The sequence below is a fragment of the Bifidobacterium mongoliense DSM 21395 genome (genome assembly GCF_000741285.1).
Taxonomy (GTDB): Bacteria; Actinomycetota; Actinomycetes; order Actinomycetales; family Bifidobacteriaceae; genus Bifidobacterium; species Bifidobacterium mongoliense.
This window is the reverse complement of sequence record NZ_JGZE01000001.1, coordinates 173,014-288,356: the sequence shown is the minus strand read 5'-3', so window position 1 is coordinate 288,356 and position 115,343 is coordinate 173,014. Positions and strand designations below refer to the sequence as shown.

Sequence of the window (115,343 nt, the reverse complement as noted above, 5' to 3'; positions counted from 1 at the left end):
CGACGACAAGCCCGAGACGATTCGGGCGTGGCAGCATATGCTCGGCGCGGTGAAAACCGAGTTCCCCGAGTCGGCATTCGTCTCCGAATGGGGCGTCCCCGCCCAGTCGTTCGAAGCCGGATTCGATATAGATTTCTATTTGGATTGGCGATGGGACGGCAAGGGCAACGGCTACAACCTGCTGTTGCGCGATGTCGACGATGCGCTCGACTCCCGGCACGACCACAGCTATTTCAATGCACGAGGGGGCGGCAGCATCCACGGTTTCCTCGACCAATATCTCCCCCAGTACGAGGAGAGCAAGTCCAAAGGATACTTCAGTCTGATCACGGGCAACCACGACACCCCGCGCCTGGCCCCGCGCCTCGATCAGCGTGAACGTGCCATCGCCTACGGCATGATCATGACCATGCCCGGCGTGCCGTTCCTGTATTACGGCGATGAGATCGGGATGCGATATCGCACCCTGCCCACCAAGGAAGGTGGATACGCCCGCACGGGTAGCCGCACCCCCATGCAATGGGACGGGGGAAGGAACCTCGGATTCTCATCCGCCCCGGGGAACCGGCTCTACCTGCCCGTCGAGCGCACCCCCGACGCGCCGAACGTCACGGAGCAACTGGCCGATGAGCACTCCTTGTTGCGATGGATGGGCCTGCTGGTGAGCACGCGCCACGATCATGAGGCGCTCCGGGCCGGCTCGGCGTTCCATACCCTCGCCGCTCCGGAGCACGGCCGTGCGTTCGTCTACCTGCGCGGTTCCGATTCCGGGGAACGCCTCGTCGTGGCAATGAATCCGGGACTGCATGAGGAGAAGATCGACCTGAGCGTTTCGTTCGACGATGCGACCGGTTACCATGCCAACGAGGACGGGCGGGCGCCGTTGCTGCTTCTGGGATGTCAGAGCTGGCACCGCGGGGAGCTGACCATGGGCCCGCAGAGCTTCGCGGTGTTTGCCGTGGACCGGTGAGGTGCGCAAGAGTCGCGTACCCGGAGCCGAAGGGTTCACGCGACTCAGATGGTTTGGCTGGCCTTCGTGGTGCTCGAACGCACGATGAGGCGGGCGGGAATCGTTTCGAACGGCGTGTCGGTCGTCCCTCGATCGATGAGGTCCATGGTCTTCTCGGCCGCCTTATGCGCAAGGAGCAGCGGATCCTGCCTGACGGTCGTCAACCCCACATCGTGGGCGTAGAAACTGTCATCGTAGCCCACGACGGAGATGTCGGCGGGAATGTCGACCCCATTGCGCTCGAGTTGGAATAGCAGGGGTATCGCGATGCCGTCCTCCTGGCACGCCACAGCCGTGGGCATATGGGGCATACTCAGCAGCTCGGTGAGCACGGTGCCGATGCGGTCCTCGTCCTCGGGGGCCACGATCGTCACCGGATCGGCGCCGAGACTCCGGCACGAGGCCACGAACGACTCGTAGCGGCGCTGCACGCTGAAATGCAGCGACACCTCGCGATCGGTACGGATGTACGCGATGGTGCGGTGCCCGAGGTTCGTCAGATGCCGCGCCATGAGATGCGATCCCTGCTCGTCGTCGATGTTGACGGCGGCGTTGAACCCGGTGGAGTGCGCGTCGACGCAGTTGATGCCGATGATCGGGACGTCGGTTCTGGACAGCCTCGCTATCTCGTCGGGAGCCACATCAAAGGAGGCGACGATGACCGCGTCGGCGTTGCGCCGAACGGGGAGCATGTCGAAGAACCGTCGGCGCTCCTCGGTGCTCGAGATCTGGAAGATGGACAGGTCGTAGCCTCGATCATGGAACACCTCATTGAGCCCCTCGATGATCGACGCGCTGAACCACAGCCTCAGATGATCGCTGATCAGCAGCGCGATGCGCAACGTTCGTCCCGACTTGAGCGCCGACGCCGATCGGGAGATCGAGAAATCGAGCTCATCGGCGATGGCGAGGACCCTCATGCGGGTGTTCTCCGATACCATCTCCGGTCGGGTGAACGTCCGGGACACCGTCGAAACCGATACCTTCGCCCGTGCGGCGACATCCTTGATGGTGGCGACCATTGCTGACTCCCCTGTCCTCGTCATTGCCGACGGCACGCGCGTAACGACGAACCTGCAACCGTTTTCAATGTAGCGGCACAACGTACTGCGGTTGCTTGCACGCAGTCACCATGGTAGTGCATGACACCGTTTTCTTCGACCCGCCGGATATGGGCCGTCGGGTAGCGGCATGCGGCCGATGCCCGCGTACAGGCCCTTGGACCCGGATTCCCCGCACATCGGCGGCGAATCCGGGTCCAAGCGAATCCCCTGGCATCAATCAGCCGAGGCGTGCCTTCTGATGGTCCAGTGAGGCCTTCACCAGTCCGGCGAACAGAGGATGCGGCTTGGTCGGACGGGACTTGAACTCGGGATGCGCCTGCGTGCCGACGTAGAAGGGATGGACGTCCTGCGGGAGTTCGATGAACTCCGTCAACTCCCCGTCGGGGCTTTGTCCGCTGATGCGCAGACCCGCGGAACGCAGCTGGTCCTTGTACGCCACGTTCACCTCATAGCGATGACGATGGCGCTCGGTGACGTGCGTGGTGCCGTAGAGCTTGGCGACCAGCGAATCCTTCTCCAGCTCGGCCGGGTAGGAGCCCAGGCGCATGGTGTGGCCCATGTCGCCCTTGCCGGCCACGATGGCCTTCTGCTCCTCCATGGTCGCGATCACCGGGTTCTGGCAATCCGGCTCGAATTCGGACGAGTTCGCGTCCTCCAACCCCATGACGTGACGGGAGTACTCGATGACCATCGACTGCAATCCCAGGCACAGGCCGAGGGCGGGCAGCTGGTGTTCGCGGGCGAACTTCAGCGCGCCGATCTTGCCTTCGATGCCACGGATGCCGAAGCCGCCGGGAATCACGATGCCGTCGACGTCCTTGAGCTGTTCCTTCGCGCCCTCGGTCGTTTCACACAGATCGGCGGCGATCCACTCCACGTTCACCTTCGCGTAGTTCGCGAATCCGCCGGCCTTGATCGCCTCGGTGACGGATAGGTAGGCATCAGGCAGATCGATGTACTTGCCCACGATCGCGACGTTCACCTCGTGCTTGGGGTGGTGCACGCGGTCGAGGAGGTTCTCCCATTCCTTCCAGTCGACGTCGTGGAACGGCAGCTCGAGCTCACGCACCACATAGGCGTCGAGACCCTCGTTGAACAGGATCTTCGGCACGTCGTAGATGCTCGGCGCATCGATGCAGTTGACCACGCCCTCGGCGTCGACGTCGCACATGAGCGAGATCTTGGCCTTGATGGCGTCGTTGAGCGGTCGATCGGAGCGCAGCACGAGTGCATCGGGCACGATGCCGAGCTGGCGCAGCGCCATGACCGAATGCTGGGTGGGCTTCGTCTTGAGCTCATGCGCCGCGGCGATGTACGGCACGAGGGAGACATGCACGAACATGCAGTTCTCCGGACCCAGATCGCGACGGACCTCACGGGCCGCCTCGAGGAAGGGCTGGGATTCGATGTCGCCCACCGTGCCGCCGATCTCGGTGATGATGACGTCGACGTCATCGGACGCCTGGGCGCGCATACGGCTCTTGATCTCATTGGTGATATGCGGAATGACCTGGACGCACTGGCCGAGATACTCCCCTGCGCGTTCCTTGTTGAGCACCGATTGGTAGATCTGCCCGGTCGTCACGTTGGCCTTCTGCGACAGGAATACATCGAGGAAACGCTCGTAGTGGCCGATGTCGAGATCGGTCTCGGCGCCATCCTCGGTGACGTAGACCTCGCCGTGCTGGAACGGGTTCATCGTACCGGGGTCGACGTTGATGTATGGATCGAGTTTCTGCTGGAGCACCCTGATGCCCCTACTGCGCAGGAGCCTACCGAGCGATGAGGCGGTCAGTCCTTTGCCGAGTGAGGATACAACGCCGCCGGTGACGAAAATATGCTTGGTGACATGCTTGAGGGAATTACCATGTTGTCTTCTAGCCATGGAACTTCAATGTATCATCCTCGTATGACGCTGCGTGTCTTTCGGCGCTTCGCGGGATATCCGGCCATGAGCCGGGCGGTTTGGACCCGTACCGGCGCTCAATCAGCGAGCAGATGCGCGACCGCTTCCAAGGCGAGTCGGTACCCGAAGAACCCCATGCCGGTGATCGTGCCGGTCGCCACAGGAGAGATGACACTGTGCTTGCGGAAGGCGTCACGCGCCGACGGATTCGAGATGTGCACCTCCATGAGGGGCAGCCCCGCGTCGGTGACCATGTGAGCGGCGTCGGCCAAACCATAACTGTAGTGGGTGAAGGCCGCCGGGTTCATGACCACGGGCGTGGCCTCGTCCACCGCACGGTGCATCCAGCCGATGACCTCCGCCTCGTCGTCGCTTTGCCTCACTTCGACGTCGAGACCGAGATCGCCACCCCAGGCGACGCAGAGACGTCTGAGTTCCGCCAGATCCTGGTGCCCATAGACATCGGGCTGCCTGACTCCCAACCGACCCAGATTCGGTCCGTTCACGACGACGACATGCGTGGTCATACCTTGCTCCTCATGCGTGGTTATGCGTGGCGAATGCGGTCGAATGCCCGTTGCACGGCCTCGATCGGCGGATCGTCGAGATGGATGGGATGCTGCATGCCATCGAGCACGACGAAACGCAGCGTATTGCCACGGGCCTTCTTGTCTCGGTGCATGAGGGCGAGCACGTCGTCCCAAGTGCCGCCGTCCCACGATATCGGCAGGCCAAGCGAGGACAAAAGGCGACGGTGGTAATCCACAGCCTCCCGGTCCAGGTAGCCCAGTTCACAGGCCAGTTCGGCGGCGAACACGCAGCCGACGGCCACGGCGTTGCCATGCCTCCAGGAGAAATGTTCCAAGGCTTCGATCGCGTGGGCCAACGTATGGCCGTAGTTGAGGAATTCACGCAGGCCGGATTCCTTCAGGTCGTTCGAAACGTGATAGGCCTTCACCCGTACGGTGCGCTCGATCAGTTCCTCGACCACGTCCTCGAGTCCGGACCCCAGGAAGGTGCCGCCATCGAAGGCCCTGAGCTCATCCGCGTGGCGCTCAAGGATGTCGAGTATGGCGGGGTCGCGGATGAAGCCGGACTTCGCCACCTCCCCCATGCCTTCGATGAAGATGTCGTTGGGCAGGGTCGCCAATGTCGTCACGTCGGCCAACACGCCCTTGGGTGTGTAGAAACTGCCGACGAAGTTCTTGCCCTGCGGGGTGTTGACGCCGGTCTTGCCGCCCGTGGAGGCGTCGACCATGGCGAGCAACGATGTGGGGCAGTTCACGTAGCGGATGCCGCGCATCCAGGTGGCCGCTACGAACCCGGCCAGATCGGTCGCCGCTCCCCCTCCCACGCCGACGACCGCGTCGGAACGGGTGAAGCCCTCGTCGCCCAAACGCCGCCATACGCTGTCGGCCACGCCGACGGTCTTGCCCGCCTCGGCGTCAGGTATGACGACGTCGATCACCGTTGCCCCGGCTTGGCGCAACAGCGCCCTGGCACGGTCGGAGTGCCGCTGGACGGACTCGGTATGGACCAACGCCACCCTGGCCACCCCCGTCCCCATGGTCTGGGCCAATGCGTTGAGCATATGCTCGCCGATGCGGACGTCATAGGGATCGATGCCCGAGCCGCCGATGTGGATGATGCGCTGCGACACGGCGTCCACCAGCTTTCTCGCCGCCATATGCGGCGTGGAACCGTGGGTCCGCACATGGATGTTGGCCAGTGCGTCGAACACGGGATTGCGTGTTTCATACAGTTGCCGCCACCGGACGTCCGCATCGCCCGACAGCATGGGACGTCCGCCCCCTCGGCGTGCCCGTTCCATGGCCTCGGCGGGATCGGCCTGCAGATAGACCAGGTGCCCGCCACCCCGGGCGTACTCCACCAAGGCGGTGTGGGTGGCCTCGGTCATCGGCGCGCCGCCCCCCAAGGCGAGCAGGCCGTCGAAGCGATGGAGCAGCTCCACGATGGTGTCGGATTCCACCTCACGGAACTTCGGCTCGCCGTACCGGCGGAAGTAGGCGGCGACGGCCATGCCCACATCGTGTTCGATGCGCTGGTCGGTGTCGATGAAGTCGACATTGAGACGATCCGCCGCTTCTCGTCCGACCCGGGTCTTACCTGCACCGGGCATGCCGATGATCACGGCGAGGGGACGTACGCTCGAAGCCCCCGCAGTGCCGTCGTGCGGGATCGACCGGGGCATGTCCCGCCGTGCGATGGTATCTTCCATGGTTGCTTCCCGGACCCTCACCGCATGTGCTCGGGCCACGACGCCAGATAGGCGCGGGCGTTGCGAGCGGTTTCATCGATGCTGTCGCCGCCGAATTTCTCCAGCACGAACCGCGCCATCGTCAGACGGACCATCGCCTCGACGACAACCGATGCGGCGGGTACCGCGGTGCTGTCGGACCGTTGGTTGATGGCCTGCGCGGGAGTGCCGGTGGCGACGTCCACGGTGCGCAGGGCGCGCGGTATGGAGGGTATCGGCTTCATGGCGGCGCGCACCCGGATGATCTCTCCGTTGGACATACCGCCTTCGATGCCGCCGGCCCGATTGGTGGTTCGAGCGATACGCCCATGCTCGTCGGGGACCATCTCGTCATGCGCCTGGGAACCGAACCGCTGGGCCTCGCGGAACCCGTCCCCGATCTCGACGCCCTTCATCGCCTGCACCCCCATCACCGCCCCTGCGAGGGCCGCGTCGAGGCGTCGATCTGATTCGACATAGGTACCCAGGCCTGCCGGTGCGCCGTAGACCAACACCTCGATGACTCCGCCGATCGTGTCCGCACGGGCCTTGCCTTCGTCGATCCGGGCGATCATCCGGGCCTCCGCCCGGGCGTCAAGGGTGCGTACCGGCGAGGCGTCCAATGCCGGCACGTCATCCGGGTTCGGCAACGTGTAGTCGTCGTCCTCCACACCGGCGCCACCTATCGAGATGACATGGGCGACGGTGCGAATGCCGACGGATTGTTCGAGGAACCGGCTGGCCACGGCCCCGAGGGCGACGCGCGACGCGGTCTCTCGCGCGCTGGATCGTTCCAGCACGGGCCGCGCGTCATCGAAGTGGTATTTACGCATTCCCGTCAGATCCGCATGCCCGGGACGTGGTCGGCTCAACGGCGCGTTGCGACCCGTCCGCGGCAGATCGTGGTCGAGCGGATCGGCACTCATCACCTCGACCCATTTGGGCCATTCGGTATTGGCTATCTCGATCGCGATCGGGGAGCCCAAGGTCCGTCCGTGCCGAAGTCCGGTAAGCATACGCACCTTGTCCTGCTCGAACTTCATCCGGGCTCCCCTGCCGTATCCCAGACGGCGTCTGGCCAAAGCATCGACCACATCCTGTGTGGTCAACGCGATGCCGGAGGGAAGTCCCTCGATCATCGCCACCAAAGCCTCGCCATGCGACTCCCCCGCCGTCTGCCAACGCAACATGCTCGCTCCTTCGTTCATCGTGCATCTTCGACTATCTTAACGGGTATGACCTACCTGGCGGTCCTGCCCAGTCTGCTGTGCGGACTCGTGCTCTGCGGCACGGATCTGCGACGGCGCCGCGTGCCCCGAGCCGTCGTGGCGGTCGGTGTGATGTTCCAGGTCGTCGTGTTCGCGCTGCCTGTGATCTCCGGGGGTTACGCATGGCCAGCGGTCGTCAACGCGGCTTATGGCGTGCTGGCCGGATCAATCCAGTTCACTCTGGCCTTGGCGCGCCCGGGCTCCTTGGGATTCGGTGATGTCACCGCCAGCATCCTGATCGGTCAGGCGGTGGGTTCGTTCGGGATCAACATCTTCGTGCTGTGGTGGCTCGTGATGGGAGGCGGCGGGCTGGTGTGGTTGCGGCTCTGGTCCCGTTGGCCATGGCTACGGTCGATGTGCACGGCGCGCGACCCCACCATGGATTCGGGCGGTGTACCGCCGGACACGCCGCCGGAGCCGCCCGGCTCCGCCCCGTTCGTACCCGTCATCGTGACGGCAGGCATCATCGCCGTGGCCCTGGGGCCGTGGATCAGCGGCGGGTCGATCACATGACCGCGCAAACAACCGGACCTTGTGGTTTGATCAGTTGGCGTTGTCGTTCGAATTCTTGTATTCCTGGCGGACCTTCCAGAACTGATCCTCGGTGGTCGCGAACTTGGTCTCTCCGGTCTTCATGTTCGTGGTGACGAAATACAGCCAATCGCCGGATTCCGGATGCACGGCGGCGCTGATGGCGTTATCCCCCGGATTGCTGATCGGTGAGGGCGGCAGTCCCTTGTGGATTCTGGTGTTGTACTGGTTCGACGCGTCGTTGAGCATGGCGTCCGTCAACGCGTCCGCTTTGATGCCCAGACCGTAGGCCACGGTCGTGTCCATGCCCAGAGGCATGTTTTTCGCGATCCGATTAAGGATGACCCTGGTCACTTTGCCGTAATATTCGGTGGAATTCACCTCGGACTCGGCAATGGAGGCCAGGGTAAGCACCCGCTCCCGCTCCGCTCCCGTGGGAACACCGAGCGTGTCGAGCTGGGCCACGCGTCGGTCCACCATGGCCTTGATGATCGCGTCGACGGACTTGAGCGAGGTGACGTTGTAGCTGCCCGGGGCGAACCAGCCTTCATACTTCCCCTGTGCCTCCGCGGGCAGGATGCCGGCGCCGCCCGCATTGATCACGTCCCGGAACTTGCCGATCGCGATGCCGGATTGCTTCGCGGCCGCCTCAATGACGTCCGACACGCGTTCTCCCGAACGGACCTCGAGGATGCCGGCGGCCTTGCTTTGATCCGACAGGATCTTCACCACGTCGGTCGACGACATGCGATATCGCAGCGTGAAGGTTCCCGGATACAGGGTGCTGCTGTTGGCGGCGACGGCACTGGCGAACAACGCGGCCGATTTGACGACCCCCGCCTTGACCAGACGGGCGCCGACCTGGGAGACGCCCTCCCCGGAGCTTACCGTGAAGGCCAGCGATCCCGATCCCGGGCCCGGATAGTCGACGACCTGGGTGTTGTCGGCGTTGCGGCTGTCCGACCAACGCTTGAGCCTCACATACCCGAAGGTCATCAGCGCCGCGACGAGGGACACGATGACGACGGATACGATGACGGCCGTCGCCGTATGCCTGCGGTGGCTTCGCCTACGCCTGCGCATCTCCCGACGCGATTTCGGTGGCGTGGGTGGCTCGGACGGCGCGACCGACGATTCGGATGTCTGGTCGGTCGTATCGTCGAACCAGTCGTTGAGATCTTCGACCATGCATCACTTCCTGTTGCGATCGAGGGCCATCTGCAGGATCAGCACGGCCGACTGTTGGTCGACGAAAGGGCGATGGCTGCGGCCAGTGAGGTCCGCGTCGAACAACTGCCGGTGGGCGGCGACGGTGGTGAGCCGCTCGTCGAGCATATCCACGCGAGGAGCGACCTCGAGCTCTGGTGTGCCGGAGTCACGGGATGCCAGTCGCTTTTTGAGGTTGGCGGCCCACCGACGTGCCTTCTTGGCACTTTTGCCTTCGGCACCGTTCAATTGCAACGGCAGGCCGATGACCACGACATCGACGCGTTCCCGGGCTATCGTGTCGATGACGTCATCGAGGCCGCGGAAGGAATCACCGTGGACCTCGATGTCACCGATCGGATGGGCGAAGGACAGCTCGGGATCGGAGAGCGCGAGTCCGACCCTCGCGTCGCCGAGATCTATGCCGAGCCATGTCATACGGTGCCTTTCAGCCGCGCCGAACCGAAACGGCGAGGTTCTCAAGGGCCGAGTCGATCTTGGTGGCATCGGTACCGCCGCCCTGGGCGAAATCGGGACGGCCGCCGCCGCCACCACCGAGACGTTTGGAGACTTCGCGGACGAGATCGCCGGCCTTGATGCCCTGATCACGGGCGGCCTGATTCGTCGCCACGGCGACCATCGGCTTCTCGTCGGCACTGATGCCGGCCAGGGCCACGATTGCCGGAGCGGCATCGCCGAGCCGACCGCGGATGTCAAGAACGGTCTTGCGCAGGGCTTCGAAGGAGCCGAAATGGCCCACGTTGCGCATCGCGACGCGTACGTCCGACTGCTTGTGCCTCGCTTCGTCGACGATGTCGGGGATCGATGCGGCCAGCTGGTCCTCGTACATGGAGGCCAGGCGCTTATCGGACTCCTTGAGCTTGGCCAGCAACGTGCTCACCCGGTCGGCCAACTCGTCGGGCCGGGCGTTGAGCGTCCCGGAGAGCTGCGAGACCAAGGTGCGTTCGCGGGCGTTGTACTCGTACGCCCCTTCGCCGACGACGGCATCGATGCGCCTGACACCGGAACCGATGGACGTCTCGGAGAGGATGTCCACGGCGCCGATCTTGCCGACACGATCGATGTGCGTACCGCCGCAGAGTTCACGGCTCCAACCGTCCTCGCCGATGGTCACGACCCGGACGAGATCGCCGTACTTCTCACCGAACAGATGCAGTGCGCCCAAAGCTATGGCGTCGTCGTACTTCATCTCGGTCATGGTGACGATGAGATCGTCGCGTACACGATCGTTGACCCGTGCTTCGATGTTGCTGACCGCGTCCTTGCTGGGCGCCTGCGACCACTGGAAGTCGAACCGCAGACGGTTCGGGGCATCGACGGAACCGCGCTGGGTGGCTCGGGGGCCGAGCTCCTCGCGCAGCGCTTTGTGGACCATATGCGTGGCCGTATGGGAACGGGCGATGGCACCTCGGCGCTCGGCGTCGATGGTCGCATTGACCTGGGATCCGACCACGAGCGTGCCTTCGGTCAGACGGCAGGTATGGACGATGAGATCCTTGATGGGTCGCTGCACATCATCCACTTCGAGCACGGCGCCCTCATCGGAGATGATCTCACCCTCGTCGGCGAGCTGGCCGCCGGCCTCCGCATAGAAGGGTGTGCGGTCCAGGATGACCTCGACGTTCGCCGGCCCCGTGATGGCCGGGACCGACCCCTTCCCATCGACCATGATGCCCAATACGCGCGAACGGCTGGAGAAGTCCGTGTAACCGAGGAACGCGATGGGTGCCTGCAGCGTCTTGCGGAAGTCGTCGTAGACGCTCAGATCGACGTTGTGCCGCTTCTTGAGCGCGTCGGCACGAGCACGGGACTTCTGCTCGCCCATCAGCTCGCGGAACTTGTGTTCATCGACTTTGACGCCCTGCTCGGCCGCCATCTCGAGGGTCAGCTCGATCGGGAATCCGTAAGTGTCGTGCAGCGTGAAGGCGTCCTGGCCGGAGACCACGGGCGACGTGCCGTGCTTGGCCTTGTCGACGGCCACGTCGAGGATCGTCGTGCCCTTCTCCAACGTGCGTCGGAAGGCGTCCTCCTCACCGTACGCGGCCTGGGAAACGTCTTCGAACAGATGGTTGAGCTCCGGATAGCTGGGGGCCATGGCGTCTTTGGAGACGGGCAAAAGCGACGGCATCACGGGATCGGTGACGCCCAACATGCGCATGGAGCGCACGGTGCGGCGCAGCAGACGCCGCAACACGTATCCTCGGCCGACGTTGCTCGGGCGCACACCGTCGCTCATGATCATGAGCGCGGAACGCACGTGGTCCGCGACGACGCGGAAGCGCACATCGGATTCCTCGTCATGTCCATAGGCGATACCGCTGAGGCGTTCGGCCGCTTCGATGACCGGGTAGACCTCATCGGTCTCGTAGATGTTCTGCTTGCCCTGCATGAGGTAGGCAAGGCGCTCGAGGCCGGCACCGGTATCGATGTTCTTGTGCTCGAGTTCGCCTACAATGTGCAGATCGGTCTTCGACTTGACGTTGTCGACCTGATAATTCTCGAAGACGAGGTCCCAGATCTCGATGAACCGGTTCTCATCGGCGGCGGGACCGCCGTCCTTGCCGTACTCGGGTCCACGGTCCACGTAGATCTCGGAGCAAGGGCCGCCGGGGCCGGGGCCGCCGGTGGTCCAGAAGTTGTCCTCCATGCCGAAGATCTGCATGTGCTCGGGGTCGAAGCCCTCGTTGCGCCACAGTGCACGGGCCTCTTCGTCGTCGGTGTATGTCGTGACCCACAGCTTCTCGGGGTCGAAGCCGTACCCGCCCTGATCCTGCGGCGTCGTGAGCAGCTCCCACGCGTAATGGATGGCCTCGGCCTTGAAGTAGTCTCCGAAGGAGAAATTGCCCAGCATCTGGAAGAAGGTACCGTGACGGGTCGTCTTGCCGACCTCCTCGATGTCGAGCGTGCGCACGCACTTCTGGTTCGACGTCACCCTCCTGCTCGGGGGGGTCTGCTCGCCAAGCAGGTAGGGAATGAACGGCACCATGCCGGCTATCGTGAAAAGCGTGGTCGGATTCGGCGAGATCAGCGAAGCCGAAGGAACGACGAGGTGTCCCTGCCGTTCGAAATAGTTCAGAAAGCGCTGTGCGATTTCGGAAGTGCGCATGTGGGCGTTTGCTCCTTGGTGTTGACACGCTGCCGCGTGCAAAACAATGTCTCAAAACAATACATCACAACAATACATACATGGTGGCGGAAGTCATCGTGCCACGGGCTCGTGCGGGGCGATGCCCGTGAGTCGGACCATCCCTCGACATCCTAGCCCCTACTGACCCGTTCACGCTCCGAGCGTGAACGAACGCAAGGACCGTGAACGAGCCATGGCCGAAACCAGGTACCATGCACCTGGGCCACGGCCAAGGCCCACCGAATACGTCCGGTCAGCTCCTATTGGCAGCATACCGCTCGCCGAGCTCGTGCTCTCGACGAAGACGGGCCGTGTTGAAGTCGCGGACCAATCCCTGCAAGGTGCGGATATGGACGTTCTCCTGATCGGAACCGAGGAGGAACTGACGCGCGCCATCCGGGGTCCTCTCGCGAACGTAGGCCTGTGCCTTGGCCGCGATGAGGACACCGAGCATGGTACCCAGCCCTATCCAGAACAGACGTTTGACCATGTGCTACTCCCCCTGTGCATCCGTCGGCTGGTCGCGGTGCTTGGCGCGGCCGGCGAAGAAGGATCCGGCGGTCTCCTTGGCGGCGTACCAGACGGCCGCCGCCTTGATGATGGGGCGGCCCAGGAACGAACCATACAGGTCGCTGAGCGCGCCGACATTGTTCGCGGTGGTCGAGGCCGCTGCGGAGATCCTGTTGACGTCCTCCAACGAACGATTGACCTGTTTGATCGTCGTTACGCTCTCGTCGAGCGTGGGCAGGGCATGGTCGCCGGTCTGCCGGATGGTCAATGCCACCTGGTCGAGCAACTTGCCCAGCCGAATCAGCGGATAGATCAGGAATCCGGCAAGTACCGCGAACGCGATCGCGGCGATCAGGCCGGCGATATCCCCTATGCCCATCACGAACCTCTTTTCCGGTGGCACGAACACCTCGCCCACTCATCTCATACGGAGTTCCACACTAACTAAAGGCCCAGACTCACCGGGTCCCGATTCCCCCAAGGAGTCCCCACGGGGTGCGCCACCCGGGGCCGGCCACCATGACCGTCACATTCCCTTCGGCGAATTCACACACATTCAACGATTGTATGAGCGTACGGTAACGGCCCGTCCGATGGGCAGCGCGGTGTCGAAATCGAGACAGGTCACGCTGCCGTTCGCCGGACGTTGGCTCAGGTCGTAGCCCTCGGGCGCGTAACGGTGCATGAGACTGAGCAGCGTGTTGCCATGGGAGATCTGCAACACGTCATCGCCATCGTGCAGCCTCGCATCGCCCGCGATCACGGCGAAGCCCCCCTCGACCCGTTGCCAGTACTCTTCGTCGGACTCGGCGTCATGAAAGGGATCGGCCTCCTTGAGGAAGTCCCTCGTCGCCTCGAGACCGTATCGTTCGACGATGGAACCGTAGCTCGGCGTGCCATGCGGAGCCCCGGCTGCCCACCACGCCATGGCCATGTCCTGGCCTTCGAAATATCCGTAGAACTGTTCACGGAAGTGCATGTCATCAATCAACTCGGGGCGTCGATGTCCGGCCGCCTCATTGCGGTCCAGGATCCGGGCCGCGGTGACCATGGCGCGGGTCGTGTCCGAGCAGTACGCGGCCTTGAAATCCACCATGGAGAGCTGCTCCGCGGCACGGTCGGCATCCGCGAGCCCCGCCTCGGTCAGTGGCGAATTGGACCACCCCTGAAGACGGTTGTACCGGTTGAAGTAGGTCTGTCCGTGGCGGACCAGGTGCAGATGAAGAAGCATATCTCGATTATGACCGCACGCGTGACATAATCGTGGGTATGACACGTTTCCTCATACACTGGCTCATCATGACCATCGCCTGCGCCGTCACCGTGGTGCTGCTTCCCGGCATGGTGCCGGTCGGCACTCCCCCGCTGCTGGGTATCGCAGCGTTCGCGCTGTTCATGGCCCTCATCAACTCATCGATCAAACCCGTGGCCCATACGTTGGCCCTGCCGTTCTCGATCCTCACCTTGGGACTGGTCGCGCTGATCATCAACTGGCTGTGCATGCGACTCGCCTCATGGCTCGCCCTCTCGCTGTTCGGCGTGGGCGTCATCGTGCAGGGGTTCTGGTGGTCGGTGTTCGCCTCGCTCATCATCACCGTCGTCTCCTCCATCGCCGCGGCCATCGTCGGAGAGTGACAGGCCGGGCCCGCGCGGTCGTCGGCCGGACCTCCATACGGAAGCCCGGCAGCACCGCGATTGGAGCTCGGCGTGTCCGGACAATGGAAGGAACCGTCTCATACCGATCAGGCAAGTCGGGTGATATGAAAAAGCAACCGCAGAATATGGCCCCTCAATTGTTGTATCACGCGACTTGCCTATACGAATCGTCGACTTGCGTCAGTGAACCGGCGACCTTGGTGCGTGAATCGTCGATCCTTGCCGGGTAATCGCCCATCCTTGTCATCCAATCGTCGACTTGCGTCACTCAACCGTCGACCTTGGTGCGTGAATCCTCGATCCTTGTCGGGCAATCACCCATCCTTGTCGCTCAATCGTCGACTTGCATCAGTGGATCGACGACTTTGGTGCGTGAATCGTCGACGTGTGTGACCGAATCGCCGATCCATGTCACCAGATCGATGACCTTGATAGGTGAATCCTCGACTCTCGTCACCCAATCGCCTATCCCTGCCACTCAACCTTAGACTTGTGTCACCCAATCGTCGACTTGTGCGTGACGCCCTCGCATTCATGCCCATCGGCTGCACGCCGGACATGACACGCTGGACCTAGGACGGCGGACCGGAGACGCCGTTGGGACCATCAATCCCGGCCCGCAATCACACCCCGCGCATAATCGAAGGCCCCCACGAATAACCGTGGGGGCCTTCGACTGTATGTCCCTGTAATGGGTGATGAATCAGCGCGCGTAGAATTCGACGACGTACTGGATGTTGACCTGCACCGGAATCTCTTCGGTGAGCGGCTTGCGCGTCAGCGTGGCCTTCAGGGAAGCGAGATTCACATCGAGGTAACCCGGGACGGCGGTCAGCACGTCGCGGTGGACGCCCTCGGCCGCGATCTGGAACGGCACCATGGTCTGGCTCTTCGCCTTGACCTGGATGGTCTGTCCCGGACGGACGCGGTAGGACGGGCGGTCGACGATGTTGCCGTCGACCAGGATGTGACGGTGCACGACGAACTGGCGGGCCTGAGCGGTGGTCCGGGCGAAGCCGGAACGCAGCACCAGGGCGTCGAGACGGGACTCGAGGTCCACGAGCATCGCGTCACCGGTCTGGCCGGCGGTGTGGGTGCCCTTCTCGTAGACGGCGCGCAGCTGGCGCTCCGAAATGCCGTACTGGGCGCGCAGACGCTGCTTCTCGCGCAGACGAACCGCGTAATCGGATTCGGTGCGACGACGCGTGCGGCCGTGCTCGCCGGGAGCGTAGGGACGCTTCTCGAAGATGCGCTGGGCCTTGGGGGTCAGTGCGATGCCGAGGGCGCGCGAAAGACGCACCTGACGGCGTGAACGCTGAATATTGGTCATGATGAAACCATACCTTCATTCATTCTGTCGTTATCTGAAACGGAGCACGGCCGCAGCCGTACTGAGTCAGCCTCTCCAGTGCTTCATCGTGCCATGCACGAACGGCGCCACGCGCCGCCGACCCACTGATGGGCTAAGACTCCAGATAGCATCCGTCTGCTGACGGACACGATCTACCAGTATACACCCATCCCGTCGACCGACTTCGGCCGCCGGGGCCGCCGATGCCGCCGGGACCACGGTGGCGCTCAGAGCTTCTCGATCGGGGCGACTCGAAGCATGAGCCGCTTGACCCCGTCCGCGCCGAAGTCGACGGTGATGACCGAGTTGCGTCCCTTATCCTGGGTATCGAGGATGGTCCCCAGGCCGTATTGGTCGTGGGAAATCTTGTCGCCGATCTGGAAATCCGCGATCTGCAGATGGTTGTCCTTGCGCACCGCGGAAGCCGGCACAGCCTTGGCCGAAGACGACGGGGCGATCCGCCGCGTCGTCACCTTGCCGCTCGATCCGTGCGACGAGGACGAGGCCCGGGAGCCATAACCACCGTACGAACCACCATGGGAACCACCGTACGAGGACGTCCGCGACGAAGCACCGTGCGAACCACCATACGAAGACGAGGAACCACGCGACCCCGAGCGACCCGAGGAGCCGTATCCCCCGCCGTAGCCGGCACCCGACCATGATGATGAACGCGAGGAACGGGAGGAACGCGCGGCACCGCCGTGCGAGGAGCTGGAGACGCCGAAACCGCCGCCACTGAACTCGTCGTCATCCCAACCGCCGAATTCGTCACCGTCATCATCGAAGTCCCGGTTACCCCAACCGCCGCGCATCCGTTCGGCGCCCGACTCCTTGCGTTTCCACTCGATGAGATCGGCGGGTATCTCGTCGAGGAACTGGCTGGGCAGCATCTCGTTGGCCTGCCCCCACTGCGCCCTCACCGAAGCACGGGTCAGGTAGAGCCGCTTGCGGGCACGCGTGATGCCCACGTAGGCCAGCCGGCGCTCCTCGCTCAGCTCGTCCTCATCCTCCAGGGAGCGTGCATGCGGGAACGTGCCCTGCTCCATGCCGGTGAGGAACACGATCGGGTATTCGAGGCCCTTCGCGGTGTGCAGCGTCATGAGCGTGACCTTGCCGTTGTCCTCGCCTTCGCCGGGGAGCTGGTCCGAGTCCGCGACGAGCGCGGTGGTCTCGAGGAAGCCGGCCAACGTCGAGTCCGGCGTGTTCTGCTCGAATTCGGCTGCGACGGACTGGAGCTGGGAGAGGTTCTCCACCCGCGAGGCGTCCTGGGGATCCTCCGAATGCTGCAGCGTGTCCAGCAGACCGGAATCCTGAAGCACCTGGGCGACGATCTGGGAGGGTCTCGCATCGTGCTCGTGCGCGAACGAAGCCAACGCCTGCATGAGATCGCGGAACGCACCCAGCTGCTTGGCCGTGCGCGTGGGCATGCCCTCGATACTGTCGAGGTGCTCCACCCCCGACCAGAACGTCGAATCATGGGCTTGCGCGTATCCCGAGACGAGCGCCTCGGCCCGGGCTCCCAGACCTCGTTTGGGCACGTTCATGATGCGTCGCATGTTGACGTCGTCGGCAGGATTGACCAGGGCCTGCAGATAGGCGATGGCGTCCTTGACCTCACGGCGTTCGTAGAACTTCGTGCCACCGATGAGCTGGTAGGGTATGCCGGCGTTGATGAGCGCCTCCTCAAGGGAACGCGACTGCGCGTTCGCCCGGTACATGATGGCCATGTCCGCATACGTGTACGTCCCGTCGCTCACGGTGCCGGCGATCTGTGAGGCGATCCAGGAGGCCTCCTGCTGCGCGTTGTCGGCGGCGTACCCGACGATCGGGTCGCCCTTGCCGGCGGCGGTCCATAGCTTCTTGGGCTTGCGCCCCTTGTTGTTGGCGATCACGGCATTCGCCGCATCAAGGATGGTCTGCGTGGATCGGTAGTTCTGCTCGAGCATGATCGTCGCCGCATTCGGGAAATCCTTCTCGAAATCCTGGATGTTGCTGATGTCGGCGCCCCGGAAGGCATAGATCGACTGGTCGGAATCGCCCACGACCGTCACCCAGGCCGGGCCTTCCCGCCCCGCAGCCACGGGCGCGCCCGACGTCGTGGCCTCGCCGTTCACGCCGCCGAGCTCGCGGATCAGCTCGTACTGGGCGTGGTTGGTGTCCTGGTACTCATCGACGAGGATGTAGCGGAACTTGTGGTGGTAGTACTGCGCGACCATGGGCCTGGTTCTGAGCAGTTCCACGGTACGCATGATGAGGTCATCGAAATCCACCGCATTCGCGGCCTCGAGACGATGCTGATACTCGGCGTAGACGACCGCGTACAACTCTTCGACGTTGCCCAACCGGCCCAGCTGATAGCCGCGCTGCCCAGGACGGTAGTCGGCGGCATAGGTCTGCAGCTGAGTGCGCCAGTCCTGCAGATTATTCTTGTAATCGGAGATGCGCGCCAGGATGCTGCGCGGAGTGTATCGCTTGACGTCGAAGTTGAGGTCCGCGGCGATGAGCTTGACCAGCCGTTCGCAATCGGCCGTGTCATAGATGGAGAATCCGGAGGCGAGTCCGATTTCCTTGCCGTCGCGCCGCAGGATGCGCACGCAGGCCGAGTGGAAGGTCGAAACCCACATGCGCTGCGCCACCGGTCCGATGAGTGTGGTGAGGCGTTCGCGCATTTCAGCGGCGGCCTTGTTGGTGAACGTGATCGCGAGGACCTGACTGGGCCAGGCCCCGAACTGCGAGAGTATCCATGCGATACGCCGCGTGAGTACCCTCGTCTTGCCCGACCCGGCGCCGGCCCCTATCAGCAGGGCGGGGCCCTGGTGCTGCACGGCCTGAGCCTGCTGCGCGTTGAGATCGGAGATCAACTCCTGGGGCCTTCGTGCAATGAAATCGGGATCTGCCGACACGTTCGCGTACCTTTCCTGAGGATGATGAAGGGCCTTCGGCATGACACATGCCAGGCGCCGCGCATCCATGTCTAGCACAGCATACCGTCAGCGCGGCAGGGTGTGATCGGTCACCATGCGCCTGTATGCTCCCCTGTATCGGCGCGCGCCCTACCGGCACGCTTGGCATCTTGCGAGGGTGGTTATGAAGGAATTACAGGACAGGATTCGTCGGGACGGCATGGTCAAGCCGGGCAACGTACTCAAAGTGGACTCGTTCCTCAACCACCAGTGCGACGTCGCGTTGTTCGACCACATGGGAGCCGAATGGGCCCGCATCTTCTCCGGTCGCCACATCGACAAGATCCTCACCATCGAGGCGTCGGGCATCGGCATCGCGTGTTGCGCGGCCCGGCACTTCGGCGACGTCCCCGTGGTCTTCGCCAAGAAGACGCAATCAATCAACCTCGAAGGTGACCAGTACGTCACCAAGGTCTACTCCTACACCAAGCAACGAGAATTCCCCGTGATCGTGGCGAAGCGTTTCCTCAAGGCCGGGGAGCGGGTGCTCCTGCTCGACGACTTCCTCGCGAACGGCAAGGCCATGCAAGGCCTGATCGACATCTGCGGCGAGGCCGGCGCGCAGGTCGTGGGCATCGGTATCGCGATTGAGAAGGGTTTCCAATCCGGCGGAGAGATCCTGCGCCGCGCGGGATACGATGTCGAATCCCTCGCGATAGTCACCTCGATGGACGCCGAGACCGGCACCGTCGAATTCGCCTGACGCGCCGCGCGCCCACGATCGATACGTTACGAGAAAGCGTGCGAGCATGAGTTTTGACCGACCCGACAAATCAGAGACCACCACCGACTCCCACAACACCCATGCCTCCACCCTGTCATCTCTGGACGGCGACATCTCGTTCTGGAAGGGCATACCATTCGGACTGCAGCACGTCCTGGCGATGTTCGTCGCGAACCTCGCCCCGATATTCCTGGTGACCGCCGCAGCACGGATGACGGCGGAGCAATCCGCGCAGGTCATTCAGAGCGGCCTGCTCGTCGCGGGCCTGGGCACGTGCCTGCAGCTGTACCCGCTATGGCGCGTGGGCAGCCGCCTGCCCATGGTGACTGGTATATCCTTCACCTACGTGGCCGCCGCGGTCGCCATCGTCTCGACGCAGGGATACGGCGCCGTCATCGGCGCGGTGATGGTCGGCGGCCTGCTCGAACTGCTGCTGGGTCTGACGGCGCATCTGTGGAGCCGTCTCGTGCCCCCCATCGTCTCCGCGGTCGTCGTGACCTCGATCGGGTTCTCCCTCCTGTCCGTCGGCGCGACGTCATTCGCGGGTGGTGCGGGGTCGAAGGATTTCGGTGGCTGGACCAACCTCGGTCTCGGGCTCATCTCGCTGGTCGCCTGCTTGGCCTTCCAGCTGCTCATGCGCGGCACCCTCAAACAACTCTCGGTGCTGTTCGGACTCATCGTGGGCTACGTCTGCGCGGTGGCCGCCGGAAAGGTCGATTTCTCCGGTTTCTCCGGGATCGCTGTGGTGAGCCTGCCTCGCGTCCTGCCGGTCATGCCGCGTCTTGACGCCGGAGCCATCATCACCTTCGCCCTGCTGTACGTCGTCTCCTCCGTCGAGGTGCTCGGCGACACCGCGGCGCTCACCAAGGTCGGCCTGAACCGCGCACCCACTCCTCGCGAAACCTCGGGCGCCATCGCCGGCGACGGCCTCATCTCCGTGGTCTCGGGCGCCTTCGGCTGCCTGCCACTCACCTCGTTCGCACAGAACATCGGCCTGGTGGCGATGACCAAAGTCGTCAACCGCAAGGTGATCTTCTCCGGAGGATTGCTCCTGGTGTTGGCGAGTCTGGTGCCGGGCATCGCCCAGGCGTTCAACTCCTTGCCGCAGTCGGTGCTGGGTGGTTGCACGATCATGATGTTCGGTAACATCATCCTCTCGGGATTCCAGATGATCTCGGAGGCGGGCTACACGCAGCGCAACATCACGATAGCCGCGCTGTCGTTGACCATCGGCATCGGATTCACCCAGGTGAGCGGCATCTTCGCGCGTTTTCCCCAGCTCTTCCAGTCGATTTTCGCGACGAACTGCATCGTGCTGTCCTTCGTCGTCGCGGTGATACTCAACGCGGTGCTCCCCGGCGAGCACCGGTTCCTGTCAGCGCCTGCGGAGCGTGGATAGCCCCGTCACACCGGGCCCGTCCCACACCGAAATCGCCTCACTCAACACTATGGGCGGTACGGAGCGATTGTGAGTCCCTCGGGTTCAGCGGCAGCAGGCACTCACGGGTGTCCGGATACCCATAGCCAGGGCACTCAGCACCTGGATGCCCGGGTCCCAGTGGTGTCGGACGCTCACTCCCACTCGATCGTGGCCGGCGGCTTCGAGGTGCAGTCGAGCATCACGCGGTTGATCTGACGGCATTCGTTGGTGATGCGCGTCGAGATGGTGGCCAGCACGTCGTAGGGCACACGCGACCAATCGGCGGTCATCGCATCCTCCGAGCTGACGGGCCGCAGCACGATCGGCGAACCATACGTGCGCTCATCCCCCTGCACGCCCACGGAATGCACGTTGGCCAGCAGCACGACCGGGCACTGCCAGATGTCGCGGTCCAGGCCTTCCTTCGACAGCTCCTCCCGCGCGATGGCGTCCGCCTCACGCAACAGGTCCAGGCGTTCCTTCGTGATGTCTCCGATGATGCGGATGCCCAAGCCGGGCCCCGGGAACGGCTGGCGCCATACGATGCTGTCGGGCAGCCCAAGCTCCGTGCCGATGGCCCGCACCTCATCCTTGAACAGGGTGCGCAGCGGTTCGATGAGCTTGAACTTGATGTCCTTGGGCAGGCCCCCGACGTTGTGGTGGGATTTGATGTTCGCTGCACCGTCGCCGCCGCCCGATTCCACGACGTCCGGATACAGTGTGCCCTGCACGAGAAATTTGACCTCCTTGCCTTTGGCACCCGCCTCCTCGATGACCTGGCGCTGCGCCTTCTCGAAGGTGCGAATGAATTTCTCGCCGATGATCTTGCGCTTGCGTTCGGGTTCGCTCACGCCCTTGAGCGCGGTGAGGAAGTCGTCAGCGGCGTCCACGGCGATGAGCCGGATGCCGGTGGCCTTGACGAAATCGTGTTTGACCTGTTCGACCTCGCCTTTGCGCAGTAGACCGTGGTCCACGAACACGCATGTGAGCTGGTCGCCGATCGCGCGGTGCACGAGCGTCGCGGCGACCGCGGAATCCACACCTCCGGACAATCCGCAGATGACTTCGGCATCGCCCACCTCGGCCTTGATCTTGGCGATCTGATCCTCGATGATGCCCGAGGCGCTCCAGTTGTCGCGCAGGCCGGCGGAACGGTGCAGGAAGGTGTCGAGCAGATCCTGACCGAGCGGCGTGTGCCTGACCTCGGGGTGCCACTGGACGCCATACAGTCCTCGTGACGGATCCTGCATCGCGGCGACGGGAGCGCCATCGGTATGGGCGAGCACCTCGAAGCCCTTGGGCGCATGTTCGACCGCGACGCCATGGCTCATCCACGTGGACTGCTCCGCCGGAGAACCCTCGAGCAGCCCCTCGGCATGGTCGATGTCCGCGTGGGTCTTGCCGTATTCTCCCAGAGCGGCCCGGTCGACGGTACCGCCGAGCTCATGCGCCATGACCTGGAAGCCGTAGCAGATGCCCAGAATCGGTACGCCTGCATCGAAGATCCGCTTGTCGATGCCGGGCGCCCCGGGCTCGAAGACCGATGCGGGGCCGCCCGACAGGATGATCGCCTGCGGATCCTTGGCCAGCATCTCATCGACGGGCATGGAATGAGGGACCAGCTCCGAGTAGAGGTGGGATTCGCGCACACGTCGCGCGATGAGCTGGGCGTATTGCGCCCCGAAGTCCACCACGAGTACCGGACCTTGTGCCATAGCTGTTCTCCCTTGAGTTGTAGAGGTATGCGAGACACGACCATTGTGTCCAGATAAGCCGACAAACGTCCACGGCATCGGTCCGGGGCTCCGCTGTCCGGCACCGGAGCCGTCGGCCTCACGAAACCGAACATGAGGGCGAACAACACGCCGCGCGATTTTGCGTCAAAACGAACGTGGCGGATTGGCGTGATAGCGGGCATATCGTTGCCATCCGGGTATTTCCGGCATGCCGGTGACGGTCCGAAGTGTGCACAGGAGGACCCAGTAAAAGTAACAAAATGCAAGATAATGAACACAATTACTCACACAGATGCAAAAAAAACTTCCAAAGGTCAGGCACCTCGGTTAGGATTGAGCACGATTGGGCATGAAACCCACGGATTCGTAAGGGTCCCACGGTTCTATGCCTAAAGTAAATAATCAATCGCACACTAGTGCAGGAGTACAGGAGTACATATGACGAGTCCTGTTATTGGCACCCCTTGGACGAAGCTCGATGAGCCGGTATCCGAGGAGACTCTTGAAGGTATCGATAAGTATTGGCGCGCAGCCAATTACCTCTCGATCGGCCAGATTTATCTTCGCAGCAACCCTCTGATGAAGGAGCCGTTCACCCGCGACAACGTGAAGCACCGGTTGGTCGGGCACTGGGGCACCACTCCGGGCCTGAACTTCCTGCTGGGGCACATCAACCACCTCATCGCCGCTCACAAGCAGAACACCGTGATCATCATGGGACCGGGCCACGGCGGCCCCGCCGGCACCGCGCAGTCCTACCTGGACGGCACGTACACCGAGTACTACCCGAAGATCACCAAGGACGAGGCCGGACTGCAGAAGTTCTTCCGTCAGTTCTCGTACCCGGGCGGCATCCCCTCCCACTTCGCTCCCGAAACCCCGGGATCGATCCACGAGGGCGGCGAGCTCGGTTACGCGCTCTCCCACGCCTATGGCGCCGTGATGAACAACCCGAGCCTCTTCGTCCCGGCCATCGTCGGTGACGGCGAAGCCGAGACCGGCCCGCTGGCCACCGGCTGGCAGTCCAACAAGCTCGTGAACCCACGCACCGACGGCATCGTGCTGCCGATCCTGCACCTCAACGGCTACAAGATCGCCAACCCGTCGATCCTGTCGCGCATCTCCGACGAAGAGCTGCACGACTTCTTCCACGGCATGGGCTACGAGCCCTACGAATTCGTCGCCGGATTCGACAACGAGGATCACCTGTCGATCCACCGTCGTTTCGCCGACTTGTTCGAGAGCATCTTCGACGAGATCTGCGACATCAAGGCGCAGGCTCAGACCGACGACATGACCCGTCCGTTCTACCCGATGATCATCTTCCGCACCCCCAAGGGCTGGACCTGCCCGAAGTACATCGACGGCAAGAAGACCGAGGGCTCCTGGCGCGCCCATCAGGTGCCGCTGGCCTCCGCCCGCGACACCGAGGCCCACTTCGAGGTGCTCAAGCACTGGCTTGAGAGCTACAAGCCCGAAGAGCTCTTCGCCGCCGACGGTTCCATCAAGCCCGAGGTCACCAGCTTCATGCCCGAGGGCGAGCTGCGCATCGGCGAGAACCCGAACGCCAACGGCGGTCGCATCCGCGAGGACCTCAAGCTCCCGAAGCTCGAGGATTACGAGGTCAACGAGGTCAAGGAGTACGGCCACGGCTGGGGTCAGCTCGAGGCGACGCGTCGCATGGGTGTCTACACCCGCGACGTCATCAAGCTCAACCCTGATTCGTTCCGCATCTTCGGACCTGACGAGACCGCATCCAACCGTCTCGCCGCCGCGTACGAAGTGACGAACAAGCAGTGGGACGCCGGCTATCTGTCGGCTCAGGTCGACGAGCACATGGCCGTCACCGGCCAGGTCACCGAGCAGCTTTCCGAGCATCAGATGGAAGGCTTCCTCGAGGGCTACCTGCTCACCGGTCGTCACGGCGTGTGGAGCTCCTACGAGTCCTTCGTGCACGTCATCGACTCCATGCTCAACCAGCATGCGAAGTGGCTTGAGGCCACCGTGCGCGAGATTCCGTGGCGCAAGCCGATCTCCTCGGTGAACCTGCTGGTCTCCTCGCACGTCTGGCGCCAGGACCACAACGGCTTCTCCCACCAGGACCCGGGCGTCACCTCGGTGCTGCTCAACAAGACCTTCAACAACGATCACGTCGTGAACATCTACTTCCCCGTGGATGCGAACATGCTGCTGGCCGTCACGGAGCGTTGCTACAAGTCCACGAACGAGATCAACGCGATCATCGCGGGCAAGCAGCCCGCTGCGACGTGGCTGACGCTCGACGAGGCTCGCGCGGAACTCGATAAGGGTGCCGCCGAGTGGACCTGGGCCTCCAACACGGACAACAACGACGACGTACAGGTCGTCCTGGCCTGCGCCGGCGATGTCCCCACCCAGGAGATCATGGCCGCCGCCGACAAGCTGAGCGCCTTCGGCATCAAGTTCAAGGTCGTCAACGTGGTGGATCTGCTCAAGCTGCAGTCCGCCAAGGAGAATGACGAGGCCCTGTCCGACGCCGAGTTCAGCGATCTGTTCACCGCCGACAAGCCCGTCCTCTTCGCCTATCACTCCTACGCGCATGACGTGCGTGGCCTGATCTACGATCGCCCGAACCACGATAACTTCAACGTTCACGGCTACAAGGAGCAGGGCTCCACGACCACGCCGTACGACATGGTCCGCGTCAACGACATGGATCGCTACGCGCTGACCGCCGAGGCACTGCGCATGGTCGACAAGGACAAGTACGCCGCCGACATCGACAAGCTGGAGGCCTTCCGCAAGGAAGCGTTCCAGTTCGCCGTCGACAAGGGCTACGATCACCCCGACTACACCGATTGGCTGTGGCACGGCGTGAAGTCCGACAAGGCCGGAGCGGTCACCGCGACCGCTGCGACCGCAGGCGACAACGAGTAATCCACGTTGTAACCGATAGTGGTGCATCGTGACGAATCCCCTCGGGGAATCTCATGGTGAAGCAAGCGGGGCATCTGCAGTGCAGGTGCCCCGCTTCGTCATATGCGCTCGGTTGCGCCAAAGCGCCGAGATTCCGCCCACACGCGACACACTGCTTCACGGAAGACGTCTACAATGGTCGAGGTTTCAGACAACACCTGGACTCACATCGTCGTGTCAGTGCACAAAGGAGTAACCATCATGACCCAATCCGTATTCATCGCCAGTCCCGAGGGCGGCAACGGCCGCAATGTCGTGGCCTATGGCGTGCTGCGGACCCTGTCGAAACAGGGTCCGACCGGTGTCTTCCGCCCCATCGCCTGCCGCAGGGAGACCTTCACCGGACTCCTGCTCGACACGGCCGGAGCCGGTCAGGACCCTTCCACGACACGCGGAGTATGCCCCAAGAGGGCCAGGCGCGACGGCCAATGCGCACGAGCCGACATCGTCGCGGCCTATGACGTGGCGAGGGAGTCGGCCGGCACCGATCGGATGGTCATCGTCGGGTCCGACCACTCCAATGTCTATGACCCCCAGGGGTTCACGCTCAACGCCCAGATAGCCGCCGACCTTCAGTCCCCCGTCTTCCTCGCCGTATGCACCATCCCGCGCGACGGCGACGAGGTCAAGGCCACCGTCGATTCCTGCACCACCGTCATCGAGCAGGCCGGATCGCAGGTCGTGGGCGTGTTCGTGACCGGCTGCACGGGTACCAAGGCCGCTGACGCCAAACGGGCCCTCGCCGATTCCCCTGTGCCGGTCTGGACCGTCGATAAGGTCGCCTTCCCTGATGAGGATGACCCTAAGGCCGGCGAACGGGCCATGCGGGCCTTCGACGACGCCGCCCCGGAAGCGCAGGTGCTTGCGGCCCTCAAGGTAAGGCCGACGTCACACGTCACGCCCTATGACTTCCAGCACAGCCTCCTGCGCAAGGCCAAGGCCGACCGCAAGACCATCGTGTTGCCCGAAGGCTCCGAGGACCGCATCCTGCGCGCCGCCGACTATCTGCTTGCCCGTGACATCGTCGATCTCATCATCGTGGGCGACCGCGAGACGTTGCTCCCCCATGCGCAATCCCTGGGTCTCAACACCCTCGACCGCGCGCAATTCCAATCCATGGAGGACCGGAGCGTACTCGAACCCATGGCGCGGAAGCTATGCGAGCTGCGGGCCAAGAAGGGCATGACCTACGAGCAGGCGCTTGCCCAGCTCAAGGACCCGAGCTACTTCGGCACCATGCTGGTGGTCATGGGCAAAGCCGATGGCCTGGTCTCCGGTTCGGTCAACTCCACGGCCAACACGGTGCGCCCGGCCCTGCAGGTGATAAAAACGAAACCCGACGCCACCCTGGTCTCGGGCGCCTTCCTCATGTGCTTCCCCGACCACGTGGCATTGTTCGCCGACTGCGCGATCAACCTCAATCCCGATGCCCGTCAGCTCGCCGAGATCGCCCTGCAATCCGCGCACACCGCACGCGCCTTCGGACTCGAGCCCCGTGTGGGCATGCTCTCCTATTCCACCCTGGGCTCGGGCAAGGGACCGGACGTTGATCTCATGGAGGAGGCCACCCGCCTCGTACACGAACGCGAGCCCGAACTGCCGGTCGTGGGACCGATCCAGTTCGACGCGGCATGGTCCCCGACGGTCGCAGCGGCCAAGGCCCGGGGCAACGATGTGGCCGGACACGTCAATGTCTTCGTGTTTCCCGACCTGAGCGCCGGCAACATCGGATACAAGGCGGTGCAACGATCCTCCGGAGCCCTGGCCATCGGGCCGGTGCTGCAGGGCCTCAACCGACCGGTGAACGACCTGTCGCGAGGGGCGCTGGTCGAAGACATCATCAATACGGTGGCGCTCACCGCCGTTTCGGCCCAGGCCTGACCCACCACCAACCCCGCTGCGCTCGAGTCCCGAGCCCAGCGGGGTTTTGTATCCGCTGACGAGTAATCTGGGGGGCGAAGCCGCGCGGATCTGCGCGGAACAACAACACATGGAGGATGCCGATAATGGCGAAAACCGTCCTTGTCATTAATTCCGGATCAAGTTCGATCAAGTACCAGCTCGTGGATCTCGAATCCGGTGAAGGCCTGGCCTCTGGCCTCGTCGAGAAGATCGGGGAACCGACCGACGGACACTACAAGCACGAGTACCAGGGTGCCAAGCACGAGCTCAACGAGCCGATCCACGACCACGAAGAGGGCTTGAAGCGCGTGCTCGGCCTCTTCGAGGAGTACGGCCCGAATCTCAACACCGCCGGCATCGTGGCCGTCGGCCACCGCGTCGTGCAGGGCGGGGCGGTATTCCCCAAGCCCGCGCTCGTCAACGACAAGACCATCGGCAAGGTCAAGGACCTCGCCGTGCTCGCGCCGCTGCACAACGGCCCCGAAGCCACGGGCGCCGAGGTCATGCGCGCCCTGCTGCCCGACGTGCCGCAGGTCTTCGTCTTCGACTCCTCATTCTTCTTCCAGCTGCCCAAGGAAGCCAGCACCTATGCGCTGAACAAGGACATCGCGGAGAAGTACCACATCCGCCGCTACGGCGCGCACGGCACCTCGCATGAGTTCATCGGCTCCGTTGTCCCCGGCGTGGTCGGCAAGCCCGCCGAAGGCCTCAAGCAGATCGTCCTGCACATCGGCAACGGCGCCTCCGCCTCCGCCCAGATCTCCGGCGTTCCCGTCGACACCTCCATGGGCCTGACCCCGCTTGAGGGCCTTGTCATGGGCGGCCGCACCGGCGACATCGATCCCGCCGTGGTCTTCCACCTCATCCGTAACGCGCATTTGACCGTCGATGAGCTCGACACGCTGTTCAACAAGCGTTCCGGACTCACCGGCATGACCGGGTTCGGCGACATGCGCGAGATCCACCGTCTCATCGCGGAAGGCAACGAGGACGCGAAACTCGCCCTTGCCGTCTACGTGCACCGCATCGTGGGCTACATCGGCAACTACACCGCCCAAATGGGCGGCCTCGACGTGCTGACCTTCACGGCCGGCGTCGGCGAGAACGACGAGATCGTCCGCCGTATGGTCTGCCACAAGCTGGCGCCGTTCGGCGTCAAGCTCGACGAGCAGAAGAACGACACCCGCTCCAAGGAGCCCCGCATCATCTCCGCCCCCGACAGCAAAGTCACCGTCGCCGTCATCCCCACCAACGAGGAGCTGGCGATCGCCCGCAAGTCCGCGGCCATCGCCGCCGAAGGCAAGGACACCTACGGCAACGTCTTCAGCCGCTGATCACAGCCGCATGATCGGCTGATCGACCGCATGCCACCGACGTCTCCATGGGGCGGTGTGATGTCGTGAATCGTATGATTCACGGGACCGCACCGCCCCATTGCCGTCCCCGGTGTTCATCTCCGGCGCAGGCCATACGATATTGCTACACTGGGGCGCATATCGTATCACTCGCCCGCATCATGCACGTATCAGGAAGGCGATGCCATGAACCGAGGCCCTGTGCCCTCAGTCATACCATCCTCACCGGAGACGAGACGTACACTGCACGCCAGTTACATGGGCTATGCCGCCCAGGCGATCGCCAATAATTTCGCGCCGTTGCTCTTCATCACCTTCGAGTCCACGCTCGGCATCGATCTCAACGAACTCGCGACCCTCATCTCGGTGCTGTTCGGCACCCAGCTCATCATGGATCTCATCGCCTCTCGCTACGCCGAGCGCATCGGGTACCGCATCTGCATCCTGTTCGCCACCGCCATGTGCGCCGTGGGACTCGGCGGACTCGGCTTGGTGCCCGTGTTCTTCGCCGCCAATGCCATGCCGGCGTTGACCGTGGCCACGGTCGTATACGCCGTCGGCGGCGGTCTCATCGAAGTCCTGGTCTCACCGATCGTTCAGGGGACGCCGACACCCCACCCTGACCGTGCGATGAGTGCCCTGCACACGTCGTACTCCTTCGCCCAAGTGGCCGTGGTCGTTGTCACGACCGCGTTCTTCGCGCTCTTCGGCCACACCGCATGGCCTCTGTTGGCGGGCCTGTGGGCGCTGGTCCCGCTCGCATCCGCCGTCATGTTCCTGCGTGCCCCGCTGCCGGTGCACGTCGCCGAGGACATGCCCCAGGACGGCGGCACGGCGGTCGTTCTCTTCCACCGCAGGAAAGCGTTCTACGTCTTCGTCATCGTGATCATGGGCGGAGGCGCCTGCGAGATGGCCCTGGGTCAGTGGGCGTCGTCGTTCGCCGAGACCAGCCTGGGTCTGGGCAAGAGTCTGGGCGATCTGGTCGGGCCGGCGTCTTTCGCGCTGATGATGGGCGTGTCCCGGCTGTTCTATACGCGCTACGGCCACCGCATCGACCTGCGGCGCTTCCTGTTGGTCAGCACGGCGTTGTGCTGCGTGAGCTTCCTGCTCATCGGCCTGCTCTCGACACCCATCGCCGTCCTGCTCGCCTTTTCGATCGGCGGATGGTCGGTCGGGATCATCTCCCCCGGCGTCTTCGCCTTGGCGGCAGACGATATGCCTCACGGCGGGATGCAGATGTTCGGTCTGTTCTCGGCGTTCAATGACATGGGCAATGCCATGGGGCCGGCCGTGGTCGGTTTCGCGGCCCAGGCCCTGGGCGACAGCCTCCACCACGGATTCCTCGTGGCCACCGCTTTCCCCGCGATGATCTTCGTCGCCTTCCTGGCGCAATCCGTGGTACGCAGACGACCCAGAACGGCAGGTTCCCCGACCCGCAAGGCCTGGTACCGCCAAATATATCCGGACTGATCACGACCGATCGAAGTCCGGACGGGCCCTCCTCCGGGAGGGCGCATGTGCGGCAGCGACGCTCCAACGGGATGACGCTCGTGCGGGAAACAACGGCTCAGCCAAGCATCGCCGCCCACATCCCGGGAAAATCGGGCAGCGTCTTACGCGTTGTGGCGATGTTCTCCACCGTGGTGCCGGCAAGCCGCAAGCCGATCATCGCGGCGAACGTGGCCATACGATGATCCGCATAGGTCCTCATCGTCGCGGGCCGCATCAACGCATGATCCACGGGGGTGATCGACAGGCCGTCCTCGAGTTCCTCGGCCGATCCTCCGATCCGTCTTATCTCATCGACCAGGGCGGCCAGCCGATTGGTTTCGTGACCACGAAGATGGCCGATGCCGACGAGTGTCGTGGGAGTGTCGCCGAACACCGCCAGGGCTGCGATCGTCGGCGCGACCTCTCCCGCCGCCGACAGATCGTACGTACCTAGCCCATGAATCGAACCGGTTCCGGACACCCGCAGCACTCCCGAAGCCTGCGGCGTCGGTGCGCTCACCGTGGCCGTCGACGAATCGTCCCCGGTGCATTCGTGGTCGTCAAGCCATACGCGGGCACCCATCGACCCCAGGATATCGGGCACCATGCCTCCCGGCTGCGTGGTGCGATACGGCCAATGAGGCACGGACACGCCACCCCCCGCGAGGAGTGCGGAGCCAAGGAACGGTGCGGCGTTTGACAGATCAGGCTCGACCGTGATGCCCTGGGGCAATTGCAATGCCCCGTGTCCCACGATCCACTCCCCCTCCTGCGGCATCCGAACCGATCCCCCGCATAGCGCGATGTCGTGCATGGTCATGCGGATATGGGGCATGCTGGGCAACGTTCCACCGGTATGCCGCAGCGAGAGGCCGTGGGGAAGCCTCGATGCGATGAGCAGCAGCCCCGAGACGAACTGCGACGAACCCGAGGAATCGATGGCGACGGTGTCACCGGTGATCGAGGAGGGCGGAGTGATGGTGAACGGCAGGAAACCCTGCTCGCCAAGGTAATCGACGCGGGCGCCGAGCTGTTCGAGACCGTCGAGTACGGGGCGCATGGGGCGTCGATACGCCTGCGCATCCCCGTCAAAGGAGACGGGACCATCGGCGAACAGCGCCAGACCGGGGAGGAAGCGCATCACGGTGCCGGCGAGGCCGCAATCGATGTGCACACGACCGGTGAAGACCCCCTGGTCCGGCGGCGTCACCCGCACGGTGGTGGGATCACCATCGCAGGGCGCGCACGCGGCACCGAGGGTCCTCAGCGCCTCCATCATGAGATCGGTGTCACGGGAGCGTAACACGCCGCGTACCGTCACCGCACGCGAACCCAACGCCGCCAGCACGAGGTAACGATTGGACAGTGATTTGCTGCCGGGAACCTCGACCGTCGCATGCAAGGGCCCCGTGGCGACCGGCGCCTGCCATGGGCCCGCATCACCATCCTGCCCTCGGGGAGGTTCGCCAACATAGGGATCGGAGGGGTTGCCGTCTGAAATCATGCTCATAGGCCCCATCCTATCGGCCATGAGGGAATTTGCCGGGGCACGCCGTGTGACGTCGATCCGGGACGGTCAGTGTGCCTGACGACCATGGATTTGACGCGGGAGAACACCCCTCGGTGGGCGTCTGCGGACCGGGCTTGCAACGTCCGCTGCGGTAGAAGCGGGCATCCGGCGCAGACCAGGGATTCGGGATCGGGGTTGCAGGTCGCCTCGGAGGAACAGTTCTCGGTACGCAGTTCGAACGTCTCGAACCGCCCGCGGCTGCGCTCGCGATCGATGATCATGAGAACCAGCTCGAGCGGCAACCCATACTGCCTGGCGAGCAGACGCGGGGTGCGTCCACTGGTGAGACCCGAGATGATGCCATCGACCAAAGCCGTCGAATCCCGAGTACCCGTCTCGCGCGGTTGGGTGTCGGCCTTCGACGTCGTCGCCGTGCGTCGGAAGCCGTTCATACGAGCAACCTGCCGATCTGGAAGATCACCACCGCCAGCACATAAGCGACCGCGAGGCCCATGAGCACCGACTTCGTCGCGGTGCGCGTGCCGTACTGCCGTTTCATTTCGGCCACCGTCGCAAGACACGGCGTATAGGCGAGAATGAAGATCATGAACGCCGCGGCCGCAGCCTGCGGGTGACCGTGGCTGGAACGCTCGAAACTGCGGTGGACCGCCTGCCCCAAGGTTCCCGTCCCCTCCTGGGCCTCGGTCTGATTGGCGTCCTGGATGGCGTAGCTCTGCGACATGGATCCGACGACGACCTCCTTGGCCACGAATCCCGTGATGAGCGCTGCGGAGGCGTGCCAGTCGTTGAATCCGGCAGGTTCGAACACCGGCGCCACCCCGGCCGCCACCGCGCCATAGAGTGAATGCTCGACTTCGTCGACATGACCGAAGCTGTTGGTGCCGGCGGCACCCGCCGTCAGCGGTATGGCGGACAGGAACCACATGATGACGATCATGGTGATGATGATCGAGCTCGCGCCCCGGATGAAGGCCCAAAGACGCAGTAGGACGGACCGCAGCAGCTGCAGGACCTTCGGCATCTGATAGGGCGGCAGGCCCATGGCGAACGGCTGCGTGCGCAGATCGGAGAACTGCGTGCGACGCAGGACCAGACCGACCGCCAGGATGATCGCCATCGAGGCGACGTACATGAGGAAGATGGCCAGCCCGGCGTACCGGTCGAAGAAGGCGTAGGCGAGCACGATATACACGCTCAGCCGCGCGGAACATGAGGTGAACGGGATGAGCAGGCCGGTCATGAGCCGCTGCCGGGAGTCCGGCAGGGTGCGGGTGGAGGCCAGAGCGGGCAGATTGCAACCGAAACCGACCACCAGGGGCAGGAAAGCGCGACCGTCGAGACCGATGAGGCGCATGGCCCGGTCCATGACGAAGGCGGCCCGGGCCAGATACCCCGAATCCTCAAGCAAGGAGAGGATGATGAACATGATGCCCATGGGGGGAATGAACGTCAGCACGGTGATCGAACCGTCCAACAGACCATCGACCAGCAACGAATGGAACCAGCCATCGAGGGATCCGGAGCCGGCCACGGCCGAGAACACGGCGTCGATCCCCGAAGCCAGCCATCCACGCAGGGTCACATCGAACCAGTCGATCAACGGCCCGGCCAGCGTCGTCGTCGCCTCGAATACAGCGTACATGACCGCAAGGAACACCGCGATCCCCGCCACCGGATGAAGCAGCACACGGTCAAGACGATCGGAGAGGGTCATGCGCTCCTGCGCGACATCGTCGGATTCGCCCAGTCTGGCGATGATGGCGGCGACCCAGAGGAATCGCTCGTCGGCGGAGTTGCGCACCCACCGGGAGACCGCCTCCTGGTCATCGGTGGGCCCGGGGACGGTGATCGAGGAGACGTAGGGGCGGCTGGGTGCCACCTGGGCGGGACTGTCGGCCTCATGGCTTCGATCGAGCGTGGCGGCCACCGCTTCCTTCAGCGCATCGGCGCCCTCACCCGTGCGGCCATCGACCCTGACGAAGGACAGATGCGGCAGCACCTCGGCGAGCCGATCCAGATCCACCGCCGCATGGTCGCGTTCGGCCAGATCGAGCATGGTCACCGCGACGACGACCGGCCTGCCCAAATCGAGCAATTGACTGAGCAGATACAGCGACTTCGATGGCGAGGTCGCATCGAACACATCCACGATCACGTCGGGAAGAGGATTGCCGGCGCGCCCCATGGCCGCCTCGCCGGCGACCTGCTCGTCGGGGCTCAGCGCATCCAGCGATGCGGTGCCGGGAGTGTCCACCACATCCCACATCCGGCCGTCATGATGCAGATGACCGGCCTCGATGAGCACCGTGGTGCCCGGCGCGTTCATGACCGTGGCGTTGGCTCCGAGAAGAGCGTTGAACAAGGTGGACTTACCCACGTTCGGGTTGCCCACGAACACGATGCGGGGATACCCGCTGTCCTCATGGTGATGATGGTGCGCGGCCGGGAGCAGCACCATGAGGCCACGGCGGTGGTGATGACCCCCGGCATGCGGCTCGTCGTCGTCACACCCCTGGTGTTCCGCGTGGGCGTCCGTGGTCATTGCATGCTCATTCATCACGATGTCTCATCACTTCGCTCGCTACGATGCGAAGCGCACTGCGTCCCGGTACGGACCGAGGACTCTAGCGCACCTCAACAAGGATATGGCTGGCCGTATCGCCATCGATGGCTATGCGATCCGTGCCATGGGCAACGACGCGACCACCGAAATTGGCCTTCTGGATGACCCTCATGCGCTCATGCTCACGAAATCCGAGCTCATTGAGCCGGAATCGGTACCGTGCCATGAGGTCGATCCTGCAGATCTCGATCTCGACCCCCAGCGGGCACGTGCATAAGGAATTGGTCATAGTGCGAGAATAGCCCCAAGTCCAAGGGCTTGTAAAGAGTTTGCCCAGACGTATTTCCCCCGAGTGCAAGGGCGCGGGCACATCGCCAGGCTATTCATGCAGATCGTTCATCTCCCCCGCCACCGACACGCCCATCCAACGAGTGGTCCGTTCGGGTCCCAGACCTTGGGAGAGCAGGAACACGAGCTTGGCGTACACGGCTTCGAACGTCATGTCGAACGCGGAGCAGGCGCCGGACGCCGCCAGTCCCGCGCCCGCTTGGTAGCGTCCGAGCATGACCTCGGCCTGCTGGCACTGCGAGCAGACCACGACCGGTATGCCCTCCCCCGCCACCCTCTGGATGACGTCCGTGAGCCCGGGCTCGCTGTCGGGTATGTTGCCCACACCATAGGCCCGGATGAGCACGGCTTCGGGGCGCGGAGTGACCATCGCCTCGAGACGCCGGGCGTCGATGCCGGGGACCATGTTGAGTACGGCGACGTCATGACGCCCGTAGGGACGAGGATCCAGCCAGCCTTTGCCGGAGCGATCGAAATGGTTCCAATGCCACGGGGTGCCGGACTGTGCGACGGGACCCGTGACGGGCGACTCGAACCCCTCGAACGCCCATGACGAGGTCTTGGTGATCCGGTTGCCGGCGAAGAGATGGTGACCGAAGAAGAGCTCGACGCCCTCCGCCTGACCGCTGAGCGCGGCGTTGAACGCCCCGGTGACGTTCGCCGTCGCATCGGACTCGATCCGTCCCAGGGGATGCTGGGAGCCGGTGAAGACGACGGGTTTGCCGAATCCGGTCAGCGCGTAGGTCAGGGCCGATGTGGTGTAGGCCATGGTGTCGGTGCCGTGCAGCACGACGAAGGCGTCGGCGCTGTCGTGGAATCGCCACAGGTCGTCGATGATCGCCTGCCAGCTGGTCGGATCGGCATTGGCCGAGTCGATCAGCGGGTCGAGCGTGCTCATGCTCACCTTGGAGGGGTCCAGATCGGACCCCTGTTCGAGCAGCCGGAACAGCCAACCATGCAGATCGGCTCCGGGGACCAGTCCGTCGGGCGACTCCACCATGCCGATGGTGCCGCCGGTGTAGGTCACATGAATGCGGATCATGATCGCTCGCCCCCTGTCACCTCGGCAGCTTCAGGGGACCCGGCGACTTCGACGGGGAAACCATCGTCGGCCGCCGCGGGCGTCTGATCCCCGTCCTTGAGATCGATCGACTCGAACATGTCGCCGCTGATGCGACCGCGTACCGCGTACCATCCCGCGACCATCGCGACGACGACGGCGGCGAACAGGGACAGGGTCCAGCGGCCCGACGTGCTGGTGAGATTCGAGACCACAACGAGCGTGAAGAACGTGAGGCTGAGGTAGTTCGTCCACGGCGCCCCGGGCATGCGGTAGTCCGGCCGGACCTCCTTGCCCTGACGGACCTGCTTGAGGAACGCCAGATGGGTGAGCAGAATAGCGGACCATGTGCCCGCGATGCCGATGCCGGCCAGGTTCATGATGATCTCGAACGCCTCCGAGGGAAGCACGATGTTGAGCACGACGCCGAGCAGACCGAGACCGGCGGTGATGGCGATGCCGCCTGCCGGCACATGGTGCCGGTTCATGATCCGGGCGACCTTGGGGGCCGAGCCCGCAATGGCCATGGACCGCAGCGTACGGCCGGTGGCATACAGGCCGGCGTTCAGCGAGGACAGCGCGGCGGTGAGCACGACGACCTGAATCACATCGCCGGCGTAGGGCACGCCGATGCCGGAGAAGAAGGCGACGAACGGGGACTCGTTCGGCGAATACTCCGTATACGGCAGCACTAAGGACATGAGGACGACGGAGCCGACGTAGAACACGAAGATGCGGATGATCATGGAGTTGATGGCCTTGGGCAACACCTTGCGGGCCTCCTTGGCCTCACCGGCCGCCACGCCGACCATCTCGGTGCCGCCGAAGGCGAACACCACGCCGAGGGTCAGCGCGAAGACGATGGGCAGCCCTTGCGGGAAGAACCCGCCATGTTGCGTGATGTTGGCCAGTCCCGCATGGCTGCCGCCCACGGCGGCGCCCGTCACGATCGCCCAGATGGCCACGACCATGAAGATCACGATGGTGGCGACCTTGATGGCGGCGAACCAGAACTCGGCCTCACCGAACAGTTTGACGCTCATGAGGTTCATGACGAAGACCAAGGCCAGCGCGCACAGGGCGATCAGCCATTGGGGTATGAACTCCAACGCCTTCCAGTAGTGGAAGTAGACGGCCACGGCGGTGATGTCCGCCATGACGGTGGTCGACCAATCCAGGAAGAACAACCATCCGGCGACGTATGCGCCCTTCTCCCCCAGGAACTCACGGGCGTAGGACACGAACGCGCCCGAGGACGGACGCCTGATGGCGAGCTCGCCCAAGGCCCTGACCATGAGGAAGGCGAAGACGCCGCAGATCGCATAGGCTATGGTCAACCCGGCGCCGCCCTGCGACAGCCGGCCACCGGCCCCGAGGAACAGCCCGGTGCCGATGGACCCTCCGATCGCGATCATCTGGATGTGACGCGGTTTGAGGTCCTTGGCGTACCCGGAATCCGCGGAATCCTTGATGTCCGAATGCCCGGCGGGCGCTTTCGGTGTTGTGTCCTTGGCTGACATGTCGCTCCTTGGGTTAGATGTGATATCCATCTACAACCTCATCAATGTATTACCGGCGTGTTTCGTGTGGATATCAGGGTCTGAACATAAGCCGCGCTTCGGGACGCACTCTCCGGCTTCATGCAGGTGGGACTCGGTCCCCTGTGCGATGATATGGGCATGCCCTCCGCCCTCTGCGTCCCCGATGTCCTGCATTCGCTGTCCGAAGCCATGAGTCGCATCTGGACGGCTTCGACCGGTCTCTCCCCGTCATTGGCACCACGCACCGCGCTGCTCTGCGCCGCCCTGGCCCTGCTCGCCGTGATGGTCAACCGCGTGTGGTCGGTGTCACGCAACCTCATCACCATCCTCCACGAAGGCGGCCATGCCTGCGTGGCCCTGCTGCTCGGCAGGAGGCTGGAGGGGATCCGTCTGCACGTCGACACCTCGGGCGTGACCACGAGCGTGGGGCGCGCCCGTGGGCCGGGGCTCACGGCGACGCGGTTCGCCGGATACGCCGCACCGCCGCTCTGCGGCCTGGGTTGCGCCGCCCTGGTGGCTCACGGTCTTTCGACGGGTGTGCTGTGGTTACTGGTGCTCGTGCTGCTCTGGCTCGTGACGCGAACGAGAAACGCCTATGGCTGGCTCGCCATTCTTGCCACCGCGGGTCCGATCGTGGCCATCGCCTGGTACGGCGATCCTGTGCAACGTGCGATGGTGGCACACGGCGTGGTGTGGTTCATGGCGTTCGGTTCGCTGCGCACCTTGTGCGAGCTCATCGCTCAGCGGGCTCGCGGTCAGGGTATAGGCTCGGACGCCGATCAGCTCGCCCTCACCGGTATGCCCGCGTGGGTGTGGATCACGCTGTGGCTGCTCCTGTGCGCCCTCAATCTGTGGTGTACCGCCCGCTGGCTGGTAGCCCTGCCCTGATATTCACGCAGCGACCAACGCCTTCCCGCTGGCCGAGATGATCGCCGTCGCCACCTCGTCGAGCGAGGGGGACGACAGGCGCCACTGCTGCCAATACAACGGCACCAGCACCTGTTCCGGACTGATCCGCACGAGTCGACCCTCCGGATACCCCCGTGCGTACGAATCGGGCATGAGTCCCCACCCGAACCCGAGTGCGATCGCGTCGTTGTAGCCGATGGACGTCGGCACGTAATGGGTCGGCGGATGAATCTTGGCCTTGGTGATGCGTCGGACGAAACGGTACTGCAATCGGTCATCGCGATCGAACTGCACCAGGGGCGCCGATTCCAGCGCTTCCCTGGTCAGTCCCCGGGCAAACCATCGTCGTCTGAATTCAGGCGTGCATACCGCGTGGTAGGCCATGGCCCCAAGCCTGGTGATGGAGCAACCCCGTACCGGCCGCTCATCCGCGGTGATGGCGGCCATGACCTCGCCGGTGCGCAGCAGACGGGTCGAAACGTGCTCGTCCTGCCGCCGGATGTCCAGCGCGATGTGGCCTTGCGCCACCGGTGCCAACGCCGGCAGCACCCAACTTTCGAGACTGTCAGCGTTCACGACGATGCGGATGTTGACGACTCCCTGCTGCCCCTGGGCCGCGATGAGATGAATGGCCTCCTCCTGCGCCAAGGTGATCTGCTTGGCCAGACGCAGAAGCAATTGCCCTGTTTCGGTGGCCTGCACGGGCTTGGTCCGCCGTACCACGATGTTGCCCACCTGGTTTTCGAGCGCCTTGATGCGCTGGCTCACCGCCGATTGCGAGACACGCAGCTCGTCGGCGGCACCATCGAAGCTGCCGGTCTCGACGATCTGCTGCAGGGCCACCAGCTGTTCCAGCGGCACCGCACGAATCGCCCTCGCCAGGGAGGCCATGGAGACCGATGACCCCCGTCCACTCGTTCGTTCATCCATCGAGACGTTCCTCATCGTATGCATAGCCTTCCTTCCTCCTGGTGCCGCCTCGGACTGGCCTGGCCTTCAGCGCTTGTCGACGTATCGCGACGTCCGACGTAACTCTCCGTTCGACGTATCGCAACGTCCTTCGCTATCGCACCTTTTCCTAGCTCCGTCTTCCAACACCGTGCTCCACCAAGACGTCGGCCTACCTATCGCACCCTCCTTCAGAACCGGCTAGCGTCTGCGATCGGCAAGTAACCTCGCTCATGGACCGTCAACGGTGCGCCACAGCGATGCCGGTACTTCCATACCGCCCGCTTGTAATATAAGAGTTACTGATGACTTATTAGAAATGTTAGTTGTACTTGTTTTCAACGAGACACTATCGTCGCCGGTATGAACCTGTTGTCACTGCCCATCCTCATGTCGGGATTCACCACCCAAGCCGGCATCATCGTCGCGGTGGGGGCCCAGAACGCCTTCATCATCCGCCAGGGTATAGCGCGTTCACATATGCTGCCGATCATTGTCATCTGCATCGCTGCAGACCTCACACTCATCAGCGTGGGCACCCAGGGCATGGGACGCATCGTGACGAGTCACGCCGCGGTACTTACCGCATTGACCTGGTTGGGGGCCGCGGTGTTAGCGGCGTATGGGGCCATGGCCTTCCATCGCGTGCTACGCCGGCTACATGACATGCGGCATGCCAGGGTCGCACGGCGGGTCGTCGTCCCGCAATCGGATGGCACCGTCGCCATCGCCCAGACATCCGCCGACGTCAGGCCGAAGGTCAGGGTGACGGCCGTCATGCCCGAGGACCAGACTGACGAAACGTCATCGTTGAAGAGCGCCATCATGCAATGCCTCGGTTTCACATTCCTCAATCCGGGCGTCTATCTCGACACCGTCGTCCTGCTCGGCGGCATTGCGGCCACCTACGGCGCCGACTTCAAATGGGACTTCGCTTCGGGCGCGATGCTGTGCAGCGTGACGTGGTTCACGTTGCTCGGCCTCATGTCCACCAAGATGTCACGGCTGTTCCGCAGCGACACCGCGTGGGTGATCCTCGATTCGGTCATCGGCGTGACCATGGTTGTGTTGGCCTGCCACATGGTCATCCACTGACCTCGTCCAAATTGCCTTCCGGCGGTGTCGCCGATTCACTGAGATGAGTCGCGGATTGACTGACGCAAGTCGACGATTCGCATACAAGGGTCGTCGATTCACCGACACAAGTCGACGATTCGCATAGACAAGTCGCCTAATACAAAAATCGAGGGGCCATATTCCGCGGTTGTTTTTCTGTATCACCCCAGTTGCCTGATCGGCATGAGCCGCAACCTTCCATCCCTTGGACACACCGGCAGACAACCGAACATCTCGTCACCAGACAATCACGCTGGCATCCGGTCACGAATACACACTCGGATAAGTCCACGAATAAACACTGCTTGAACACCCTGGTGAGCATCCTGATCAACACCCGAATACACCGAATGACCTACGGAGAAATCCCGAGCGCACACAGGACAGCAGTGGCCTGCGTCCCCAAGATCTTGGACGGAGGCCACTGCTTTTGAACCGCGATGACGTCTCTGTGTGCTGTCGGATGTGCTGTCGACAGCGTTCCCGGTAACGCTTGCCGCGTGCGCTATCGCGAACGCTTTCGGTAACGCTTTCGGTAACGCTGTCCCGAACGCTGTCCGGAACGCTTGTCGGCAGGGCCGCCGAGACGATCCGGTTACCCCAACGTGTCCTTGATGGCTCCGACGAAAGCGTCAAGATCGTCGGGCTTGCGGGAGGTGATAAGCCGCCACCCTTGGGCGTCGTCGATATGCACGGGTTCATTGACCTGCACGCCGCCGGCGTTCTCGACATCGCGTTTGATGTATCGCGTGCTCGTCAATGTCTTGCCGCCCAGGAGATCCGCATTGACCAACAGCCATGCGCCGTGGCAGATGGCCGCGATGGGCTTGCCCGCCTTGGCGAACGCCTGCGCCAACGCGATGGGGTCCTCGGCGACCCGCAGCCGGTCGACGTTTGTCGTGCCGCCGGGGACGACCAACAGATCGTAATCCTCGGCATGCACCTGATCGTATGTGGTATCCGGGTCAAGTCGTTCGCCTTCGTAGCGATCATGTTGCAGCGTCTCCACGGGGGCCTGCTCCGCAGCGGCGAGAGTCACACGCGCGCCCGCCTTGCGCAGATCGCGCAGCGGCCGCGTGAGCTCGGTCTCCTCGATCCCCCAGTTCTGGGTGATGATCAGCACTTTGGCTGTGGTGATGGATCCGGTCATGTCATGCTCCTTGCCTTGCGGTGTCGTTGCGCGTACCCCTCGATGGACCGGCGAACCGGCGTCAAGTGCTCACCATGCTACCCGGGCACACGGGGTTGTGCCCTCAGGAATATCCACGTACATCCTCGTTCATCCATATCCCCGTTCATCCATATCCCCGTTCATCCACATCCCCTGTTCGTCCACGCTTATTCACACACATATCCATGCTTCCACGGTGCGCATGTCGCCATCACTATCGACCGATACGAAGCACGGGATACCATGGCAGCCATGTGTGGACGATTCGCCGCTGACCTCGACTGGGGCAAACTGGGACTAGAATGCGAGGCCGAGTGCTCGCCCGGCCTGCCCCGCGCCATCATGGAACCTGCGGCCCCACGCCACAATCGGGTTGCTTGCGCAGGATCGTCGGGGAATGCGGCACCTGGCACCTGCGACCTGGTCGCTTGTCCCCGCATGGTCATCCACCGACCGGCTTGTGTATCCGACGTTCAACGCCCGCATCGAGACCGCTCTGACGAAACGCACCTGGTCCGACAGCGCCCGCGGCACCCGTGCGCTCATTCCCATGACCGGGTACTACGAACGGGCGAAGGACCACTCACCGTGGTATTTCCACCCGGCCGACGACGCTCCGTTGTTCGCCGCAGGGCTCTACGCATGGTGGCGTGGCCTCCTGACCTGCACGATATTCACCCGTGCGGCGATCGGGAAAGCCGCCGCCGTGCACGACCGCATGCCGGTGCTCGTGGGGCCCGACCTCCTGGCCGATTGGATCGATCCCTCGATTCCCGGCTCATCCATCGTGCCCAAGGCCGCGGCGCGGTCGGTCAACATCTCGGTGACGCTGCGACAGCACGAGGTCGAGCCCATCACCGGCGACGGCCCCCGTCTCATCGAGCCCGCGCTTCGTCTTGCCGACGAATCGGTCGCCGGAACGAACACTGAGGCGGGCAACGCATGACACAAATGACATCGTCACCCTCCGAAGCGCAGGAGACCGATTTCCTTCGCCATCTGTTCATCCCCGTCTACCTCCCCGCGATCCTCTTCGCCACGGGCGAGGGCGCCCTGATCCCCGTCGTACCGCTGACGGCCAGGGCACTCGGCGCGAATATGGCGACGGCGGGCATCATCTCCGGTCTACTCATGATCGGCGTCGTGATCGGCGACCTGCCCAGCGGGTTCGTCGTAGCGAAGTGGGGCGAGACCTTCGCCATGCGTCTGGCCGCCACCATCGCCATCATCTCGGCCATCGTATGCCGGTACGCCCCGAATCTGCCGATGCTCGCAGCCGGCGTGCTCATGATCGGCATCGCCTCGGTCACCTTCAATCTCGCACGTCACGCCTTCCTGACGGCATGGACACCGTCATGGTACCGGGCGCGCGCCATGTCGATGCTCGGCGGCACCTCCCGCATCGGCTATTTCATAGGCCCCTTCATCGCCTCACCCGTTATCGCCCTCACCGGATCGCACAGCGTCTACTGGATCCATGTGGTAGCCTGCGTGGCCGTTCTCGTCGCCCTGAAAGTCATGCCCGACCCCGAGCAAGTGCTCAGCCGCAACAGGGCCAAGGCCGAATCCCGCCGATCCAGGACGCACACCGTCCAGGCGAAGCTCGACGCCACGACGGCCGTCATCTCGCCCACAGCCACCGCTGCGAACCCATCGCCATCGGGCCGCGTTGCCCAAGACTTACCATCGTCAGCAGCCACAGCACCCACAGCCACCACAGCCGACGCAACCACCGCACCCATCGCGACGACCGAACCCCGTCGAGGCTCACCGATCGCCCGGTACTTCACGGTATTGATCAGATTGGGTTCGGCGGCAGGCATACTACAGATGATGCGCGCCTCAAGGCAGGTCATTCTGCCGTTGTGGGGCGTGCACCTGGGGATCTCGTCACCCCATATCGCACTCATCATGGGCATTGCGGGAGCCGTGGACCTGTCGCTGTTCTACACATCGGGCCAGGTCATGGACCGGTTCGGCAGACGTTGGGCGGCGGTGCCCGTGCTGCTCGGCATCGGACTCGGCCATCTGCTCATCCCCTTGGCCACGGCCGAGTGGGGGTATATCGCCGTGGCGATCGTCATCTCGCTGGCGAACGGGTTGGGCAGCGGCATCGTTATGACGCTCGGCGCCGATCTGGCCTCCCGGTACGCCCCGAAGGACATGCCTGGATTCCTGGGGGCGTGGCGTACGTTCACCGATTCCGGTTCCGCGCTGGGCCCGTTGTCGATCTCCGCGATGACCGCATTGACGGGTCTGCCGGCCGCCGCAGTGCTCATCGGATGTTGCGGCTTGGTGGGGGCATTCCTCATGCAACGCTATATCCCACGGATACTGGGCTGACGGCGGTGAGCACGGGTGCAACATGACAGCGTCGAGTTGCACCCGTGCTCACCGGAGTCGCAAACGATCAGAACGCGTATGACGGTTCGTATCAGAACCCCACCGTCACGCCCCGGGGTTGCGACCCTGATGCCACCGACCCCGGTTCACTCCGACTTGGCGATGGCGCCGGCGATGTCGTCGTCGGCGAAGTCATGTGACGAGTAGGGAGCGCTGGCCACCGGAAGATGCTCCTGCAACGTGTCGAAGCGCTGCACCGACACCTGGGCATCCTCGACGTGGAAGTCGAGCACGTGGCCGCCGATCGACAGATCGTCCGCCAGATAGTGGATGTGGAACCCGCCGACCGCGATGCCGTTGAACAGCTGCGGGGAATAGTAGGCAAGCAGGGTGCCTTGGGTCTCGTCCGCACCGAAGGTCCGCTGATGTTCGGCGGTGTGCTCGAGTGTGGGGTATGGCCTCGGCTGCTTGGCGAACACCCGGGTGCGCATGCCCGAGAACCTGCCGGTGATCCGCGTGGCGAAGAACGTATTCGTCGTGCCCATCACGGTGGGCAGCCAGTCGGTCAGCGCCGTGGCCGTGACGTCCGCAATCCGACGCACCGGGGTGAACGACGCATGGTGGACGTTGGCGAACGGCAGGGTGAAGGCATCCGACACCACCACGATGCTGCCGTCGTGGCGCACCTGGTACGGCGTGCCGTGCAGGATGACGATCTCGCCATCCAGACCCTCCCCCGTACCGATGCCGGTGTCGCCGTGGCGCAGGAGCTCGCCCATGGTGAGCGTGCCGTCCAGTAGCCCGGGCACCAGTAGGGCCAAGGTACCGTGCTGGTATAACGTATGCGCGTCCGGGGCAGGTCCCTTCCGGCTCGTGAGAAGCTCGGAGGCCTCCATGCTCAGGTCGCTGTCGAATGTGGTGCCAGGCCGATCGATTACCGATGTCATGATGTATCGCTTTCCGTGGTCCTTGTGGGACCCTGCCAATGCGGAACCGTGCTGGTGCGCGAGACCGCGAGAGTTGGAACTCGTGAGATTGATGGGGAATCGCACGCCGAGACTGTCTTGTGGAGGCCTGCGGCGGCGGTTCCGGGATGGATGGTGTCCTTCGGAAATCAGCTGAGTCCTTCCGGGATCAGTGATTCCTTGAGCTCGTGGTTGTGGGAATAGTCGACGGGGATGTCGACGACGACAGGGCCGTCCTGGGCGAACGCCCAATCCAGCGCGTCCTCCAGCGACGTGCCGTTGCCAACGTGGACCCCGCGGGCGCCGAAACTCTCGGCGTAGTGCACGAAATCGACATGTCCCAACGCCACACCGGCATCTCTGCCGTACTTCGCGACCTCCTGGAAGCGGACCATGTCGTAATGGTCGTCGTTCCAGATGAGTTGGACGATATGCAGATGCTCGCGCACGGCCACGTCGAGCTCCTGGCCGGAGAAGAGGAATCCGCCGTCGCCGGACACCGACACCACCGTGCTGCCCGGACGGACCAAGGCGGCGGCGATCGCCCACGGCAGTCCCACCCCGAGGGTCTGCATGCCGTTGCTGAACAGCAGGTGACGCGGCTCGTAGCTGCGGAAATTCCGGGCCATCCAGATGTAATGGCTGCCGACGTCGACGCTGACGGTCATATCGTCGCTCACGCGTTGCTGCAGGGCGTCGATGATGCGAAGCGGATGCACCGGCGTGGCGTCGCCGCCCTCGGACGTCCCCTTCGGCGCGCTGTTCGACTCAAGCCTGCGCCGCAGCCCGTCGAGATACTCGCGCGAACTGTCGGGCAGATGCCACGACGAAGCGCCGCCGTTGGCCTCGCACAATGCCGTCAGGGCCCGCAACACGGGGGCGATGCCGTAGGAGATGACCGTGTCGGGCTGGAATTCCTTGGTCAGCTCGGGAATCACGTCATCGATGCAGATGATGGGCGCGTGACGGTCCGCGTTCCAGTTGCGAGCCTCGTACTCGATGGGGTCGTACCCGAGAGTGATGACCAGGTCGCTGCGACGCAGGATCTCGTCGCCCGGCTGATTGCGGAAGAGTCCGACCCGGCCGAAGTACAGCCGCTCAAGATCATGCGAGATGATGCCGGCGCCTTGGAACGTCTCGACCACCGGCAGATGATTGATGGCCAGGAATCGGCGCAGGGCGTCGGCGGTCTCGCGCTCCGAGGCCCTCATGCCCGCGAGGATGACGGGCAGCTTGGCGGTCCGGATGCGTTCGATGAGCATGGACACGCTCGAGGGGTCGGGCTCTTGCTGCTGGTATACGGGTATGCGTTCCATGTGCTCACGCGCAACGGTGTGGCCCATCACGTCCTGCGGCACCGAGAGGAACACGGCCCCTTGCTTGGAATTCGTGGCCACCGCATAGGCGTTGGCGAACGACTCTGATAGGGTGTCGGGATCCTGGACCTCAACGCTGCTTTTGGTGATGGGCGCCATCAGTCCGCGACTGTCGATGCTCTGGTGGGTCAGACGGGACACGTCATTGCGCGGCACCTGGCCAGCGATCGCGATGACGGGGTCCCCTTCGGCGGTCGCCGTGACCAGTCCGGTGGCGAGGTTCGAAGCCCCGGGGCCCGATGTGGCGACGGCCACCCCCGGCGTGCCGGTCATGCGTCCGACCCCGGCTGCCATGAGCGCCGCATCCTGCTCATGCCTCGTGATGATGAGTCGCGGCGTGCCCGGCGCCTTGGAATACTGCAGGGTCTCGAAGAGCTGATCGACCTTCGCCCCCGGTATGCCGAACACGTATTGGATGCCGTGGTCGAGCATCGACCGGACGAGCGCTTCGGAGGCCAGCATCTGATCTTGAGGCGCCCCATCCATCCGTGTATCGCTCTCGACTGCCGTCGGTTGCACGACCGACGCTCTTTGCATGGTTTCCATATCAGTCCCCTTGCGTGTGTTGTACGTTGCTTGACGATGTCACGTGGTTCGTCGTATCGGAGGACATGCATCCGGGCGACGCTTAGCACGTGTTGCGGTTGTGCATCACATCCGCAACCGTCATATGAGCCACCGTAGGAGTCATATGTTGATGTGTCAACACATATGCCGGGGTGTCCTCTGTGATTCACGTCACGAATCCGGCTAGTCTGTGACTAAGGCCACGTTGCACCATCCATGACGGCGCGACGAACGGCGTGAGGACACGGGTGATCAGGAATGGCGGTGGGCGTGATGCGCGATGTGGGGTATTTGGCGCAGGACATCTCGATATTGCATCGTCTGTACTACAAGGACACGGCCCGGGAGTTCAAGGATCTGGGTCTCAATCCGACCGCCGCCTGCATCCTGCTGGCCATCCACGACGCCCCCGGCATCAACCAGCAGCGCGTCTCGAACTACCTCGCCATCGACAAGGGGCTGACCACCCGCGAGGTGGGAAGGCTCGAAACCGCCGCCTATGTGCGCCGCGTATGCGGCAAAGGGAAATCCTTGCTGCTGGAAACCACCCCCGCCGGCGACGACGTCGTCGATACGGTCCGCCGCATCCGCAGCGACTGGTGGCGCCGGCGCTTCCATGACACCGGCGTCACGGAGCGCAGCGAACTCGCCGGAGGCATCGAACGCATCGTGCACGACCTGACCGGACGGCTCGAGCCCGAGGATGAGGCCTAGCAGCCGACGACCACCTTTCCGATGCCATGGCCGGTCTCCACGAGGGCGTGGGCACGCCGCAGGTGCGCCGCGTCGATGCCTTCGAATCGCGTGGTGACCGTCGAGACCAGGTCTCCGGCGTCGATCATATGCGCGATTTGCTCGAGGATGTCATGCTGACGGACCATGTCGGCGGCATGGTGCTTGGACCGGGCGAACATGAACTCCCATTCCCATGACAGCGCCTTGTCCTTGAGTACATACCAGTCGAGATGCCACTCGTCGTCGATGGCGGCGATGCGGCCGAACGGTCGCATCACCTTGGCGTACAGTCCGATGTTCCCCTTGCTCCACGCACTGAACACCGCGTCCACGCCGCCGGGGGCGAGCGCCTGTATGCGCTTGGCGCAACCGGGATCGCGCTAGTCCACGACATGGTCGGCTCCCATCCTCCTCACCCAATCGGCCGACTCCGGACGGGAGGCGAGCGCGATGACTCTCATGCCCGTGAGCCGTGTGGCGAGCTGGATGAGCATGGATCCGACGCCACCCGCCGCGCCCACCACCAGCAGTGTCCCGGTGCTCTCACGGGTCAGCCTGAGCTTGTCGAACAGCGCCTCCCACGCGGTCAGGCCCGTCAGCGGCAGCGCCGCGGCGTCGGTGGCGTCGAGTCGCCGGGGCCGGTGCCCGACGATGCGCTCGTCGACGAGCTGCAGGGTCGCGTTGGAACCGGGACGGGTGATGTCGCCCGCATAGAAGACCTCGTCGCCGGGACGAAACAGGGTGACCTCCTCCCCCACGCGCTCGACGGTCCCGGACGCATCGTATCCGAGGATCCCGTCGCGAGATCCACGGTGCGAGGCCCGCACCTTCACATCCACGGGGTTCACCGACACGGCTTCGACGCGCACCAGCAGATCATGCCCGTTCGGGCCTCGCGGCACGGGAACCCGGGCGTCCATCAACGATTCGGGTCCATCGATTGGACCTCCCGCACGGTTGACCACCGCGCGCATCGTCCGCGCCGTATCCGTATCGGTACCCATATCGGTCTTCGTGTCGGTCTTGGTGTCCACAGTCATCATTGCATTCCTTTCGAATGATTCCATGACCGCACACTAGCCTTCCCGACGTGGTTACCCGCAAGGACGGCAGGTTACCCTGCGGTAACGCAGGCGTCGGCATCCGCGTATCCGTGTCTCTCAGTTGGGCAGCGAACGATTCCGACGGGCAACATCCAGTGCCATGCCGTAATGGGATTCGGCCCACAACCTGATGCCTCGCAACGGGACGACGGCGCTGCGACCGTCATCGGTCAGGGCGTATTCCACGCGCAACGGCACCTGGGGATACACCGTACGCATGAGCAACCCGGCGTCCTCCAGACGTCGCAACGTCGACGTGAGCACCTTGGGCGACACCCCATCGAGTCGGCGACGCAAAGCACCGAAGCGCTGCGGTGCATCACACAGGGCTTCGATGACCATCACCGACCATTTGCTCGCCACGATATCCAGCAGCTCACGGCACGGGCATTGCGCGGAAAACACGTTCCCCCGTCGCTCCGAACGAACCTCATCAACGCTTCCCTGTGTCATCGCGCCCCTTTCAAGCCATCACCCTCGCGTATACGACACGAGTCACCATACCAACCAGGTCGACGGATGCGATGCACCGACCCGACACCCGTCCATACCCGGCTCGACGAATCGGTCAGCCGTGCACGAAACCATGGGACATCCACGGCGCCCGCGTGGCAGGATGGACCGGACCTCATGAAAGGAACCATCCCATGACCACGCCTCTGGCAACCAACGCATTCACCGATATCCTCGAGGGACGGCGCTCGATACGCAAGTACGACGCGGACGTCGCCATACCGCGCTCCGAGATGCTGGAGATGCTCGACGAAGCGGCGAAGGCCCCATCATCGGTGAACATGCAGCCGTGGCGTTTCCTCATCGTCGAATCGAAGGAGGGCCGAGCGACCCTCAAACCGCTGATCCGGTTCAATACGCGCCAGAACGCCACGTCCTCCGCCATGATCGTCATCTTCGGCGACATGCAATGCTATGAGAACGCCGACCGCATCTACGCGGGCGCCACGAAGCGTGGGCTCATGAGCTCGCTCATGGCCAAGACGAAGACGGCCGCGATCGTGCCCATCTACAGGAAGTACAGCCGGCAGAAGATGAACGACGTGGTCAAGATCGACTCCAGTCTCTTCGCCATGCAGTTCATGCTCGTCGCACGGTCCCACGGCTACGACACGAACCCGATCGGCGGGTTCGAGGAGGATCGCATCGCGGCGGCATTTGGGCTGGATGAGAGCCGGTATGTGCCGGTCATGATCCTGTCGATCGGCAAGGCCGATTCCACCGGGCACGAGTCATACCGGCTGCCGGCGGAGGACCTCTCCTGGTGGCGGTGACCCCGATCGGGAACGAGCGTACACGGACGCAACCGCATCATGCCTCAACACCTGCGCCTTACCCTCGCTGAGCGGTCCAGCGACATCGGCAACGACCTGAAGATGGTGAAGACCATACACCGGAACCATTGATATTCCAACGATTCCGGTCCATAAGTCGGGATGACAGGATTTGAACCTGCGACATCCTGCTCCCAAAGCAGGCGCGCTACCAAGCTGCGCTACATCCCGATGCGCCCGAGGGCACAATGCATCATTGTATAACACGGTTGGACCGGACGCGGCCTCTTTGGACGCCTTCCCGCTAGAATGGCAGTCGTTGAGAAAGGACCGGTCTATGCGACGTCATCAGCATGCGGAAGCCGCGGGACTGGTGTCCTTCCTGTTTTGCGCGATCATCGGCGGCGTCGCCATGGCGCTCTACCAGCACACCGCCCCGGCCATCTGGCTGGTCAGTCGTCGTCTGTTCATGGCGTTTTCGGCCATCGTGGCCGCCAGCGGCGTCGTCTCGTTCATCGTCGGATACGCCGGCAGGTCCCGCTCGCTCACGCTCGACCATGGCTGGATCGCCCCGCTGCGGCGCATCATCGAGATCCTCGCCCTCTCGATCGTATACGCCTCCACGCTGTTCCTGACCATCTTCATGGTGCTCGGCGTCGTCAACGACCTCATGGGCCGGGCATTCGTCGACTACATGATCGCCCTGTGCGCCTGCTTCTCGGGCATCGCCGGCTACGTCACCTTCGTGCAGGCCTCGCTCATGAACGCGAAGACGGTCGCCTCGCTCCTGCCCTTCTTCGTGGTTTCGGGCGTGAGCACCGCGGGCATGACGAGCGATGACCCGTACTGGTACCACAACAACTTCTCCCAGTTGGGCGACCGGACCACCTTCGCCGCCTCGATGTTCAACTGGACGCTCATCATGGCCGGCATCTGCATCGTCATCATCAGCTACTTCGCGATCTCCGAATTGCTCACGACGTACCGCATGCGCCGCATGTGGCCGGGCACTGAACTGCCCGGAGGCGCCACCGGCGAAATCGGGCACTTCAAGGCCCGCATGGGGGCGTTGTCGACCTTGCTCACGCTGTCCGGCATCGCCTTCGTGGGCATCGGCACCTTCCGGTACACGCCGCATCCGATCATGCACAACGTCTTCGCGCGCGGACTTCCCGGCATCATGACGATGCTGCTCATCGGCCTGCCCTGGCTGGTCCCCCAACTGTCCCGCGTCATGTACGTCGCCTCGGACCTATCCATCGCCCTGACCGGGCTGGCGGGTGTGTACTGGCTCATGGGCGGCAATACGCTCACCAGCGTCGAGGCCATGGCCGGGCTGCTCTTCCTCGGATGGTTCATCGTGTTCTCGCGGCAGATCGCGGCGATCGAAGCCGATCGTCTGCTCACCCAGCTCATGCACACCCAGACCGCCGGGTTATCGGAACCGGTGGAGCCCACCAGCGACGCGGCCAGCCCCGTACTTGAATCCAGACTCGCCGCCGACCGCTGATCGCCGACCGCTGTCCGCGCTCACGTGGATTACTCCGTGCCAAGTACCGCGTGCAAAACCCGCCGCATCACTCACATCGTTACGGTGTTCGCACGACCGATGGAACCCATGCCAAGCCCGACGCGGCATAACGCCGCAGCCTCTCATCGACGCTATTCGGTCTGCACGTCCGGCTCTGGCTTCGTCGCGCTTTGCAACACCAGGACGCTGCGCGACTGGGCGGTGATCGCGAAACCAGCCTCGTAGCTCAGCTCCGGCCCGTCGGGGTTGTGGGTGTCGATGATGAGCTGCCACTTGCTGCCGTACTGCGCCTCAGGCAGGGTGAACATGATCGGCTCGTAGTGGGCGTTGAAGATGAGGATGAAATCGTTGTCGACCATACGGTTGCCGAACGGATCCCTTTCCGGGATGTCGGCGCCGTTGAGAAACAGCATGACCGATGAGGCGTGGGTGTTCGACCAGTCGTCCAGGTCCATGATGGAACCGGTGTGATCGAACCATTCCGCCTGCGGTATGACATTGCTGTCGTCCTTCGGGCTGCGCCCGGTGAAGAATCGACGGCGGTGCAGCACCGGATGATCCAGCCGCAGATGGATGAGCTTCGAGACGAAGTCGAACAGATCCTGTTTGTCGGCGTCGTGGTCCCAGTGCATCCACGAGATCTCATTGTCCTGACAGTAGGCGTTGTTGTTGCCCTGTTGGGTGCGTGCGATCTCGTCCCCGCCGCAGATCATCGGAATGCCCTGAGAGAGAAGCAGCGTGGTGAACAGGTTGCGCATCTGCTGGCGACGCAGATCGTTGACGTCTCGAATCGAGGTGGGCCCCTCGACCCCGCAGTTCCACGAACGGTTGTTGCTCTCGCCGTCCCGGTTGTCCTCGAGGTTCGCTTCGTTGTGCTTGTCGTTGTAGCTGACGAGATCGTTCATGGTGAAGCCGTCATGGGCGGTGATGAAGTTCACGGAGGCGACGGGGCGTCGGCCGTTGACCTCGTAGAAGTCCGAGCTGCCCATAAGCCGGCTCGAGAACTCGGGCAGCGTGGATGGCTGGGAGCGCCAGAAATCGCGCACGCAATCGCGGTACCGTCCGTTCCACTCGGACCAGCTTGAGGGGAACCCACCGACCTGGTAGCCGCCGGAACCCAGATCCCACGGTTCCGCGATGAGCTTGACCCTGGAGATGACCGGATCCTGTTCCACGATGTCGAAGAACGCCGAAAGCTTGTCGACCTCCTGGAACTGCCGGGCGAGCGTCGCGGCCAGATCGAAGCGGAAGCCGTCGACGTGCATTTCGGTGACCCAGTAGCGCAGCGAGTCGGTGATGAGCTGCAGGGCGTGCGGCGAGCGCATGAGCAGGGAATTGCCCGTACCGGTGGTGTCGAAGTAGTGCCGCTGGTCATTGTCGACGAGCCGGTAATACGACTGGTTGTCGATGCCTTTGAAACTCAGCATCGGCCCCAGGTCGTTGCCCTCGGCCGTGTGGTTGTAGACGACGTCGAGGATGACCTCCATGCCGGCGCGGTGGTAGGCCTTCACCATCGCCTTGAACTCGTTGACCTGCTGTCCGCGCTGACCCGAGCTCGAATACGTGTTGTGCGGCGCGAAGAACCCAATGGTGTTGTAGCCCCAGTAATTGTTCAGCCCCTTGCTCTGCAGGAAGGGGTCGTTGACGAACTGGTGGATCGGCATGAGTTCGAGCGTGGTGACGCCCAGACGCTTGAGGTAGCCGATGACGCTGGGATAGGCCAGACCGGCGTAGGTGCCTCGGATATCGGCCGGCACGTCCTGGTTGAGATTCGTCATGCCGCGGGTATGCGCCTCGTAGATGACCGAATCGTGGTAGGCGATGCCGGGGCTGCGGTCGTTGCCCCAGTCGAAGTAGGGGTTGATCACGGCGGCCTTCATCATGTGGGGCGCCGAATCGAGGGTGTTCATGATACCGGGGTCGTCGGGATGGTCGAAGCTGTAGGCGTACAGGCTCTCATCCCCGTCGATGCCTCCCTCGATCGCCTTGGCGTAGGGGTCGAGCAGCAGTTTGTTCGGGTTGCACCACTGCCCCTTGTCGGGGTCGTAGGGCCCGTGCACGCGGTAGCCGTAGAGCTGGCCGGGTTGGATGCCGGGCAGATAGTTGTGCCATACATAGGAGTTGCGCTCGTTCATCGGCAGGCGCGTTTCGTTGCCGTCGTCGTCGAACAGACAGAGCTCGACGCTGTCGGCCGCCTGCGAGAACAGGGCGAAATTCACTCCCACGCCGTCATACGTGGCCCCGAGCGGATACATGGATCCTGGTCGTACTTGCATGCCTCCAGTATGGCACGCCGCTCCCCGCGCGTCCCCGCCACGGCGATGCGCCGCCGCGATCAGGTACGACGCAGACGACGGATCATCTCGTGCTGCAAGGCGATGACGGCGTTCGATTCCCTGATGGGAGAGGCGCACAACGTCGGCCAGTCGACCCAGGAGGAATCGACGTACTCATCCGGGTCGAAGTCGCGGCCGGCCTCGTGCCAGGCGCGCAGATGCAGGACCAGGATGTGCACGAGTTCGTCGGTCATGCCCTCTGAGGAGTAGCAGTCACCGGCCGACTCGAACCGCATGTCATCGGCCGAATCGGGCACCACACCGGTTTCCTCGCGCAGTTCTCGCAGAGCGCAATGTTCGACGCTCTCCCCCGCGTCCATCAGTCCGGCCGGCAGCCCGTAGGCGAAGGTGTCGGAGCCGGCCCGGTACTCACGTTCGAGGATATAGCGATCTGTGGCTTCGTCATGCACGAGCATCACCACGCTGGGGCAGTGCCGTACCACCTGACGGCGGATCATCGTCTCGTGTCCATCGGCGCCGGTCAGGGCGATGCGTCGGTCCTCGACGGAGAAGATGGCGCCGCGGTACACCGTCGACGAGCTCACGATGCGCGCGGGGACGGTCACGTCGACGCCCTGGCTGGCCAGCCGCGGACCCGGGGACGCCTCGGCACCCCTGCTCTGCCCATCGGGCGCGGAGGATGACGGGCCGTTGTCGCTCATCGCAGAGACCATGCCCATGGATCGGTGTTGACGACAATCTGGCGGGGCCGGTCGACCTCCTCGCCGGTGGCCTTGAGGACGGCCTGGGGAACGTCCTCCATCGCATAATCGAGCCAGAGCGATTCTATGGCACTGTGCGGCGTGTTGATCAGCATGGGGCGGGGATGCGGGTCACCCAGACCGACCGCCAGGCCATGTCCTCTGAGCCAAGCCTCATAACGAGTCCGCTCCAAGGCGTCCGTGGCGGGATGGTGACGCAGGTCGCTGGTCACATAGACGTCGGCGCCGCTGCCGCGTGCCTCGTCGAACAATGAATCCCCCGATCCGGGCAGCACGCACACGCTGCGCACCGAAGCCTCGGGATCGCCGGCGACCTGGATGCCGTATTCGGTATGCGGCAGCGCGTCCGCCACGGTGCGTGAGAAGTCGCGCAACGTGACCGGCTCCGGCAACGCGCCGACCCTGCCGAGTCCCACCTCATGGCCGGCCTCCGGATCCTCGATGGGTACGAGCGGATGCTGCCGTATCAGCCCGAAGGCGTCGGCCGCAGCCTGCCCCACCCCACGATAGGCGCTGTCGGCGTTGGTGTGGCCGACCCAGAGTGCGCAGTGCGCACGGGCCAGCATCGTCACGATCCTGCCGTGCACGCCATAGCCATTGACCTCGTGCACGGCACGGAAGAACAACGGGTGATGGCAGATGAGCAGATCGCAATCCTTTTCAACGGCCTGTTCGACCACGGCGAGCGTCGGATCGGTGGCGAACGCGATGCGGTGCACGGCATCGAACGGATCGCCCACGATCAGTCCCGGCGCATCCCACTGTTCGGCGTACCGCAAGGGATAGAGCTCCTCGAGCACCCCGACGACCTGATGGAGCAACGGCATGGGTCTCCCCTTCCCTGGAGAACCGGAGTCATCTCCGGCAATGTGGTATGGCCAAGGATACGACGCCTGCGCGGATCAGTGGGCGGCGAGCTGCCAATCCGCGCCGATGCCCGTGGAAACGTCGAGGGGCACCGCGAGATCGACCGCATGCTCCATGGCGTCCTTGACGATGGCCGTGACCCGCTCGGCCTCGCCCCGGGCCACCTCAACCACGAGTTCATCGTGGATCTGCAGGATGACGCGGCTGGAGACTCCGGCCTGATCGAGACCTTCCGCGGCGCGGATCATCGCGAGCTTCATGATGTCAGCCGCCGACCCTTGGATCGGGGCGTTCAGCGCTCCTCGCTCGGCGGCGTCACGAGCCGCACGATTCGTCGACCGCAGCGCCGGGAAGTACCGGCGCCGGCCGAACATCGTCTCGGTATAGCCCTTGGTGCGCGCCGTGTCGACCAATGACTCCAGGTAGTCGTGCACCTTGCCGAAGGTGGTGAAATACTTCTCCTTGAGCAGATCGGCCTCCGCAGGGCTGATGCTCAGCTGCCGTGCCAGGCCGTAGGTGCTCAGGCCATATGCCAGGCCGTAGCTCATCGCCTTGACGTGGCTGCGTTGGTCGGGGCTGATGTCTTCGACGGGGATGCCGTAGACCAGACTGGCCACGTACTTATGGAAATCCGCACCTGATCTGAAAGCCTCGATCAACGCCTCGTCACCGGAGAAATCGGCCATGATGCGCAGCTCCACCTGCGAGTAATCGCAACTGAGCAGGGACTCGTATCCCTCACCGGGCACGAATGCGGAACGTATCTCACGTCCAGCGGCGTTGCGGTTCGGTATGTTCTGCAGATTGGGGTCCACGGAGCTCAATCGCCCGGTGGCGGCGACCGTCTGCTCGAAGGTCGTATGGACGCGTTGGTCACGCGGATTGACCGCCTCGATCAGCGTCTGCACGATCTGCTTGAGCTTGTTGGTCTCACGGTGCCTCAGCAGGGCCCCGAGGAACGTGTTGGCCCGCTCGTTCCCCGTCGATCTGAGATAGAGATCCTGCAGACTGGCGGCGTTGGTGGTGTATGAACCGGACTTGGTCTTGCGCGTCGGACGCAGTCCCATGTCCTCGAACAGGACCTTCTGCAGCTGCTTGGGACTCTGCAGATTGACCTCATGCCCGGCGGCCTGCCACGCAATGGCCTGGGCCTGCCCTGCATCCGCGCCAAAGGCGTCGTGCATGGCCTGCAGCCGGGTGGCGTCCACGTGTGCGCCGGTCCGTTCGATGTCGAACAGGGCACTGGACACCGGCAACTCGATGGTACGCAGCAATCCGAACTGCCGCCGCTCATCGACGATGGGCGCCAGATGATCGGCAAGGGCGCGCACCAGCACCGCCTGATGCGCCGCCACTTCGGCGGGATCCGCGACATGTTCCTCGCCGTCGCCATCACCGAGATCGAGCTGCCCCTGGGTCACCGCGGCATGCGCATCCTCCTGCAGGTCGAGGAAACGGACCGCGGCCGCATCCACATCGTCGGCATGGAAATCGGGCTGCACCAGGTATCCCGCGAGTTTGGTGTCGAACCACGGTTCGTGCAGCCGGATGCCGATGGATGCGAGCATATGGCGATGTTCCTTGTAACCATGCACGATCATCCGATCCGCATGGGCCTCACACCAATGCCGGACCACGGTACGGATCGCCTCGTCGGCGTTCCCGTCGATGACCGCGGCCTGATCGTCCATGAGGAGCACCAGCCTGGTCAACGAGGCCTCACCCGGTTTGGGGCTCCCCTGAGCGGCGAGCACCCAGCCGGCCCGGACCCCGTCCGCACAGCGCAGATCGCCATCGATATGATGCATGCCGTCGGTGGGATGCACCTCCTCGCCACCATGCATCTCGTTGGTTTGAGGCATTGCGTCGCTAGGGGGCACGGCATGGAATGCGGCATCGGAGGTGCTGCCCGTCATGTCGACGGTGTGTTCGGTATGGTCGGTGCGTTCGGCCTCCCGGGCGGCCAGCCAACCACGCAGGGTCGCCGCATCGGACACCACGGCGGTCGTGGGGTCCGTCAACGTGTTCTCCTCAGCGGCGGTGTGGTCATCGACCGTTGTCGTGTCAAATGTGGAGAGGACCCGGCGTTGTGTACGGGCACCGAACTCCAACTGGTCGAACAGCTTCTGCACCTGGTCGGCGTCCACAACGCCGAAGGAGAAGTCCTCGACATCGGCGCGGAGATCAAGATCACGCACGAGAGCGTTGACCCGCCGATTGAGCCTGACCTGCTCGATGTTGTCCCGCAGAGCCTGGCCCTTCTTGCCCGTGATCTCCCCGGCGTGCTCGATGATGCCCGACAGGGACCCGTATTGGTTGATCCATTTGGCGGCGTAGCCGTCGCCGACGCCAGGGACCCCGGGGATGTTGTCGGCCGTCTCGCCCCGCAACGCCGCGAGATCGGGATACTGGCCGGGGTACACCCGGTACTTCTCCTTGATGGCCTCCGGGGTCATGTGTTTGAGGTCCTTGAAATGGTGGCCCGGGTACAGCACGGTCACGCGGTCATCCACCAGTTGGAAGGCGTCCCGGTCCCCCGACAGCACCAGCGTGCGGTATCCCGAACGCTCCCCCATCGTCGCCATGGTGCCGATGATGTCATCACCCTCGTACCCCGGCACTTCGATATAGGTGATGCCCAAGGCCGTCAACAGTCGCTGGATGAGCGGCAGCTGGGTCAGCAGATCCTCAGGCGCGGCGTCTCTCGTGCCCTTGTACTGCGGCAGCATGGTGTTGCGAAACGTGCCGCCCTTCATGTCGAAGGCCACGGCGAGATGATCCGGCGCCTCGGCATCGATGACCTGGGCGAGCATGGTGATGAAACCCCATACCGCATTGGTGGCCTGGCCGGAGGCCGTGGAAAAGTTCTCGACCGGCAGTGCGAAGAACGCACGGAATGCCAGGGAATGTCCGTCTACGACGAGCAGCGTGCCCTTGTTCCGCTTGGTACCGCCGGATGCGGGACTAACGCTCATCTGTCTCTTCGGGCTTCTGATCGCCGTACTTGGCGATGATGGCCATGGCCAGACGCTTCTTCGGGATGCGCTGATCCATGGAGGTCTTCTGGATCCAGCGGAAGGCACCCTGTTCGGAGAAGTCGGCCTTGTCCATGAGCAGGCCCTTGGCGCGATCGACGAACTTGCGTTCCTCGAGGGTGTCCTCGGCCTTCTTGAGCTTGTCCTCAAGCTCCTTGAGCTCGCCCCGGGTCTCCTTGAGCTTCGTCTCGCTGCGTTCGACGCTGTCGAGCAGGTCATTGATCTCCGCGAACCGGCCCATCGCCACCTGCAGTGCGGGCAGCAGCTTGGATTCCTCATAGGGCTTCGTGACGTAGGCCATGGCGCCGGCACCGGTGGCCTGCTTGACCAGATCGGTCTGAGAGTAGGCCGTGAGCATCACCACGGGGGCGATATTCTCGTCGCAGATGGTTCCCGCGGCGGTGATGCCGTCCATACGGGGCATCTTCACATCCATGCACACGACGTTCGGGCGGTGCTTGCGCGTCAGTTCGACGGCTTCCTCACCGTTGGCGGCCTGGCCGACGACCTCATACCCGTTGTCCTCGAGCATGGCGACGAGATCCATGCGGTTGACGGATTCATCCTCGGCGACCACAACGGTCGGCTTGCGATCGGCATCATCGGTCTTCGCAACCTGACTGTCCGCCGCCTCGGTTGCCGAGCGACCCTGCGCCGCCTGGGCGGCCACCGCCTTGAGTTCCTCCTCACTGAGCACCGGAGTGGCTTCCCCGGAATTCGCGCTGTTTCTTGTTGCAGTCATCTCAAGCCTCTTTCACATACCATCAAGGTCAGAGTATCAATCCACTCTTCGAACCTACTACGGACCGCTGCTATACGACGTGCCCTTGGTGGGACTCGAACCCACACTGCACAGATTTTGAGGCTGTTTCCTCTACCAATTGGGATACAAGGGCATCCATGGCGATATCACCCGTCGTCCGTGCAAAACCGCCATCTGGAAATCTACCATATCAAGGCGACGGCCGGTCAGGTGTGTCGTGGTCGCCGACGCAGACCACATCCGCGTACATCCAAGCCCTGGTGTCGACCCGCCCGGCATGATGGACGTCCGGAGCGATGCCAGCGCAATGGCAGCGCGAATCGGCGTTCCATCACCCCGCAACCGGTCTACTATGGAAATCACATGCAGCAGGCTCAAGGAGGCAGGGCATGAGCAATGAAACCCATCGCAGATTCGATCCATGGCGTACCGCTCCGGTCGAGGAGGATTCACGCACCACATCGTTGAGAAGCCATTATTTCAATGTGGAACACGTGACGCTCAGCAGCGCGGATGAAGGTGCGTTCGAACGTGATATCCTCACCGAGGCCCGAGGCGATACCGTGGGCATCGTCGCCGTGACCGATGACCACACCATCCCGTTCATCGAGCAGTACCGCGTGCCCACCCACCGCTGGACGTTGGAGATCCCGTGCGGTCACGCCCTGGACTCGAACGAGCAGCCGAAGGATGTCGCGGTGCGCAAGCTGCGCGACGAGGTCGGGTATCAGGCGCAGAGCCTGGTCCAGTTCACGCGTTTCATCAACACGCCGAGTTTCTCCACCCAGCACACGGTGCTCTTCTATGCGCAAGGCCTCACCCCCGTTCCCACTGGTACGGTCGGCCCGGAAACGCCGCGGTTCGAGGTCCGTCATTTCACGATCGACGAAGCATACCAGCTCGTGGTCAACGGCACGATTCTCGACGCCAAGACCGTCATCGCGGTGCTCAGGCTCAAGGCGGGACTCCTGATACCCCGCTGAGCGATGGCGTCAACGACGTCACCACATATGACGATGCCCGCCATGTGAGCAATCACATGGCGGGCATCGTCATATCTCAGCCTCTTTGGTGGGTCGGCGGTTGACCGCACGTGCCGAAGCACACACGACCACCGACTTCACCTCATGGGGTAATCAGTCGCAGGCACCGACGGTGTGCACGTAGATCGAATCCGTGCGACCGGACTGGTGCACGCCCTGGGCGGAGCTCAGGATGACGATCTTATCGCCGTCATTGACCTTGCCCGCGTCGCGCAGCACTTTGTCGGTGAAGACCATGAGATCGCTGCGGCTCATATCGTGGTAATCGTTCTTGAGCAGGAACGCCTCGGTGCCCCAGCTCAGAGCGAGCCAACGGGAGGTATGCTCGTCGCCGGTCAGACCGTAGATCGGGGCGGCCGGACGCTCGCGGGACACGCGCTGGACCGTGCGGCCCGTCTGGGTATAGGCGACGATCGCCTTGGCGTTGAGCTTGTCGGCGAGGTCGACGGCGGCGGAGGAAACGGCGCCGGTGCTCGACATGTCGAGGGTCTTCATCGTCGGGATGCGATCATAGCCGTGGGCGGTCGCATAGTTCGAGATGCGGCTCATGGTGGCGACGGTCTCGGTCGGGTAATCGCCAACAGCGGTCTCGTTCGAGGTCATCGTGGCGTCGGCGCCGTCAAGCACGGCGTTCGCGCAGTCGGAAGCCTCGGCGCGTGACGGCACCGGGGAATGCACCATGGAACCGAGAACCTCGGTGGCCACGATGACGGGCTTGGCGTACTGACGAGCGAGCTCGATGCAACGCTTGGTCACCAGCGGGACCTCTTCGAACGGCATCTCGACGGCCATGTCTCCACGGGCCACCATGATGCCGTCGAAGGCCTTGACGATCTCCTCAAGGTTCTCCACGGCCTGCGGCTTCTCGATCTTGGCGACGACGGGGATGCGACGACCCTCCTCGTCCATGATTTCATGGGCGCGATCGATGTCGGTGGCGAAACGCACGAAGGACATGGCGATGATGTCGGCGCCGGTCTGGATGGCCCAGCGCAGATCCTTCTCGTCCTTCTCGGTGAGCGCGGGCAGGCTGACGGCCACACCCGGCAGATTGATGCCCTTGTGGCTGGAAACCGGGCCGGCCACAAGCACCTTGGTGTGCACGTTGTTGCCCTCGACCTTGGTGACCTCGAGACGGACCTTGCCGTCGTCGATCAGGATCGGGTCGCCGGCGTGGCAATCTCCGGGCAGACCCTTGAAGGTCGTGGAGGTGATGTGCTCGTCGCCCTCGATGTCGTCGGTGGTGATGACGAACTCCTGGCCCTTCTCAAGGTGGACCATGTCCTCGCCCTCGGCGTTCTTCTTGAACCAACCGCAACGGATCTTCGGCCCCTGCAGGTCGACGAGCGCGGCGACGTTGCGACCCGTGGTCTTGGACGCCTGGCGTACGTTGTTGTAGACCTTGAGATGATCCTCGGCGGTGCCGTGCGAGCGGTTGAGCCTGGCGACATCCATGCCGGCCTTCACCAATGCGGTGAGGTTCTCGAGCGATTCGGTGGCGGGACCGATGGTATCAACAATCTTGGCTTTTCTCATTCTTGCCTGCCTCTGGTAACTAAAACGATCGGACCTGATGGCCCGACTTCCGCAAACAAGTCTACTAGCGTTGGCCTCGGTAATCCAAGCCGGAGCATGGGCGTGTTGTTTGCGCTCACAACGTTGCGATTGCAATGAAAACCGCATGTTTTCTGAGGATAAGACGCCTATTGAATATCGTCGGAATCGTGAGCGTTCACATCGTGAGCCGATCCGAGACGTTCCATCCGGCGCATGGTGATGACACTGGCCACGGAGGCTCCCCCGATCGCGACGACGATCACGACGAGCGACAGCCACGTCGGGACCTCGGGCACCTGCTCGATCGGCCTGCCACCGTTGATGAACGGCAGCGTATTGCCATGCAGCGCCTCCATGATGAGTTTGACGCCGATGAAGCCCAGCACCACCGACAGACCGGCGGGCAGGTACACAAGCTTGTCGAGCAGCGCGCCGAGCAGGAAGTACAGCTGCTGCAACCCCAACAGGGCGAAGACGTTCGAGGAGAAGACGATGAACGGATCCTTCGTCAGCCCGAAGATCGCCGGAATCGAATCGAAGGCGAACATGACGTCGGTGGTGCCGATGGTGAGGAACACGATGAGCATGGGCGTCCAATACCGTACGCCGGAGACGGTGGTGCGCAACCGCTCCCCGTCATAGGTGTCGGTCACCTTGACCACCTTGCGCAGGAGGTGGATGAGGGCGTTCTCCTGATAGTCCTCGTCCGATTCCTCGTCGCCGAACACCATCTTCGCCGCGGTGTAGATGAGGAACCCGCCGAACAGGAAGAACACCCAGGTGAACCGGGTGATGATGGCCGCGCCGACGAGGATGAACAGGCCCCGCAGTACCAGCGCGACCATGATGCCGACGCTGAGCACGTATTTCTGCAGACGCCTGGGTACGGCGAAATTCGACATGATGATGACGAAGACGAAGAGGTTGTCGATGCTCAGGGAATACTCCGTGAGCCAGCCGGAATAGAACTCGACCGCGGGACGAGACCCTGCGAAGAACCACACCAGGACGCCGAAGATCACCGCCGCGGCCACGAAGAACGCGATGTGCTGCACGCATTCACGAGTGGAGGGGACATGGGGACGGCGCCCCACCACGAACAGGTCCACGACGAAGAACGCCACGAAGACCACGAAGGTAACGATCATGAACAGCGGTGAGGTTTCAGACATGCTCTCCAGCATACGAACGGCGGGTGACGTGAAGCCGGGGTCCACTCGCCCGCCGTCGCTCAGAGATTGGCCTTGGTGATCTGCCGCAGTTCCTTCTTCAGGTCCCCGATCTCGTCACGCAGACGTCCGGCCAGCTCGAACTGCAGCTGTTCGGCGGCGGTGTGCATCTGCTCGCTCAGTTGGCGGATGAGGTTGGCAAGGTCCTGCGCCGGCAGACCGGCCTTGAGGATCTCCTCATGCCGCCTGTCCGAGCGTTCCCGGTCGAATTCAGGCACTCCGAGATGGGTGTTGCCGGCCTTGCCGGAATTGCGGTAGCCCCCCTCGAGCAGCGTCTGGGTGTCGACGTCCTCTTTGGCCAACATGTCGTTGACGTCGCTGATTTTCTTGATGAGCGGTTTGGGGTCGACGCCGTGCTCCTTGTTGTACGCGATCTGCCGTTCGCGTCGGCGATTGGTCTCGTCGATGGCCTTGTGCATGGCGTCGGTGATCTCGTCGGCGTACATGATGACGGTGCCGGACACGTTGCGGGCCGCGCGGCCGATCGTCTGAATCAGGGAACGGTGCGACCTGAGGAACCCCTCCTTGTCGGCGTCCAGAATCGCCACGAGGGACACCTCAGGCAGATCGAGGCCCTCGCGCAGAAGGTTGATGCCGACGATGACGTCGATCTTCCCCTCACGCAGTTCACGCAGGAGTTCGACTCGGCGCAGGGTGTCCACATCGGAATGCAGGTATTCGACCTTGATGCCCCGCTCAAGCAGGTAGTCGGTCAGATCCTCGGCCATCTTCTTGGTCAGGGTGGTGACCAGCACACGCTCGTTGCGGGCCACACGGTCCTTGATCTCCGCCAGCAGATCGTCGATCTGCCCCGTGACGGGCCGCACCTCGACCTTGGGGTCGACCAGACCCGTGGGACGGATGATCTGCTCGACGACACCGTCCGACAGACCCAGCTCGTAGTCGCCCGGCGTGGCGGACAGATACACCGTCTGCCCCACCTTGTCGAGGAACTCGGGCCATTTGAGCGGCCGGTTGTCCATGGCGGAGGGCAGACGGAACCCGTGCTCCACCAGCGTGCGCTTCCTGCTGGCGTCGCCTTCGTACATGGCCCCGATCTGTGGGACGGTGACGTGGGATTCGTCGATGACGAGGAGGAAATCGTCGGGGAAGAAGTCGAGCAGCGTATGCGGCGCGGTGCCCGGGGCACGGCCGTCGAAATGCCGCGAGTAGTTCTCGACACCGGAACAGACGCCGACTTGGGTGAGCATCTCCAGATCGTAGGTGGTGCGCATGGTCAGGCGCTGGGCCTCGAGTTCCTTGCCCTGCTTGCGCAGCGTGGCCACCCGGCCGTCGAGCTCCGCCTTGATGCTCGTCAGGGCGCGCTCCATGCGTTCCGGACCGGCGATGTAGTGCGACGCCGGGAAGATGTGGACTTGGCTCTCGTGGGCGATCACATCGCCGGTGAGGGGATGCAGCGTGGAGATGCGGTCGATCTCATCGCCGAAGAACTCGATGCGCACCGCGAGCTCCTCGTAGACCGGGATGATCTCGACGGTGTCGCCCCGCACACGGAAGGTGCCTCGGGTGAAGGCGATGTCGTTGCGTTTGTACTGCATGTCCACGAACCGCCGCAGCAGGGTGTCGCGGTCCATCTGCTCGCCCTCCTTGAGCAGGAGCATGCGGCCGGCGTATTCCTCGGGGGTGCCCAGCCCGTAGATGCACGAGACGGTGGCGACGACGACGCAGTCGCGGCGCGTGAGCAGGTTCGCCGTCGCCGCGTGGCGCAGCCGCTCGACGTCGTCGTTGATATTCGAATCCTTCTCGATGTACGTGTCGGTCTGGGGAATGTAGGCTTCGGGCTGGTAGTAATCGTAGTACGACACGAAGTAGCTCACCGCGTTGTCCGGCATGAGTTCGCGGAATTCGGCGCACAGCTGCGCGGCGAGGGTCTTGTTGGGTTCCAGGATCAGCGTCGGACGCTGCAAGCGCTCGATGAGCCACGCGGTGGTCGCGGTCTTGCCGGTGCCGGTGGCCCCCATGAGCACCACGTCGTTCTCGCCGTTGTTGATGCGCGAGGCGAGCTCGTCGATCGCCTGGGGCTGGTCGCCCGATGGCCGGTAGGGTGACTTGACGACGAAAGGCTTGTTCTCCCGCTCGATATTGAATCCCATGCTATCCTCTCCGTGCCATCCCGGTGAAACCTGTCGGACCTGCAGGACCACCGGTCCAGCGCGCATACAGCCTATCAACGGTTTCGAACATTCGTTCGAGCGATTGGTTGGAGTCCACCACGGCATCGGCCATACGAAGCCGTTCCTCGCGATTCGGCTGATGGCGAATCCGATCCTCGGCCTGCCTGCGGCTCATCCCCCGGGTGCGCATCATGCGCTCGACACGGACCTCCGTCGGCGCCTCGACGGTGACGATATGGTCGAAGGAGAAGGGAATCGTGTCGATGACCTCGGCGAGCAGCGGCACATCGTGCACGATGACGAGTGGATGTTCCGAGCCGCGCTCATGTCGCAGCAACTCGCGCTCCGTACGCTCCGCCGACGCATACACCAACGGGTGTTCGATCGCGTCGAGACGATCCCTGGCATCGGGATCCGCCCGGGGGCCGAAGACCTGTTCGGCGATCCACGCACGATCGAGCTCGCCTTCCTCGGTCAGGGCCCGCGGGCCGAAGGCCTGCGCGATGCGGTGCAACCCCACCCCGCCCGGCGCCACGACCTGCGCGGCGAGACGGTCGTAGTCGATCACCCGGGCGCCCAGTTCGCACAGATGCGAGGCCACGGTGCTCTTGCCCGAGGCGATGCCCCCTGTGAGTCCGATGCGTATCATCATGGTTCCCCATCCTAACGCCGGTGACGCCGGATCGGGGCTCCGGGGATGCAAAGGACCCGGCCCCCATCGGGACCGGGTCCTCATACCCGTGCTGAAGCACGGCGCGATGATCGAACGCAGGGATCGACCCTACGCCCGCGGCATCACTTCTTTTCGCTCAGCAGCTGCTCGCGCAGGGCGGCCAGCTGGTCGGAACCGGCCAGCGTGCCCTCGGTGCCCTGTTCGGACGAGTAGTTGGACGAGGAGGTCTCCTCGGCCTTGGACTCGCGCGCACCCTGGTTGTCCTCGGCGGCGGAGGTCGCAGCGTTCTCGATCTCCTTCGTGACGAAGGCCTTGTGCTGCTCCCACAGGTCGTGGGCGGCCGCGTACTGCGACTCCCACTCCTCGCGCTGCTTCTCGTAACCGGCGATCCACTCGTTCGTGCTCGGGTCGAAGCCCTCCGGGTACTTGTAGTTGCCAGCCTCGTCGTACTCCGCGGGCATTCCGTAGAGCGCCGGGTCGAAGTCCTCGGAGGACGGATCCACCGAGTCGTTGGCCTGCTTGAGGGACAGCGAGATGCGGCGACGATCGAGATCGACGTCGATGACCTTGACGAAGACCTCTTCGTTCGGCTTGACGACGGTCTCGGGGTTCTCCACGTGGCGGTTGGCCAGCTCGGAGATGTGCACGAGGCCCTCGATGCCGTCTTCGACGGAGACGAAGACACCGAACTGCACGATCTTGGTGACCTTGCCCTTGACGATCTGTCCGGGGACGTGGGTGCGGGCGAACCGCTGCCACGGATCCTCCTGGGTGGCCTTGAGCGACAGGGAGATGCGCTCGCGGTCCAGATCGACGTCAAGCACCTCGACGGTGACCTTGTCACCGACCTTGACGACCTCGGACGGGTGATCGATGTGCTTCCAGGACAGCTCGGAAACATGGATCAGGCCGTCCACCCCGCCCAGATCGACGAAGGCGCCGAAGTTGACGATCGAGGACACGACACCCTCGCGGATCTGACCCTTCTTGAGCTGCGAGAGGAAGGTCTCGCGCACTTCGGACTGGGTCTCCTCGAGATACTGACGACGCGACAACACCACATTGTTGCGGTTCTTGTCGAGCTCGAGGATCTTGGCCTTGATCTTCTGCCCGATGTACGGGGAGAGATCGCGGACACGACGCATCTCGACCAGGGAAGCCGGCAGGAAGCCGCGCAGACCGATATCGACGATAAGACCACCCTTGACGGCTTCGATGACGGTACCCTCAACGACGCCGTCATCCTCCTTGATCTTTTCGATATCGCCCCAGGCGCGTTCGTACTGAGCGCGCTTCTTGGACAGAATCAGACGGCCTTCCTTGTCTTCCTTCGTGACGACAAGTGCTTCGATGGTGTCGCCGACCTCGACGACATCCTCGGGCTTGACGTCCTTCTTGATGGAAAGCTCGCGGGAGGGGATGACCCCCTCGGTCTTGTAGCCGATGTCGAGCAGGACCTCGTCGTGATCGACCTTCACGACGGTTCCCTCGACGAGATCTCCATCATCGAAGTTCTTGATGGTGGAATCGACTGCCTTGATGAAGTCCTCTTCGGTGCCGATATCGTTGATCGCGACCTTGGTGACTTCCGTATTGTTCTCTGCCATTAAATAAGTGGTTTCTGTTGACTAGTGGATGGATAATTACCGGTATTTAGTTATTGTGCATCCTCTCGGACACATACAAGCCATAGGATACAAGGCCCCATGCCCAAAAACTCCGCATTATTCCGGGCGTGTCTCCCCCACCGCACGTTCGGCGATCTCCACCACATTGGTGAGCAGCATGGCGCGCGTCATCGGACCCACGCCGCCGGGGTTCGGGGTGTACGCCGAGGCCTTCGGATAACACGCACGATCGACGTCCCCCCTGATGCGGTAGCGTCCGGTCTCGGCGTCGAGCACGCGGCTGATCCCGACGTCGACCAGCACGGCGCCCGGACGGATCCGCTCCGGGGTGACGAATCCGGGCTGCCCGGCGGCGGCGATGATGACATCCGCCTGCCGCATGTGGCGCGTGATGTCCGTCGTGCCGGTATGGCACAGCGTGACCGTCGCGTTCTCACCGCGTCGCGTGAGCAACAGACCGATCGTGCGCCCCACGGTCACGCCGCGGCCGATGACGCACACGTCCTTGCCATCCAACGAGATACCGTGGCTGCCGATGAGTTCGATGATTCCCCGGGGGGTGCATGGCTGTGGCGTGCCGGGATCCCCGTCGATGTGCAGCACGAGCTGCCCCAGGTTATAGGGGTGCATGCCGTCGGCGTCCTTGGCGGGATCGATGGCGTTGATGACGGCGTTCGGGTCGATCGCGCCCGGTAGCGGCAGCTGCACGATGAAGCCGGTGCACGCCGGATCGGCGTTGAGCGCACGCACCTCCTCGAGTATGCGATCCTGCCCGGCATCGGCCGGCAATCTGCGCTGAATGGAATGGATGCCCACCTCGGCGCAGTCCGCATGCTTGCCGGCCACGTAGCGCGTCGAGGCGGGATCGTCGCCGACCAACAGCGTGCCCAAGCCGGGCTGCACCCCGTGCAACCGCAGGCTGCGGACCCTGCGCGACAGATCCCGTTTGATCGCCGCGGCCGTCGCGATTCCGTCGAGTATGGTGGGCATCTGACCTCTTCTCTCGGTGGCGTCCCGGGTGGCGCGCCCTGCGGTGCCCCTGAAACCCGTTCGACCGTGAAACCTTGCAGGACAATAGATTATCGTGGGGTAAAGTCGTATGGTGTCCATGAAGGCCGCCGATAGCGACCATGGCGCCGTGGAATGCGAACCCGATTCGGATCGTCCACGAACCATCCAGGGGGCATCCACTGCAGGAGGGAAGGCGGGACCATGGTGAGGCATTATCGCAAGGCGTTGCGCCGACTGATCGCGGCGGCCACCGCGGCGGGGACGCTGGTCTCGTTGTCGGCTTGCCAGAGCCCGTCCAGCCGACCCAGTCCCATGGCATCACCGACGACGGACTCAGGCCCCATCCTCGTGGCGTCGTCACTAAAACAATGGGGGGCGCTGGCCCAGACCATCGGGGGAAGCGACGTATCCGTGACCTCCGTATTCGACGGCGCATCATCCCAAGCACGGAACTTCGAACCCTCGACACACGACGTCGATGCGCTGCGCAAGGCCACGGTCGTCGTCTCCAACGGCGCTGGCTACGATCCGTGGGCCGCCGCGAATCTGAGCAAAGGCGCCCAGAGCGTCTCCGCCGCCGAGGCGGTGGGCGCCCTGGACGGAGACAACCCCTACCTGTGGTTCTCCAAGGATGCGCGCGGCAGCGTGGCCTCGGAACTCACCGAGGTCTTCTCCAAACTTCGTCCGGCGAAGAAACGACAGTTCACCGCACGGCTCGGCGCATGGCGGGCCGACGAAGCCGCACTCGCCACACGCATGAAGAAGGCCGCGGCGAAGCGCACCGGCTCCACGTACGCCTCGGACGGGACGGTGGGGTACTACCTCATGTCCGACATGGGCTTCAAGGATCTCACGCCTCGCGGTTACGCACAGGCCACCCTAGCCGGGGGCTCATCGGGATCCGCCGATCTGGAGGATTTCCAGCATCTGCTGCAACACCATCAGGTGACGTTGTTCGTCACCTCCGCCGATGCCGCTGCGGGCACCGATCCAGCCGCCACCGATGGTGCCGGATCCGAGCAGGGCGACACCCATACCGATGCGGCCGATCAGAGCCATAGCGGCGACGACGCTTCCAAGACGCTCCTTACGGCGGCGAGTCAAGGCGGCGTGCCGGTCTTCCGGCTGAGCGCGGCGATGCCTCCGCGGTTCACCGACCTGACCGCCTGGATGTCCGATATCGTCTCCGGCATCGGGACAACGCTCCCGACTGACAAAGCGGCCGGGGACCAAGGAAACGACGGCAGGCAGGGCGATCCCAGCCCCTCCCCCACAGAGGCCACGCCGCATTCGACGGCAACCTCCCGCACACCCTGAATCCGTGGTTCACACCCGCCCCGTCATCAGCGCGATGCCCCTGCGGGTTGGTTGTCATGCCGGTTCCTGATAATGGTTGTCAGCATATAAGCGTGCACCGCAACGCACGTAGATGGGATCGACATACATGCATACATCACCACCGCGTCCCGCCAAGCCGCAGGACAACGCCATCATCTTCGACGACGCCCGCGTGACCCGCGGCGACCGCGTCATCTGGAGGAACGGCTCCTTCAGCATCCCCACCGGCTCCGTGACGGCCATCGTCGGCACCAACGGCGCGGGCAAGACCACCATGATGAACGTGGAGCTGGGCCTCATCCCGCTCTCCGCCGGATCGGTGACGGTGCTCGGCAGCCCTGCCGGCTCGGCGAACGCCCGCATCGGTTACGTTCCGCAGAGCTACACCTCCGAGGTCGATGCCAACATCACCTCAGAACAGTCGGTGCTGCTGGGGCTGACCGGCATGCGTTTCGGCATCCATCCGGTCACCCGTGCACAGCGGGACAAGGCGCGTAGGGCCATGGAGTTCGCCGGCATCGCGGACCGTGCCAGGTACCGCCTTTCGCAGCTTTCCGGAGGCCAGCGCCAACGCGTGGCCATCGCACAGGCCCTCGTGTCCGACCCGAAGCTGCTCATGCTCGACGAACCCCTGGCGAACCTCGACCTGGCCAGCCAGCGGGCCACCGTCCATGTGCTCGCACGCCTCAATCGCGAGCTCGGCACGACCATCCAGGTCGTCGCCCACGATCTCAACATGCTGCTGCCCATCCTGACCGGGGCGGTGTATCTGTTGGACGGCCACCCGCATTACGCCGCCATGGACGAAGTGCTGGACGCCGACCTGCTCACCCATCTGTACGGCACGCAGGTCCAGGTCGTGACCACGCCGCAGGGCGACATATTCGTCACCCCCAGTCCCGACGAACCGCAGGACGCCACGCAGGACGTACACGACCCCACGGAGGTCGCGCAGTTCCATCATCATCACGGCGATCGGCCACGGAGGGTCGACCACGACGAGGAGGGCCGGCAATGAGCCACGTCAATTTCACCTTTGATCCGCAATGGTGGACGACGCTGCACGCGCCGTTCATGGGCAACGCCTTCCTCGCCGGCATCTGCATCGCCGTGGCGTCAGGCGTGATGGGCTATTTCACCATCGCCCGGCATTCCACCTTCGCCGCACATGCCTTGGCCCACATCGGTCTTCCGGGGGCGACGGGCGCCGTGCTGCTCGGCCTGCCGGTCTCGATGGGCCTGGGGATCTTCGCCCTGGGCGGGGCACTCACCATCGGTGCGCTGGGCAAACGCGCCTCGCAACGCGAGATCGCGACGGGCACCGTACTGGCCTTCGCCACCGGTCTGGGCCTCTTCTTCGCGCGGCTGTCGACATCCGCGACCCAGCAGATGCAGTCCATCCTCTTCGGCTCCATCCTGACCATCACCAACGGTCAGATCGTCGGTTTCGTCGTCTTCGATGCGGTCCTGATCCTGCTGCTTGCGGTGATCTACCGCCCGCTGCTGTTCAGCTCCTTGGACGAGCAGGTGGCCCAGGCCAAGGGGGTGCCGATCGCGCTGATGAACGTCGCGTTCATGGCCGTGATGGCCGGAGTCGTCACCATCGCGGTTCCCGCGGTCGGGACGCTGCTGGTGTTCGCTTTGGTGATCACTCCTGCGGCGACCGCGAACATCATCGCACCCTCGCCGTTCCGTTCGATGCTGATCGCGAGTTGCCTGTGCCTGGTCTCCATCTGGGGGGGCCTGGCGATCTCCGCGATGTTCCCGGCCCCGCCGAGCTTCATCATCGTGACCATCTCCACGCTGTTCTGGGCCGTGGCCAAGGCGGTGAACGGCCTGCGTCAGCGATAATCAGCCACGCCGATCAGCACCATACGAATCGGCGCCCCGGACCAGGTGATTCACAGGTCCGGGGCGCCGATCTCATATCGATGCGGATACGCGCGTCGTTACGTCTTCTTGGTCGTTACTTCTTCTTGGGCTTCTCCGCCTCGCGCTCGAGCCGCTCGAGGGTCTGCGATGCCCGTTCCTCCGGCGACCCGGTATGGTGCTTGTCGTCGCCGGGCTGCGGTTCGGCGTACCCGAGATTGACGTCGAGCAGTCGCTGGGCCTCGGGCTCGTCGATCTTCTCCGACAGGGCGATCTCGGAGGTGAGGATGCTGCGCGCACGGGTGAGCATGCGCTTCTCCCCCGCGGACAGACCATGTTCGTCGACGTCTCGCTGGGCGAGATCGCGCACGACCTCCGCGATCTTGTTCACATCACCGGTGGCGATCTTCTCGACATTGAGCTTGTAACGCCTCGACCAGTTCATCTCCTTCTCGAGGATGGGCGTGCGCAGGATCTCGAAGACCTTGGCGACCTCCTCGGCGTCCACGATGTCACGCACGCCGACCTTCTTGGCGTTCTCGACGGGGACGTTGATGACCAGACCGTCGGATGACATCACGGACAACTGCAGATACTCCCGGGTGATGCCCTTGACCGTCCGTTCATTGATGGCTTCGACCTTTGCGGCCCCGTGACGTGGGTACACCACCATGTCTCCGACCTGATACCCCATAAATCCTCCGTGAACACCGACACATTCTCGACAATAAGCCTATTCTATGGTGCCATATGCCCATGACGTCGACCAAGTTCCCGCCTCGGGCGCGACACGATGGACCTCTCTACGCACAATGCGGCCAAATCGAGTCTATGCTTTAACCATGGCTACAGAATCGACAATCAAGGATGATCGCAACGCCCTGTCCGTGGACAGGCACAAGTTGGAGGCTGTCAGCGACGCCCGCTACTACAATCCGCACGAGGTGCTGGGCGGCCATCTCGGGGCCGGCGCGGACGCGGACACCGTCACCTACCGCGTGTTGCGTCCGCTGGCCACCGAGGTCGTCATCATCACGCAGCAGGGCGCGTACCCGGCGCAACACGAATGCAATGGCATCTTCGTGGCCGTGGGCCCCTCGACGACGACGGATCGCGGCACCAGGGCGGTGCCCGATTACCGGGTGAGGACCACATACGACGACGGAACGACCCTGACGCAGGACGACCCGTACCGTTACCTGCCCATGATCGGCGACATCGACACGTACCTGTTCGGTGAGGGACGCCACGAACGCCTGTGGGAGGTGCTGGGCGCGCACGTCAAACACCTCGACGATCCCATGGGCTCGCAGGATGGCACCCCCGGCGAGGCCGTGACGGGCACGGACTTCACCGTCTGGGCGCCGAACGCGCATGCGGTGCGGGTCGTGGGCGACTTCAACGCCTGGGACGGCCGTCGCCATGCCATGCGCGAACTCGGCGCCTCGGGCATCTGGGAGCTGTTCATCCCCGGACTCGAGGCAGGATCGACCTACAAATACGAGATCCTCACGTCGGATGACCACTGGGTGATGAAGGCCGACCCCATGGAACGTTCCCACGAGCTGCCGCCGCACACCGCCTCGCGTATCTATGAATCGTGCTACGAGTGGAGCGACCGGGCATGGATGGACCGCCGCAGGCGCACGAATCCGCACAACGGCCCGGTGAGCATCTACGAGGTCAACGCCAACAGCTGGGACCGGGGGCTGAAGGACTACCGTCAGCTCGCGGATCGTCTCGTCGACTACGTCGCGCGCGAGGGCTTCACGCATGTGGAGTTCATGCCGCTGGCCCAGTATCCCTTCTCCGGATCGTGGGGCTATCAGGTCACGGGCTACTACGCCGTCGATTCCAGGCTGGGCGACCCCGATGGGTTCAAATACCTCATCGACCGCATGCATGAGGCGGGCATCGGCGTCATCATGGACTGGGTCCCGGCGCACTTCCCCAAGGACGGCTTCGCGCTGGGGCGTTTCGACGGCACACCGCTGTACGAGGACCCCGACCCCACTCGGGGCGAGCACCCGGATTGGGGCACCTACATCTTCAACTTCGGTCGCCGCGAGGTGCGCAACTTCCTCGTCGCGAACGCCTGCTTCTGGCTCGATGAGTATCACGTCGACGGTCTGCGGGTCGACGCCGTCTCCTCGATGCTGTACCTCGACTACAGCCGCGAGCCCGGCCAGTGGCATCCGAACATCTACGGCGGGCGGGAGAACCTGGAGGCCATCGACTTCCTCAAAGAGGCCAATGCGACCGCCTACAAGAACAATCCGGGCATCATGATGATCGCCGAGGAATCCACCGCCTACCCCGGGGTCACGGCGCCCACGAACGCGGGAGGACTGGGCTTCGGGCTCAAATGGAACATGGGGTGGATGCACGACACCCTGCAATACCTCAACGAGGAACCGATCAATCGTCGCTGGCACCACAACGAGATCACCTTCTCGATGGTCTACGCCTATTCGGAGCACTATGTGCTGCCGATCAGCCATGACGAGGTCGTATACGGCAAGGGTTCGCTCTACGAGAAGATGCCCGGCGACAAATGGCAGCGCTATGCGGGGGTGCGCGCCCTGTTCGCGTTCCAGTGGGCCCATCCGGGCAAGAAACTCACCTTCATGGGCAACGAGATCGCGCAGATCGGCGAGTGGAACCACGAGGGGTCCCTCGACTGGGGATCGCTCAACCAGGACGGGCACACCGGGATGCAGCGGTTGGTGACCGACCTCAACGCGCTGTACCGTTCCTCCCCGGCCCTGTGGAGCCAGGACTTCGACCCCGCAGGATTCCAATGGCTCACCAGCGATGACGCCGACCACAACACACTGTCGTTCATGCGCATCGGGGCGAAGGGCGAATGGATGGTCGTGGTCGTCAACTTCTCCGGTGAGGCGTGGCAGAACTATCAGGTGCCGCTGCCCCAGGGCGGCGTATGGCGCGAGGTCCTGACCACGGACGACGTACGATACGGCGGTTCGGACATCCACAACGGCGACATCGAGGCGCAACCCGAGGCCTATCACTCACGTGATTGGTCCGCCCGTCTGACCATACCGGCGTTAGGGGCGGTATTCTTGGAACCGGCACACTGAAAGGCGGTTCTGTTATGTTCAACTCCCCGACGCGTCAAACGAGATCACGGACTATCCTGGTCGTCGAAGACGAACCGGATCTGGCCACCGCCATCGCACAGCGCATCGCCGCCAACGGATGGACGGCCCGTGTGGCCTCCGACGGGGCGAGCGCGGTGCGGGCCGCGAGCCAGCTCAAGCCCGATCTCGTGATCATGGACATCATGCTTCCGGTGATGGACGGCATCGAGGCGACCAAGCGCATCGTCGCCGAGCGCCCCGTCCCCGTCCTCATGCTCACCGCCCGCGACGCGGAGTCCGACAAAGTGATGGGGCTCGGCGCCGGGGCCGACGACTACATGACCAAGCCCTTCTCCCCGCGCGAGCTCATCGCGCGCTGCGAGGCCCTGCTGCGCCGCGTCGAGCGCGCGACCATCATCGCCAAGAACCTCGAAAACGAGAAGATCCTTGATTTCGGCTCGTTGGTCATCGACCCACGCCAGCGCATCGTGACGCTCGACGGAGACCAGGTCCATCTCACGCCCACCGAATTCGATCTGCTGGCCACCTTGGCCCGCCGCCCGCAATCGGTGTTCAAACGCGAGAAACTGCTCGAGGAGGTGTGGGACTGGCCCGACGCCTCGGGAACGCGGACCGTCGACTCGCACGTCAAGGCGCTGCGCCATAAGCTCGGTTCCGATCTCATCCGCACCGCGCACGGCGTGGGCTACGCCTTCGAGCCGCCGCAGACCGGCGTCTCGGCGCATACCACCGAGGACGCGCGCTGACGCCCATGACACCCCGTTCCCCCCCGAGCCTCCACGCGCCCGGTCCCTGCGTCGTCCTTCGCCAAGGCTCCAGGACGGTCGGCCCATAGGATTGTTCTATTCGCTGAAGATCGAGCTGAGCATCCTCATCGTCATCTCCACCGCCGTCGCCTTCGTCATGGCCTGGGTGCTGCTCAAGCTGGGTCTCAGCGGCTGGATCGCCATGCCCCTGACCCTGATCGTCGCATTGGGCATCACCTATCTGTTCGCCCGCGGCCTGATCGCACCACTGCGTGAGATGCGCGACGCCGCGGAGGCGATGGCCGACGGCGACTACACGGTGCGGGTGAAGACCGGCCGCAACAGCAACGACGAGATCGGGCAGCTCTCGCGTTCCTTCAACGAAATGGCCGAGGAGCTGCAGCACGCCGACCAGATGCGCACCGACATGGTGGCCAACGTCAGCCACGAGCTGCGTACGCCCGTCTCCGCCTTGCAGGCCATGTTGGAGAACCTCGCCGACGGCGTCGTCGAACCGACGCCCGCCAACCTCGAGGGCATTCTCAACCAGACCCACCGGCTCTCCGATCTCATCGCCTTCCTGCTGGACCTCTCCCGCATGGAGGCCGGCGCGGCGAGCCTCAACATCGAACGGTTCGACGTCGCCGAATTCCTGGACGACACCCTCAAGCCCCTTGAGATCGCCGATGCCGGACACGCCCACGACATCACGCTCCAAGTCCCGGAAGGCCTCTCGATCGAGGGGGATCAGGACCGTCTGCGCCAGCTGTTCACCAACATCATCTCAAACGCCCTCAAACACTCCGCCGACGGGACGGCCGTGCTCATCGAAGCGCGGGTGGACCCCGATGATCATACCGTCGTCACCAATGTCGTGAACTCCGGCTCGCAGATCCCCTACGCCTCGCGCTCCGACATATTCCGCAGATTCGTCAAGGGCAAGACCGGCCCCGGCACCGAATCGGGCGGCACCGGGCTCGGCCTGTCCATCGCGCGATGGGCCGCACAACTGCACGGGGGATCGATCAGAGTGGTCGACGATCCACGGGGCGCCAACTTCGAGATACGTCTGCCCCAGCACCACGTCAGCGACGATGACACACCCACGTCCGAGGACAACCGCGCGGAAAGCAGGGCCTAGCCCCTTCCCTCCGCGCCTTGTCCCATGACGCGGAGGGAAGTCTCAGATTATTCAATCCGACCCTTCCCCGAGCACGCCTTGTCCCATGCCTTGGCCATACTGATATTCGAACATATGTTCGAATATCAGTATGGAGGTGCATGATGCCCGTCACCGCGCAAACCCACGACGATGTGACCGCACGCCCATGGTGCCATGCGGTGAGTGTCGCCCGCGCGACCACCTCGCCTCGGGCGGTCCCCATGGCGCTCGAAGCCGTGCATGCCGGATTCCCCTCGGTGGCACAGGATTATTTCTCCGGCGATTTCAGTTTCGACGAGCACATCATCGAACACCCGGACACGACCTTCATCGTCACGGTCGCCGGGGATTCCATGCAGGGCGCCGGCATCTGGGACGGCGACCTGCTGGTCGTCGACCGTTCGCTCACGCCGGAACCGGGCGACGTGGTGGTGGCCGTGCTCGATGGCGAACTGACCGTCAAACGCCTGCTGTTTCAAGGCTCTCGCCCCATCCTGCATCCCGAGAATCCCCGATACCCCGATTTCCGGCCGATGGATGATGAGGATCTCACGATCTGGGGGGTGGTGACCGGGAACTTCCACCCGCAGTCCCGAGGCGGCCCGCGCAGCGTCGACACGCCGACGCCGCGGCAGCACACGAACGGCCGGGGAACCGCCGCACCCACCCCCCGGCATCATCCGACCCGGACAACGACAGGGGGCATCGTCCGCGGCGACGAGCCCCTCACGCACTAGGTCGGACGGCGCAACACCCGGCGCGCAACGCCGGCGGACGGGACACCCGCCCTATGGCGGCGACGGCCGATACCCCCACGACGGGTGGGCCTGCTGATGCCCGGATTGACGGTGCTCGCCGACGCGAACAGCTTCTTCGCCTCCTGCGAGACGGTGTTCGACCCGACCCTGGCCGGAAAACCGGTCGTCGTACTCTCGAACAACGACGGCTGCGTCGTCGCCCGTTCCGCGAAGGCGAAGGCGTTGGGCATAGCCAACGGCACCCCCTGGTTCAAGATTCGCGAACGCGCGCGGCAGGATGGCGTGATCGCCAGGAGCTCCAACTACGAGCTTTACGCCAGTCTCTCCGCGCGCATGATGTCGGTGATGCGAACGTATATGCCCCGTCAGGAGATCTACTCGATCGATGAATGCTTCCTGCATGCCCCTTGGAACGCCGCTCGGACGGCGCAGGCCTCCATCCGCATGCGCGAGGCGGTGCTCACCGGCGTCGGCATCCCCGTCAGCGTCGGCATCGCCCCCAGCAAGACCCTCGCCAAGGTGGCCAACCACTGGGCGAAGGACCATCCCCAGGAGCACGGCGTGACCGTATGGCCCCGGGCGGACGACGTGCTCATCACCGAGGCCTTGGCCACGATACCGGTGGAACGTGTCTGGGGGGTGGGCCGGCGGCTGACCAGAACATTGCAATCCATGGGCATCCTCACCGCGCTGCAACTGCGCGACACCGACCCCGTCGCGATCAGACGCCGCTTCTCCGTGGTGTTGGAAAGCACCGTGCTCGAGCTGCGGGGCCTGCCTTGCATCCCCGACCAACCAGCGGCCGCGGACGGCGAGCGAACCACGCAGATTCTCTGCTCACGCATGTTCAGCACACCCATCGAGGGGTTCGAGGGCATAGGGCAAGCGCTCGGACTCTACGCGCAGCGCGCCTGCCACCGGCTGCGACGCCAACACGGCCTGTGCTCCCAGGTGCACGCGTTCTGTTCGACGAGTCCGTTCGACACCGACCACCACTACCTGTCCTTGCATGGCGTGAGCATGCTGCCCGATCCCAGCGACGACCCGATCACCATCGGCAGGGCGGCCTATGACGCCATGCGCCCGCATTTCGATCGCCATGGGCGGTACATCCGCGCCGGCGTCATGCTGTGTGGCCTGGTCGACGCGGATGTCTTCCACACGCTTGATGGGTTGGAGGCCGTACGCGATGACCACCATCTGGGGGCGGTGCTCGACGAGGTCGCCAGACGCTTCGGCCCGGCACGGGCCGGCGTAGGATACGCCGGAATCCGCGGATCGGGACGTCACAGCGGCGACACCGGCGCCCCATGGAGCATGCGCCGGGACATGCTCTCCGCGCGCTGCACGACACGGTGGGACGAGATGGCCGTGGTCCACGCATCCTGAGGTTCGCCGTCCGTACGGTCCGCCACGGCGTCCGGTACCATTCCGGCCCGCGTCCGGCCCGCGTCCGGCCACTAGGGGCCGCTAAAGGGCCACTATGGTCCATGACATCCTACCGGAATCACGGCGCGGGGCGCTGCGCCGCGTGGGCGAGAGCCAACGCCGCCACCACCTCGGCACGCCCCTCGCGCAGGAGATGCACGGCCCGTCGCATCGTGGCCCCCGTGGTCACGATGTCATCGAGCACGATGACGCGCCTGCCTTCGATGACGGCGCGCGACGCACGGTGCAGCGCCTCCCTCGCCCGGTCCTCTCGTCGCCCGGCACCCACCGTCTGGACCGCCTTGCCCATAACACCGCTCATGCGCAACGGCGTCGCCACACGAGCATCGACCCCCAGCCCACGCAGCACCATCGCCAGGCGTCGGGCCAGCGGCAGCATATGCCATCGGCCACGCATACGCACCGATCGCGGCGACGACGGCAGAGGTACGATGAGCACACCGCCCATACAGCGGGCGACCATCCCCCGATCGACCATGAGCCTGCACAACAGACGGGCGAACGCCGACGTGCACTCCTCATCGCCGTGATCCTTCCAACGCAATACGGCCCGCCGGACCCGGGATCGGTAGACGCCGCAACCATCGCACTCCCCCGTCACCACGCCGCGCATGGCACGCCGTTGGGGCATCAGGAACCCCGATGCGCACTCCCCGCACAGCACCACGTCCGGCACACCACATCCCGCACACCCACGCGGCAGCACCACACCCACCAACGCACCGACCACACGGCGCACCGCACGGCGTCGTGCGCGCCGGCGGTCGATACCGTCAGGCCCGTCATCCACAGACCAGTCATCCGCAACGCCGTCATTCACGACACTACAGTCCACAAAGTCAGAGTCGGCAAGACCATCGTCAGCAAGGCCAGAGTCGCCAAGGCCGTTGTCGGCAAGAGCATCATCGGTGGAATCGCGGTAGGCAAGGTCATCGTCCATGCCTGGAGACTACGCCGGCAGCCTCATCGTCGCATGGCTGGCACGGCATGGTGGTCGAAGGCACAGGGATCGCGGCGGCGTCGACCCGGAGCCCTACGGCTGCCGCACTGTGCTCTATGCCGTGCGCTATATGGTGGCACCGGCGTTGCGGGACAGCCCGGCGATCAACGCATCACAAAGCCGCAGGGTGTCCTCCGGCCCCGACACGCGGATGGCGATGGTGCCGGCCATGGCGGCCGGGTAATCGTTGCCGTCCGGGTCCATGCGGTCACCGACATAGATGATCCGCCCCACCTGGGTGTCCAGGAGCGAGGCGAGGGTCCGTACGGCATACGCCTTGTCGATGCCGCGCTGCGAGACATCGACGCTCGTCGAACCGCCCGAATGCACCGCCAGGTGGGGAAAGTCACGGCCGACCGCCTCGGCGAGCCGGTTCTTCTTGGCGTTGTCCGGATCCCACGCCTCCTTGCGTTCGATGGGGGCACGCTGCCCCAACGCGGAGAACGTGATCTGACTGCCGCGGTCCTCGATGCAATCCCCCCAGGGGTGCTCGCACCAGATGCCCTGCTCACGCGCATGGCGTTCCAGCGCGGCGATGACATTGCGGCGGTCGTCGGAATTCATATCATGGGCATACTCGCGATGCCAGTCCGAACCGCTCCAACGATAGTATCGGGTCCCGCTGGTGGGCATGAGATGCAGATTGGTGCGGTCGGCGTCATCGGTCAGCATGGCGAGCACCTGGCTGTCGATGAGGGCGAAGCTGCCGCCAGTGACGATAGCCACGGGAATCAGCGTGGTCAGCGTGGATATCCTGCGCCCCATCTCGGGGCTCATCGGCTTCTTGGATCGCGCCAGGGTGTTGTCCAGGTCGAAGGCGACGACGCGTGCACGGGCGCAGGCCTCGTCCAGATCGAGTCCCGTCCGGTCCGGTATGGTTCGTACCGCCATATGCTTTCCTCCCGCACCTCGTCGTCATGACTCATGTATCGTAACGCAATGCCGCCGCCATGGCATAACGTAGCAGGTATGATTCGTCCGCCATGGCAAACCCGCGTATACCGCAATCGTCACGGAAGGGGTGTGCGCACCCCGATGTTCGGATCGCGTCTGCCCCGCTACCGCACGCGCGGCGGCATGTTCGACGACATGGTGGCCTCGCAGCTGCGCCGCCTGTCCCAGGCATGGCCGGACCTCGTCGCACCGGTGCAGTTCGCCGTCGAGGACGTACCGCCCTCGCAGCCGGCCCCGTGGGAGGACAGCCCCAGCCTCGACTCCCAGTCGTTTCCCGCCGGGCGGGGATTGCCCGCACGCGTCGTGCTCTACCGGCTCCCTTTGCAGATGCATGCCGGGGCCCGTGCGAACCTGCAGTGGGCGATACGCGACGAACTGGTCTCCCGCATCGCCGAACTGTACGGCCGCCGGCCTGAGGAGATAGACCCCGACTGGGGCATGTAGCGCCCCGACCTGGGAGGCGCTCACGGGATACCCCGACATCAGGGCCTCAACCTACCGGACGATGCCCTGATCGGCCTGCACGCGAATGCGCTCACTGCGCACGTCGAGGGACTGCGGCTCAAGGTATCCGACGCCGGCCAGCTTCGCCTTGTCGACAGCGTCGCTTGACACTCGCATCCCCCACGCGATGCCTTCGGCATCGTGCAACGCGAACAGTCGGGCCCCATTGCCGACATCACCGTCGGAGAGGCTGAGCGCATCCCCCGCCTTGAGTTCGATCCTGCGCGACCCCACGGCCTTGCCGTGATCGTCGTAGGCGCGGAGCGTCGCGGTATGCGATGCATCCGAGGTATTGATGAAGGACATCGATCCAGCGACCGAACCGGGCAGCACCACGGCTGACTGCCGCGCCGGCACCGAAGCGCCGATGAAGGCGAAATCCTGCTGCCCGGCATCGCCGCTGCGCGTCACACGCACCTGGGCGCGAATCGGTTCGGAGGATGCGATACTCAGCCCTTGGACGCCCTTGGGGGCCTTGCCCACATCGATGGCCGACACTTTGTCCGCGGCGATAGCATGCTCGGAGACGTCGCCGTCATCACCGCCGACCCAGGAGACCCGGGCTTTCGCATGGTTCCTCCCGAAGGCGAACAGAGTGACCTCATCGCCCTCATGCACGGCCGGCAGCATGATGCGCTTCGCGGCGGGCGCCGCACCCGACACGTAGTCCGATCCCTTCACGGTCAGGCCGTCGAGCCGCACCGTGCGCACGAAGGCGGCAACCGGCGTTTCGAGGCTGGAGACGCTCACGAACAGCCCCCGTTCGTCGGAGGCCGCAGCCACCAGATCGAAGACGGATTGCGCATGCGCCGCCACACCCAACGAGCTTCCCACAGCCGACGTCAGGACTCCGGTGTGGGAGGTGCCCCAGATTCTGACATGCACGGTGGCCGCTTTCGCCGAGGTGTTGGCCACGACCAGTTGCTGGGTGGTGCCGTCGGTGGTGGCCGGTAGGAGGAAGGCCGGGGTGAGCGACGGGGTGATGCAGGACGATGCCGACAGGCCGCTCAGATCGCCCTTCGTCGCCGTTGAAACGACCGATGATGACGTTCCGGTGCCCGACTCCGCACGCAGCATACGGGTGTCGACGATGCGCGCACCACCATCCACCGTGCCCGACGCCGCCTTCACGTTCGACGCGTCGAGAATATCGGGATCCTCAAGTTCGCCATCCCCCGTGTCCTGTCCGTCGAGGGTGCCGATCGAGGCGCGATAGATGGAACCGAAGGCGGCGTATCGGGCCGAGGAGGAGATATCGCCGGCGGAGGATTGGAATTCGCTGTCCCCGTACGATCCGGTATCCGACAGGCCCATGCGCGCCGGGCAATAGGTCGTCAACTGCGTCTGGGAAACCTCGTGGACCGTGGTCGCTGCGCCGGTCGGCACGCGGTCGACAAGCCACGGGAGCGGCCGATGCACGGCAAGCGTCGCGACCACACCGAGAATCATGAGCATCGTGACGACTCCGGCGATGATGCGCCGCGTCCTGTCGGCATGGTTCGTCCGCATTGATTCGCTCCTCACGATTCCTCCTCGGCCGTGTGGTATCCACGGGGTATGGCGACCAGGCAATACATGAGCATGACCAACGCCAGGCACCACAGCCATGCGTATCGCCATGCGCTCGTCTGCATGGTCAGCTGACGCCGCGTGTCGACGCCAAGCCGCGCATTGTCGCTGATCGCGGTCACGCGGTAGTAGGTGCCGGCCGTTCCCGACACGACGGATTGGACGCCTTCGGATGTGGTGATGTTGGTGGACAGCTCCATGGCGGCGTCACGCTCAGCGGCGTCGGATGCCGGGTCCTCGGCGGATCCGACGACATAGATGCCTCCGAATCCCAAAGAGGCGATGTCGTCGATCGCGTCGGCGTCGGCATGCGCGAGCAGACGTGCGGCGGACAACGCCAACCGATCGCCATGGGCGTCGCGTATACCCGAGGCGAACTGCGCCCGTTGCGCAGGCGAGGCATCGACCAGATCGCCTTTGGCCGTGCGCATCACCGTATAGGACACGGCGGTACGGCTACTGGCCCGCACCGCCAGAATCCGATGCGCCGGGTTCTTCTGAAGATAATCGACCGCCACCATGGGTAATCCCCGCGACCCCGCGGCAACGGACTGCGCCGTCCCGCCCATGAGTCCGAGAACCGCCCACGCGACCGCGCAGACCGCAAGCAGTGCGGTCAATCCGGCCCGCGCCCCACGTACCAACACCAGACGACGGCCTGCAGAGCCGGCGCGCACTTCGTCGCGTTCACTCATCGACAGGGCCAGCGGACGATACCGCGCCACCGCGTCACCCGCCACTTGGCTGGCGCAACAAAGCAGACCCAACATCGCAAGACAGACTCCGGGCTGCACCGATCCGGCGACCGGACCGTCGGCATCCACGGCGATGACGACGCGAGAGGAGACCATGGCCAACACCCCACCGGCCACGACGACCGTCCACATCATCCGAGAGACGCGCAACGCGAACGGAAGCATCAGCGACAGGACGGCCAACACGACGACGACGAGCAATCCCGCGATCGACGCCACGCCCAGCCATTCGGCCCAACCGCGAACGGAGCCCGTCCCACGACCGACAGGAAGGGCCACACGGGCGACGATATCCGCAAGATTGAGCGATCGCGGAGCACCGTTGACCGAAGTCCGCGGCACGGCGATGTCGCCGAAGAGCTGCCGCCACAGCCCGAGCGACCCATACCGTACCGCATTGACGAGCGTGGGCGCCACGACGAAGGCGGAGGGCACGGGAATGAGCAGCAGGGTGGCGCGATGCCGGGGAACCAACACGAGGAAGACGAGAAACGCCGCGACCAGGGGAAGGAACAGTTGCGGCTCGGCCGCCACGGCCGGGACGAAGCACAGGGCCGAGCAACCGGCCGCCTGCACCGATGAACGGGGCGTGACGAGATCCTCGGTATGGTACATGCCCACGGCACGGAATGCGAACGCAAAGGCGGCGGGCAGGAACATCATGACGGTGAGCATGGCCAGGTTCGCCGTATCATACAGCCCCAAACCGAAGGCCAGAGCGGTCCACAGCAACCCGCAGACGACCCTGACGGCATCCGAACGGGTGAAGACCCCGACCAACGCCCAGAAGGACAACGCGCTCAATGGAGCGGAGAGGACGTAGAGCATGGGCAGGGCCGCGGCCACGTGACCCAGCGTGACCACGCCGGCTCCCAACCACACCAACAGCCACGGCGTGGGAGGCGCCGGTATGCCCACCGACATGCCGAACACCCATGGCGTCGTGGCCGAACGCAACAACTGACCGAAACCGGCCGATGTGGGCAACAGCAGACCCGAGGAGAGTGAGCCTCCCGACCACACGCCGCTGAGCACTTCACGGTACCGAAGGGCCAGGGCGACGATGGCGACGGCCATCATGCCGACGGCGGCGGAACCGCGCCGGATGCGCCGACGACGAAGATGCGCCCGCTCCAACGGGCTGAGTATGCGAGTGCCGCGCTGACTGCGCAGCGCCTCGTCACGCTCCCGCCACGACGCGATCTGTCGCCGGCTGGCCACCAGCATCGGCAGACGGCCGATGCCCAGAACCGCCTGACGCCGAATACGCCGTCTCGCGCGCAAGGCCGGCACCAGACCGGCCGGGGCAAGCCACGGCAACCGCAGCGCGCACCACGCCTCATAGGGTTGCTTGGAGAACAACAGTCGGGCAAACGCACCCAGACTGAACAGCACGCTGAACAACCACGCCCACAACCACCTTGTGCGATGCATGTCGGTGTATCGATAGCGTTGCCCGGCGCGCATGCGCTCCATGGTCGTGTTGGCGGGCATCTCGTCGTCGATGGGTTTGCCGGCGTGGGAGCGAACCCCCTCGAACCGCGCTCGCCGATGGGCGATTCTCGCCGCGGGCACCACCACGACCCGTCCGCCGCCCAGGCACACCCTGCGGCAGAAATCCGCCGACTCCCGATAGGTGCCGAACCAGGGATCGGGCCACTCGAACGTGCGTAGCGCCGCCATGGACACCAGCGCACCGGCGAGCGATACCGCATAGACATCGCTGCGGCCATCGTATTGCTCCTGATCGGGTTCGCCGTCGACGACCAGACTCGCGATCCGATGGCGACCGGCATACGAACCCACATCATGCAGGGCCGAACCATCCCAATCCAATTGCTTGCACCCCAGCACCGTGGCGCTCGGGGCATTGCGCCAGGTTTCCAGGAGATGTTCGAAGCACCGCTCATCGGCCGGACGCGCGTCGTCGTGCAGCATCCATAATCCGCGGACGTTATCGTTCACGCGCGCAACGCGCACGGCTTTCCTGACGGCATCGGAGAAGGAGGCGGCCTTGTCGACACCCACCAGGCGTACCGTGACGTCGTACCGTTCGGCGGAGGGTGTGATCAGTCCGTCCTGCATCGCGGGCGTGAACTCGAACGAGGATTGCAGGGGGTGCTTGACGGCACCGGTGCAATCGGCCACCACGATGACCGCCGGCAACACCCGTTGGCCGAATACCGCGGTGAGCGTCGCCGACAGATATCGGCGGTCGTGCTCCACGGTGATGACGGCGGCCATCCCGGCATCCACGGACTGGGGCCGGCCACCGTCGTGGGAGCCGATGGCGCCGGCCACGATCTGCTGCAACTCATCGATATCTGTGGAATTCATACCCCCAGTGTACGCACGGGGTGCCGCAGCCCGCCGCAACTAGGCCGCGGAGCCGTGCTCATGCTTGTACCGCCGTCGTTCGCGTTCACTCATCCCTCCCCAGATGCCGAAACGTTCGTCATGATCGAGAGCCCATTGCAGACACTGCTCACGGACCTCACACCGGGCGCACACCTGTTTCGCGTCCTTGGTCGACCCGCCCTTTTCAGGAAAGAAGACCTCCGGATCGGTCTGCGAACACAGCGCCCGTTGCCTCCATGACTGTCCGGCCGCGTCGCGTACATTCCCCCCACCGCTCGCGCCCAACGTCCCCTTCATCATCCTCTTCGGCACCCCACATGCCCCCTCCTTACCCATCGACCCGATCGATCGCAACCCCCACGACCCCACGGATACCCGTTGATTACACTCAGGCACCGCGCCGTTTGTCAAATCTCATGCGTGTCAATGCTCCGTATGCCCCTGCGCCGAGACGAGCGTCACCGTCGGGTTACGTGAAGAGACTCGTCAGGTATCAACGCTCTCTCAGGAATCGTTAACCTTGTGTCCTAGACTCGAGTGGTTGAGTGAATCATCGTCCCGGCCCCGACACAGCCGGCGGTCGGTGAACGACAGGAAGGCGAAAGCGTGACTTCTCACCGTAATGACGGCAAGCTGCCGAATATCGGCGGATGGCGCACCCCCCGACCACTGCACAGTGCGGGGTACCGGGTGCTGCACCGTCTGCGTTCGGTCACGGCGGCCTCGATCATCGCTGCGCTCACCTTCGCGGGAACCGCCGTGGGCGCGACGTTATTGGAGTTCAACTCGATCGTCAAGGAACAGGGCATCGCGGTCCTGACGCAGAACGGATCCAAGGCCGAGGCCGATCCCGTGGACCCCAACGCCGGCAAACCCATATCCTTCCTCCTGCTCGGACAGGACACCCGCGACGGCGCGGGCAACGCCGCCCTGAGCGGCTCGCACGACAGCGAGGACGCCGGCACGCACCAGTCCGACACCACCATGGTCGTACAGATCAGCGCCGACCGTTCCTACGTCAACATCGTGTCCATTCCGCGCGACTCACTGGTCAACGTCCCCAGTTGCGAGACGCCCAAAGGCACCATTCCCGCGCAGTATGACGTGATGTTCAACTCGATCTTCAACACCGCATGGGACCGGGGCGGCGGACTGGAGGCCGCGGCGAGCTGCACGATGCACGCCGTGAACGCCCTGACCGGCTTGGACCTGCAGCAATTCATCGTGGTGGATTTTGCGGGCCTGCGCGACATGATCGACGCCATCGGCGGGGTGACCATCTGCGTGCCCGAGGACACGAAGGACACCTACACCGACCTCGATCTCAAACGCGGTCTGCGTCACCTGGACGGCACCCACGCCACCATGTACGCCCGCATGAGGCACGGCACCGGCACGGACGGCTCCGACATCATGCGCACCACGCGACAGCAGTACCTCATCAAGCAGTTGGTCAACGAGGCCCGATCGAAGAGTCTGTTCACCAACACCAGCCAGATCTACCAGCTCGGCAAGGCCGCCCTCAAATCACTCAACATGAGCAGCGGTCTGGCGAATCTGCCGGCGCTTGCCGGATTGGCGCTGAGCCTGAAGAACCTCGATACCGCTCACGTCTACGCCCAGACCATCCCCGTGGTTCCCGCGCCCAGCGATCCCGCGGCACGCGTGGTCTGGAGTACGACGGCGGACGAGGTGTGGACCAAGCTGCGCAAGGACAAGGCGTTGACCGAGCACGACCAGGCGGCCCCCACCACCCAGAACGATGCGACGACGAACGACGACCAGCCCTCTCCTTCGGATAGCGAGTCCGCTTCGGCCACCCCGACTCCGACGGCGACCCCTGACCCCAAGACGGGCCTCATCACCCAGCAGGACGGCAGCCTCCTCGATCCGAACACCGGGGGCATCGTCGATCCGCAGAACGGCACGATCCGAGACGCCAACACCGGTCAGTACATCGGCATAGCCGACCGCTACCTCAACGCGACGGTATGTGCCGTTCCTGCGCAGAAGTGAGTCACAGGAGCGCGCCGGCGACCCGGTGACGAGTACAAGAGAGTAGGAACGCGGACAACGGAGGTGGAGATGAGCCAGCAAGGCGAAGATTCCGAGACGCACGGCACCCCTCCGAGCTTCATTCCGGCCAGCACCCGCAGGCGGCGCGCTGCGGGGCCCGCCGCCGATCAGGCGACCGGCGGTTCCACTGTGGACGCAGGACGAGCATCCTCGTCAGCGGCTCAACCACCCCGTTTCACACCGCATCGTGCCGCGGCGTCGCACGTTGGATCCTCGCATGCCGCACCATCACAAGTCGCTGCCTCGAGCCCTCTACCACAGGACGCCCGACGCATGCCGAGCGTGTCGGCATCGCCGCTGAGGCGATCGGCGACCGCTTCGTCACGATCCGCGTCGTCAGCATCCGCATCGCCACAGGGGCGGACCGCGAGCGGCCCGTCCACCCCTTCGAGTTTCACCCCGACATCCCGCGCACGGTCCAGCCAGTCCGATCAGACCCGCGCGCATAGCTACGCCGACAGAGGCGCCGCACGTTCCACCGCAGGACGGACCCGCATCGGAGCCCCCGTGTCGTCCGTCGCGTCATCCCGATCCTCGGCGCCAAGCATGCCGTTGGCCCACTCAGGGGCTACGGCCCGGTCGGTGAAACCCCGCCGGCGCCACCACCGTCTGCTCACGGCATTCATCATTCTTGCCGCGGCCCTCGCGTTGGCCTTATTCGGGGCCTGGAACTGGGTGGACAGCAACCTCAACTCCTCGCAGTGGCTGCCCGGGACCCCCAACACGCCCGGAACATCATGGCTGATCCTGGGTTCCGACGAACGCGACGGCACCACGGGCCAGGACGGCACCACGGGGGCAAGGACCGATACGATTCTGGTCCTCACCAAACCCAATTCGGGCCCCAGCTCACTCATCTCCATTCCGCGTGACTCCCTGGTGCAGGTGGGCCAGGACTACATGAAGATCAACGCCGTCTACCAGATCTCCAAAACCGACCTGGTGAAGCAGGTCGAGACCGTCACCGGGCAACATATCGACCATGTCGCCGAAATCCAGTTCGGCGGATTGAAATCAGTCGTCGACGCCCTGGGCGGCGTCAAGCTGTGCTATGACCACACCGTGGACGACGTCAACTCCGGCATGAAGTGGCAAGCGGGATGCCATGTGGCCAACGGCGACCAGGCCCTGGCCTTCTCCCGCATGCGCTATTCGGATCCCAACGGCGATTTCGGGCGTGCGGCGAGGCAACGCCAGGTGATCGCCGCGATCATGTCGACCGCTGCTTCGGGCTCCACACTCAGCAACTTCGGCAAGACGACGGCCACCGCCGAAGCGGGGTTGCGGGCCATACGAGTCGACGAGCACACGACGCCGTACACCTTGGCCACCATGGCCATGGCCTTCCGTTCCGCGACGGGCGGCTCGGGCGTGACCGGCAGCCTGTATTGGAAGGACGCCGGATACTACGTCGACGGCGTGGGATCATGCGTACTCCTCGATACGGCGAAAAACCATGAACTCTTCGCCGCACTGGGCCGGGGCGAGCACAAGGCCGGCACCGTGGGCACGTTGGCCGAAGCCAACCAGCAGCAGTAACCCTCCCCCGTTGCGTCTCGAGGATGCCACGGAGCGAGACACGCGGACCGACCGCCTCCGACCACACCCGGTCCGCCTGGCCGGCCACCGCCGGGTATGAGGCGAAGATGGCTGCATGGATACCAGTGCGACACCACACCCCCGTCGGCGCACGAGACGTGGAGCCCGGGCCACACCGAGACCACGCAGGCGTCGAATCCCTGCATGGTCGAACATCGCGGATCTCCTGCAGTTCATCCTCCCGATGATTGCCCAGGCAGTGATGGCCATCGTCCTCATCGTCGCGGGGCAATGGCTGTTCGCCATGATGATCGGTTCCGGTATGCTCGGCATGGCGATACCGCTCATCTCGCGTGTGATGCGCGATCGGGCCAGCCGAAGGACCGAAGCCGCCCGCACCGAGACAGACCCCCCACCCAACAACGCGACCGCCGTCAATGCCCTGGACAGCCCACACCTGGAGGCGCTGCTCAATCTCGACGCCGATGACGACCCGTTGCTCTGGCGCGACCTCATACGGCATTGGCTCGGCCCGCGGACGCTCGCGGTCCCGGTCGCGGTGAGCCGTCATGGGCCGTTCACCCTGGATTTGCATCGACAAGGGCCCCACGCGGTGGTGGCCGGCACCACCGGATCGGGGAAATCCGTGCTGCTACAAAGCTGGTGCATGGCCCTGGCGACGCTGAATCCGCCGGATCGAGTGCGTTTCGTCTTCCTCGATTTCAAGGGCGGCTCCACCTTCCAACCGTTGGCCGCGCTTCCCCATGTCGTGGGTAACGTCTGTGATCTCAACCTGGCACACGCCGCACGGGCCCTGCTCGCCCTCGAATGCGAGCTCACCCGTCGGGAGCGACGGCTCGTCGACGAAGAGGTGAGCCACATCGACGGCCTCCGGGAAGCCGAGCCCGAACTCATCGTGGTCATCGACGAGTTTCACGCCCTCAAGGACCAGTTGCCCGACTACATCGGCCGTCTCATTCGCGTGGCGTCGCTCGGCAGATCACTCGGCATGCACATCATCGCCTGCACGCAGAACCCGATTGGGCAGATCAATGCGGACATGAAGGCGAACATGTCGCTCAAACTCTGCCTTCGCGTCCTGGATGCGATGCAATCCCATGAGATGCTGGGCGACGCATGCGCCGGACTGCTCAGCCCCCAGACCCCCGGAGCCGCCTTCTGCTCCGACGGCGAGGGGATGACCGGCATACGCTGCTGCGCGATCCGAAACCCCACGCCGCTGCTCAGGGCCGTTGCGCTCGCCCATCGATTCATGGATCTGCCGACGGTCGAACCGCTGTTCACCGCGCCCCTGCCCACATCCATCACACGCGACGCCGCATTCGAGCGTACGGGCGCCGATGACCGGACCCGGGCGGCGGGGCGTGAAGGAACGCCAGCCGGGGCGGAACGGCGCGATCCCTCGAACACGACCGAGCCTGAGGGCAGAAGGCCGATGCCGTCACCGCCCTTCGCCCTCGGGGATGACGGCGTTACATGGTTCCTCGCCACTCTGCCCACGCATCACGGCAACGTCGCCATCATCGGGCCGCACGGTCGAGGCAAAAGCACCCTGCTGCACCGTCTCGACGCGGAACTGCGCCGGTACGGCATCATCCCAGACTGGCCGATGCGCGAGAGCCCTCCGGTCGACTCCGACCAACCACGCCACGACGCCCCTGCCGTGTTCGGAAACCTCCCCCATCACGATGACCGAGAGAACCACCCCGACACCCCGGGGAACCGCGCCCCGGATACGCGGCGGATATGGTTGGTCGACGACGCCGACGAGCTGCTCGACCCCCTGTCTGCGCAGCCTCGGGCCCATGCCCTCCAGGAGGCGTTGCGCAAGCCCGGCATCACGGTCATCTTCGCCGCGCGCACCTCACGTCACGTCCGCATACCCGATCATTGCTCGACCCGCGTGGTGTTCACCACCGGGGACCGGGCGACCGACCTGTCCGATGGCATACCGTCATCGCTGCTCGGCACGCTGGGCACCGAAGGCCATAGGACCCCGGGAGGGCGGTGTTCCTGCACGAGGGCGCAAGCCATGCCATACAATGCTTCTCCTGATCCCGCATACCGCGCGGAAGGAACGAGGTGGGGGAAATTACCCGAGAACCCTTGAAAAGTCGGGTCGTTCGTGGTTACCTGATATCTGAAACAGATAGACGCATGCCCCATGACACATGGCAGCATCACCTCGTTGTGGATTCGGTGCCGGGCACCGGTCGCGGCATCGTGATCGAGTGGCGAGGGCATGGCGGCGAGATGGAAAGGCGATTTCATGAGCACTGCGTTTGATTGGCGCGCGAAGGCCGCATGCCGCGACAAGGATCCGGAACTCTTCTTCCCGGTGGGCAATACCGGAGCCGCATACCAGCAGATCGAAGAGGCGAAGGCCGTATGCCGCACGTGCAAGGTCATCGACGCCTGCCTGAAGTGCGCACTCGACACCAACCAGGACTATGGCGTCTGGGGTGGACTGAGCGAGGATGAGCGTCGTGCCCTCAAGCGCCGCGCGATGCGTGCCCGGCGCTCGCAGAGCATGCAGGTGCAGCACATCTGACGTTCGACCGGGCCTTCGGCCCCACACCCGACATATGACTGTGGCGGGATTGACTGTGGCGGGATTTCGCATAGCGAGATCCCGCCACAGTCATAACCACTCACGAATCGAACGCGTGGCGAGTCGAACGCCGGATCCACTCACTCCCTGCCGTCGCCCTACCCCTCGTCCGACCCGTCGCCCATGTCCTCATCCTGGGCCGCGCGCAGCTTCATGTCGAGAATCACCTTGGTGCCCCCCTCGTGCCGGGGTTCCCAATGCACCGTACCGCCGAAATCATTCGTGACGAAGGTGTTGATGATCTGCGTGCCCAGACCGGACCCTGAGGATCGCGCCATGCCGTGGTCCTCCTCAGTGTCCAGCCCCGAACCGTCATCCTCGACGACGACGTTGAGGTTATTGCCCCCACGCCCCACCGAGATGCGGATATGACCCTTCTTGCGGCCCTCGAATCCGTGTTCCACCGCGTTGGTGATCAATTCGGTGAGCACCAACGACAACGGCGTCGCATCCTGTGCCGGCATCATGCCAAAGGATCCGATGTACTCGATGTCGATCCGCTGGTCACGCATCGTGGCCAGATCCACGCTCATCTTGAGCAGGTTCGAAATCACCTTGTCGTAATCGACCATTTCGTCGGCGGTCTGGCTCAGACCCTCATGAACCATCGCGATGGTCTGCACGCGGCGCTGCGCCTCCGCCAGCTCCTGTTTCACCTCGGCGGACTTGGTTTTGCGAGCCTGCAGTCTGAGCAGTGCGGAAACCGCTTGCAGATTGTTCTTCACCCGATGGTGGATCTCGGAAATGGTCGCGTCCTTGGTTTGCAGCTCACGGTCTCGACGACGAAGCTCGGTCACGTCACGGCACAGGATCAACGCGCCGTTGCGGCCGGTCTCACCGTACAGGGGCAGGGATCGCATGGATGCCACGGAACGATTGGCGTCCAGTTCCGAATCCACGGCCGCCTTGCCGGAGAGCAACAGGGGGAACGCTTCGGGCACCGGCGCCTTCGCCCTGAGCAGCTGCGTGCCGATCTCGCTGAGGTACTGCCCCTGCATCGTGGTCACCGCACCCAGACGTCGGAAGCAGCTGATCGCGTTCGGCGAGGAATACCGCACCACACCATCCGCGGTGAGCAGGATGAAACCGTCCGACACGCGGGCGTTGTGCCGTTGGTTCTGCACGGGGTCATCATACGGGAACTGCCCACGGGCGATCATCTCGAAGAGCTGCTTGCCGGCGTTGATGCTTTCGGACTCGTACCGCCCATTCGACTCCCGGGTCGACAGGTTGGTCTCGCGGACCACCACGCCGAGCACCTTGCCGCGGTGCGCGACAGGCGCATACACGTTGCAGACGGTGACCCGTCCCACGTCATGCAACACCGTCGACCGCACGACGCCCGTCGACTCCATGGCGTCGTGGATCTCGCCCACCAGATCGGGACGGACCTCCATGCCCACGACATCCTCGATACGCAGGGTCATCACGGTGGATGGCCGGCACTGCTCGGCGATGACGTACCTGCCATCACCGGTCTGCAACACGAGGAGCAGATCGGCGAAGCTCAGGTCGGCGATGACCTGCCAATCCGCGACGAGATGGTGCAGCCATTGGCGGTCGTCGTCGTCGAAATCGGGTCGGGTTGCGAGGATATGCGTGAAATCAGCCATGACCACCATCATACGCAGGGTGACGCTCGCCATGCGGCCCTGTGAACATTCCCGCATACGCATGGCAGAGGATTATGTTACGATAACGTAAGTTACGTTTGCGTAGGCTTGAGAGGACCGCTCATATGCACGACACCGACGAGATCAGGCAATCCGAAATTCAGGAGGATGTCGAACAGACACGTCTGCACGCACGCCAGGCCGAGGCCGCCCTCGTCCGGGCGCGTGCCCGGAACAAGGCGGACATCATCCGCCGCCGGGCCGAACGACGAGCCTCCGCGCTGATCGCCACAGGCGAAACCAAGGCACGACTCGTTGAGCTCGGCCAGAAGCACCGCGTACGCCTTGACGTCCACGGCCGGCCGAAGCCCTTGCTGCGGGGATGGATACACGCCGTGGCGACGCCTTTGGCGCTGGCCGCGGGCATCGTGCTCATCTGTCTGGCGCACGGTACCGGTCTCAAATGGGCCTGCGCCGTATTCATGACCTGCTCGCTTATCCTCTTCGGGAATTCCGCGGCCTACCATCTGGGCGACTGGTCCCCCACGGTCACCGACGTGCTGCGTCGAATCGACCATGCCAACATCTTCCTGCTGATCGCCGGCACCTACACGCCCGTATCCTTCGCCCTGTCACCGTTCTGGAGCACCTCCATCATCGTCGGCATGTGGTCCTGCACCCTGGTGGCGCTCATCATCCACGTGATCTGGATCAACGCCCCGCGCTGGCTCGTCGTGCTCGTCTACATCATCTTCGGCGTGTCCGGACTGGGATTCATGAAGCTCTTCTGGGACTCCCCCGCCGCCGGCCCCACCGTGGTCACGCTGATCGCCGCCGGTGGCGCATGCTACATTCTGGGGGCCATCGTCTACGCGACCCGCACGCCCGATCCATGGCCGAAGGTCTTCGGATTCCACGAGATCTTCCATCTGGGCACGGTGGCGGGGTACGCCTGCCACATGGTCGCCATCTACATGGTCATCGTCAATCTGTGGGCGCTCGCCTGAGCGATAGAAAGGCGGGGTCGTATGCCCAATCGCATACGACCCCGCCCCATCACTGCGTACGACCCACATCCCCTACTGCAAGGGACGCGCGTCCTTGACCGTAACCTTGATCTCACGGCCATTGGGAGCGTGATAACTCACCACGTCGCCCGTCTTGGCGCCCATGATCGCCGATCCAATCGGCGACTCGGGACTGATGACATCGTGGTCGGTCGCCACGGTCAAATCCCTGGATCCCAGCACGTACACCATCTCACGGCCCGCGAGGTCCAGCGTCACGAGCGACCCGTTGCCCACGGTGCCGGCGTCGGGCGCCTTGAGGATCTTGGCGTTGCGCAGTTTCACGATGAGCTCGTTGATGCGCCCCTCGTTCTTGCCCTGCTCCTCGCGCGCGGCCTGATAGCCGCCGTTTTCGGACAGATCACCCTCCGCACGCGCCGTCGCGATGCGCTCGGTGATCTCGTCGCGGTACTCCCCCTCACGATGCGCGAGCTCGCCCTTCATCTTGTCGTATGCCTCCTGCGTCAGCAGGATCGTCTTCTCCTCGGCCATACATGCCTCCCTGACCTTATCCAACGCAACGCCGGCACATATCGCGCCGACGCCGCCCCATTACCATATTCGCGTCGTCATGCCCGACGTCGAACACCGTCATATCATATGACCGGCATCCGGCGCACGTGGTCGGCGGGCGTCGCGGCCACGACCGCGCCCACCTCCATGCGCTTGGCGACGTAACCGGGATGATAGATCTCATGGACCTCACCGGTGGCCAGCCCGATCTGGTTGCCGTAGGAGGAGTATCCCTGCGCGGCGGTGGTGACGATCTTGCGCTGGGGGAGCTTGCCCTCGAGCGTCGTGTCGACCGGCACCGTGGGGTCGCCCGCGCCGGTGACGCGCATGGCCTGATAGACATAGGAACGGCCCGAGAGGGGGTCGCGGATGCAGCCGCCGATGCAGGTCGCGGCGCCGCCGAAGGGTTCGATCTCGGTGGGGTGGTTGTGCGTCTCGTTCTTGAACAGGAAGAGCCAGTCCTCGTCGTGGCCGTCCACGTCGACCGTGATCTTGACCGTGCAGGCGTTGATCTCCTCGGATTCGTCCAGTCCGGTCAGCCGTCCCTTGGATGCCAGCCATTTGGCGCCGATCGTGGCCATGTCCATCAGGCATACGGGCCGGTTCTCGCGGCCGAGTTCGCGCCGCATCGCCAGATAGCGGTCGAACGCCTCGCGCACAGCCGCGTCGTCGATGGCGACCTCGTCGAGTTCGGTGCCGAAGGTCGTGTGGCGGCAATGGTCTGACCAATAGGTGTCGATCACTTTGATTTCGGTGATGGTGGGCTCGCGTCCCTCATCCGTGAAGTGGCGCTGGCAGAACCGGGCGTCGGCCAGATCCATCGCCAGACCCCGCTCCTTGATCAGCCGCGACAGACCTGCGTCATCCAGTGCCGTGAAATCGGTGAGCACCTCCACGTCCGATGGTGTGGGAGCCGTGGTGTGCAGGGTGGTGACCGACTTGAGTGAGGCCTCTCGGGCCTCCACCGGGTTGATCACGTAGCGTTTGATCGACTCGACATCCGATGCGCTGAGCGCGCCGCGAAGCATGTAGACCGTGGCGGTGCGCACGGCGGGCCGCTCACCCTGCGAGATGAGTTGGATGCATTCGCTCGCCGAATCCGCGCGCTGGTCGAACTGCCCGGGCAGGTACTCCACAGCGAACACCGTGGCCCCGTCGTCGGCGGGCAGGGTCTCGTAGGTCAGGTCGACGGGCGGCTCGCTGAACACCGTGGGCGTGGCGGCGGCGAAGAGCCGATCGTCGATGCCTTCGACGTCGTACCGGTTGAGCATGCGCAACCCGGTGAGGGATGTGACGCCCAGGATGTCCGTGAGTTCGGTGCGTAGCTGCTCGGCCTGGATGTCGAATCCCGGTCGTTTCTCGACATAGATGCGGAAGACCACTGTTGCTCCTACCTGGTTGACGCCCGGTGAATCCACCTGGAGCGCACTGTGTGTGTGACGAAGGGTGTGTGTGACGAACGGTGAGGAAAAAGGGGAGGGGACGCACGAGGGAATGACCGAGAGGTGCGGAAAGCCTGGGCCACATGACGACGCCCGCATCCACGGGTGGTGGATGCGGGCGTCATACGGTTATTCGATGGTGGCCAGTCCCTCGTGTTTGGCGAGACTGAGGAGGCGGGTGTGAATCTCCTCGTAGGCCGGGATGATGCTGCCCAGATCACGTCGGAACAGATCCTTGTCGAGGTGCTCGACCGTACCGCTGTGGTCCTTCTTATCCCACAGGCGGCAGGTGTCCGGGGTGATCTCGTCGGCGAGCAGGATACGGCCGCCGCTGGTGCGGCCCTCCTCGATCTTGAAGTCGACGAGCTCGACGTCGATGGCGGCGAAGATGTCGAGCAGGGCGTCGTTGACGGCCCGGGCCTGGCGGGAGATCTCGTCGAGGGCCTCGCGGTCGGCGAGTTTGAGCGCCAGGATGCCGTCGTCGTTGATGAACGGATCGTTGAGCGGGTCGGACTTGAGGCAGAACTCCAGGATGGGGTTGGCCAGCGGGGTGCCTTCCTTGATGCCGTAACGCGCCGCGAACGATCCGGCCGCGACGTTGCGCATGATGATCTCGAGCGGGAACATCGTCATCTTGCGCACGAGCTGCTCGGTGTCCGAGAGGCGCTTGATGAAATGACTGTCGACGCCACGCGCCTTGAGCAATTCGAAGACGAGTGAGGTGATGCGGTTGTTCAGCGCACCCTTGCCTTCGATCTGGGCCTTCTTGGCGCCGTTGCCGGCGGTGGCCTGATTCATGTATTCGACCCAGAGCACATCCGGATCATCGGTTGCGTACATCTTCTTGGCCTTGCCCTTGTAGAGCTGTTCCAGTTTCTCCATCGATCGCCTTCCTGTGCAACACAGAGATGGAATTCGGGGGTGAACTACGTGCTTAGGATAACAACCACGGGTTACATTGGATTGACGGCGGCGACGACAGGTGGCGCGCGGTGACGGGTCGCGCACGGTGTCCCATGCGGCTCGGGTGCGGCGAGGGCAGCGTCGGGTAGGTCACCGCGCAGTGTGCATCACTTCGATGATGCGACGGTCGGCGGGTCGACATCGATATCCAGCGCATCGGCGACCCGGCCGGCCCGGTTCCGGGCGTCGGCGACATCAGCGCCCACGGCCAGGGCAACCGCCATGCGCCGGTGACCGTGGACGGCCGGCTTGTTGAAGATGCGCAGATCGGTGCCGGGCTCGGCAAGCGCGCGTTCGACAACGGTGAACACGACCTCTCCTTCACCCTGCACGACGATGGCGTGGCTCGCCGCCACCTCTCCCGGTTGCAGGATGAGGGAGGTATGACCGTCGGTGACGGGCAGTCCAAGCACGGCACGGGCGTGCAGGTCGAATTCGCTCAGGCGCTGCGAGGCCATCGTCACCATGCCGGTGTCGTGCGGACGGGGGGATACTTCGTTGAACAACACGCTGCCGTCGGTGAGCTCGAAGAGCTCCACACCGAAGACGCCCCATCCGAGTTCGCCGGACCGGCCTGCTTCGTCGCGCATGCCGAGCACCACATCCCGAGCGATGTCTCGGCACGTTTCCAGCGTCTTGTCGTCGATCGCGGCGGGTTGCCAGGATTCACGATAATCGCCGTGGTCCTGCACCTGGCCGATGGGGGAGCAGGTGACGACGCCCGCGGACGAGCATACGGTGAGCACCGTCAGTTCGTAGGCCAACGGGGCCAAGGCTTCGACGATCACACGTGAGACCTCACCGCCGTGTGCGGCACGACGGCCGGTCTGCGCCTCGGTCCAAGCGGCTTCGAGCAGTTCGGGTGATCGCACGACGGATTGACCGTGCCCCGACGAGCTCATGATCGGCTTGACGACGCAGGGGTACCCGACGGTCTCGGCACCCTCGCGCAGCTCGGCGAGGGATCCGGCGAACCGGTACGGGGTGGTGGGCAGACCCAGCCGTTCATGAGCGAAGACGCGCAGGCGCTCGCGGTCCATGCAGATGGCGGCGATGCCGGAGCTGGGCACCACCTGGATGCCGGCGGTGGCCGCCTTGGCCAGTTCGGACGTGGCGATGGCCTCGACCTCGGGAATGATGATGTCGGGCTTGATGCGCGCGATGAGTTCGTCGAGCAGATCGGGCTGGCTCATGTCGAGCACGACGTGCTCGTGGGAGAGCTGCGCCGCGGGTGCGCCTTCGTAACTGTCCGCCGCGCACACCCACGCACCGAGGCGCATGAGCGCGATGGTGACCTCCCGGCCCAGTTCCCCGGCGCCGAGCAACAGCACGCGGGTTCGGCGCTGACCCAACGGCGTGCCCAACGCATGGGAGGGTACGGCCCCGTTCATACGGGTCGAAGAGGCCGAGTCGTGGGCAGGGGTCGAACCGGGGGAGGAGGTGGAGGGAAGAGTGGATTCGGGCTGCGATGACAAGGGCGAAGTGGTCATACCACCATTGTGCCATCGAGGCACTACTCAGGATCCGGTGCCTTGGCCTTGTGTCCGACTATGGCGCCAAGGGCTCCTGTTGTCATATGAGGCGCCATTGCGACAAAGCGCCGCTCAGCAAGATGTGACCGCTCATCGTGGCCCGTAATACAGCCAACCGACTCGATTGCAACAGAGTGTCGCTCAGCAGGGCGTACTCGCAAGCGGGCGCCGCTAGAGCAGGGCGATGAGTTGATCCGTGTGCTCGTCGGTGGTGGCCCAACTGGTGCAGATGCGCATCACATCATGATCATCGTCGACGCGCAGCATGAAGCCCATGCCCACCTGGTGGGAGAGCCGATCGATGGTCGCGTGGTCCATCGTCACCAGGATCTGGTTCGTGCTCGCCTCATTGGCCAACCGATAGCCCTTGGCCTTCAGCGCCGCCCGGATCTTGCCCGCCTCCTCGTTCGCGTGGTGGGAGATCGAGAGGTACAGGTCGTCGGTGAACAGGGTGTCGAATTGCAGGCCGAGCAGCCAACCTTTGGCCAGCAGCGCGCCGCGGCGTTTGATCATGGTCAGGAAATGCTTCGGGGCGGGCGTGTGCGTGAAGACCACCGCCTCGCCGAACAGCGCCCCCACCTTGGTGCCGCCGATGGTGAACACGTCGGTGAGGCGGGCGATGTCGGCCAGGTCGGGGTCCGCATCCGGGGCCGTGAGCCCATACCCCAGCCTCGCGCCATCGAGCACGAGCGGCAGATGGTATTCCCTGCAGACCTTGGAGAGCTCTTCGAGTTCGGCCGCCGAATACAGGGTGCCGTATTCCGTCGGATGCGAAATATAGACGGCGCCGGGGCAGACCATATGCTCATGGTTGGCGTCGGCGAAGAACCCCTCGCACCAACGGCTCACGTCGGCCGCCGAGAGCTTGCCGTCGTGGCCGGGGATCGCGAGCACCTTGCGTCCGGTGGATTCGATGGCCCCCGCCTCGTGGACGTTGATGTGGCCGTTGTCGGCGCACAGGATGCCCGCATAGGGCGGGGCGACCGCATCGAGGATGTTCTGGTTGGTCTGGGTGCCCCCGACCAGGAACCATACGTCCGCGTCGGGTGTACCGCAGGCCTTGCGAATCCTGTCTTTCGCGCTCGCGCAGTAGTGGTCCGAACCGTAGCCGGGCAGCTGCTCCATGTTGGTTTCCGAGAGGCGTCGCAGAATGGCCGGGTGAGCGCCTTCGCTGTAATCGTTGACGAATGAGAGCATGACAATCCTTATATATGGGATCGCTGTGTTGCGACCGGTGTGTACGTGATTGCTGTGTGGGTGATCGTTATGGGTACTGCCGTCATATATACCACGGTCCGGTGCGTCGGGTTCGTTACGCCGTTGCCGTGCGAGCGCCCGATATACGCGTTCCCTATAATGGGGCCATGACTCGAGCATTGCTTATCATCGACGTACAGAACGACTTCACGGAGGGCGGTGCGCTCGGCGTTACCGGCGGCCATGCCGTCGCCGAGGGCATCACCCGGTTCCTCGCCGACCATGCGGGAGATTACGCGGCGGTGATCGCTTCGCGCGATTGGCATGATGCCGACTCCGACAACGGCGGACACTTCGCCCACGGCGCCCCCGACTTCGTGCATACCTGGCCCGTGCACTGCGTGGCCGGCACCCACGGTGCCCAATATGATCCGGGGTTCCATACGCGGGCCGTCACCAATCAGATCTTCAAGGGGCAGGGGGTGCCCGCGTATTCCCTCTTCGAGGGCACCGCCGAGGATGGCGCCACCGTCGAACAGCTGCTGCACCGGGCGGGCGTCGATGCCGTCGACGTGGCGGGCATCGCCACCGACTACTGCGTGCGGGCCTCGGTACTCGACGCACTGAAACTCGGCTTCTCGGTGCGTGTGCTGCGTGATCTCGTGGCGGGAGTGGCGCCCGACTCGTCGCGGGCGGCCCTCAAGGAGATGGCTGCGGCTGGCGCTGAACTGGTTGCGTGAGCGTGGTGATGTTGAGCTCGAGGCTCTACCGGGATAGGGGCAACGCCTACAGCTCAGATGGCAGTGGATTGGCCTATGCAGATACGGGGGAGAGACCGTGTCGGAGAAAAGCCACGATTTGTCTCGTCGACAGATCCAGGTCGATTGATGGGCGAGCGCCTCATCGGGGTCGCGGCAATCCGCTGTAAGCACCACGGGAAGGGCATGGCTGATAATTGCCGCCGCTGTATACCTGATGATTTGCGAGACCGGCCAGTTCACGAGCTGCCCATTGCGCTGATAACGGGAGAAAATCGCGGTGAATTGCTTCTCGACTCCCCGGAGGGACTCAGAGATTCTGGCCAGCAACGCTTCGGCCTCCGATTGATTGTTGAACGCCCCTGCTAGGAGAATACGAACGAGCTTTCTATTGGTCACCACCAACTCGAGACGATCCCGAACCACGAAACTCAGGTAATCATTGAAGTCCGGAAGTTGTTGGGCATGCACGGTGTTGGTGAATTCAATGGCCATCCGAGGGATGATTTCGTCGATGAATGGAGTGATGAGGGCTTCGAGGATGTCATGCTTGGTGGCGAATCTCTTATAGACGGTTCCCTGGGAGACGTGCGCCAGCTCCGCGATTTCCTGTGTTGTGGTGCGGTCGTACCCTTTGTCGGAGAAAAGGGTCAGGCTGGCTTGCAGCACGGCTTTCTGCTTTGCGGAGAGGTCGGAGGAGTGCAAGGTCTGCATGAACATGTCCTCGACCGAACTGCTGTTGTCCATCAATTCCCCCTGAGAAGCATTTGAGATATGCGGTATGGTTCGGAGCCGTGTCACCGCCCAGTGCTGGGGGATGTTCTCAGATCCGACGGTATTTTCGCATCGCCAGTATGTTCAACCCGAGAAATACCAGGATAAATGTTAGAAGCACGCCAAGATTTGGCGCTATCTGAGCAAGATTGGCGCCTTTCTCCACAACATCGCTCATTGCACGCGACCCCCAATACAAGGGTGTGACATGGGCGATTGTTCGTAGCCAACCGGGCATCGAGGCCACTGGGATAATTCCCGAGAAGAATATCTGGGGGATGACGACGATGGGGATGAACTGCATCATCTGGAACTCGGTCGCGGCAAAGGCCGATACCAGTAGACCGAGGGTGAGCGCGGTGCCTGCAATCATGAGGTTCAGCAGCAGGACATTCCACACATTGCCGAGTATCTGCGTCTTGAATACCACGATGGTATAGCCGACTACCACAGCGGTCTGCACGATGGCCACAATGCCGTAACCGATGGGGTATCCGTTGACGATCTCATGTCTGCGAATTGGTGTGGCGAGTAAACGCGCCAGCGTTCCGGTGGCTCGTTCATGTAGTAGGGAGATGCCTGAGATGAGAAACACAAAGAAGAAGATGACGAAGCCCATCATAATCGGCACTAGGGTGTCGAAGAAGGTGGAATGCTTGCTGCCATACAGATAGTCCACCGTGACCGAGGATGGTGTTGTCGCCATGGAAGGTCGGTTTGTTGGCTCTCCGCCCTTAGCATCAATCGAAGCTTGCGGCAGACCCGTCGATGTGCCCGTTCTTCCTCCGCTGAGGGTTTGGAGTCGTGAGGTGAGTGCCGCCACAGTGCTTTCGAGCTGTGTGAGTGCGGCTGCTTGTGAGGCGATGGTGGCTGAGGCGGCTTTACCGGAGAGTTCGGCCTGAGCGGCTTTAAGGCTTTCGAGAATTAAGCCGCTTTGGGCTTCGTCGGCTCCGGCGAGGGTGAGATGTAGAGAACCGTCATTCTGACAGAGGAAGCCGGCGTAATCGTTATCGCGTATGATGCGTTCGGTGTAGTTGCTGCTTTGGTCCGTTGTTTGGCGTTCTGGGATTTTGTGGATATGCAGGCCATCCACCTGCATGGCGGACACCAGGTCGTCATCTACCGACTGCACGGCTAGGTCTGCGCTCGTATTACCGGCTCCTTGGAACAGGAAGTACAGCAAAGTGAGAATCAGCAAAGGTGCGGCGAACATCAGGGCCAATGTTCGCTTGTCCCGCAAGAGTTCCGTCAATATCCTTCTAATCATTGCTATGGTTCGCATCTTGTTCCTTTCCCGCTTCGATGAAAGCATCCTCGATGCTTGTTGCTTGATAGAGATTCTTGACGGCTGTGGGGGATCCTTGGGCGATTGCTCGGCCCTGTCGGATCATCAGCAAGGTGTCCGTCTGCGCGGCATCTGCCATCACATGCGTGGTGAGGAGGATGGAGCGGCCTTGATCCGCGATGCGGTGTAGCTCGTTCCACAGTTCTCGACGCAGCTGCGGATCTATGCCCACAGTGGGTTCGTCGAGGATGAGTATCGGGGGGTCGCCGATGAGTGCGATCGCCATCGATAGGCGTCGTTTCATACCTCCCGAGTAATGCGACACTCTGTTGCTCAGCGCGTGGTCAAGATGGACGACGCTGGCCGCGCGCAGTGCGGCATCGTTGAAATGCTTCCCGCGCACATGCTGCAGGGACGCGAAGAATCTCAGATTCTCCAAACCGCTCAGGTTGGTGTACAGCGCGTCGGTCTGGGCCATGAACCCGATGTTGCCGAGCATGGTGCGGTCCGGCATGGGGGTGCCGAGCACTTGCACCGTACCTGATTTCGGGGGCATCATACCCACGATGGTGCTGATCAACGTGATTTTGCCTGAACCGCTCGGTCTGATAAGGGCAACGATTTCGCCATGGCGGACCTCGCAATCGATGTTCCGTAGTATGACCCTTTTCCCGTAGCCCTGGACCAAATGCGAAACCTTGATGGTCGGGGATTCGAGGGTGTGCGGCATGGTGCCTTTCGTCAATGTTGCCTCCTAGGTACGTCGAATGACTCGGGACGGGCAATGGGCTCGTAGTGAGATCATGTAGTGAGTGACTACTCACTCAATGCTACCATGCATGATGCGGTAAGCACAATCGAGTCGCTGCCATGAGGATGGTGAACGGCAAACGGGTGAACGGGGCACGGGGTGAACGGGGCACGGGGTGAACGGCATAGGGTTCGAATGGGTCCGGGTTGGCTCCTGTAGCTGTCACGTTGCTGCAATGATGGAATGGTGGCCCGGGCATTCCCTGGATTTCGAAAACCGTATCGGGGTTGAACCGGCGTGGCATACTTCAAGAACACGTATCGATTACAGACATGTATCCGGCCTGGCACGCGACTCCTCTCGGATGATCCTCAGGGGGAGTGGCGGACGACGGTGTTGGGTCGGTCATGTGATTGCGATTCCCTGAGTTGGTGATCGTTTGATAGCGGTGCGTATGCGTGCGGTACCGTCCGTAGGGGGGTGAGGAGATATTCGCGGAGGCGGATTTGGTCGGTGAGTCGCGTGGGGTCGTCTTCGTCACGAGTGCATACTCGCGCGGATTGTATGTGAATCCCGGCCCCGGCTCACGTTCGGTGAAGCAATGCCGAACTTCTGCTGCGCATCTTGGCGTACATGTGGTAGGTATACGCATAGGGCACACATGGGGCACACAAGTGGGGGAGTTTGGCAACGGCGAGTGCATGAGAAAACCCCTGCAGGCCTTGCGGCTGTAGGGGCTTCGAGAGGGGTGGATAACGCGGTTCGAACGCGCGACCTTCTGAACCACAATTATGGGATATACTGATTCTGGGCACCGCCGTTCCAACGATTCGGACTTGAAAACGTTGGAATTCCAACGTTTCTGAATATCCGGTATGGTAATCACCCGGCAATGACATGGCAATCGTTTGGTGTACACTTGGTGTACACCTAAACCGACGGGAGGGCGTCATGACGAGAAGCGCCACGGGTCGATACAGGGCGAGGAAATACACCGACCGGCACGGCAACGTCCGCTGGCGGGCGCAGGTCGCCATCGGCCTGTACCCCAACGGCGAGCAGCGCAAGAGGACCGTCACCGCATCGACCTACCGCGAATGTCAATCCAAACTCGAGGACCTCCTCAGGCGGATCAGGGCCACGGGCGTCGAATCGCAGGCGCATGTGAAGCTTGGCGAGTACGCCGAGGGGTGGCTCGAGCACAAGCGGCATGACATCGATCCGAAGAGCTACGCCATGTACAAGACGGTCATCGACCGGCATCTGGGGGAGTACGGCAACACGGCACTCGAGAGGATCGTGCCCAGCACCGTGCGCTCCATCCTCGAGCACGCCCGATCCTATACGCAGAAGGGCGAGGCGAAGGGGCCGGCGGGTATCAGCCTGAAACGTCAGATACGCACCTGCCTCAACCAGATCATGCAGGCCGCCTACGCCGACCGGATCATACCCTCCAATCCCGTGCTCGCCGTGAGGACCCCGCAGCGCAAGGATTCGGGCACCGGCCGTGGCGCGTTCAGCGTCCCCGAACTCAAGGAGATGTTGAGGATCGCCGCGGGATACGAGGACACGGCGCTTGGTGCCCGCATGTGGTTCCGGCTCCTGACCGGCATGCGTCAGGGGGAGATACTCGGCGCGACGTGGAAGTCGTACAATCCTCGCACCTCCATGTACACGGTCGATTGGAAGCTGCAGACCGTGCCCCGCGACCACGGGTGCGGCACTTCCATCGACGGCGAATACCCATGCGGGAAACACAAGGGGGGCTTGTGCCCGAAGGCCGTGTGGCGCGTGCCAGACGGTTACGACATGGTCGCGCTCAACGGGTCCAACGCGCTCACGCGACCCAAGTCGCGGACGGGCAGGATCGTGCCCATCGTGCCACCCTTGCAACAGGTGCTCGCCATGTACCGGAAGCGGGATACAGGCAGCGTGTACGGTCTCATGTTCCACGATGCGGACGGCAACCCCATCGACCCCAAGAGCGACATGCGCGAGTTCCGCCAGCTCATGACCGACGCGGGTATGGACGCCGCCGGCCATGTGGGTCACGAGAGCCGTCATGCCATCGTGACCCTGCTCGCCGCCCAGGGCGTCGACTTCCAGCTCATCAGGGAGATCGTCGGACACAGCTCCGATGCGATGGTCGAACACTACCGCCACGCCGACAACGCCGAACGGTTGAAGGCCATGGAGACTCTCGACACATCGCTCAACCTGTCACAGATCGAATGAGAATAAGACATTGCCACCACAGCGGGCTACACACATTGGAATCCACAAGCGTTGTCGGAGATCACAGGACGCACGGCATTGAGTGTGGAAGGGGTATGACTTTGTGTGGTTTCATATAGCAATTCGGGAGTGTCGGGAAGCCTATTAGTCGTCATATCAGTGTTGTATATGATATATACACATGTTGTGCACAGAGTTATGCACAATATGCATTAGGAAAGTTGAAGCGAGAGGAGCGAGCTATGACGAGTGTATTTGATGTGGCTGCGTATATTCTCAAGAAAAAACATTCCATGACGACGATGAAGCTTCAGAAACTGTGCTACTACTCTCAGGCATGGTCGCTCGTCTGGGATGAAAAGCCTCTTTTCCCTGAAGAGATTCAAGCGTGGGCAAATGGTCCGGTTTGCCCAGACCTGTACCATCAGCATAAGGGCCTCTTCAAAATCTGTGATGGCGACATCAACGGTGATGCATCAAAACTTGACGCTACCCAACAAGCTACAGTGAATGGGGTGCTGTCATTCTACGGCGACATGGGTGCATATGAACTAAGCCAGTTGACTCATCATGAGGCACCCTGGAAGAATGCTAGGAACGGTCTGCCGTCCGGAGTCAGCTCATCTGCAGAAATCAAAAATGCAGACATCGCGGAATACTATGGCGGTTTGACCGACTAAGAGCGACCATGGGACATAAAGGTAAGGATAAGGTTCGGCATCCTAAGAAATCTGTTAATGCGTCTATACTTCAATCATTCACGGTTCCCGAATCAGCGAGAGAGGAACCTAAATCCTATGTTGTTCCGAGTTCTGCTAGGGAAATTGCACAGGACCCACGGAAAAAGTATCTGGTATTTAGGTTTGACTGCATAGACATGGAAGATGACTGTCCTTGGTCATTGAAACGTATGAGTGAGCCCGAGCATGGCCTTCTCCTTGAAAAGCTCAAGGATTTTGAAACTCTTACCGTTGGTGAGCTATTAGGAGACTATGACGCATTCAAGCTTTATCAAGATTTCACGTTGTGCCCAAACCAAGAGCCTGTCAGCAGACTTGGGCACTACTATTCTAGGAAGGGAGATGCGATCGCTCGGTTTAGACTTGGAGGCAGGGAGCGTCTCTACGGCTTCTTAACGGATAATGAATTTCACATTGTATGGTGGGATGCCAAACATCAAATATGGCCTTCGGCCAAGAAAAACACCTAGCAACCATTTTCGTCCCGTCCTTGTTCCGGGCTTTTTCGTATATGGAAAAGCCCCGCCGAAGCGGGGCTGGTGAATCCGAAGATCAATCGTTGAGATGCTGAATGGCGTAAAAGGAAGAATAGCCGTTCAGGCTCTCAATTCGAGCGCATACGGCCACTCTCGAAGGTCTTCATACGCGCCAAGTAGCCGACTTTCGATATCGTCTTCCACATCGTCGTCGGTGAGCCCAGCGTACATGTCGTTGCCCTGCTCGCAGCCTATCGTGAGCAGGTGCGTGTACTCCCAGCCGCGCATGGTCATGCGACAGTATCGTTTGGCAATGCCCATCTCTGCGAGCGCCCTCCATGCCCTGCGTATCCGGTTCCTGGTGGCAGGTGTGGGCTTCTCCCACATAAGTTGCGCCAGATGCTCCCAACTGCCGAACCAGTAGCGGGGTATCGCCATCGGGTCCATGCCGAGGTTTTCCCTGTCTTCTTTCCGGCGTTGTATTTCCTCGTCGGTCACGTAGTCGTTGCTGGCGAGCGCTACCGTCTGCAGCATGTCGTGGACGAACGTCATGGAAACGGTCTGAGCTCCATTGTGTGGAAGATAGATTGTCCGTGAGCTTGGAAGTTGCTGCACAATCCTGCAATTGTGGTAACCCATGTGTTTATCTTTCCGCGACGCTGCGGTATAGTGGTTACCGTAACGACTGCTATCTCAGTTGTTGCCATAGCCTCGGGATGTTCCACCATCGCCGAGGTTTTCTTATTTCTCTTCCAATATAGCACCTGTGGTCTGTACAGACAACGGCCGTCCCTAGGGACTACGGGTGGGTGGAGTCTGTACAGACTCAGGGGGTGCGGTCTGTGTAGACGCGGGTGCGGTCTGTACAGACGGAGGGTGCAGTCTGTAGAGACTGGTGGTGGAGTCTGTACAGACTACCTATATAAGGAATAACAGTAAGTGTTAATAGAAAGCTTTAACAGAAATACTAGCGGGGTGTAATTCTCACGAATTCCACCTCGCGCCATGAGGATATGAGAAAGCCCCGCAATGAAGCGGGGCCTCTCGTACGTTTAGGTCACTTGTCGTTGAGGTGCGCAATCGCGTAATCCGCTTCGGATTGGGTGAACTTCTCGCCGTTCTCACTGGTCAGCTGGTCACGGATCGCTTCGGGCGACATGCTCATCTGACTCTCGTAGCTCTTCGCCTTCGCCAAGGCGTTGGCATTGTAATCGGCCTTAAGGTTGTCAACCGCATACTGAGCCGCATCGGCGCTGAACTGCTCGCCATTGGGGGAGGTGAGCTGATCGTAGATCCCCTGCTTGCTCATCTGCATCGAATCGGAATACTGACCGGCCTTGGTCAGGGCGTTCACGTACTCGGCGGGCACCGCGGGCTTCGCCGGGGCAGCGGGTTTCTCCGACGCTTTGGGCTTCGCCGCCTGAGTCGAACTCGCTGACGGCGAAACGGCCGGTGCCGTGCTGCCGCCTGACCCGTTGGACGTGGTGATCGAGTAGATGACGATGACCGCGAGCACCACAATGATCCAGAACCATACGCGCTTGAGTAGCGGCTTCTTCGGTTTCTTGGCCTTACCTTGTTTGATCGGTGCCGGATCGACCGGTTCCTGTGGCTTCGATTCCTCTGACATGATGACTTCTTCCCTTCTAACCCGGGCGTTGTTGCCCGGTAAAACTATAACGCTGCGCACTGGTCCCGCAATGGCGCGAGGACCATATCGCGGTAATCCTCGATAATCTGTAAGGTCACGTCGAGCTCGATGGCGATGGACTTCGACTCGCCTTCGTACATGCTCTCAGCCTGCTCGTACTCGCGCGGGTCCACGAGTAGCCAGGCGGCCTCCCTGCGCGCACGGTTCTCGAGCCGTGAATCGATGACCGACCCATGGAAGAAGTCGCCGTGCGACCAGTGCACCAGCTCATGCACCAGCGTGCATCGTTTCCCCCGGTAGGTCATACTGCGGTCTATGATGATCGCATTATTCCAGGCTTCGAAGTATCCGCACAGGTCATCGCCCGGTATATTCTCGCTTCGTACACGAACGCCGAGCCGGTCCGCCATCAGGCGGAGCGACCCGTATGTGTCGTGTGGCGAGATGAGCACCTTAAGCGTATTCCTCATCGACTCCCTTGGCCTGCCCTTTTCGCTTGTCATGGGAGGCAGCCGGCTCGAGCCGTACGCCGACCGGCATGTTCCAGGCGCTCGCTGGGTCGTCCACGATCACGTCGTGCTGATCGGCCAAGCGTCGCGCGAGCTCCTGCAGAAGCTGGTCGTCGGTAGCATCCTTGAGCGCATCGTCGCTGCGTAGACGCTCGATGTCGTCGCGTGTGATGACGCCGAGTGCGCTCAATCCCTCAATCGGAGAGGCGCCGTAGGCGTGCGCCACGGAGATTACCACGTCGGCGGAGAACTTCTCATCGTTCCATTGCCTGTTCAGTGTGGAGGTGGGAAGGTCGGACCTGACTGCGATCGCATTCTTGGTGTCGCCGTTGGTGACCTTGCGTAGCCATTCCATGATATTCGTTTGCATGTTTCCCATTATGGTATACAAATTTGGGAAAGTCAAATAAAATTCTTCACCATTTCGGTTGCATCTCTTCCCAAAGTGGTATATAGTTATGCCATGTCGGGAAACTTCGACAGGAAAGGAGATGTGATGGCATATCAAATCGAGTTCAAGCCCGGTTTCCTCGAGCGAGCCAAGCGCATGAGCGGACTCAAGACCGACTCGGCATTCGCCGGAGCCCTCGGAATAAGCGAGAGCGCCTTGAGCAAGGCAAGGAAGACGGGAGTCGCCACTCCGGCGCTGATTGTCGGTCTTTACGCGGCATTCGGATTTCAGCCTGGAGAAGTCACCACCATCGGCCAACACAACGAATCCGCCGGGCAATCGCTCGCGGCATGAAAAAGCCCGCGCTACCAACACGGGCGAATCACAACAACTAGTTAGGAGTTGAAATGACAAGCAATAGTATACAGCAGATCCCGTTCAACGGGCAGATCATCGAAGCGCAGAAGCAAGGCGACTCGGTCTTCGTGGCTCTTACCCCCATCTGCAACAATCTCGGTCTGGATGCAAAGTCCCAGAGGAACCGTATTGATCGTCAACCTTGGGCAACAGGGGTCATGATGACCTCGGTTGGTGCCGACGGTAAGCAGCATGAGATGTTCATGATTGATCGTCGGACGTTCACGATGTGGCTGGCGACCATCGACACGAGCCGGCTCAAGTCAGAAGCAGCGAAAGATGTGGTCATCGCCTACCAGAAGGAGGCGGCGGACGCCCTCGACCGGTATTTCAACTCCGGTGTCGTGGTCAACGAGCACCTGCTCAACGCCCAACACCTGCGGCGCATGCAGAACATGGAATTGCTGAAGGCCGCCGAAGGATTGATCCACCCGGACTTTCTCGAGGCGAAGGCGCGCATCGTGCTCGCACGGGAAACCGGTGAGATCCCCGAACTGGACCCGACCACGCGCCCACTCTACGTGCAGGACTATCTCGGTGGTCTTGGCATCCACGGCAAGGCGTTGGGGCGCATGGCCGGGGTGTTCGGCAAGACCTTGAAACGTCTCTACGTCGCGCGTCACGGCATGGCGCCGGATCGCGCCGACATCACGACCGGCAGCGGGCAAATCCGCAAGGTGTACGCGTACACGGAAGCATCCCGCGACCTGTTCGACCAGACATGGGCGGTACTCAACCACACCATCGGAAAGGCGGCGTGACATGGCTACCTACGAAGAGAAACGCTCGGAACTCATACGCCTCGGCTACCTGAAACACGAGCACGGCATCGACCTGCTCTCTGCCACAGCAGTGGCCATGCTCTCCGACGTGGAACCAGAACGCCTGGCAGAAGCCATGCGCATACAACCCGACTCAAACGGCATACGGAGCCTTCCACCAACACTGTGCAAGGACATGAAACGTGGTGCGAAAGGCCTCATGGCCACCTATGACACCGATGACATGGTCGAGATCCTTTGGCATCAGACTCACAAGGAGCAGGCGAAATGACCCGCATTCGTTTTCTCGTGGCGCTCGCGGTCACCGTCATGTGTTTCCTACTGCTGGTCGGCAGCGATGCCACTGTGACGCCACTGCGCAACACGATCCTCGTCGTGGCCTACATCATTTCAGCCGCGATTGCCATACATAACGCACTGGAGGTGCGACATGAAGCGTGAACGCATCCCATTCGACTACTGGCCGGAGCAGGAGGCCATGAAGCACACGCCATATAAGACGATACGCACCTTCCGACGTCATTACGGCGACCTGTACAGGGCTCCAAGCGTGGGGGAGAAGGGCGGTTACCTTGCCAGTGACCTGCAGGCGCGTACCGAATCATTCGACGTCCAGCCACGAACCACGTCGGAAGGTCGCCGCGGTGAGTGAGGAACCGTATGTGCGCGCCATCGCCCGCACCATGGCCCGGTCCCACTATCCGCTCGCATGGTTCGAAAACTACCCAACCAACATCTTCGATCATATAAGGAAGTACAGGGATGAAATCTCACATGAGGAAGACGCCACTGGTCACGAGCGTATGGCAGTTAGTCTCCCAACCACTGCCGTTGCTCACACCGAATGACGTACGCGACCAGGAGTTTTCCACGCACCGGTTCCGCGAGGGATACGACATGAATGAGGTCGACGACTACCTCGACCACGTGCGCGACACCATCAACCGCCTCGCGAAAACACTCGAAACACTACAGAAAGCGCAAACGAAATGAGCAGGAAAGAGATCACCACACCGGTCACCGCCGCCATCGCGGACGGCGACATGGACGTGGTCAAAGCCAACACGCTGCTACTCGCCATGGAAGCGTATGCAAAGCAGCTTAACGCATCGACTAAGGCGCTGCGCAAGTACCTCGTCGAACACACGGAGCCCAACGAAACAGTCACGACGATGCTTGGCGAGAGCACGCACCGTCGCGGGGGAGAGGCGAAACCGAAAGTCGACGACATCGCCATGCTCGGCTCATGGCTGTATGACAACGGCGAGGAGGACATGACCGACAGCGGTTACATCCTGCCCGTCGAGGAGGCGCTCGACCCGAAGGTCATCGCCATGATCATGAAGAAACACAATGTCACCGAGATCCCCGGAGTCAAATGGGCATCCGCTAGAGATGATTCCGTCGCGGTGAGCGGACCCTCGTGGGATGAGATCATATCCGATCCGAAACTGCGCGAAACGGCCGCGAATGCGCTGAAGATGACCGGCATCCCGCAGATTGCAGCCGGGGAACAAGAAAACGGCGAAGCCGAGGAAGACGAGGAGGCGTTCTCATGGGAAACGATCTGACGGTGCGCAAGAGCGCCGAGGTGACGATGTCCGAGCAGATTCGGTGGGCGAAGGCGGCCGAACAGGCCGACATCCTGCCGGAGGCGTACAAGGGCAAGCCCGCGAACATTCTCGTCGCTGTCGGGTTCGGCGCGTCGATGGGATTGAGCCCGGCGGAGAGCCTGTATCGCATCAGTGTGATCAAGGGCAAGCCGACGATGAGTGCGGAGCTGATCGCCAGCCAGGTGCGTAAAGCGGGTCATAAGCTGCGCATCCGTAAGGATGAGGCGAAGGTGAGCGTCACGGCGATCATCGTGCGCGCTGATGACCCGGACTACCCGTTCACGGTCACGAGGGACATGCAGTGGGCGAAATCGATGGGGTTGGCGAACAACCAGAACTACGCCCGTCAGCCGATGACGATGCTCACGTGGCGTGCCATCAGCGCCGTGGCCCGCGAAGCCTGCCCCGAAGCCCTGTATGGTGCCGGGTACACGCCGGATGAGATGCAGGACCTGCCAGAGCATGCCGCATCGGAGCCGGTGAGCGTGCAGGTGGTCGCCACCCACGAGCAGCGCATGCAGCTTGCCGGCCTCCTGAAGCAGGGTGGCGTCGATAATGCCGGCAAGGCGCGCATCGCGCTCAAGGCGCTGGTCGGCGTGGACAGCGCGAATGTGAAGGACGTGTCGGACGATGACGTGCTGATGATGCTCGACTCGCCTGACATGGTGCCGGGGAGAGTCAGAGACGCGTTGTGGAACGCCGAACACCCGGATATCGAACCACCCCATGAAGCGCAGGAAGCCTCGGAGGCAAAGAAATGATCAATGGAATACCAAGTCTTATCGTCGGTAATCTCGGTCGCGACCCCGAATCGCAGCAGGTCAACGGGAAGACCATCGCTCGGATCAGCGTATGCGTGACGCCAAGGGTCAAAAAGCAGGGGCAGTGGGGTGACGGCGCTCCCGTCTGGTATCGCGTGACCGTGTGGGACCAGTACACGGCCCAGCACATCCTCAATAGCCTGCACAAGGGAGATCACGTGGTCTGCTACGGGGTCGTCACGTCGGACGAATACCAGGGCAAGGTGAATCTGGAAATGAGCGCCGACGTGGTCGGTGTCGACCTGAACCGCAGTGACGTGCAGGTCATGCCACGCCAGAACAACGGTGGTCAGTCACGCCAGACGCCGGGTTACGCGAACCGTCAGGCCACGCGACAGGAGGCATCGGCTGGCGACCCATGGGGTTCCGGAGATGGTTTCACGACCGCTAGTAGTGACTTCGGGGGCAGTGATGAACCGGAGTTTTGAGAATATCGAGCCGCCCGACGTGGAACCCATATGCCCCGACTGCGGGATGCGGCTGAATGCGGCGGGGGAGTGCAGGAACTGTCGCGCCATCAACAACTACGAAGCGTACGACGAAAAGTCCATAGCCACGTGGAAGGAGCGTACGGCATGATCTCGCAGAGAACCATCGCGGCGGCGCTTGGATTGAGTCGGGCATCCGTGAAGAACGCACTCAACGGCTCCGGACGCACTTCAAGGAAGTTGTCGGAAACGGTCATCGACTACGCACGCACTCACGGGTATTCGGGCCGCATCCGACCGTACGAGTCGAAACCAAAAGCGAAACCCCATGGCGCATCGAACATGCCCGTACAGGTCGCCGGCGGAAGCGTGTCCCGCGCCACGTTCGAATGGATGACAACGATGCTCGACTGGGCTGATACCGGAGCCTACGGCGCCCGTAACATCCGTGAGGAGCTGATATGAGCCGGAACAGGAAAAGCGCGAAAACCGAGGGGACCCGGTTCGAAACCGTGGTGCGGGACTACCTCGCCCAGGCGCTCGACGATGATCGGATCATGCGGCCGCGGCTCCATGGCGCCACTGATATCGGCGACATCGCCAACACCTACTTCATGGGCCAGCGGGTCTGCATCGAATGCAAAAACACCAAAGCCAAAGCCTACCGCGCACACATGCTGGAGGCGATAGACGAAGCAGGCAATCTCGATGCACCATTCTATTTCGTCGTGCAGAAAGTACCAGGCATCGGGTTCAGGAGTATGCGGAAGATCGGTTCGCAAATGGCATACACGACGCCGGAGGTGCTCGACGCGATGCGCCGTGAGGCGCCGGACGACCTGTTCCTGCACAACACGGGGAACTTCACACCATTCACGACCAAGGGGAAGGCGCCCATGGAACTGGTCCGCTGCGATCTGCGTTCGCTCGCGGTGGTCCTCAACCACGGTCTCCCGCTGGGTCGGGAGATGGAATCGTGAGGCCACGTCCGGACCTGCGTAACGGCG

At 63.3% G+C, this 115,343-nt stretch carries 102 protein-coding genes, 2 tRNA genes and 3 pseudogenes (2 of these 107 only partly in view); 47 read left to right on the top strand and 60 right to left on the bottom strand.

Annotated elements, in window-relative coordinates:
- Positions 1-970, top strand: partial view of an alpha-amylase family glycosyl hydrolase gene (locus tag BMON_RS01245; protein WP_051917709.1) — the 3' portion only. It extends 716 nt beyond the left edge of the window; the window shows 970 of its 1,686 coding nt (coding positions 717-1,686); the start codon falls outside the window, past its left edge; it ends in the stop codon at positions 968-970.
- A gap of 44 nt (positions 971-1,014) precedes the next feature.
- On the opposite strand, the gene BMON_RS01240 is transcribed toward BMON_RS01245, so the two are convergent.
- The 5 genes from BMON_RS01240 to aroC all read right to left on the bottom strand — a co-directional run bounded on the left by BMON_RS01240 (position 1,015) and on the right by aroC (position 7,426).
- A complete protein-coding gene (locus BMON_RS01240) occupies positions 1,015-2,031 on the bottom strand; it encodes a LacI family DNA-binding transcriptional regulator (protein ID WP_033510975.1) in 1,017 nt (338 codons plus the stop codon).
- Positions 2,032-2,290: 259 nt separating this feature from the next.
- The gene (locus tag BMON_RS01235; protein WP_033510977.1) at positions 2,291-3,958 is read right to left on the bottom strand and encodes a CTP synthase; all 1,668 of its coding nucleotides are present in this window, start codon (positions 3,956-3,958) and stop codon (positions 2,291-2,293) included.
- A 98-nt stretch (positions 3,959-4,056) separates the two neighbouring features.
- On the bottom strand, positions 4,057-4,506 hold the full coding sequence (locus BMON_RS01230; RefSeq protein ID WP_033510979.1) for a type II 3-dehydroquinate dehydratase: 450 nt from the start codon (positions 4,504-4,506) through the stop codon (positions 4,057-4,059).
- A 20-nt stretch (positions 4,507-4,526) separates the two neighbouring features.
- The gene (locus BMON_RS01225) at positions 4,527-6,191 is read right to left on the bottom strand and encodes a bifunctional shikimate kinase/3-dehydroquinate synthase (protein ID WP_051917708.1); all 1,665 of its coding nucleotides are present in this window, start codon (positions 6,189-6,191) and stop codon (positions 4,527-4,529) included.
- A 44-nt stretch (positions 6,192-6,235) separates the two neighbouring features.
- Complete coding sequence (aroC, locus tag BMON_RS01220; protein WP_033510990.1) at positions 6,236-7,426, bottom strand: chorismate synthase; 1,191 nt, start codon at positions 7,424-7,426, stop codon at positions 6,236-6,238.
- A 45-nt stretch (positions 7,427-7,471) separates the two neighbouring features.
- Between aroC and BMON_RS01215 the strand changes: the two genes are divergently transcribed.
- Positions 7,472-8,017, top strand: a complete 546-nt coding sequence (locus tag BMON_RS01215) for a prepilin peptidase (protein WP_051917706.1) — start codon at positions 7,472-7,474, stop codon at positions 8,015-8,017.
- A gap of 30 nt (positions 8,018-8,047) precedes the next feature.
- Here BMON_RS01215 and mltG read toward each other — a convergent pair whose 3' ends face one another.
- The 6 genes from mltG to BMON_RS01185 form a co-directional block, all read right to left on the bottom strand.
- A complete protein-coding gene (gene mltG, locus BMON_RS01210; RefSeq protein WP_033510992.1) occupies positions 8,048-9,223 on the bottom strand; it encodes an endolytic transglycosylase MltG in 1,176 nt (391 codons plus the stop codon).
- A gap of 3 nt (positions 9,224-9,226) precedes the next feature.
- Positions 9,227-9,679 (bottom strand): Holliday junction resolvase RuvX, encoded by a 453-nt coding sequence (gene ruvX, locus BMON_RS01205; RefSeq protein WP_033510994.1) that lies wholly within the window; start codon positions 9,677-9,679, stop codon positions 9,227-9,229.
- A 10-nt stretch (positions 9,680-9,689) separates the two neighbouring features.
- Positions 9,690-12,368, bottom strand: coding sequence for an alanine--tRNA ligase (alaS, locus tag BMON_RS01200; RefSeq protein WP_033510995.1), 2,679 nt, complete (start codon positions 12,366-12,368; stop codon positions 9,690-9,692).
- Positions 12,369-12,642: 274 nt separating this feature from the next.
- Positions 12,643-12,879 carry a hypothetical protein gene (locus tag BMON_RS01195; protein WP_033510997.1) on the bottom strand — a complete coding sequence of 79 codons (237 nt, stop codon included), beginning with the start codon at positions 12,877-12,879 and terminating at the stop codon, positions 12,643-12,645.
- Positions 12,880-12,882: 3 nt separating this feature from the next.
- Entirely contained in the window at positions 12,883-13,278 is a 396-nt protein-coding gene (locus BMON_RS01190; RefSeq protein ID WP_033511251.1) for a DUF948 domain-containing protein, read from the bottom strand.
- Between the two features lie 177 nt (positions 13,279-13,455).
- Positions 13,456-14,130, bottom strand: a complete 675-nt coding sequence (locus BMON_RS01185) for a histidine phosphatase family protein (protein ID WP_033510999.1) — start codon at positions 14,128-14,130, stop codon at positions 13,456-13,458.
- Positions 14,131-14,168: 38 nt separating this feature from the next.
- Here BMON_RS01185 and BMON_RS01180 point away from each other — a divergent pair, with 38 nt between their 5' ends.
- Positions 14,169-14,534, top strand: a complete 366-nt coding sequence (locus BMON_RS01180; RefSeq protein ID WP_033511001.1) for a phage holin family protein — start codon at positions 14,169-14,171, stop codon at positions 14,532-14,534.
- Between the two features lie 352 nt (positions 14,535-14,886).
- Here BMON_RS01180 and BMON_RS09805 read toward each other — a convergent pair whose 3' ends face one another.
- The 3 genes from BMON_RS09805 to BMON_RS01170 all read right to left on the bottom strand — a co-directional run bounded on the left by BMON_RS09805 (position 14,887) and on the right by BMON_RS01170 (position 18,812).
- On the bottom strand, positions 14,887-15,033 hold the full coding sequence (locus BMON_RS09805; RefSeq protein ID WP_156098607.1) for a hypothetical protein: 147 nt from the start codon (positions 15,031-15,033) through the stop codon (positions 14,887-14,889).
- Between the two features lie 225 nt (positions 15,034-15,258).
- The gene (rpsD, locus tag BMON_RS01175; protein WP_033511003.1) at positions 15,259-15,885 is read right to left on the bottom strand and encodes a 30S ribosomal protein S4; all 627 of its coding nucleotides are present in this window, start codon (positions 15,883-15,885) and stop codon (positions 15,259-15,261) included.
- 248 nt (positions 15,886-16,133) lie between these two features.
- Positions 16,134-18,812: a UvrD-helicase domain-containing protein gene (locus BMON_RS01170; RefSeq protein ID WP_033511253.1), complete on the bottom strand. Its 2,679-nt coding sequence runs from the start codon at positions 18,810-18,812 to the stop codon at positions 16,134-16,136.
- Between the two features lie 184 nt (positions 18,813-18,996).
- Between BMON_RS01170 and BMON_RS01165 the strand changes: the two genes are divergently transcribed.
- Together BMON_RS01165 and BMON_RS01160 are read left to right on the top strand one after the other, a co-directional pair.
- A complete protein-coding gene (locus BMON_RS01165) occupies positions 18,997-19,575 on the top strand; it encodes a xanthine phosphoribosyltransferase (protein ID WP_033511005.1) in 579 nt (192 codons plus the stop codon).
- 46 nt (positions 19,576-19,621) lie between these two features.
- Entirely contained in the window at positions 19,622-20,995 is a 1,374-nt protein-coding gene (locus BMON_RS01160; protein ID WP_033511007.1) for a nucleobase:cation symporter-2 family protein, read from the top strand.
- A 173-nt stretch (positions 20,996-21,168) separates the two neighbouring features.
- Here BMON_RS01160 and guaA read toward each other — a convergent pair whose 3' ends face one another.
- Positions 21,169-22,731 carry a glutamine-hydrolyzing GMP synthase gene (gene guaA / locus BMON_RS01155; protein WP_033511009.1) on the bottom strand — a complete coding sequence of 521 codons (1,563 nt, stop codon included), beginning with the start codon at positions 22,729-22,731 and terminating at the stop codon, positions 21,169-21,171.
- Positions 22,732-23,190: 459 nt separating this feature from the next.
- On the opposite strand from guaA, the gene BMON_RS01150 reads away from it, so the two are divergent.
- The 4 genes from BMON_RS01150 to BMON_RS01135 all read left to right on the top strand — a co-directional run bounded on the left by BMON_RS01150 (position 23,191) and on the right by BMON_RS01135 (position 30,434).
- Positions 23,191-25,668 (top strand): phosphoketolase, encoded by a 2,478-nt coding sequence (locus BMON_RS01150; protein ID WP_033511011.1) that lies wholly within the window; start codon positions 23,191-23,193, stop codon positions 25,666-25,668.
- A gap of 240 nt (positions 25,669-25,908) precedes the next feature.
- Entirely contained in the window at positions 25,909-27,588 is a 1,680-nt protein-coding gene (gene pta / locus BMON_RS01145) for a phosphate acetyltransferase (protein ID WP_237745273.1), read from the top strand.
- Positions 27,589-27,713: 125 nt separating this feature from the next.
- Entirely contained in the window at positions 27,714-28,943 is a 1,230-nt protein-coding gene (locus BMON_RS01140; RefSeq protein ID WP_033511013.1) for an acetate/propionate family kinase, read from the top strand.
- A 207-nt stretch (positions 28,944-29,150) separates the two neighbouring features.
- Positions 29,151-30,434, top strand: coding sequence for an MFS transporter (locus BMON_RS01135; protein ID WP_081882733.1), 1,284 nt, complete (start codon positions 29,151-29,153; stop codon positions 30,432-30,434).
- A 97-nt stretch (positions 30,435-30,531) separates the two neighbouring features.
- On the opposite strand, the gene aroA is transcribed toward BMON_RS01135, so the two are convergent.
- The 6 genes from aroA to BMON_RS01105 form a co-directional block, all read right to left on the bottom strand.
- A complete protein-coding gene (gene aroA, locus BMON_RS01130; RefSeq protein WP_033511015.1) occupies positions 30,532-31,965 on the bottom strand; it encodes a 3-phosphoshikimate 1-carboxyvinyltransferase in 1,434 nt (477 codons plus the stop codon).
- Positions 31,962-32,417, bottom strand: coding sequence for a hypothetical protein (locus BMON_RS01125; RefSeq protein WP_033511017.1), 456 nt, complete (start codon positions 32,415-32,417; stop codon positions 31,962-31,964). The genes aroA and BMON_RS01125 overlap by 4 nt, the downstream gene beginning before the upstream one ends.
- Positions 32,414-34,528: a ferrous iron transport protein B gene (gene feoB / locus BMON_RS01120; RefSeq protein WP_081882732.1), complete on the bottom strand. Its 2,115-nt coding sequence runs from the start codon at positions 34,526-34,528 to the stop codon at positions 32,414-32,416. Before feoB ends, BMON_RS01125 begins: the two co-directional genes overlap by 4 nt.
- Positions 34,529-34,610: 82 nt before the next feature.
- On the bottom strand, positions 34,611-34,838 hold the full coding sequence (locus tag BMON_RS09395; RefSeq protein WP_081882731.1) for a FeoA family protein: 228 nt from the start codon (positions 34,836-34,838) through the stop codon (positions 34,611-34,613).
- A 90-nt stretch (positions 34,839-34,928) separates the two neighbouring features.
- Positions 34,929-35,936 carry an asparaginase gene (locus tag BMON_RS01110; protein WP_033511257.1) on the bottom strand — a complete coding sequence of 336 codons (1,008 nt, stop codon included), beginning with the start codon at positions 35,934-35,936 and terminating at the stop codon, positions 34,929-34,931.
- The gene (locus BMON_RS01105; protein WP_152595684.1) at positions 35,936-37,477 is read right to left on the bottom strand and encodes an amino acid permease; all 1,542 of its coding nucleotides are present in this window, start codon (positions 37,475-37,477) and stop codon (positions 35,936-35,938) included. Before BMON_RS01105 ends, BMON_RS01110 begins: the two co-directional genes overlap by 1 nt.
- Before the next feature lie 159 nt (positions 37,478-37,636).
- On the opposite strand from BMON_RS01105, the gene BMON_RS01100 reads away from it, so the two are divergent.
- Positions 37,637-38,386, top strand: a complete 750-nt coding sequence (locus BMON_RS01100; protein WP_051917733.1) for a M50 family metallopeptidase — start codon at positions 37,637-37,639, stop codon at positions 38,384-38,386.
- Positions 38,387-38,389: 3 nt separating this feature from the next.
- On the opposite strand, the gene BMON_RS01095 is transcribed toward BMON_RS01100, so the two are convergent.
- Positions 38,390-39,337: a LysR family transcriptional regulator ArgP gene (locus BMON_RS01095; RefSeq protein ID WP_202805428.1), complete on the bottom strand. Its 948-nt coding sequence runs from the start codon at positions 39,335-39,337 to the stop codon at positions 38,390-38,392.
- A gap of 381 nt (positions 39,338-39,718) precedes the next feature.
- Here BMON_RS01095 and BMON_RS01090 point away from each other — a divergent pair, with 381 nt between their 5' ends.
- Positions 39,719-40,450, top strand: coding sequence for a LysE/ArgO family amino acid transporter (locus BMON_RS01090; RefSeq protein ID WP_034881661.1), 732 nt, complete (start codon positions 39,719-39,721; stop codon positions 40,448-40,450).
- Between the two features lie 616 nt (positions 40,451-41,066).
- On the opposite strand, the gene BMON_RS01085 is transcribed toward BMON_RS01090, so the two are convergent.
- Positions 41,067-41,621, bottom strand: coding sequence for a type 1 glutamine amidotransferase domain-containing protein (locus tag BMON_RS01085; protein WP_033511021.1), 555 nt, complete (start codon positions 41,619-41,621; stop codon positions 41,067-41,069).
- A 394-nt stretch (positions 41,622-42,015) separates the two neighbouring features.
- On the opposite strand from BMON_RS01085, the gene BMON_RS01080 reads away from it, so the two are divergent.
- Positions 42,016-42,588 carry an SOS response-associated peptidase gene (locus BMON_RS01080; RefSeq protein WP_237745272.1) on the top strand — a complete coding sequence of 191 codons (573 nt, stop codon included), beginning with the start codon at positions 42,016-42,018 and terminating at the stop codon, positions 42,586-42,588.
- Positions 42,585-43,985, top strand: a complete 1,401-nt coding sequence (locus BMON_RS01075) for an MFS transporter (protein WP_202805427.1) — start codon at positions 42,585-42,587, stop codon at positions 43,983-43,985. The genes BMON_RS01080 and BMON_RS01075 overlap by 4 nt, the downstream gene beginning before the upstream one ends.
- Positions 43,986-44,131: 146 nt before the next feature.
- Here the strand turns inward: BMON_RS01075 and budA are convergent, their stop codons facing one another.
- Both budA and alsS read right to left on the bottom strand, forming a co-directional pair.
- Positions 44,132-44,932: an acetolactate decarboxylase gene (budA, locus tag BMON_RS01070; protein WP_237745271.1), complete on the bottom strand. Its 801-nt coding sequence runs from the start codon at positions 44,930-44,932 to the stop codon at positions 44,132-44,134.
- Between the two features lie 167 nt (positions 44,933-45,099).
- Positions 45,100-46,872, bottom strand: a complete 1,773-nt coding sequence (gene alsS, locus BMON_RS01065) for an acetolactate synthase AlsS (RefSeq protein ID WP_169740299.1) — start codon at positions 46,870-46,872, stop codon at positions 45,100-45,102.
- A gap of 294 nt (positions 46,873-47,166) precedes the next feature.
- Here alsS and BMON_RS01060 point away from each other — a divergent pair, with 294 nt between their 5' ends.
- Positions 47,167-47,607 (top strand): MarR family winged helix-turn-helix transcriptional regulator, encoded by a 441-nt coding sequence (locus BMON_RS01060; RefSeq protein WP_123644650.1) that lies wholly within the window; start codon positions 47,167-47,169, stop codon positions 47,605-47,607.
- Here BMON_RS01060 and BMON_RS10220 read toward each other — a convergent pair.
- From BMON_RS10220 to BMON_RS01050, 3 genes are all read right to left on the bottom strand, one after another.
- Complete coding sequence (locus BMON_RS10220; protein ID WP_272944892.1) at positions 47,604-47,984, bottom strand: zinc-binding dehydrogenase; 381 nt, start codon at positions 47,982-47,984, stop codon at positions 47,604-47,606. The two genes, BMON_RS01060 and BMON_RS10220, sit on opposite strands and share 4 nt — an antisense overlap.
- Positions 47,985-48,008: 24 nt before the next feature.
- A complete protein-coding gene (locus BMON_RS10215) occupies positions 48,009-48,671 on the bottom strand; it encodes an alcohol dehydrogenase catalytic domain-containing protein (RefSeq protein ID WP_202805424.1) in 663 nt (220 codons plus the stop codon).
- A gap of 117 nt (positions 48,672-48,788) precedes the next feature.
- Positions 48,789-49,184: a winged helix-turn-helix transcriptional regulator gene (locus BMON_RS01050; protein WP_051917699.1), complete on the bottom strand. Its 396-nt coding sequence runs from the start codon at positions 49,182-49,184 to the stop codon at positions 48,789-48,791.
- A gap of 194 nt (positions 49,185-49,378) precedes the next feature.
- On the opposite strand from BMON_RS01050, the gene BMON_RS01045 reads away from it, so the two are divergent.
- On the top strand, positions 49,379-50,017 hold the full coding sequence (locus BMON_RS01045; protein ID WP_033511028.1) for a nitroreductase family protein: 639 nt from the start codon (positions 49,379-49,381) through the stop codon (positions 50,015-50,017).
- Positions 50,018-50,174: 157 nt separating this feature from the next.
- On the opposite strand, the gene BMON_RS01040 is transcribed toward BMON_RS01045, so the two are convergent.
- A tRNA-Pro gene (locus tag BMON_RS01040) sits at positions 50,175-50,248 on the bottom strand.
- A 106-nt stretch (positions 50,249-50,354) separates the two neighbouring features.
- On the opposite strand from BMON_RS01040, the gene BMON_RS01035 reads away from it, so the two are divergent.
- On the top strand, positions 50,355-51,527 hold the full coding sequence (locus tag BMON_RS01035) for a hypothetical protein (RefSeq protein WP_033511030.1): 1,173 nt from the start codon (positions 50,355-50,357) through the stop codon (positions 51,525-51,527).
- 152 nt (positions 51,528-51,679) lie between these two features.
- Here the strand turns inward: BMON_RS01035 and glgX are convergent, their stop codons facing one another.
- From glgX to BMON_RS01005, 6 genes are all read right to left on the bottom strand, one after another.
- Positions 51,680-53,824 carry a glycogen debranching protein GlgX gene (glgX, locus tag BMON_RS01030; protein WP_152595685.1) on the bottom strand — a complete coding sequence of 715 codons (2,145 nt, stop codon included), beginning with the start codon at positions 53,822-53,824 and terminating at the stop codon, positions 51,680-51,682.
- 59 nt (positions 53,825-53,883) lie between these two features.
- Entirely contained in the window at positions 53,884-54,546 is a 663-nt protein-coding gene (locus tag BMON_RS01025) for an NUDIX hydrolase (protein ID WP_152595686.1), read from the bottom strand.
- A complete protein-coding gene (locus tag BMON_RS01020) occupies positions 54,543-55,433 on the bottom strand; it encodes a Nif3-like dinuclear metal center hexameric protein (RefSeq protein WP_033511034.1) in 891 nt (296 codons plus the stop codon). The genes BMON_RS01025 and BMON_RS01020 overlap by 4 nt, the downstream gene beginning before the upstream one ends.
- Before the next feature lie 75 nt (positions 55,434-55,508).
- Positions 55,509-58,448 (bottom strand): DNA polymerase I, encoded by a 2,940-nt coding sequence (polA, locus tag BMON_RS01015; RefSeq protein WP_033511036.1) that lies wholly within the window; start codon positions 58,446-58,448, stop codon positions 55,509-55,511.
- Positions 58,438-59,250 (bottom strand): ANTAR domain-containing response regulator, encoded by an 813-nt coding sequence (locus tag BMON_RS01010; protein WP_033511038.1) that lies wholly within the window; start codon positions 59,248-59,250, stop codon positions 58,438-58,440. Before BMON_RS01010 ends, polA begins: the two co-directional genes overlap by 11 nt.
- Positions 59,251-59,330: 80 nt before the next feature.
- Positions 59,331-59,404: transfer RNA gene (locus BMON_RS01005), tRNA-Leu, on the bottom strand.
- A 256-nt stretch (positions 59,405-59,660) separates the two neighbouring features.
- Here BMON_RS01005 and BMON_RS01000 point away from each other — a divergent pair.
- Positions 59,661-60,254, top strand: coding sequence for an NUDIX domain-containing protein (locus BMON_RS01000; protein WP_033511040.1), 594 nt, complete (start codon positions 59,661-59,663; stop codon positions 60,252-60,254).
- Positions 60,255-60,407: 153 nt separating this feature from the next.
- Here BMON_RS01000 and pyk read toward each other — a convergent pair whose 3' ends face one another.
- From pyk to BMON_RS00970, 6 genes are all read right to left on the bottom strand, one after another.
- Positions 60,408-61,850: a pyruvate kinase gene (gene pyk, locus BMON_RS00995; RefSeq protein ID WP_033511042.1), complete on the bottom strand. Its 1,443-nt coding sequence runs from the start codon at positions 61,848-61,850 to the stop codon at positions 60,408-60,410.
- Between the two features lie 167 nt (positions 61,851-62,017).
- Positions 62,018-63,043, bottom strand: coding sequence for a TerC family protein (locus BMON_RS00990; RefSeq protein WP_033511277.1), 1,026 nt, complete (start codon positions 63,041-63,043; stop codon positions 62,018-62,020).
- Between the two features lie 59 nt (positions 63,044-63,102).
- Entirely contained in the window at positions 63,103-65,214 is a 2,112-nt protein-coding gene (gene uvrB / locus BMON_RS00985; protein WP_033511044.1) for an excinuclease ABC subunit UvrB, read from the bottom strand.
- 1 nt (position 65,215) lies between these two features.
- Positions 65,216-65,887, bottom strand: coding sequence for a dephospho-CoA kinase (gene coaE, locus BMON_RS00980; protein ID WP_051917698.1), 672 nt, complete (start codon positions 65,885-65,887; stop codon positions 65,216-65,218).
- Positions 65,888-66,030: 143 nt separating this feature from the next.
- Positions 66,031-67,515: a 30S ribosomal protein S1 gene (gene rpsA / locus BMON_RS00975; RefSeq protein WP_033511046.1), complete on the bottom strand. Its 1,485-nt coding sequence runs from the start codon at positions 67,513-67,515 to the stop codon at positions 66,031-66,033.
- A gap of 117 nt (positions 67,516-67,632) precedes the next feature.
- Positions 67,633-68,526, bottom strand: a complete 894-nt coding sequence (locus tag BMON_RS00970) for a bifunctional methylenetetrahydrofolate dehydrogenase/methenyltetrahydrofolate cyclohydrolase (RefSeq protein ID WP_033511048.1) — start codon at positions 68,524-68,526, stop codon at positions 67,633-67,635.
- Positions 68,527-68,748: 222 nt separating this feature from the next.
- On the opposite strand from BMON_RS00970, the gene BMON_RS00965 reads away from it, so the two are divergent.
- The 3 genes from BMON_RS00965 (at position 68,749) to BMON_RS00955 (ending at position 71,736) form a co-directional block, all read left to right on the top strand.
- Positions 68,749-69,864 carry a metal ABC transporter solute-binding protein, Zn/Mn family gene (locus BMON_RS00965; RefSeq protein WP_161786301.1) on the top strand — a complete coding sequence of 372 codons (1,116 nt, stop codon included), beginning with the start codon at positions 68,749-68,751 and terminating at the stop codon, positions 69,862-69,864.
- Between the two features lie 127 nt (positions 69,865-69,991).
- Positions 69,992-70,903, top strand: a complete 912-nt coding sequence (locus BMON_RS00960; RefSeq protein ID WP_051917727.1) for a metal ABC transporter ATP-binding protein — start codon at positions 69,992-69,994, stop codon at positions 70,901-70,903.
- Positions 70,900-71,736, top strand: coding sequence for a metal ABC transporter permease (locus BMON_RS00955; protein ID WP_033511050.1), 837 nt, complete (start codon positions 70,900-70,902; stop codon positions 71,734-71,736). The genes BMON_RS00960 and BMON_RS00955 overlap by 4 nt, the downstream gene beginning before the upstream one ends.
- Positions 71,737-71,851: 115 nt before the next feature.
- Here the strand turns inward: BMON_RS00955 and BMON_RS00950 are convergent, their stop codons facing one another.
- Positions 71,852-72,448: a CarD family transcriptional regulator gene (locus BMON_RS00950; protein ID WP_033511052.1), complete on the bottom strand. Its 597-nt coding sequence runs from the start codon at positions 72,446-72,448 to the stop codon at positions 71,852-71,854.
- Positions 72,449-72,596: 148 nt separating this feature from the next.
- On the opposite strand from BMON_RS00950, the gene glgB reads away from it, so the two are divergent.
- The 5 genes from glgB to BMON_RS00925 all read left to right on the top strand — a co-directional run bounded on the left by glgB (position 72,597) and on the right by BMON_RS00925 (position 78,931).
- A complete protein-coding gene (glgB, locus tag BMON_RS00945; protein ID WP_033511054.1) occupies positions 72,597-74,855 on the top strand; it encodes a 1,4-alpha-glucan branching protein GlgB in 2,259 nt (752 codons plus the stop codon).
- Between the two features lie 14 nt (positions 74,856-74,869).
- Complete coding sequence (locus tag BMON_RS00940; protein ID WP_051917695.1) at positions 74,870-75,622, top strand: response regulator transcription factor; 753 nt, start codon at positions 74,870-74,872, stop codon at positions 75,620-75,622.
- A gap of 91 nt (positions 75,623-75,713) precedes the next feature.
- Complete coding sequence (locus BMON_RS00935; protein WP_420307254.1) at positions 75,714-76,763, top strand: sensor histidine kinase; 1,050 nt, start codon at positions 75,714-75,716, stop codon at positions 76,761-76,763.
- A gap of 140 nt (positions 76,764-76,903) precedes the next feature.
- Positions 76,904-77,521 carry a LexA family protein gene (locus BMON_RS09390; protein WP_237745270.1) on the top strand — a complete coding sequence of 206 codons (618 nt, stop codon included), beginning with the start codon at positions 76,904-76,906 and terminating at the stop codon, positions 77,519-77,521.
- A gap of 96 nt (positions 77,522-77,617) precedes the next feature.
- Positions 77,618-78,931: a Y-family DNA polymerase gene (locus BMON_RS00925; protein ID WP_033511291.1), complete on the top strand. Its 1,314-nt coding sequence runs from the start codon at positions 77,618-77,620 to the stop codon at positions 78,929-78,931.
- Positions 78,932-79,049: 118 nt separating this feature from the next.
- On the opposite strand, the gene BMON_RS00920 is transcribed toward BMON_RS00925, so the two are convergent.
- Positions 79,050-79,931, bottom strand: coding sequence for a ComF family protein (locus BMON_RS00920; protein ID WP_051917693.1), 882 nt, complete (start codon positions 79,929-79,931; stop codon positions 79,050-79,052).
- Between the two features lie 126 nt (positions 79,932-80,057).
- Positions 80,058-80,882: an HAD-IIB family hydrolase gene (locus tag BMON_RS00915; RefSeq protein ID WP_033511056.1), complete on the bottom strand. Its 825-nt coding sequence runs from the start codon at positions 80,880-80,882 to the stop codon at positions 80,058-80,060.
- A gap of 78 nt (positions 80,883-80,960) precedes the next feature.
- On the opposite strand from BMON_RS00915, the gene BMON_RS00910 reads away from it, so the two are divergent.
- Positions 80,961-81,389, top strand: a complete 429-nt coding sequence (locus tag BMON_RS00910) for a metallopeptidase family protein (protein ID WP_033511058.1) — start codon at positions 80,961-80,963, stop codon at positions 81,387-81,389.
- Between the two features lie 51 nt (positions 81,390-81,440).
- Here BMON_RS00910 and BMON_RS00905 read toward each other — a convergent pair whose 3' ends face one another.
- The 3 genes and pseudogenes from BMON_RS00905 to BMON_RS00895 form a co-directional block, all read right to left on the bottom strand.
- Entirely contained in the window at positions 81,441-82,958 is a 1,518-nt protein-coding gene (locus BMON_RS00905; protein ID WP_033511061.1) for a DUF5719 family protein, read from the bottom strand.
- An 11-nt stretch (positions 82,959-82,969) separates the two neighbouring features.
- Positions 82,970-86,110, bottom strand: coding sequence for a glycosyltransferase family 2 protein (locus BMON_RS00900; protein ID WP_033511063.1), 3,141 nt, complete (start codon positions 86,108-86,110; stop codon positions 82,970-82,972).
- A gap of 39 nt (positions 86,111-86,149) precedes the next feature.
- Positions 86,150-86,450: pseudogene (locus BMON_RS00895) on the bottom strand (WhiB family transcriptional regulator).
- A 287-nt stretch (positions 86,451-86,737) separates the two neighbouring features.
- Here BMON_RS00895 and BMON_RS00890 point away from each other — a divergent pair.
- The 4 genes from BMON_RS00890 (at position 86,738) to BMON_RS00875 (ending at position 92,318) form a co-directional block, all read left to right on the top strand.
- Positions 86,738-88,147, top strand: a complete 1,410-nt coding sequence (locus tag BMON_RS00890) for an LCP family protein (RefSeq protein ID WP_081882727.1) — start codon at positions 86,738-86,740, stop codon at positions 88,145-88,147.
- 606 nt (positions 88,148-88,753) lie between these two features.
- Positions 88,754-89,746 (top strand): LCP family protein, encoded by a 993-nt coding sequence (locus tag BMON_RS10290; protein WP_051917690.1) that lies wholly within the window; start codon positions 88,754-88,756, stop codon positions 89,744-89,746.
- Between the two features lie 115 nt (positions 89,747-89,861).
- Positions 89,862-91,877 carry an FtsK/SpoIIIE domain-containing protein gene (locus tag BMON_RS00880; RefSeq protein ID WP_081882725.1) on the top strand — a complete coding sequence of 672 codons (2,016 nt, stop codon included), beginning with the start codon at positions 89,862-89,864 and terminating at the stop codon, positions 91,875-91,877.
- Positions 91,878-92,036: 159 nt separating this feature from the next.
- Positions 92,037-92,318, top strand: a complete 282-nt coding sequence (locus BMON_RS00875; protein WP_033511295.1) for a WhiB family transcriptional regulator — start codon at positions 92,037-92,039, stop codon at positions 92,316-92,318.
- Positions 92,319-92,476: 158 nt separating this feature from the next.
- On the opposite strand, the gene BMON_RS00870 is transcribed toward BMON_RS00875, so the two are convergent.
- Positions 92,477-93,991, bottom strand: a complete 1,515-nt coding sequence (locus tag BMON_RS00870) for a sensor histidine kinase (protein WP_051917725.1) — start codon at positions 93,989-93,991, stop codon at positions 92,477-92,479.
- 125 nt (positions 93,992-94,116) lie between these two features.
- Here BMON_RS00870 and trhA point away from each other — a divergent pair, with 125 nt between their 5' ends.
- Positions 94,117-94,998, top strand: a complete 882-nt coding sequence (trhA, locus tag BMON_RS00865) for a PAQR family membrane homeostasis protein TrhA (RefSeq protein WP_033511068.1) — start codon at positions 94,117-94,119, stop codon at positions 94,996-94,998.
- 72 nt (positions 94,999-95,070) lie between these two features.
- Here the strand turns inward: trhA and BMON_RS00860 are convergent, their stop codons facing one another.
- The 5 genes and pseudogenes from BMON_RS00860 to BMON_RS00840 all read right to left on the bottom strand — a co-directional run bounded on the left by BMON_RS00860 (position 95,071) and on the right by BMON_RS00840 (position 100,705).
- Positions 95,071-95,550 (bottom strand): GreA/GreB family elongation factor, encoded by a 480-nt coding sequence (locus tag BMON_RS00860; protein ID WP_033511069.1) that lies wholly within the window; start codon positions 95,548-95,550, stop codon positions 95,071-95,073.
- Positions 95,551-95,669: 119 nt separating this feature from the next.
- Positions 95,670-96,953 (bottom strand): annotated as a pseudogene (locus BMON_RS00855) (phosphoribosylformylglycinamidine synthase); the annotation flags it as partial.
- A gap of 189 nt (positions 96,954-97,142) precedes the next feature.
- Positions 97,143-97,895 carry a phosphoribosylaminoimidazolesuccinocarboxamide synthase gene (purC, locus tag BMON_RS00850; RefSeq protein WP_033513591.1) on the bottom strand — a complete coding sequence of 251 codons (753 nt, stop codon included), beginning with the start codon at positions 97,893-97,895 and terminating at the stop codon, positions 97,143-97,145.
- A 188-nt stretch (positions 97,896-98,083) separates the two neighbouring features.
- Positions 98,084-99,466, bottom strand: coding sequence for a formate-dependent phosphoribosylglycinamide formyltransferase (purT, locus tag BMON_RS00845; RefSeq protein ID WP_081882724.1), 1,383 nt, complete (start codon positions 99,464-99,466; stop codon positions 98,084-98,086).
- A 213-nt stretch (positions 99,467-99,679) separates the two neighbouring features.
- On the bottom strand, positions 99,680-100,705 hold the full coding sequence (locus BMON_RS00840) for a threonine aldolase family protein (protein ID WP_033513593.1): 1,026 nt from the start codon (positions 100,703-100,705) through the stop codon (positions 99,680-99,682).
- A gap of 167 nt (positions 100,706-100,872) precedes the next feature.
- Here BMON_RS00840 and BMON_RS00835 point away from each other — a divergent pair, with 167 nt between their 5' ends.
- Positions 100,873-101,445: an isochorismatase family protein gene (locus tag BMON_RS00835; RefSeq protein WP_033513595.1), complete on the top strand. Its 573-nt coding sequence runs from the start codon at positions 100,873-100,875 to the stop codon at positions 101,443-101,445.
- A 606-nt stretch (positions 101,446-102,051) separates the two neighbouring features.
- Here BMON_RS00835 and BMON_RS10615 read toward each other — a convergent pair.
- From BMON_RS10615 to BMON_RS00825, 3 genes and pseudogenes are all read right to left on the bottom strand, one after another.
- Positions 102,052-102,177, bottom strand: a pseudogene (locus BMON_RS10615) (TetR family transcriptional regulator); the annotation flags it as partial.
- Positions 102,178-102,286: 109 nt separating this feature from the next.
- Positions 102,287-103,519: an ABC transporter permease gene (locus BMON_RS00830; protein ID WP_033513597.1), complete on the bottom strand. Its 1,233-nt coding sequence runs from the start codon at positions 103,517-103,519 to the stop codon at positions 102,287-102,289.
- Positions 103,497-104,267, bottom strand: coding sequence for an ABC transporter ATP-binding protein (locus BMON_RS00825; protein WP_202805423.1), 771 nt, complete (start codon positions 104,265-104,267; stop codon positions 103,497-103,499). Before BMON_RS00825 ends, BMON_RS00830 begins: the two co-directional genes overlap by 23 nt.
- Before the next feature lie 957 nt (positions 104,268-105,224).
- Here BMON_RS00825 and BMON_RS00820 point away from each other — a divergent pair.
- From BMON_RS00820 to BMON_RS00810, 3 genes are all read left to right on the top strand, one after another.
- Positions 105,225-106,508, top strand: a complete 1,284-nt coding sequence (locus BMON_RS00820; RefSeq protein WP_033513498.1) for a tyrosine-type recombinase/integrase — start codon at positions 105,225-105,227, stop codon at positions 106,506-106,508.
- Positions 106,509-106,750: 242 nt separating this feature from the next.
- Complete coding sequence (locus BMON_RS00815) at positions 106,751-107,188, top strand: Panacea domain-containing protein (RefSeq protein WP_033513497.1); 438 nt, start codon at positions 106,751-106,753, stop codon at positions 107,186-107,188.
- An 8-nt stretch (positions 107,189-107,196) separates the two neighbouring features.
- A complete protein-coding gene (locus BMON_RS00810) occupies positions 107,197-107,718 on the top strand; it encodes a hypothetical protein (RefSeq protein WP_033513495.1) in 522 nt (173 codons plus the stop codon).
- Between the two features lie 126 nt (positions 107,719-107,844).
- Here the strand turns inward: BMON_RS00810 and BMON_RS00805 are convergent, their stop codons facing one another.
- The 4 genes from BMON_RS00805 to BMON_RS09105 form a co-directional block, all read right to left on the bottom strand.
- Entirely contained in the window at positions 107,845-108,276 is a 432-nt protein-coding gene (locus tag BMON_RS00805; protein ID WP_033513494.1) for a hypothetical protein, read from the bottom strand.
- Between the two features lie 505 nt (positions 108,277-108,781).
- Positions 108,782-109,354, bottom strand: coding sequence for an Ltp family lipoprotein (locus BMON_RS00800; RefSeq protein ID WP_081882722.1), 573 nt, complete (start codon positions 109,352-109,354; stop codon positions 108,782-108,784).
- 44 nt (positions 109,355-109,398) lie between these two features.
- Positions 109,399-109,845 carry a M78 family metallopeptidase domain-containing protein gene (locus tag BMON_RS00795; protein ID WP_152595813.1) on the bottom strand — a complete coding sequence of 149 codons (447 nt, stop codon included), beginning with the start codon at positions 109,843-109,845 and terminating at the stop codon, positions 109,399-109,401.
- Positions 109,829-110,239, bottom strand: coding sequence for a hypothetical protein (locus BMON_RS09105; protein ID WP_051917688.1), 411 nt, complete (start codon positions 110,237-110,239; stop codon positions 109,829-109,831). Before BMON_RS09105 ends, BMON_RS00795 begins: the two co-directional genes overlap by 17 nt.
- Positions 110,240-110,380: 141 nt before the next feature.
- Here BMON_RS09105 and BMON_RS00785 point away from each other — a divergent pair, with 141 nt between their 5' ends.
- The 12 genes from BMON_RS00785 to BMON_RS00735 all read left to right on the top strand — a co-directional run.
- Positions 110,381-110,629 (top strand): hypothetical protein, encoded by a 249-nt coding sequence (locus tag BMON_RS00785; protein WP_033513492.1) that lies wholly within the window; start codon positions 110,381-110,383, stop codon positions 110,627-110,629.
- Between the two features lie 53 nt (positions 110,630-110,682).
- Positions 110,683-111,453, top strand: coding sequence for a phage antirepressor N-terminal domain-containing protein (locus tag BMON_RS00780; protein ID WP_033513491.1), 771 nt, complete (start codon positions 110,683-110,685; stop codon positions 111,451-111,453).
- Between the two features lies 1 nt (position 111,454).
- A complete protein-coding gene (locus BMON_RS00775) occupies positions 111,455-111,745 on the top strand; it encodes a hypothetical protein (protein ID WP_033513489.1) in 291 nt (96 codons plus the stop codon).
- A complete protein-coding gene (locus tag BMON_RS09800) occupies positions 111,742-111,915 on the top strand; it encodes a hypothetical protein (RefSeq protein ID WP_156098606.1) in 174 nt (57 codons plus the stop codon). Before BMON_RS00775 ends, BMON_RS09800 begins: the two co-directional genes overlap by 4 nt.
- Positions 111,905-112,126: a hypothetical protein gene (locus tag BMON_RS00770; protein WP_033513487.1), complete on the top strand. Its 222-nt coding sequence runs from the start codon at positions 111,905-111,907 to the stop codon at positions 112,124-112,126. The genes BMON_RS09800 and BMON_RS00770 overlap by 11 nt, the downstream gene beginning before the upstream one ends.
- 110 nt (positions 112,127-112,236) lie before the next feature.
- Entirely contained in the window at positions 112,237-112,467 is a 231-nt protein-coding gene (locus BMON_RS10500; RefSeq protein WP_033513486.1) for a DivIVA domain-containing protein, read from the top strand.
- Positions 112,464-113,045: a hypothetical protein gene (locus tag BMON_RS00760; RefSeq protein WP_033513484.1), complete on the top strand. Its 582-nt coding sequence runs from the start codon at positions 112,464-112,466 to the stop codon at positions 113,043-113,045. The genes BMON_RS10500 and BMON_RS00760 overlap by 4 nt, the downstream gene beginning before the upstream one ends.
- A complete protein-coding gene (locus BMON_RS09100; protein ID WP_051917687.1) occupies positions 113,030-113,848 on the top strand; it encodes a hypothetical protein in 819 nt (272 codons plus the stop codon). The genes BMON_RS00760 and BMON_RS09100 overlap by 16 nt, the downstream gene beginning before the upstream one ends.
- Positions 113,845-114,336 (top strand): single-stranded DNA-binding protein, encoded by a 492-nt coding sequence (gene ssb, locus BMON_RS00750; protein ID WP_033513482.1) that lies wholly within the window; start codon positions 113,845-113,847, stop codon positions 114,334-114,336. Before BMON_RS09100 ends, ssb begins: the two co-directional genes overlap by 4 nt.
- Positions 114,337-114,483: 147 nt before the next feature.
- Complete coding sequence (locus tag BMON_RS00745) at positions 114,484-114,801, top strand: helix-turn-helix domain-containing protein (RefSeq protein WP_033513480.1); 318 nt, start codon at positions 114,484-114,486, stop codon at positions 114,799-114,801.
- A complete protein-coding gene (locus BMON_RS00740; protein ID WP_033513479.1) occupies positions 114,798-115,316 on the top strand; it encodes a hypothetical protein in 519 nt (172 codons plus the stop codon). Before BMON_RS00745 ends, BMON_RS00740 begins: the two co-directional genes overlap by 4 nt.
- Positions 115,313-115,343, top strand: the beginning of a protein-coding gene (locus BMON_RS00735; protein ID WP_033513477.1) for a MerR family transcriptional regulator. Its footprint extends 329 nt past the window's final position; only the first 31 of its 360 coding nucleotides appear in the window; its start codon is at positions 115,313-115,315; the stop codon falls past the right edge of the window. Before BMON_RS00740 ends, BMON_RS00735 begins: the two co-directional genes overlap by 4 nt.

What these genes read in the sequence shown, in the direction of transcription:
- BMON_RS01020 (WP_033511034.1), bottom strand. Translation starts at nt 55,433, where the DNA reads ATGCCGTTGCTCCATCAGGTCGTCGGGGTGCTCGAGGAGCTCTATCCC.
- BMON_RS01225 (WP_051917708.1), bottom strand. Translation starts at nt 6,191, where the DNA reads ATGCCCCGGTCGATCCCGCACGACGGCACTGCGGGGGCTTCGAGCGTA.
- BMON_RS00915 (WP_033511056.1), bottom strand. Translation starts at nt 80,882, where the DNA reads ATGGCGGTACGAACCATACCGGACCGGACGGGACTCGATCTGGACGAG.
- BMON_RS01085 (WP_033511021.1), bottom strand. Translation starts at nt 41,621, where the DNA reads ATGACCGGATCCATCACCACAGCCAAAGTGCTGATCATCACCCAGAAC.
- BMON_RS09100 (WP_051917687.1), top strand. Translation starts at nt 113,030, where the DNA reads ATGGGAAACGATCTGACGGTGCGCAAGAGCGCCGAGGTGACGATGTCC.
- BMON_RS01185 (WP_033510999.1), bottom strand. Translation starts at nt 14,130, where the DNA reads ATGCTTCTTCATCTGCACCTGGTCCGCCACGGACAGACCTACTTCAAC.
- BMON_RS10215 (WP_202805424.1), bottom strand. Translation starts at nt 48,671, where the DNA reads ATGATGACTGTGGACACCAAGACCGACACGAAGACCGATATGGGTACC.
- budA (WP_237745271.1), bottom strand. Translation starts at nt 44,932, where the DNA reads ATGACATCGGTAATCGATCGGCCTGGCACCACATTCGACAGCGACCTG.
- BMON_RS00800 (WP_081882722.1), bottom strand. Translation starts at nt 109,354, where the DNA reads ATGTCAGAGGAATCGAAGCCACAGGAACCGGTCGATCCGGCACCGATC.
- BMON_RS00875 (WP_033511295.1), top strand. Translation starts at nt 92,037, where the DNA reads ATGAGCACTGCGTTTGATTGGCGCGCGAAGGCCGCATGCCGCGACAAG.
- BMON_RS00910 (WP_033511058.1), top strand. Translation starts at nt 80,961, where the DNA reads ATGATTCGTCCGCCATGGCAAACCCGCGTATACCGCAATCGTCACGGA.
- feoB (WP_081882732.1), bottom strand. Translation starts at nt 34,528, where the DNA reads ATGACCACGGACGCCCACGCGGAACACCAGGGGTGTGACGACGACGAG.
- purT (WP_081882724.1), bottom strand. Translation starts at nt 99,466, where the DNA reads ATGACCACTTCGCCCTTGTCATCGCAGCCCGAATCCACTCTTCCCTCC.
- glgX (WP_152595685.1), bottom strand. Translation starts at nt 53,824, where the DNA reads ATGCAAGTACGACCAGGATCCATGTATCCGCTCGGGGCCACGTATGAC.
- BMON_RS01000 (WP_033511040.1), top strand. Translation starts at nt 59,661, where the DNA reads ATGAGCAATGAAACCCATCGCAGATTCGATCCATGGCGTACCGCTCCG.
- BMON_RS01010 (WP_033511038.1), bottom strand. Translation starts at nt 59,250, where the DNA reads ATGACTGCAACAAGAAACAGCGCGAATTCCGGGGAAGCCACTCCGGTG.
- BMON_RS09390 (WP_237745270.1), top strand. Translation starts at nt 76,904, where the DNA reads ATGATGCCCGTCACCGCGCAAACCCACGACGATGTGACCGCACGCCCA.
- glgB (WP_033511054.1), top strand. Translation starts at nt 72,597, where the DNA reads ATGGCTACAGAATCGACAATCAAGGATGATCGCAACGCCCTGTCCGTG.
- BMON_RS00840 (WP_033513593.1), bottom strand. Translation starts at nt 100,705, where the DNA reads ATGCTCTCATTCGTCAACGATTACAGCGAAGGCGCTCACCCGGCCATT.
- BMON_RS01160 (WP_033511007.1), top strand. Translation starts at nt 19,622, where the DNA reads ATGAGTTTTGACCGACCCGACAAATCAGAGACCACCACCGACTCCCAC.
- BMON_RS00830 (WP_033513597.1), bottom strand. Translation starts at nt 103,519, where the DNA reads ATGCGAACCATAGCAATGATTAGAAGGATATTGACGGAACTCTTGCGG.
- BMON_RS01230 (WP_033510979.1), bottom strand. Translation starts at nt 4,506, where the DNA reads ATGACCACGCATGTCGTCGTCGTGAACGGACCGAATCTGGGTCGGTTG.
- BMON_RS09105 (WP_051917688.1), bottom strand. Translation starts at nt 110,239, where the DNA reads ATGGAATGGCTACGCAAGGTCACCAACGGCGACACCAAGAATGCGATC.
- BMON_RS00955 (WP_033511050.1), top strand. Translation starts at nt 70,900, where the DNA reads ATGAGCCACGTCAATTTCACCTTTGATCCGCAATGGTGGACGACGCTG.
- BMON_RS00970 (WP_033511048.1), bottom strand. Translation starts at nt 68,526, where the DNA reads ATGCCCACCATACTCGACGGAATCGCGACGGCCGCGGCGATCAAACGG.
- BMON_RS00835 (WP_033513595.1), top strand. Translation starts at nt 100,873, where the DNA reads ATGACTCGAGCATTGCTTATCATCGACGTACAGAACGACTTCACGGAG.
- guaA (WP_033511009.1), bottom strand. Translation starts at nt 22,731, where the DNA reads ATGGCACAAGGTCCGGTACTCGTGGTGGACTTCGGGGCGCAATACGCC.
- BMON_RS00965 (WP_161786301.1), top strand. Translation starts at nt 68,749, where the DNA reads ATGGTGAGGCATTATCGCAAGGCGTTGCGCCGACTGATCGCGGCGGCC.
- BMON_RS01150 (WP_033511011.1), top strand. Translation starts at nt 23,191, where the DNA reads ATGACGAGTCCTGTTATTGGCACCCCTTGGACGAAGCTCGATGAGCCG.
- BMON_RS00900 (WP_033511063.1), bottom strand. Translation starts at nt 86,110, where the DNA reads ATGAATTCCACAGATATCGATGAGTTGCAGCAGATCGTGGCCGGCGCC.
- BMON_RS01090 (WP_034881661.1), top strand. Translation starts at nt 39,719, where the DNA reads ATGAACCTGTTGTCACTGCCCATCCTCATGTCGGGATTCACCACCCAA.
- BMON_RS00940 (WP_051917695.1), top strand. Translation starts at nt 74,870, where the DNA reads ATGTTCAACTCCCCGACGCGTCAAACGAGATCACGGACTATCCTGGTC.
- BMON_RS00795 (WP_152595813.1), bottom strand. Translation starts at nt 109,845, where the DNA reads ATGAGGAATACGCTTAAGGTGCTCATCTCGCCACACGACACATACGGG.
- BMON_RS01060 (WP_123644650.1), top strand. Translation starts at nt 47,167, where the DNA reads ATGCGCGATGTGGGGTATTTGGCGCAGGACATCTCGATATTGCATCGT.
- BMON_RS00870 (WP_051917725.1), bottom strand. Translation starts at nt 93,991, where the DNA reads ATGGCTGATTTCACGCATATCCTCGCAACCCGACCCGATTTCGACGAC.
- aroA (WP_033511015.1), bottom strand. Translation starts at nt 31,965, where the DNA reads ATGAGCATGATTTCAGACGGCAACCCCTCCGATCCCTATGTTGGCGAA.
- BMON_RS09395 (WP_081882731.1), bottom strand. Translation starts at nt 34,838, where the DNA reads ATGACCAATTCCTTATGCACGTGCCCGCTGGGGGTCGAGATCGAGATC.
- BMON_RS00770 (WP_033513487.1), top strand. Translation starts at nt 111,905, where the DNA reads ATGAAGCGTGAACGCATCCCATTCGACTACTGGCCGGAGCAGGAGGCC.
- BMON_RS10500 (WP_033513486.1), top strand. Translation starts at nt 112,237, where the DNA reads ATGAAATCTCACATGAGGAAGACGCCACTGGTCACGAGCGTATGGCAG.
- BMON_RS00775 (WP_033513489.1), top strand. Translation starts at nt 111,455, where the DNA reads ATGGCTACCTACGAAGAGAAACGCTCGGAACTCATACGCCTCGGCTAC.
- BMON_RS00990 (WP_033511277.1), bottom strand. Translation starts at nt 63,043, where the DNA reads ATGTCTGAAACCTCACCGCTGTTCATGATCGTTACCTTCGTGGTCTTC.
- BMON_RS00960 (WP_051917727.1), top strand. Translation starts at nt 69,992, where the DNA reads ATGCATACATCACCACCGCGTCCCGCCAAGCCGCAGGACAACGCCATC.
- BMON_RS01125 (WP_033511017.1), bottom strand. Translation starts at nt 32,417, where the DNA reads ATGAACGGCTTCCGACGCACGGCGACGACGTCGAAGGCCGACACCCAA.
- BMON_RS00780 (WP_033513491.1), top strand. Translation starts at nt 110,683, where the DNA reads ATGACAAGCAATAGTATACAGCAGATCCCGTTCAACGGGCAGATCATC.
- pta (WP_237745273.1), top strand. Translation starts at nt 25,909, where the DNA reads ATGACCCAATCCGTATTCATCGCCAGTCCCGAGGGCGGCAACGGCCGC.
- BMON_RS01050 (WP_051917699.1), bottom strand. Translation starts at nt 49,184, where the DNA reads ATGACACAGGGAAGCGTTGATGAGGTTCGTTCGGAGCGACGGGGGAAC.
- BMON_RS00925 (WP_033511291.1), top strand. Translation starts at nt 77,618, where the DNA reads ATGCCCGGATTGACGGTGCTCGCCGACGCGAACAGCTTCTTCGCCTCC.
- BMON_RS00920 (WP_051917693.1), bottom strand. Translation starts at nt 79,931, where the DNA reads ATGGACGATGACCTTGCCTACCGCGATTCCACCGATGATGCTCTTGCC.
- uvrB (WP_033511044.1), bottom strand. Translation starts at nt 65,214, where the DNA reads ATGGGATTCAATATCGAGCGGGAGAACAAGCCTTTCGTCGTCAAGTCA.
- BMON_RS01135 (WP_081882733.1), top strand. Translation starts at nt 29,151, where the DNA reads ATGAACCGAGGCCCTGTGCCCTCAGTCATACCATCCTCACCGGAGACG.
- BMON_RS09800 (WP_156098606.1), top strand. Translation starts at nt 111,742, where the DNA reads ATGACCCGCATTCGTTTTCTCGTGGCGCTCGCGGTCACCGTCATGTGT.
- BMON_RS01195 (WP_033510997.1), bottom strand. Translation starts at nt 12,879, where the DNA reads ATGGTCAAACGTCTGTTCTGGATAGGGCTGGGTACCATGCTCGGTGTC.
- BMON_RS01165 (WP_033511005.1), top strand. Translation starts at nt 18,997, where the DNA reads ATGAAGGAATTACAGGACAGGATTCGTCGGGACGGCATGGTCAAGCCG.
- BMON_RS00950 (WP_033511052.1), bottom strand. Translation starts at nt 72,448, where the DNA reads ATGGGGTATCAGGTCGGAGACATGGTGGTGTACCCACGTCACGGGGCC.
- BMON_RS00815 (WP_033513497.1), top strand. Translation starts at nt 106,751, where the DNA reads ATGACGAGTGTATTTGATGTGGCTGCGTATATTCTCAAGAAAAAACAT.
- ssb (WP_033513482.1), top strand. Translation starts at nt 113,845, where the DNA reads ATGATCAATGGAATACCAAGTCTTATCGTCGGTAATCTCGGTCGCGAC.
- BMON_RS00820 (WP_033513498.1), top strand. Translation starts at nt 105,225, where the DNA reads ATGACGAGAAGCGCCACGGGTCGATACAGGGCGAGGAAATACACCGAC.
- BMON_RS01140 (WP_033511013.1), top strand. Translation starts at nt 27,714, where the DNA reads ATGGCGAAAACCGTCCTTGTCATTAATTCCGGATCAAGTTCGATCAAG.
- alsS (WP_169740299.1), bottom strand. Translation starts at nt 46,872, where the DNA reads ATGGAAACCATGCAAAGAGCGTCGGTCGTGCAACCGACGGCAGTCGAG.
- BMON_RS01105 (WP_152595684.1), bottom strand. Translation starts at nt 37,477, where the DNA reads ATGTCAGCCAAGGACACAACACCGAAAGCGCCCGCCGGGCATTCGGAC.
- alaS (WP_033510995.1), bottom strand. Translation starts at nt 12,368, where the DNA reads ATGCGCACTTCCGAAATCGCACAGCGCTTTCTGAACTATTTCGAACGG.
- BMON_RS00760 (WP_033513484.1), top strand. Translation starts at nt 112,464, where the DNA reads ATGAGCAGGAAAGAGATCACCACACCGGTCACCGCCGCCATCGCGGAC.
- BMON_RS00880 (WP_081882725.1), top strand. Translation starts at nt 89,862, where the DNA reads ATGGATACCAGTGCGACACCACACCCCCGTCGGCGCACGAGACGTGGA.
- BMON_RS00740 (WP_033513479.1), top strand. Translation starts at nt 114,798, where the DNA reads ATGAGCCGGAACAGGAAAAGCGCGAAAACCGAGGGGACCCGGTTCGAA.
- BMON_RS00745 (WP_033513480.1), top strand. Translation starts at nt 114,484, where the DNA reads ATGATCTCGCAGAGAACCATCGCGGCGGCGCTTGGATTGAGTCGGGCA.
- mltG (WP_033510992.1), bottom strand. Translation starts at nt 9,223, where the DNA reads ATGGTCGAAGATCTCAACGACTGGTTCGACGATACGACCGACCAGACA.
- polA (WP_033511036.1), bottom strand. Translation starts at nt 58,448, where the DNA reads ATGAGCGTTAGTCCCGCATCCGGCGGTACCAAGCGGAACAAGGGCACG.
- rpsD (WP_033511003.1), bottom strand. Translation starts at nt 15,885, where the DNA reads ATGACCAATATTCAGCGTTCACGCCGTCAGGTGCGTCTTTCGCGCGCC.
- BMON_RS01075 (WP_202805427.1), top strand. Translation starts at nt 42,585, where the DNA reads ATGACACAAATGACATCGTCACCCTCCGAAGCGCAGGAGACCGATTTC.
- BMON_RS01190 (WP_033511251.1), bottom strand. Translation starts at nt 13,278, where the DNA reads ATGGGCATAGGGGATATCGCCGGCCTGATCGCCGCGATCGCGTTCGCG.
- ruvX (WP_033510994.1), bottom strand. Translation starts at nt 9,679, where the DNA reads ATGACATGGCTCGGCATAGATCTCGGCGACGCGAGGGTCGGACTCGCG.
- purC (WP_033513591.1), bottom strand. Translation starts at nt 97,895, where the DNA reads ATGGAGAAACTGGAACAGCTCTACAAGGGCAAGGCCAAGAAGATGTAC.
- BMON_RS01235 (WP_033510977.1), bottom strand. Translation starts at nt 3,958, where the DNA reads ATGGCTAGAAGACAACATGGTAATTCCCTCAAGCATGTCACCAAGCAT.
- BMON_RS00905 (WP_033511061.1), bottom strand. Translation starts at nt 82,958, where the DNA reads ATGCGGACGAACCATGCCGACAGGACGCGGCGCATCATCGCCGGAGTC.
- BMON_RS10290 (WP_051917690.1), top strand. Translation starts at nt 88,754, where the DNA reads ATGCCGTTGGCCCACTCAGGGGCTACGGCCCGGTCGGTGAAACCCCGC.
- trhA (WP_033511068.1), top strand. Translation starts at nt 94,117, where the DNA reads ATGCACGACACCGACGAGATCAGGCAATCCGAAATTCAGGAGGATGTC.
- BMON_RS00805 (WP_033513494.1), bottom strand. Translation starts at nt 108,276, where the DNA reads ATGACGTTCGTCCACGACATGCTGCAGACGGTAGCGCTCGCCAGCAAC.
- pyk (WP_033511042.1), bottom strand. Translation starts at nt 61,850, where the DNA reads ATGAGAAAAGCCAAGATTGTTGATACCATCGGTCCCGCCACCGAATCG.
- BMON_RS01180 (WP_033511001.1), top strand. Translation starts at nt 14,169, where the DNA reads ATGACACGTTTCCTCATACACTGGCTCATCATGACCATCGCCTGCGCC.
- BMON_RS01095 (WP_202805428.1), bottom strand. Translation starts at nt 39,337, where the DNA reads ATGGATGAACGAACGAGTGGACGGGGGTCATCGGTCTCCATGGCCTCC.
- BMON_RS01045 (WP_033511028.1), top strand. Translation starts at nt 49,379, where the DNA reads ATGACCACGCCTCTGGCAACCAACGCATTCACCGATATCCTCGAGGGA.
- BMON_RS00785 (WP_033513492.1), top strand. Translation starts at nt 110,381, where the DNA reads ATGGCATATCAAATCGAGTTCAAGCCCGGTTTCCTCGAGCGAGCCAAG.
- BMON_RS00810 (WP_033513495.1), top strand. Translation starts at nt 107,197, where the DNA reads ATGGGACATAAAGGTAAGGATAAGGTTCGGCATCCTAAGAAATCTGTT.
- BMON_RS01035 (WP_033511030.1), top strand. Translation starts at nt 50,355, where the DNA reads ATGCGACGTCATCAGCATGCGGAAGCCGCGGGACTGGTGTCCTTCCTG.
- aroC (WP_033510990.1), bottom strand. Translation starts at nt 7,426, where the DNA reads ATGTTGCGTTGGCAGACGGCGGGGGAGTCGCATGGCGAGGCTTTGGTG.
- BMON_RS00860 (WP_033511069.1), bottom strand. Translation starts at nt 95,550, where the DNA reads ATGGCCGAGGAGAAGACGATCCTGCTGACGCAGGAGGCATACGACAAG.
- BMON_RS01100 (WP_051917733.1), top strand. Translation starts at nt 37,637, where the DNA reads ATGCCCTCCGCCCTCTGCGTCCCCGATGTCCTGCATTCGCTGTCCGAA.
- BMON_RS01215 (WP_051917706.1), top strand. Translation starts at nt 7,472, where the DNA reads ATGACCTACCTGGCGGTCCTGCCCAGTCTGCTGTGCGGACTCGTGCTC.
- rpsA (WP_033511046.1), bottom strand. Translation starts at nt 67,515, where the DNA reads ATGGCAGAGAACAATACGGAAGTCACCAAGGTCGCGATCAACGATATC.
- BMON_RS01025 (WP_152595686.1), bottom strand. Translation starts at nt 54,546, where the DNA reads ATGAGCGACAACGGCCCGTCATCCTCCGCGCCCGATGGGCAGAGCAGG.
- BMON_RS01240 (WP_033510975.1), bottom strand. Translation starts at nt 2,031, where the DNA reads ATGGTCGCCACCATCAAGGATGTCGCCGCACGGGCGAAGGTATCGGTT.
- coaE (WP_051917698.1), bottom strand. Translation starts at nt 65,887, where the DNA reads ATGATGATACGCATCGGACTCACAGGGGGCATCGCCTCGGGCAAGAGC.